At 43.1% G+C, this 110,417-nt stretch carries 139 protein-coding genes, 5 tRNA genes, 1 pseudogene, 1 riboswitch and 1 other annotated feature (1 of these 147 running past the window's edge); of the genes and pseudogenes, 40 read left to right on the top strand and 105 right to left on the bottom strand.

Going from position 1 to position 110,417, the window contains the following annotated elements; translation table 11 throughout:
- The first annotated feature begins 161 nt into the window (after positions 1 to 161).
- Positions 162 to 437 carry a hypothetical protein gene (locus PHN32_00005; protein MDD3775980.1) on the top strand — a complete coding sequence of 92 codons (276 nt, stop codon included), beginning with the start codon at positions 162 to 164 and terminating at the stop codon, positions 435 to 437.
- An 88-nt stretch (positions 438 to 525) separates the two neighbouring features.
- On the opposite strand, the gene PHN32_00010 is transcribed toward PHN32_00005, so the two are convergent.
- The 60 genes and pseudogenes from PHN32_00010 to PHN32_00305 all read right to left on the bottom strand — a co-directional run bounded on the left by PHN32_00010 (position 526) and on the right by PHN32_00305 (position 43,178).
- On the bottom strand, positions 526 to 873 hold the full coding sequence (locus PHN32_00010; GenBank protein MDD3775981.1) for a zinc ribbon domain-containing protein: 348 nt from the start codon (positions 871 to 873) through the stop codon (positions 526 to 528).
- 92 nt (positions 874 to 965) lie between these two features.
- On the bottom strand, positions 966 to 1,406 hold the full coding sequence (locus tag PHN32_00015) for a hypothetical protein (protein MDD3775982.1): 441 nt from the start codon (positions 1,404 to 1,406) through the stop codon (positions 966 to 968).
- A complete protein-coding gene (locus tag PHN32_00020) occupies positions 1,399 to 1,977 on the bottom strand; it encodes a flavodoxin family protein (GenBank protein ID MDD3775983.1) in 579 nt (192 codons plus the stop codon). Before PHN32_00020 ends, PHN32_00015 begins: the two co-directional genes overlap by 8 nt.
- A gap of 15 nt (positions 1,978 to 1,992) precedes the next feature.
- Positions 1,993 to 3,120 (bottom strand): alanine racemase, encoded by a 1,128-nt coding sequence (gene alr / locus PHN32_00025; protein ID MDD3775984.1) that lies wholly within the window; start codon positions 3,118 to 3,120, stop codon positions 1,993 to 1,995.
- A gap of 5 nt (positions 3,121 to 3,125) precedes the next feature.
- Complete coding sequence (locus PHN32_00030) at positions 3,126 to 3,587, bottom strand: CBS domain-containing protein (protein MDD3775985.1); 462 nt, start codon at positions 3,585 to 3,587, stop codon at positions 3,126 to 3,128.
- A gap of 3 nt (positions 3,588 to 3,590) precedes the next feature.
- A complete protein-coding gene (locus PHN32_00035; GenBank protein MDD3775986.1) occupies positions 3,591 to 5,171 on the bottom strand; it encodes an NAD(P)H-hydrate dehydratase in 1,581 nt (526 codons plus the stop codon).
- Between the two features lie 64 nt (positions 5,172 to 5,235).
- A complete protein-coding gene (gene acpS / locus PHN32_00040; protein MDD3775987.1) occupies positions 5,236 to 5,613 on the bottom strand; it encodes a holo-ACP synthase in 378 nt (125 codons plus the stop codon).
- Between the two features lie 2 nt (positions 5,614 to 5,615).
- Entirely contained in the window at positions 5,616 to 7,451 is a 1,836-nt protein-coding gene (glmS, locus tag PHN32_00045; protein ID MDD3775988.1) for a glutamine--fructose-6-phosphate transaminase (isomerizing), read from the bottom strand.
- Between the two features lie 71 nt (positions 7,452 to 7,522).
- The gene (locus PHN32_00050; protein ID MDD3775989.1) at positions 7,523 to 8,515 is read right to left on the bottom strand and encodes an alanine racemase; all 993 of its coding nucleotides are present in this window, start codon (positions 8,513 to 8,515) and stop codon (positions 7,523 to 7,525) included.
- 10 nt (positions 8,516 to 8,525) lie between these two features.
- On the bottom strand, positions 8,526 to 8,921 hold the full coding sequence (gene rpsI, locus PHN32_00055; protein ID MDD3775990.1) for a 30S ribosomal protein S9: 396 nt from the start codon (positions 8,919 to 8,921) through the stop codon (positions 8,526 to 8,528).
- A gap of 13 nt (positions 8,922 to 8,934) precedes the next feature.
- The gene (gene rplM, locus PHN32_00060; protein ID MDD3775991.1) at positions 8,935 to 9,363 is read right to left on the bottom strand and encodes a 50S ribosomal protein L13; all 429 of its coding nucleotides are present in this window, start codon (positions 9,361 to 9,363) and stop codon (positions 8,935 to 8,937) included.
- A 28-nt stretch (positions 9,364 to 9,391) separates the two neighbouring features.
- Positions 9,392 to 10,129 (bottom strand): tRNA pseudouridine(38-40) synthase TruA, encoded by a 738-nt coding sequence (gene truA, locus PHN32_00065; protein ID MDD3775992.1) that lies wholly within the window; start codon positions 10,127 to 10,129, stop codon positions 9,392 to 9,394.
- A gap of 31 nt (positions 10,130 to 10,160) precedes the next feature.
- On the bottom strand, positions 10,161 to 10,514 hold the full coding sequence (rplQ, locus tag PHN32_00070) for a 50S ribosomal protein L17 (protein MDD3775993.1): 354 nt from the start codon (positions 10,512 to 10,514) through the stop codon (positions 10,161 to 10,163).
- A gap of 22 nt (positions 10,515 to 10,536) precedes the next feature.
- Positions 10,537 to 11,463, bottom strand: coding sequence for a DNA-directed RNA polymerase subunit alpha (locus PHN32_00075; GenBank protein ID MDD3775994.1), 927 nt, complete (start codon positions 11,461 to 11,463; stop codon positions 10,537 to 10,539).
- Positions 11,464 to 11,501: 38 nt separating this feature from the next.
- Positions 11,502 to 12,128, bottom strand: coding sequence for a 30S ribosomal protein S4 (gene rpsD, locus PHN32_00080; GenBank protein MDD3775995.1), 627 nt, complete (start codon positions 12,126 to 12,128; stop codon positions 11,502 to 11,504).
- 24 nt (positions 12,129 to 12,152) lie between these two features.
- Positions 12,153 to 12,548: a 30S ribosomal protein S11 gene (gene rpsK, locus PHN32_00085; protein MDD3775996.1), complete on the bottom strand. Its 396-nt coding sequence runs from the start codon at positions 12,546 to 12,548 to the stop codon at positions 12,153 to 12,155.
- Between the two features lie 16 nt (positions 12,549 to 12,564).
- A complete protein-coding gene (rpsM, locus tag PHN32_00090) occupies positions 12,565 to 12,945 on the bottom strand; it encodes a 30S ribosomal protein S13 (protein MDD3775997.1) in 381 nt (126 codons plus the stop codon).
- 12 nt (positions 12,946 to 12,957) lie between these two features.
- Positions 12,958 to 13,071, bottom strand: coding sequence for a 50S ribosomal protein L36 (gene rpmJ / locus PHN32_00095; protein ID MDD3775998.1), 114 nt, complete (start codon positions 13,069 to 13,071; stop codon positions 12,958 to 12,960).
- 23 nt (positions 13,072 to 13,094) lie between these two features.
- A complete protein-coding gene (gene infA / locus PHN32_00100) occupies positions 13,095 to 13,316 on the bottom strand; it encodes a translation initiation factor IF-1 (GenBank protein ID MDD3775999.1) in 222 nt (73 codons plus the stop codon).
- Between the two features lie 78 nt (positions 13,317 to 13,394).
- The gene (gene map / locus PHN32_00105; protein MDD3776000.1) at positions 13,395 to 14,159 is read right to left on the bottom strand and encodes a type I methionyl aminopeptidase; all 765 of its coding nucleotides are present in this window, start codon (positions 14,157 to 14,159) and stop codon (positions 13,395 to 13,397) included.
- Entirely contained in the window at positions 14,156 to 14,785 is a 630-nt protein-coding gene (locus tag PHN32_00110; protein ID MDD3776001.1) for an adenylate kinase, read from the bottom strand. The genes map and PHN32_00110 overlap by 4 nt, the downstream gene beginning before the upstream one ends.
- The gene (secY, locus tag PHN32_00115) at positions 14,782 to 16,047 is read right to left on the bottom strand and encodes a preprotein translocase subunit SecY (protein MDD3776002.1); all 1,266 of its coding nucleotides are present in this window, start codon (positions 16,045 to 16,047) and stop codon (positions 14,782 to 14,784) included. The genes PHN32_00110 and secY overlap by 4 nt, the downstream gene beginning before the upstream one ends.
- The gene (rplO, locus tag PHN32_00120) at positions 16,040 to 16,492 is read right to left on the bottom strand and encodes a 50S ribosomal protein L15 (GenBank protein MDD3776003.1); all 453 of its coding nucleotides are present in this window, start codon (positions 16,490 to 16,492) and stop codon (positions 16,040 to 16,042) included. The genes secY and rplO overlap by 8 nt, the downstream gene beginning before the upstream one ends.
- A 17-nt stretch (positions 16,493 to 16,509) precedes the next feature.
- Positions 16,510 to 16,986 (bottom strand): 30S ribosomal protein S5, encoded by a 477-nt coding sequence (gene rpsE, locus PHN32_00125; GenBank protein ID MDD3776004.1) that lies wholly within the window; start codon positions 16,984 to 16,986, stop codon positions 16,510 to 16,512.
- A 22-nt stretch (positions 16,987 to 17,008) separates the two neighbouring features.
- On the bottom strand, positions 17,009 to 17,371 hold the full coding sequence (rplR, locus tag PHN32_00130) for a 50S ribosomal protein L18 (protein ID MDD3776005.1): 363 nt from the start codon (positions 17,369 to 17,371) through the stop codon (positions 17,009 to 17,011).
- A 15-nt stretch (positions 17,372 to 17,386) separates the two neighbouring features.
- A complete protein-coding gene (rplF, locus tag PHN32_00135) occupies positions 17,387 to 17,941 on the bottom strand; it encodes a 50S ribosomal protein L6 (protein MDD3776006.1) in 555 nt (184 codons plus the stop codon).
- 18 nt (positions 17,942 to 17,959) lie between these two features.
- Complete coding sequence (gene rpsH / locus PHN32_00140) at positions 17,960 to 18,361, bottom strand: 30S ribosomal protein S8 (GenBank protein MDD3776007.1); 402 nt, start codon at positions 18,359 to 18,361, stop codon at positions 17,960 to 17,962.
- Positions 18,362 to 18,376: 15 nt separating this feature from the next.
- Positions 18,377 to 18,562, bottom strand: a complete 186-nt coding sequence (locus PHN32_00145; protein MDD3776008.1) for a type Z 30S ribosomal protein S14 — start codon at positions 18,560 to 18,562, stop codon at positions 18,377 to 18,379.
- Positions 18,563 to 18,585: 23 nt separating this feature from the next.
- The gene (gene rplE / locus PHN32_00150) at positions 18,586 to 19,128 is read right to left on the bottom strand and encodes a 50S ribosomal protein L5 (GenBank protein ID MDD3776009.1); all 543 of its coding nucleotides are present in this window, start codon (positions 19,126 to 19,128) and stop codon (positions 18,586 to 18,588) included.
- A 22-nt stretch (positions 19,129 to 19,150) separates the two neighbouring features.
- A complete protein-coding gene (rplX, locus tag PHN32_00155) occupies positions 19,151 to 19,462 on the bottom strand; it encodes a 50S ribosomal protein L24 (GenBank protein MDD3776010.1) in 312 nt (103 codons plus the stop codon).
- A 12-nt stretch (positions 19,463 to 19,474) separates the two neighbouring features.
- Positions 19,475 to 19,843: a 50S ribosomal protein L14 gene (gene rplN / locus PHN32_00160; protein MDD3776011.1), complete on the bottom strand. Its 369-nt coding sequence runs from the start codon at positions 19,841 to 19,843 to the stop codon at positions 19,475 to 19,477.
- Between the two features lie 15 nt (positions 19,844 to 19,858).
- Positions 19,859 to 20,113 carry a 30S ribosomal protein S17 gene (gene rpsQ / locus PHN32_00165; protein ID MDD3776012.1) on the bottom strand — a complete coding sequence of 85 codons (255 nt, stop codon included), beginning with the start codon at positions 20,111 to 20,113 and terminating at the stop codon, positions 19,859 to 19,861.
- An 11-nt stretch (positions 20,114 to 20,124) separates the two neighbouring features.
- Positions 20,125 to 20,337, bottom strand: coding sequence for a 50S ribosomal protein L29 (rpmC, locus tag PHN32_00170; protein MDD3776013.1), 213 nt, complete (start codon positions 20,335 to 20,337; stop codon positions 20,125 to 20,127).
- 16 nt (positions 20,338 to 20,353) lie between these two features.
- Positions 20,354 to 20,758, bottom strand: a complete 405-nt coding sequence (rplP, locus tag PHN32_00175; GenBank protein ID MDD3776014.1) for a 50S ribosomal protein L16 — start codon at positions 20,756 to 20,758, stop codon at positions 20,354 to 20,356.
- Positions 20,759 to 20,869: 111 nt separating this feature from the next.
- Positions 20,870 to 21,484 (bottom strand): annotated as a pseudogene (gene rpsC, locus PHN32_00180) (30S ribosomal protein S3).
- Positions 21,462 to 21,836, bottom strand: a complete 375-nt coding sequence (gene rplV, locus PHN32_00185; protein ID MDD3776015.1) for a 50S ribosomal protein L22 — start codon at positions 21,834 to 21,836, stop codon at positions 21,462 to 21,464. The pseudogene rpsC and the gene rplV overlap by 23 nt, the downstream one beginning before the upstream one ends.
- A 35-nt stretch (positions 21,837 to 21,871) precedes the next feature.
- The gene (gene rpsS, locus PHN32_00190; GenBank protein MDD3776016.1) at positions 21,872 to 22,168 is read right to left on the bottom strand and encodes a 30S ribosomal protein S19; all 297 of its coding nucleotides are present in this window, start codon (positions 22,166 to 22,168) and stop codon (positions 21,872 to 21,874) included.
- 21 nt (positions 22,169 to 22,189) lie between these two features.
- Positions 22,190 to 23,017: a 50S ribosomal protein L2 gene (gene rplB, locus PHN32_00195; protein ID MDD3776017.1), complete on the bottom strand. Its 828-nt coding sequence runs from the start codon at positions 23,015 to 23,017 to the stop codon at positions 22,190 to 22,192.
- A 22-nt stretch (positions 23,018 to 23,039) separates the two neighbouring features.
- Positions 23,040 to 23,327: a 50S ribosomal protein L23 gene (rplW, locus tag PHN32_00200; GenBank protein ID MDD3776018.1), complete on the bottom strand. Its 288-nt coding sequence runs from the start codon at positions 23,325 to 23,327 to the stop codon at positions 23,040 to 23,042.
- Complete coding sequence (gene rplD, locus PHN32_00205; GenBank protein MDD3776019.1) at positions 23,314 to 23,952, bottom strand: 50S ribosomal protein L4; 639 nt, start codon at positions 23,950 to 23,952, stop codon at positions 23,314 to 23,316. Before rplD ends, rplW begins: the two co-directional genes overlap by 14 nt.
- Before the next feature lie 12 nt (positions 23,953 to 23,964).
- Positions 23,965 to 24,591 (bottom strand): 50S ribosomal protein L3, encoded by a 627-nt coding sequence (gene rplC, locus PHN32_00210; GenBank protein MDD3776020.1) that lies wholly within the window; start codon positions 24,589 to 24,591, stop codon positions 23,965 to 23,967.
- A 69-nt stretch (positions 24,592 to 24,660) separates the two neighbouring features.
- Positions 24,661 to 24,966, bottom strand: coding sequence for a 30S ribosomal protein S10 (gene rpsJ / locus PHN32_00215; GenBank protein ID MDD3776021.1), 306 nt, complete (start codon positions 24,964 to 24,966; stop codon positions 24,661 to 24,663).
- Between the two features lie 31 nt (positions 24,967 to 24,997).
- Entirely contained in the window at positions 24,998 to 26,203 is a 1,206-nt protein-coding gene (tuf, locus tag PHN32_00220; protein MDD3776022.1) for an elongation factor Tu, read from the bottom strand.
- Between the two features lie 56 nt (positions 26,204 to 26,259).
- Positions 26,260 to 28,350 carry an elongation factor G gene (fusA, locus tag PHN32_00225; GenBank protein ID MDD3776023.1) on the bottom strand — a complete coding sequence of 697 codons (2,091 nt, stop codon included), beginning with the start codon at positions 28,348 to 28,350 and terminating at the stop codon, positions 26,260 to 26,262.
- A gap of 18 nt (positions 28,351 to 28,368) precedes the next feature.
- A complete protein-coding gene (gene rpsG / locus PHN32_00230; GenBank protein ID MDD3776024.1) occupies positions 28,369 to 28,842 on the bottom strand; it encodes a 30S ribosomal protein S7 in 474 nt (157 codons plus the stop codon).
- 18 nt (positions 28,843 to 28,860) lie between these two features.
- Positions 28,861 to 29,232 (bottom strand): 30S ribosomal protein S12, encoded by a 372-nt coding sequence (gene rpsL, locus PHN32_00235; protein MDD3776025.1) that lies wholly within the window; start codon positions 29,230 to 29,232, stop codon positions 28,861 to 28,863.
- Between the two features lie 162 nt (positions 29,233 to 29,394).
- Positions 29,395 to 33,543: a DNA-directed RNA polymerase subunit beta' gene (locus tag PHN32_00240; GenBank protein MDD3776026.1), complete on the bottom strand. Its 4,149-nt coding sequence runs from the start codon at positions 33,541 to 33,543 to the stop codon at positions 29,395 to 29,397.
- A 22-nt stretch (positions 33,544 to 33,565) separates the two neighbouring features.
- Positions 33,566 to 37,021, bottom strand: a complete 3,456-nt coding sequence (gene rpoB / locus PHN32_00245) for a DNA-directed RNA polymerase subunit beta (GenBank protein ID MDD3776027.1) — start codon at positions 37,019 to 37,021, stop codon at positions 33,566 to 33,568.
- A gap of 201 nt (positions 37,022 to 37,222) precedes the next feature.
- Positions 37,223 to 37,633 carry a 50S ribosomal protein L7/L12 gene (rplL, locus tag PHN32_00250; GenBank protein MDD3776028.1) on the bottom strand — a complete coding sequence of 137 codons (411 nt, stop codon included), beginning with the start codon at positions 37,631 to 37,633 and terminating at the stop codon, positions 37,223 to 37,225.
- Between the two features lie 84 nt (positions 37,634 to 37,717).
- On the bottom strand, positions 37,718 to 38,242 hold the full coding sequence (gene rplJ, locus PHN32_00255) for a 50S ribosomal protein L10 (protein ID MDD3776029.1): 525 nt from the start codon (positions 38,240 to 38,242) through the stop codon (positions 37,718 to 37,720).
- 21 nt (positions 38,243 to 38,263) lie between these two features.
- Positions 38,264 to 38,380: a sequence feature (ribosomal protein L10 leader region), on the bottom strand.
- Positions 38,379 to 39,083 (bottom strand): 50S ribosomal protein L1, encoded by a 705-nt coding sequence (gene rplA / locus PHN32_00260; GenBank protein MDD3776030.1) that lies wholly within the window; start codon positions 39,081 to 39,083, stop codon positions 38,379 to 38,381. Its footprint overlaps the feature before it by 2 nt.
- Positions 39,084 to 39,110: 27 nt before the next feature.
- A complete protein-coding gene (gene rplK / locus PHN32_00265) occupies positions 39,111 to 39,533 on the bottom strand; it encodes a 50S ribosomal protein L11 (GenBank protein ID MDD3776031.1) in 423 nt (140 codons plus the stop codon).
- 60 nt (positions 39,534 to 39,593) lie between these two features.
- Positions 39,594 to 40,118 carry a transcription termination/antitermination protein NusG gene (gene nusG, locus PHN32_00270; GenBank protein ID MDD3776032.1) on the bottom strand — a complete coding sequence of 175 codons (525 nt, stop codon included), beginning with the start codon at positions 40,116 to 40,118 and terminating at the stop codon, positions 39,594 to 39,596.
- 19 nt (positions 40,119 to 40,137) lie between these two features.
- Complete coding sequence (gene secE, locus PHN32_00275; GenBank protein ID MDD3776033.1) at positions 40,138 to 40,452, bottom strand: preprotein translocase subunit SecE; 315 nt, start codon at positions 40,450 to 40,452, stop codon at positions 40,138 to 40,140.
- Between the two features lie 30 nt (positions 40,453 to 40,482).
- A tRNA-Trp gene (locus PHN32_00280) sits at positions 40,483 to 40,559 on the bottom strand.
- Positions 40,558 to 40,707, bottom strand: a complete 150-nt coding sequence (rpmG, locus tag PHN32_00285; GenBank protein MDD3776034.1) for a 50S ribosomal protein L33 — start codon at positions 40,705 to 40,707, stop codon at positions 40,558 to 40,560. The genes PHN32_00280 and rpmG overlap by 2 nt, the downstream gene beginning before the upstream one ends.
- A gap of 95 nt (positions 40,708 to 40,802) precedes the next feature.
- Positions 40,803 to 42,008 (bottom strand): elongation factor Tu, encoded by a 1,206-nt coding sequence (tuf, locus tag PHN32_00290; protein MDD3776035.1) that lies wholly within the window; start codon positions 42,006 to 42,008, stop codon positions 40,803 to 40,805.
- 37 nt (positions 42,009 to 42,045) lie between these two features.
- Positions 42,046 to 42,121: transfer RNA gene (locus PHN32_00295), tRNA-Met, on the bottom strand.
- 414 nt (positions 42,122 to 42,535) lie between these two features.
- Positions 42,536 to 42,760: a hypothetical protein gene (locus PHN32_00300; GenBank protein MDD3776036.1), complete on the bottom strand. Its 225-nt coding sequence runs from the start codon at positions 42,758 to 42,760 to the stop codon at positions 42,536 to 42,538.
- Positions 42,753 to 43,178 (bottom strand): hypothetical protein, encoded by a 426-nt coding sequence (locus PHN32_00305; protein MDD3776037.1) that lies wholly within the window; start codon positions 43,176 to 43,178, stop codon positions 42,753 to 42,755. Before PHN32_00305 ends, PHN32_00300 begins: the two co-directional genes overlap by 8 nt.
- 289 nt (positions 43,179 to 43,467) lie before the next feature.
- Between PHN32_00305 and PHN32_00310 the strand changes: the two genes are divergently transcribed.
- Positions 43,468 to 43,713, top strand: coding sequence for a zinc ribbon domain-containing protein (locus tag PHN32_00310; GenBank protein ID MDD3776038.1), 246 nt, complete (start codon positions 43,468 to 43,470; stop codon positions 43,711 to 43,713).
- A 70-nt stretch (positions 43,714 to 43,783) separates the two neighbouring features.
- Complete coding sequence (gene menA, locus PHN32_00315; protein ID MDD3776039.1) at positions 43,784 to 44,704, top strand: 1,4-dihydroxy-2-naphthoate octaprenyltransferase; 921 nt, start codon at positions 43,784 to 43,786, stop codon at positions 44,702 to 44,704.
- Here menA and ubiE read toward each other — a convergent pair.
- Complete coding sequence (ubiE, locus tag PHN32_00320) at positions 44,692 to 45,381, bottom strand: bifunctional demethylmenaquinone methyltransferase/2-methoxy-6-polyprenyl-1,4-benzoquinol methylase UbiE (protein ID MDD3776040.1); 690 nt, start codon at positions 45,379 to 45,381, stop codon at positions 44,692 to 44,694. The genes menA and ubiE overlap by 13 nt on opposite strands.
- Positions 45,382 to 45,550: 169 nt before the next feature.
- Between ubiE and PHN32_00325 the strand changes: the two genes are divergently transcribed.
- Positions 45,551 to 45,883: a hypothetical protein gene (locus PHN32_00325; protein MDD3776041.1), complete on the top strand. Its 333-nt coding sequence runs from the start codon at positions 45,551 to 45,553 to the stop codon at positions 45,881 to 45,883.
- A gap of 234 nt (positions 45,884 to 46,117) precedes the next feature.
- Here PHN32_00325 and PHN32_00330 read toward each other — a convergent pair whose 3' ends face one another.
- The 5 genes from PHN32_00330 to PHN32_00350 all read right to left on the bottom strand — a co-directional run bounded on the left by PHN32_00330 (position 46,118) and on the right by PHN32_00350 (position 47,755).
- Entirely contained in the window at positions 46,118 to 46,378 is a 261-nt protein-coding gene (locus PHN32_00330; protein MDD3776042.1) for a hypothetical protein, read from the bottom strand.
- A gap of 101 nt (positions 46,379 to 46,479) precedes the next feature.
- Positions 46,480 to 46,555 (bottom strand) — tRNA-Thr (locus PHN32_00335).
- Between the two features lie 5 nt (positions 46,556 to 46,560).
- A tRNA-Tyr gene (locus tag PHN32_00340) sits at positions 46,561 to 46,646 on the bottom strand.
- 5 nt (positions 46,647 to 46,651) lie between these two features.
- Positions 46,652 to 46,727, bottom strand: a tRNA-Thr gene (locus PHN32_00345).
- Between the two features lie 95 nt (positions 46,728 to 46,822).
- A complete protein-coding gene (locus PHN32_00350; GenBank protein MDD3776043.1) occupies positions 46,823 to 47,755 on the bottom strand; it encodes a BadF/BadG/BcrA/BcrD ATPase family protein in 933 nt (310 codons plus the stop codon).
- Positions 47,756 to 47,865: 110 nt separating this feature from the next.
- Here PHN32_00350 and PHN32_00355 point away from each other — a divergent pair, with 110 nt between their 5' ends.
- Genes PHN32_00355 through amrA form a run of 3 tightly spaced genes read left to right on the top strand, consistent with a single transcriptional unit; the run spans position 47,866 to position 49,508 of the window.
- The gene (locus tag PHN32_00355) at positions 47,866 to 48,087 is read left to right on the top strand and encodes a DUF2905 domain-containing protein (GenBank protein ID MDD3776044.1); all 222 of its coding nucleotides are present in this window, start codon (positions 47,866 to 47,868) and stop codon (positions 48,085 to 48,087) included.
- A 12-nt stretch (positions 48,088 to 48,099) separates the two neighbouring features.
- The gene (amrB, locus tag PHN32_00360; GenBank protein MDD3776045.1) at positions 48,100 to 48,921 is read left to right on the top strand and encodes an AmmeMemoRadiSam system protein B; all 822 of its coding nucleotides are present in this window, start codon (positions 48,100 to 48,102) and stop codon (positions 48,919 to 48,921) included.
- 20 nt (positions 48,922 to 48,941) lie between these two features.
- Positions 48,942 to 49,508 (top strand): AmmeMemoRadiSam system protein A, encoded by a 567-nt coding sequence (gene amrA / locus PHN32_00365; GenBank protein ID MDD3776046.1) that lies wholly within the window; start codon positions 48,942 to 48,944, stop codon positions 49,506 to 49,508.
- Here the strand turns inward: amrA and PHN32_00370 are convergent.
- Together PHN32_00370 and PHN32_00375 are read right to left on the bottom strand one after the other, a co-directional pair.
- A complete protein-coding gene (locus tag PHN32_00370) occupies positions 49,497 to 50,405 on the bottom strand; it encodes a DegV family protein (protein ID MDD3776047.1) in 909 nt (302 codons plus the stop codon). The two genes, amrA and PHN32_00370, sit on opposite strands and share 12 nt — an antisense overlap.
- A gap of 72 nt (positions 50,406 to 50,477) precedes the next feature.
- A complete protein-coding gene (locus PHN32_00375) occupies positions 50,478 to 52,136 on the bottom strand; it encodes a CapA family protein (GenBank protein MDD3776048.1) in 1,659 nt (552 codons plus the stop codon).
- Positions 52,137 to 52,258: 122 nt separating this feature from the next.
- Between PHN32_00375 and PHN32_00380 the strand changes: the two genes are divergently transcribed.
- Positions 52,259 to 52,717 carry a polymer-forming cytoskeletal protein gene (locus PHN32_00380; GenBank protein MDD3776049.1) on the top strand — a complete coding sequence of 153 codons (459 nt, stop codon included), beginning with the start codon at positions 52,259 to 52,261 and terminating at the stop codon, positions 52,715 to 52,717.
- Between the two features lie 18 nt (positions 52,718 to 52,735).
- On the opposite strand, the gene PHN32_00385 is transcribed toward PHN32_00380, so the two are convergent.
- The 4 genes from PHN32_00385 to PHN32_00400 form a co-directional block, all read right to left on the bottom strand.
- Complete coding sequence (locus PHN32_00385) at positions 52,736 to 53,491, bottom strand: UPF0280 family protein (GenBank protein MDD3776050.1); 756 nt, start codon at positions 53,489 to 53,491, stop codon at positions 52,736 to 52,738.
- A complete protein-coding gene (locus PHN32_00390; GenBank protein ID MDD3776051.1) occupies positions 53,491 to 53,679 on the bottom strand; it encodes a hypothetical protein in 189 nt (62 codons plus the stop codon). The genes PHN32_00385 and PHN32_00390 overlap by 1 nt, the downstream gene beginning before the upstream one ends.
- A gap of 25 nt (positions 53,680 to 53,704) precedes the next feature.
- A complete protein-coding gene (locus PHN32_00395; protein MDD3776052.1) occupies positions 53,705 to 54,196 on the bottom strand; it encodes a polymer-forming cytoskeletal protein in 492 nt (163 codons plus the stop codon).
- An 85-nt stretch (positions 54,197 to 54,281) separates the two neighbouring features.
- Positions 54,282 to 55,133: a ParA family protein gene (locus PHN32_00400; protein MDD3776053.1), complete on the bottom strand. Its 852-nt coding sequence runs from the start codon at positions 55,131 to 55,133 to the stop codon at positions 54,282 to 54,284.
- Positions 55,134 to 55,311: 178 nt separating this feature from the next.
- On the opposite strand from PHN32_00400, the gene PHN32_00405 reads away from it, so the two are divergent.
- Complete coding sequence (locus PHN32_00405; GenBank protein ID MDD3776054.1) at positions 55,312 to 56,475, top strand: homocysteine biosynthesis protein; 1,164 nt, start codon at positions 55,312 to 55,314, stop codon at positions 56,473 to 56,475.
- Positions 56,472 to 56,882, top strand: a complete 411-nt coding sequence (locus PHN32_00410; protein MDD3776055.1) for a 4Fe-4S binding protein — start codon at positions 56,472 to 56,474, stop codon at positions 56,880 to 56,882. The genes PHN32_00405 and PHN32_00410 overlap by 4 nt, the downstream gene beginning before the upstream one ends.
- Positions 56,883 to 56,888: 6 nt before the next feature.
- Here PHN32_00410 and PHN32_00415 read toward each other — a convergent pair whose 3' ends face one another.
- On the bottom strand, positions 56,889 to 57,053 hold the full coding sequence (locus PHN32_00415) for a rubredoxin (GenBank protein MDD3776056.1): 165 nt from the start codon (positions 57,051 to 57,053) through the stop codon (positions 56,889 to 56,891).
- Between the two features lie 141 nt (positions 57,054 to 57,194).
- On the opposite strand from PHN32_00415, the gene PHN32_00420 reads away from it, so the two are divergent.
- On the top strand, positions 57,195 to 58,523 hold the full coding sequence (locus PHN32_00420) for a nodulation protein NfeD (GenBank protein MDD3776057.1): 1,329 nt from the start codon (positions 57,195 to 57,197) through the stop codon (positions 58,521 to 58,523).
- 3 nt (positions 58,524 to 58,526) lie between these two features.
- On the top strand, positions 58,527 to 59,291 hold the full coding sequence (locus tag PHN32_00425; protein MDD3776058.1) for a slipin family protein: 765 nt from the start codon (positions 58,527 to 58,529) through the stop codon (positions 59,289 to 59,291).
- A 1-nt stretch (position 59,292) separates the two neighbouring features.
- On the opposite strand, the gene PHN32_00430 is transcribed toward PHN32_00425, so the two are convergent.
- Complete coding sequence (locus PHN32_00430; GenBank protein ID MDD3776059.1) at positions 59,293 to 59,556, bottom strand: FeoC-like transcriptional regulator; 264 nt, start codon at positions 59,554 to 59,556, stop codon at positions 59,293 to 59,295.
- Positions 59,557 to 59,562: 6 nt separating this feature from the next.
- Positions 59,563 to 61,602, bottom strand: a complete 2,040-nt coding sequence (feoB, locus tag PHN32_00435) for a ferrous iron transport protein B (GenBank protein MDD3776060.1) — start codon at positions 61,600 to 61,602, stop codon at positions 59,563 to 59,565.
- Between the two features lie 152 nt (positions 61,603 to 61,754).
- Between feoB and PHN32_00440 the strand changes: the two genes are divergently transcribed.
- Both PHN32_00440 and bamD read left to right on the top strand, forming a co-directional pair.
- Positions 61,755 to 62,306 (top strand): GNAT family protein, encoded by a 552-nt coding sequence (locus PHN32_00440; GenBank protein ID MDD3776061.1) that lies wholly within the window; start codon positions 61,755 to 61,757, stop codon positions 62,304 to 62,306.
- On the top strand, positions 62,299 to 63,690 hold the full coding sequence (gene bamD / locus PHN32_00445; GenBank protein MDD3776062.1) for an outer membrane protein assembly factor BamD: 1,392 nt from the start codon (positions 62,299 to 62,301) through the stop codon (positions 63,688 to 63,690). The genes PHN32_00440 and bamD overlap by 8 nt, the downstream gene beginning before the upstream one ends.
- Here the strand turns inward: bamD and PHN32_00450 are convergent.
- Positions 63,687 to 64,106 carry a hypothetical protein gene (locus tag PHN32_00450; GenBank protein MDD3776063.1) on the bottom strand — a complete coding sequence of 140 codons (420 nt, stop codon included), beginning with the start codon at positions 64,104 to 64,106 and terminating at the stop codon, positions 63,687 to 63,689. The two genes, bamD and PHN32_00450, sit on opposite strands and share 4 nt — an antisense overlap.
- Positions 64,107 to 64,172: 66 nt before the next feature.
- Complete coding sequence (locus PHN32_00455; protein ID MDD3776064.1) at positions 64,173 to 64,766, bottom strand: DNA-3-methyladenine glycosylase; 594 nt, start codon at positions 64,764 to 64,766, stop codon at positions 64,173 to 64,175.
- A gap of 157 nt (positions 64,767 to 64,923) precedes the next feature.
- Between PHN32_00455 and PHN32_00460 the strand changes: the two genes are divergently transcribed.
- On the top strand, positions 64,924 to 65,355 hold the full coding sequence (locus tag PHN32_00460; protein MDD3776065.1) for an EamA family transporter: 432 nt from the start codon (positions 64,924 to 64,926) through the stop codon (positions 65,353 to 65,355).
- A 2-nt stretch (positions 65,356 to 65,357) separates the two neighbouring features.
- On the opposite strand, the gene PHN32_00465 is transcribed toward PHN32_00460, so the two are convergent.
- Positions 65,358 to 65,732, bottom strand: coding sequence for a cyclophilin-like fold protein (locus tag PHN32_00465; GenBank protein MDD3776066.1), 375 nt, complete (start codon positions 65,730 to 65,732; stop codon positions 65,358 to 65,360).
- Between the two features lie 142 nt (positions 65,733 to 65,874).
- On the opposite strand from PHN32_00465, the gene PHN32_00470 reads away from it, so the two are divergent.
- Complete coding sequence (locus PHN32_00470) at positions 65,875 to 66,066, top strand: ferredoxin (protein MDD3776067.1); 192 nt, start codon at positions 65,875 to 65,877, stop codon at positions 66,064 to 66,066.
- A 63-nt stretch (positions 66,067 to 66,129) separates the two neighbouring features.
- On the opposite strand, the gene PHN32_00475 is transcribed toward PHN32_00470, so the two are convergent.
- Positions 66,130 to 67,344, bottom strand: a complete 1,215-nt coding sequence (locus PHN32_00475) for a hypothetical protein (GenBank protein ID MDD3776068.1) — start codon at positions 67,342 to 67,344, stop codon at positions 66,130 to 66,132.
- Between the two features lie 182 nt (positions 67,345 to 67,526).
- Between PHN32_00475 and PHN32_00480 the strand changes: the two genes are divergently transcribed.
- The 3 genes from PHN32_00480 to PHN32_00490 are packed head-to-tail and all read left to right on the top strand — an operon-like array spanning position 67,527 to position 71,243.
- Complete coding sequence (locus tag PHN32_00480; protein ID MDD3776069.1) at positions 67,527 to 69,122, top strand: Na/Pi cotransporter family protein; 1,596 nt, start codon at positions 67,527 to 67,529, stop codon at positions 69,120 to 69,122.
- Positions 69,123 to 69,168: 46 nt separating this feature from the next.
- Positions 69,169 to 69,444, top strand: coding sequence for an HPr family phosphocarrier protein (locus PHN32_00485; protein MDD3776070.1), 276 nt, complete (start codon positions 69,169 to 69,171; stop codon positions 69,442 to 69,444).
- A gap of 2 nt (positions 69,445 to 69,446) precedes the next feature.
- Positions 69,447 to 71,243 (top strand): PEP-utilizing enzyme, encoded by a 1,797-nt coding sequence (locus PHN32_00490; GenBank protein MDD3776071.1) that lies wholly within the window; start codon positions 69,447 to 69,449, stop codon positions 71,241 to 71,243.
- On the opposite strand, the gene rpe is transcribed toward PHN32_00490, so the two are convergent.
- Positions 71,230 to 71,913 carry a ribulose-phosphate 3-epimerase gene (gene rpe, locus PHN32_00495; GenBank protein ID MDD3776072.1) on the bottom strand — a complete coding sequence of 228 codons (684 nt, stop codon included), beginning with the start codon at positions 71,911 to 71,913 and terminating at the stop codon, positions 71,230 to 71,232. The two genes, PHN32_00490 and rpe, sit on opposite strands and share 14 nt — an antisense overlap.
- 9 nt (positions 71,914 to 71,922) lie before the next feature.
- Complete coding sequence (locus tag PHN32_00500) at positions 71,923 to 72,213, bottom strand: PTS sugar transporter subunit IIB (GenBank protein ID MDD3776073.1); 291 nt, start codon at positions 72,211 to 72,213, stop codon at positions 71,923 to 71,925.
- Between the two features lie 142 nt (positions 72,214 to 72,355).
- Positions 72,356 to 72,474: riboswitch (FMN riboswitch) on the top strand.
- Positions 72,475 to 72,517: 43 nt separating this feature from the next.
- Here PHN32_00500 and ribD point away from each other — a divergent pair.
- The 4 genes from ribD to ribE are packed head-to-tail and all read left to right on the top strand — an operon-like array spanning position 72,518 to position 75,982.
- On the top strand, positions 72,518 to 73,672 hold the full coding sequence (gene ribD, locus PHN32_00505) for a bifunctional diaminohydroxyphosphoribosylaminopyrimidine deaminase/5-amino-6-(5-phosphoribosylamino)uracil reductase RibD (GenBank protein MDD3776074.1): 1,155 nt from the start codon (positions 72,518 to 72,520) through the stop codon (positions 73,670 to 73,672).
- Positions 73,653 to 74,297, top strand: coding sequence for a riboflavin synthase (locus PHN32_00510; protein ID MDD3776075.1), 645 nt, complete (start codon positions 73,653 to 73,655; stop codon positions 74,295 to 74,297). Before ribD ends, PHN32_00510 begins: the two co-directional genes overlap by 20 nt.
- Complete coding sequence (gene ribA / locus PHN32_00515; GenBank protein MDD3776076.1) at positions 74,284 to 75,501, top strand: GTP cyclohydrolase II; 1,218 nt, start codon at positions 74,284 to 74,286, stop codon at positions 75,499 to 75,501. The genes PHN32_00510 and ribA overlap by 14 nt, the downstream gene beginning before the upstream one ends.
- Positions 75,502 to 75,517: 16 nt before the next feature.
- On the top strand, positions 75,518 to 75,982 hold the full coding sequence (gene ribE, locus PHN32_00520) for a 6,7-dimethyl-8-ribityllumazine synthase (GenBank protein ID MDD3776077.1): 465 nt from the start codon (positions 75,518 to 75,520) through the stop codon (positions 75,980 to 75,982).
- 73 nt (positions 75,983 to 76,055) lie between these two features.
- Here ribE and PHN32_00525 read toward each other — a convergent pair whose 3' ends face one another.
- Positions 76,056 to 76,691: a corrinoid protein gene (locus PHN32_00525; GenBank protein ID MDD3776078.1), complete on the bottom strand. Its 636-nt coding sequence runs from the start codon at positions 76,689 to 76,691 to the stop codon at positions 76,056 to 76,058.
- A gap of 187 nt (positions 76,692 to 76,878) precedes the next feature.
- Here PHN32_00525 and PHN32_00530 point away from each other — a divergent pair, with 187 nt between their 5' ends.
- Positions 76,879 to 77,463, top strand: coding sequence for a uracil-DNA glycosylase (locus tag PHN32_00530; GenBank protein ID MDD3776079.1), 585 nt, complete (start codon positions 76,879 to 76,881; stop codon positions 77,461 to 77,463).
- Here PHN32_00530 and PHN32_00535 read toward each other — a convergent pair.
- Positions 77,460 to 78,449, bottom strand: a complete 990-nt coding sequence (locus PHN32_00535) for a 3D domain-containing protein (GenBank protein MDD3776080.1) — start codon at positions 78,447 to 78,449, stop codon at positions 77,460 to 77,462. The two genes, PHN32_00530 and PHN32_00535, sit on opposite strands and share 4 nt — an antisense overlap.
- 100 nt (positions 78,450 to 78,549) lie before the next feature.
- Between PHN32_00535 and PHN32_00540 the strand changes: the two genes are divergently transcribed.
- Together PHN32_00540 and PHN32_00545 are read left to right on the top strand one after the other, a co-directional pair.
- Positions 78,550 to 79,173, top strand: coding sequence for a metallophosphoesterase (locus tag PHN32_00540; GenBank protein MDD3776081.1), 624 nt, complete (start codon positions 78,550 to 78,552; stop codon positions 79,171 to 79,173).
- 2 nt (positions 79,174 to 79,175) lie between these two features.
- On the top strand, positions 79,176 to 80,102 hold the full coding sequence (locus PHN32_00545) for a transcriptional regulator (GenBank protein MDD3776082.1): 927 nt from the start codon (positions 79,176 to 79,178) through the stop codon (positions 80,100 to 80,102).
- Here PHN32_00545 and PHN32_00550 read toward each other — a convergent pair.
- From PHN32_00550 to PHN32_00590, 9 genes are read right to left on the bottom strand one after another with little or no spacing between them, the layout of a single operon-like run.
- Positions 80,062 to 80,850 (bottom strand): DUF1287 domain-containing protein, encoded by a 789-nt coding sequence (locus tag PHN32_00550; GenBank protein ID MDD3776083.1) that lies wholly within the window; start codon positions 80,848 to 80,850, stop codon positions 80,062 to 80,064. The two genes, PHN32_00545 and PHN32_00550, sit on opposite strands and share 41 nt — an antisense overlap.
- A 2-nt stretch (positions 80,851 to 80,852) precedes the next feature.
- Entirely contained in the window at positions 80,853 to 82,361 is a 1,509-nt protein-coding gene (locus tag PHN32_00555) for a hypothetical protein (GenBank protein ID MDD3776084.1), read from the bottom strand.
- Positions 82,361 to 82,699, bottom strand: a complete 339-nt coding sequence (locus PHN32_00560; protein MDD3776085.1) for a hypothetical protein — start codon at positions 82,697 to 82,699, stop codon at positions 82,361 to 82,363. Before PHN32_00560 ends, PHN32_00555 begins: the two co-directional genes overlap by 1 nt.
- Before the next feature lie 2 nt (positions 82,700 to 82,701).
- Complete coding sequence (locus PHN32_00565) at positions 82,702 to 83,199, bottom strand: hypothetical protein (GenBank protein ID MDD3776086.1); 498 nt, start codon at positions 83,197 to 83,199, stop codon at positions 82,702 to 82,704.
- A gap of 1 nt (position 83,200) precedes the next feature.
- Positions 83,201 to 83,632, bottom strand: a complete 432-nt coding sequence (locus tag PHN32_00570) for a 4Fe-4S dicluster domain-containing protein (protein ID MDD3776087.1) — start codon at positions 83,630 to 83,632, stop codon at positions 83,201 to 83,203.
- Entirely contained in the window at positions 83,629 to 84,561 is a 933-nt protein-coding gene (locus PHN32_00575) for an NADH-quinone oxidoreductase subunit H (protein ID MDD3776088.1), read from the bottom strand. The genes PHN32_00570 and PHN32_00575 overlap by 4 nt, the downstream gene beginning before the upstream one ends.
- Position 84,562: 1 nt before the next feature.
- The gene (locus PHN32_00580) at positions 84,563 to 86,071 is read right to left on the bottom strand and encodes a hypothetical protein (protein MDD3776089.1); all 1,509 of its coding nucleotides are present in this window, start codon (positions 86,069 to 86,071) and stop codon (positions 84,563 to 84,565) included.
- Positions 86,068 to 86,469 (bottom strand): NADH-quinone oxidoreductase subunit NuoB, encoded by a 402-nt coding sequence (gene nuoB, locus PHN32_00585; protein MDD3776090.1) that lies wholly within the window; start codon positions 86,467 to 86,469, stop codon positions 86,068 to 86,070. The genes PHN32_00580 and nuoB overlap by 4 nt, the downstream gene beginning before the upstream one ends.
- Before the next feature lies 1 nt (position 86,470).
- Positions 86,471 to 86,827 carry a hypothetical protein gene (locus tag PHN32_00590; GenBank protein MDD3776091.1) on the bottom strand — a complete coding sequence of 119 codons (357 nt, stop codon included), beginning with the start codon at positions 86,825 to 86,827 and terminating at the stop codon, positions 86,471 to 86,473.
- Positions 86,828 to 86,977: 150 nt separating this feature from the next.
- Here PHN32_00590 and PHN32_00595 point away from each other — a divergent pair, with 150 nt between their 5' ends.
- On the top strand, positions 86,978 to 88,081 hold the full coding sequence (locus PHN32_00595) for an AI-2E family transporter (protein ID MDD3776092.1): 1,104 nt from the start codon (positions 86,978 to 86,980) through the stop codon (positions 88,079 to 88,081).
- Between the two features lie 12 nt (positions 88,082 to 88,093).
- On the opposite strand, the gene larC is transcribed toward PHN32_00595, so the two are convergent.
- A complete protein-coding gene (gene larC / locus PHN32_00600) occupies positions 88,094 to 89,266 on the bottom strand; it encodes a nickel pincer cofactor biosynthesis protein LarC (GenBank protein ID MDD3776093.1) in 1,173 nt (390 codons plus the stop codon).
- A gap of 88 nt (positions 89,267 to 89,354) precedes the next feature.
- Between larC and larE the strand changes: the two genes are divergently transcribed.
- Entirely contained in the window at positions 89,355 to 90,152 is a 798-nt protein-coding gene (gene larE, locus PHN32_00605; protein MDD3776094.1) for an ATP-dependent sacrificial sulfur transferase LarE, read from the top strand.
- A 28-nt stretch (positions 90,153 to 90,180) separates the two neighbouring features.
- Here larE and PHN32_00610 read toward each other — a convergent pair whose 3' ends face one another.
- The 3 genes from PHN32_00610 to PHN32_00620 form a co-directional block, all read right to left on the bottom strand.
- Positions 90,181 to 90,858: a DUF2085 domain-containing protein gene (locus PHN32_00610; protein MDD3776095.1), complete on the bottom strand. Its 678-nt coding sequence runs from the start codon at positions 90,856 to 90,858 to the stop codon at positions 90,181 to 90,183.
- Positions 90,849 to 91,193, bottom strand: a complete 345-nt coding sequence (locus tag PHN32_00615; GenBank protein MDD3776096.1) for a DUF4190 domain-containing protein — start codon at positions 91,191 to 91,193, stop codon at positions 90,849 to 90,851. Before PHN32_00615 ends, PHN32_00610 begins: the two co-directional genes overlap by 10 nt.
- A gap of 78 nt (positions 91,194 to 91,271) precedes the next feature.
- Positions 91,272 to 91,937, bottom strand: coding sequence for a histidinol phosphate phosphatase domain-containing protein (locus PHN32_00620; protein ID MDD3776097.1), 666 nt, complete (start codon positions 91,935 to 91,937; stop codon positions 91,272 to 91,274).
- A 98-nt stretch (positions 91,938 to 92,035) separates the two neighbouring features.
- Here PHN32_00620 and PHN32_00625 point away from each other — a divergent pair, with 98 nt between their 5' ends.
- Both PHN32_00625 and PHN32_00630 read left to right on the top strand, forming a co-directional pair.
- Positions 92,036 to 92,977: a hypothetical protein gene (locus PHN32_00625; protein MDD3776098.1), complete on the top strand. Its 942-nt coding sequence runs from the start codon at positions 92,036 to 92,038 to the stop codon at positions 92,975 to 92,977.
- Position 92,978: 1 nt separating this feature from the next.
- Positions 92,979 to 93,671 (top strand): DUF2085 domain-containing protein, encoded by a 693-nt coding sequence (locus tag PHN32_00630; protein ID MDD3776099.1) that lies wholly within the window; start codon positions 92,979 to 92,981, stop codon positions 93,669 to 93,671.
- Here PHN32_00630 and PHN32_00635 read toward each other — a convergent pair.
- Complete coding sequence (locus PHN32_00635; protein MDD3776100.1) at positions 93,660 to 94,256, bottom strand: hypothetical protein; 597 nt, start codon at positions 94,254 to 94,256, stop codon at positions 93,660 to 93,662. The two genes, PHN32_00630 and PHN32_00635, sit on opposite strands and share 12 nt — an antisense overlap.
- A gap of 128 nt (positions 94,257 to 94,384) precedes the next feature.
- Between PHN32_00635 and PHN32_00640 the strand changes: the two genes are divergently transcribed.
- The 6 genes from PHN32_00640 to PHN32_00665 all read left to right on the top strand — a co-directional run bounded on the left by PHN32_00640 (position 94,385) and on the right by PHN32_00665 (position 101,272).
- Positions 94,385 to 95,548 carry a cysteine desulfurase family protein gene (locus tag PHN32_00640; GenBank protein ID MDD3776101.1) on the top strand — a complete coding sequence of 388 codons (1,164 nt, stop codon included), beginning with the start codon at positions 94,385 to 94,387 and terminating at the stop codon, positions 95,546 to 95,548.
- Between the two features lie 210 nt (positions 95,549 to 95,758).
- The gene (locus PHN32_00645) at positions 95,759 to 97,495 is read left to right on the top strand and encodes an NAD+ synthase (GenBank protein ID MDD3776102.1); all 1,737 of its coding nucleotides are present in this window, start codon (positions 95,759 to 95,761) and stop codon (positions 97,493 to 97,495) included.
- Positions 97,496 to 97,511: 16 nt separating this feature from the next.
- Positions 97,512 to 98,186 (top strand): winged helix-turn-helix domain-containing protein, encoded by a 675-nt coding sequence (locus PHN32_00650; protein ID MDD3776103.1) that lies wholly within the window; start codon positions 97,512 to 97,514, stop codon positions 98,184 to 98,186.
- Between the two features lie 71 nt (positions 98,187 to 98,257).
- Positions 98,258 to 99,499 carry an ammonium transporter gene (locus PHN32_00655; protein ID MDD3776104.1) on the top strand — a complete coding sequence of 414 codons (1,242 nt, stop codon included), beginning with the start codon at positions 98,258 to 98,260 and terminating at the stop codon, positions 99,497 to 99,499.
- Positions 99,500 to 99,515: 16 nt separating this feature from the next.
- The gene (locus PHN32_00660) at positions 99,516 to 99,857 is read left to right on the top strand and encodes a P-II family nitrogen regulator (protein MDD3776105.1); all 342 of its coding nucleotides are present in this window, start codon (positions 99,516 to 99,518) and stop codon (positions 99,855 to 99,857) included.
- Positions 99,858 to 99,952: 95 nt separating this feature from the next.
- Positions 99,953 to 101,272 (top strand): glutamine synthetase family protein, encoded by a 1,320-nt coding sequence (locus PHN32_00665; GenBank protein MDD3776106.1) that lies wholly within the window; start codon positions 99,953 to 99,955, stop codon positions 101,270 to 101,272.
- Between the two features lie 42 nt (positions 101,273 to 101,314).
- Here PHN32_00665 and PHN32_00670 read toward each other — a convergent pair whose 3' ends face one another.
- The 4 genes from PHN32_00670 to PHN32_00685 are packed head-to-tail and all read right to left on the bottom strand — an operon-like array spanning position 101,315 to position 103,920.
- Entirely contained in the window at positions 101,315 to 101,905 is a 591-nt protein-coding gene (locus PHN32_00670) for a VIT1/CCC1 transporter family protein (protein MDD3776107.1), read from the bottom strand.
- Complete coding sequence (locus PHN32_00675; protein ID MDD3776108.1) at positions 101,892 to 102,689, bottom strand: HAD family hydrolase; 798 nt, start codon at positions 102,687 to 102,689, stop codon at positions 101,892 to 101,894. The genes PHN32_00670 and PHN32_00675 overlap by 14 nt, the downstream gene beginning before the upstream one ends.
- A gap of 26 nt (positions 102,690 to 102,715) precedes the next feature.
- Entirely contained in the window at positions 102,716 to 103,651 is a 936-nt protein-coding gene (locus tag PHN32_00680) for a prohibitin family protein (GenBank protein MDD3776109.1), read from the bottom strand.
- A gap of 32 nt (positions 103,652 to 103,683) precedes the next feature.
- Complete coding sequence (locus PHN32_00685) at positions 103,684 to 103,920, bottom strand: Lrp/AsnC ligand binding domain-containing protein (GenBank protein ID MDD3776110.1); 237 nt, start codon at positions 103,918 to 103,920, stop codon at positions 103,684 to 103,686.
- A gap of 162 nt (positions 103,921 to 104,082) precedes the next feature.
- Here PHN32_00685 and PHN32_00690 point away from each other — a divergent pair, with 162 nt between their 5' ends.
- Together PHN32_00690 and PHN32_00695 are read left to right on the top strand one after the other, a co-directional pair.
- On the top strand, positions 104,083 to 105,093 hold the full coding sequence (locus PHN32_00690; GenBank protein ID MDD3776111.1) for a class II fructose-bisphosphate aldolase family protein: 1,011 nt from the start codon (positions 104,083 to 104,085) through the stop codon (positions 105,091 to 105,093).
- A 109-nt stretch (positions 105,094 to 105,202) separates the two neighbouring features.
- Positions 105,203 to 106,486 carry an O-acetylhomoserine aminocarboxypropyltransferase/cysteine synthase gene (locus tag PHN32_00695; protein ID MDD3776112.1) on the top strand — a complete coding sequence of 428 codons (1,284 nt, stop codon included), beginning with the start codon at positions 105,203 to 105,205 and terminating at the stop codon, positions 106,484 to 106,486.
- Here the strand turns inward: PHN32_00695 and PHN32_00700 are convergent.
- Positions 106,483 to 106,902 (bottom strand): Rrf2 family transcriptional regulator, encoded by a 420-nt coding sequence (locus tag PHN32_00700; GenBank protein MDD3776113.1) that lies wholly within the window; start codon positions 106,900 to 106,902, stop codon positions 106,483 to 106,485. The genes PHN32_00695 and PHN32_00700 overlap by 4 nt on opposite strands.
- 124 nt (positions 106,903 to 107,026) lie before the next feature.
- Here PHN32_00700 and PHN32_00705 point away from each other — a divergent pair, with 124 nt between their 5' ends.
- Both PHN32_00705 and metW read left to right on the top strand, forming a co-directional pair.
- Positions 107,027 to 108,169, top strand: coding sequence for a homoserine O-acetyltransferase (locus PHN32_00705; protein MDD3776114.1), 1,143 nt, complete (start codon positions 107,027 to 107,029; stop codon positions 108,167 to 108,169).
- Positions 108,162 to 108,746 (top strand): methionine biosynthesis protein MetW, encoded by a 585-nt coding sequence (metW, locus tag PHN32_00710; GenBank protein ID MDD3776115.1) that lies wholly within the window; start codon positions 108,162 to 108,164, stop codon positions 108,744 to 108,746. Before PHN32_00705 ends, metW begins: the two co-directional genes overlap by 8 nt.
- Here the strand turns inward: metW and PHN32_00715 are convergent.
- The 3 genes in view from PHN32_00715 to PHN32_00725 are tightly spaced (each overlapping or abutting the next) and all read right to left on the bottom strand, a layout consistent with a single transcriptional unit that may run on beyond the window.
- A complete protein-coding gene (locus PHN32_00715; protein MDD3776116.1) occupies positions 108,708 to 109,157 on the bottom strand; it encodes a GIY-YIG nuclease family protein in 450 nt (149 codons plus the stop codon). The genes metW and PHN32_00715 overlap by 39 nt on opposite strands.
- Positions 109,144 to 110,037, bottom strand: coding sequence for a lipoyl synthase (gene lipA, locus PHN32_00720; GenBank protein ID MDD3776117.1), 894 nt, complete (start codon positions 110,035 to 110,037; stop codon positions 109,144 to 109,146). The genes PHN32_00715 and lipA overlap by 14 nt, the downstream gene beginning before the upstream one ends.
- Positions 110,009 to 110,417: the 3' portion of a ParB/RepB/Spo0J family partition protein gene (locus PHN32_00725; GenBank protein MDD3776118.1), read on the bottom strand. Its footprint extends 464 nt past the window's final position; the window shows 409 of its 873 coding nt (coding positions 465–873); the start codon falls outside the window, past its right edge; its stop codon occupies positions 110,009 to 110,011. The genes lipA and PHN32_00725 overlap by 29 nt, the downstream gene beginning before the upstream one ends.

The following is a 110,417-nucleotide window of genomic DNA, read 5'->3' on the forward strand; positions in this document are numbered from 1 at the left end:
TTAAAGAATTTGCTACCAACAAGCTGGGCGAAGAGTAGTAGCTAGATTATTAATAATCAAAATTATAATAAAACTGGCAACATTTTTAATGGTAACTATTGTTTTTTAAAAAAAATATAGTAATAATCTAATCACAATAAAAAATATAGGAAGGAGAGCAAATGCAAGATGTAAAAACTGGTGCAAGCGGCATGTCTAAAGGCGCCCTTATATGCGGCATACTTTCTATCATTCCCGGCGCTAGCATTGCCGCCTTAGTGCTGGCCATTATCGACCTGGTTAAAATCAACAAAGGAGAAGCAGGAGTAGAAGGCAGGAAATTTGATATAATTGCAATAATTCTTGCAGTAGTTCTTCCTCCAATATTCTGGACTATCATAACTACCCTGATTTGGGGCTGCGCTGCGGCTTCTGCCATGACTTACAGCGCCTTGTAAGCAGTAAGCAATACAGAATTATTAATTTATTTAGGCCTATTTTTATAGGCCTAAATTTTTAAAAAATATTAAATCTCCAGTCACCGGATTAGCAGTTAGGGTAATTAACATAAAAAGAATCAGGCTTGGCAGCCACATCAACAATAGACCATATCCAGGCAACAAAAGACCAGGTGCCCATGGTGACTACGGTTAAGGCCAAGTTCAGCCAGAATTTCCAGGAATCTGTCTCATAAGTATAAATCCAGGTCCAGAAACCCAGGAAGATAGCCAATAAAACAGCTATCGTTTTATCCTTGGGGACCACTTTTTTGTCCAATGATTGGCCTCTTACCGCAATGCCGCAGTTAGGACACACCACTGCTTCCTTAGCCAAAGGCTTACCGCAATGCATACAATAATAACCCTGGCTAACCACCTCTGCTTTTTCTTCCATTATCTTCTCCTGTTAAATTTCTGCCAATTATGAATTTTACTGGCTAGTCAAAATTATAACTTACCAGCTACAAGCCTGCTGCCGCTGCCCCATTATTTTCTTAGCTGGGGAGAGTCAAACCACAGTCCATGTATGTTTAAAACTGGACTCTCCATATCCAATGCAGCTGTAACCATTACCTTGTCCCGGCTAAACTCTGCCTCATAATATAAAGAGATAAGCCCTTCTTTAAAATTAGCACCTATCAGCTTTTTAGTGCCGGCCTTATAGGTCCCCACTTTTCCCTTAATGAGAGGCAAAAGAGACTCCTCAAAGTTTTGCAGGTCTAATGCGCTGAGCATTTGTTCTGAAAAATCTTCAGAAAACTTCTGGTAATTTTCTTCTGATAGTCCCAGCAGGCAGTTTTCAACTACCTGGTTAGCTTGATCCTCTTGTTCCGGGGTAAGCTCTACCCGGTTAGCAAAGCAGCCCCCTAACATCAGCATGGCAGCCATTGTCATCAGCAAAAAGGCCGCCAATATTTTCCTAGTCATTAGCTACCTTCTGTAACAGCCAGGCCATATTCTCCCCCAGGACCTTCAAGGTATCCATTCCTTCCTGGTCCTCTCTTACCTGCCCTGGTTTTGCCCCTATGGCAAAATTCCAATAAATGGAAGAGGGTATTATGGTTTGGTTTAACATAAACATATTGTTTACCTGGTTAATAGTATCCACTGCCCCCTGCCTCCTGACTGCAGCTACCGCTGCACACACCTTTCGCTTTAAAAGAAAACCGCCAGCCCGGGCGCAATACCCCATCCTGTCCACCAGCGCCTTGGCCGTAGGGGTAACCGAACCAAAATAGACCGGCGAGCCTATCAGTATCCCCTGGGACTGGTAAGCCAGCTTTAAGTACTGGTTCATATTATCTTTATCTATTACACAAAAACCATCCTTGGTTTTTTTACATACGCCGCAGCCGTCACAGGAGCTGATTTGCTCTGAACCAATCTGTATAATATTGGTATTAATCCCTTCCGCCTCCAACTGCTCCAATACGGTTTGCATTGCTATAAAGGTATTGCCCTTCTTATGGGGGCTGCAATTGAATCCTATTACCTTCAAACCTTTACCTCCATTCTAATTAATATAAATTCTGGGAATCCTGCTGCCAATCATGCATACAATTTCATAATTTATAGTACCCATAATATGTGCCAGCTGGTCTGCAGTTACACACTTACCGTTAGCAGTTCCAATAAGTATGGCTTCATCATCCAGTGACACCTTTAATCCGGTAATATCTACCATACACTGGTCCATGGTAACATTGCCTACTACCGGTGCATATTCTCCCCCCGTAATAACCCGGGCCCGGTTGGATAGGAGGCGGCTGTAGCCATCTGCATACCCTATTGGCAATACGGCAATTGTGCTTTTTTGTTTTACTTTATGGGTACGGCAGTAAGATATGGTATCTCCGGCAGCTACTTCTTTGATAAACGCTACCCTGGCCTTTAAACTGAGCACCGGACTCAAGTCCAGGGAACATTCTGTACTGAAAGGATTAAGCCCATACATAGCCAGGCCGACCCTGACCATATTAAATTCTTCTGCAGTATTTTCTATACAGGCTGCACTATTGGCTGCATGTATGAACTTAATTGAGTTCAGCATGGTTTTTGCCGGAGCCAGTACCTGCTTGAACCTTTCCAGCTGCAATGGGGTAAAATCGGAGCCGGAATCACTGGCACAGGCAAAATGGGTAAATAAGCCTTCCACTTCCAAATGAGGGAGACTGGCTATCTCCTTTATTTGTTCTGGTGCCTTCCTGTAATCAAAACCTAAGCGGTTCATGCCGGTGTCTATATTTAGATGGCACCTGGCTTTACAGCCCATAGCAGCTGCCCTGTCATTAAAAGCCCGGGCTTTTTCCAGGCTGCTTATGGCTGGTATAAGATGATAGCCTAGAGCTTGGTCTACGGCTGCCAAAGGAACCTCGCTTAAAACTAAGATAGGGGCATCAATACCCTTTTGCCTTAACTGCCTGCCTTCCTGTACCAAAGCTACTCCCAGGCCATAAGCCCCTTTAGCCAAAGCCCTCTGGGCTACAGGCACCGCCCCATGGCCATAGGCATCTGCCTTCACTATTGCCATCATATTAACCAGCCTATCCGAATACAGGCTTTTTAATGCCTCAAGATTATGCTCCAGTTTGCCCAGGTCTATTTCTGCCCAGGCATTCCTTAATTTTTTGTCTGATTCCAAAATTATTACTCTTTAATCATTGATTTTACAATATCGGCCCTGGTAATTATGCCTACCAGTTTTTTATCCTGGCCTAAAACCGGCACCCTGTTTATATTTTTTTGAGTCATGATATTAGCAACATTATTCACGGTGGAATCCTCATCCACAGATACTACCTCAGCAGTCATGATATCTTCTACCTTGGTTGCCAGGTGTTTTTTAAGACTTTTCTTGAATTTGGACAGGCTTTCCAGATAGATAATGCTGTCCAGCAATTTGAAATAGCTGGGAAAATGAAGATCAGTATCCTGTACAATAATATCTCCCTCAGTAACTATTCCCACCATCTGGCCTTCCTGGTCTAAAACCGGCACTCCGCTGATTTTGTTTGTTAGCAATAGTTGTGACAACTCCTCTATAGAAGCGTCCTGGCTAATGGTGATAACTTCTTTGTTCATAATGTCTTTAGCTAATTTTTCTGCCATCTTTTACTCCCTGTATAAAATTTTTTCCAACTTCAAGAAAACCTTTGGCATACCTTCCAGCAAATCCGTGGCTATCATGGAGGTCTTGCTGGTATGCCTCGATATCAAATCTGAAGCCAATCCATGGATATAGGTTCCGCCGACCGCAGCCTGAAAGTTATCCATACCCTGGCACATCAATGAAGAAATAATACCGGTAAGTATATCCCCGGTCCCGGCGGTAGCTAAAGCCCAGTCACCCGTATTATTGATAAAAGTAGTCTGGTCCTGCCTGGTAATTAGGGTACGGGGCCCTTTTAATACTGACACCAGGTTAAACTTGGATGCCGCCTCTACATTAACTTCATATCTTTGTTCCAGTTTTATACGGTCCATACCCATTATTAAAGCCAGCTCTCCGGCATGAGGGGTAATTACCACATGAGAAAAATCCGGATGTTGCTGTCCATTTACTTCCCGGGGCCCATAGATAGCCGCCAGTCCGTCCGCATCCAGCACTGTGGGTTTGGCCACTCTCATCAGAATTTCCCTTACCAGCCTGATGGTGCTGGAATTTTTAGATATGCCCGGCCCAATAGCCAAAGCATCATAACCGGCGCTTAGGTCTATTATCTCTTCCAAGCTGTCATAATGGATAGACAAATCATCAGTCTGGTCTACAGGATAAGTCATAACTTCAGTAAGCTTCTGCTCTAATATAGGGTTTAGCTCCCAGGGGCAAACCAGGGTGACCAGTCCCGCTCCCGCCCTCATAGCTGCCTGGCAGGTCATGGCTGCTGCCCCGGTAAATCCTACTGATCCTGCTATGACCAGCAGTTTTCCCACACTATGCTTATAAGACCAGGGTGACCTTAAGGGCAGCTTGGAAGCCACCCAGTCCATGCTGGTCTCAAATATCTGCTCGTATTGTTCAAAATATTTTTCAGGTATGCCGATATCTGCTACCTTTACCTTGCCTGCATAACTGGCCCCCGGATAATTTAGAAGCCCCAGTTTCTTGCACCCAAAAGTTATGGTAGCATCTGCCTTTACCGCTGTACCTAAAATTTGTCCTGTATCGGAGTCTATCCCCGATGGAATGTCCACTGCGTATACTTCACTGCTGCTGCGGTTTATCTCTTCAATTATCTTTTTGGCGGGGCCGTATATGTCTTTGCCGTGCAGCCCGGTGCCAAAAATAGCATCTATAATGAAATGGGCATCTTGGACATCCTGTTTAAAGCTATCCCAGGACGGGCCATTGTCTACATTCAAAAACATTACTTTAGCTCCTGCTGCTTTACCCAGCCGGTTAAAATAATGGGTTGAATCGCTGCTGAATTTTTCGGTAGGAGTTATATAAAATACCTTAACGCCTATCTTGGCCTGCAAAAGGTCATAGGCAGCTACAAAACCGTCTCCCCCATTGTTGCCGCCGCCGCAAATAACTATCCCCTGGACCTCTTTTTTGTTTTTGAAATCTGCTTTGACGGCTTTGGCTACACTGCTGCCCGCATTCTGCATCAGCCCCTTGGAATCAATCCCGTCACTGATACAGCGTGCATCTATTTCTGCTATCCTGCTGCCTTTTAGTACCCTATGCATGTAAACCGCCTTTAATATGGTAATTAAGGATATTATAACAAAAAAAACGGATATAATTGAAAACTTATGGTTTTAAAGCCACTGCAAAAGCCACCGCATAATTTTTGGTGGCAGAAATTGAAACTTCTATCCGGGATATGCCCAGTTTCTTTAGCAGCAAAGCCCCCCTGCCTTTAATGGTAACCCGGGGCTGCCCCGGACCGGAAATTTCAATATCTGAAAAAGAAAGGTCTGCCCCAAAGCCGGTACCTAATGATTTAGCCACTGCTTCCTTAGCAGCAAACCTGGCCGCATAGCTTCCCCAGCAGCCCTGGCCCCTGCTCTGGCAATAGCTCCTTTCTTCCGGGGTAAACACCCTGGAAACAAAGGAGGGGGTTTGCTTGATAGAGTCAGCCACCCTTTCTACCTCGATTATGTCCGTACCCACACCAAAAATATCCAAGATCACTCCACAGTAACGCTTTTAGCCAGGTTCCTGGGCTGGTCCACATCTCTGCCCAGGTTTTTGGCAATATAATAAGAATACAGCTGCAAGGGAATAATAGTAAGTATCCCTGACAGCGGCTGGTCTATGGGGGGTATGAAGAAACAGTAATCAATAGCTTTTTTTAGCTCATCGTTCCCCTGGGTAGTTATGGCCAACAGGGTTGCCTTTCTGGCCTTGGCTTCCTGTACATTACCCCATATCTTTTCATAAACATCGTCCAGGGGCATGATGCCTACCACTACCGTATTGCGGTCAGTTAAGGCAATAGGCCCATGCTTCATTTCTCCTGCCGGATATCCCTCTGCATGGATATAGCTTACCTCTTTTAGCTTTAAGGCCCCTTCCAAAGCCATGGGCAAGCCGTACAGCCGGCCTAAAAACAAGAAACAACTGTACCGGTAGGTTTTATCTGCTATTTTTTTAATCTGCTGGCTTTGGTCCAATACCTGCTGTACCTTTTCCGGCAGGGATAAAAGCTCCCTTATAATACGGCGGTATTCCTTATCACCAATAACTTTTTTAGCCTTCGCCAGGTACAGGGCCAATAAATATATTACTACCAGCTGGGCAGAAAAGGTCTTGGTTGCACAAACCCCTATCTCGGGCCCGGCATGAGTGTAGATGACTGCATCTGATTCCCTGGCAATAGTACTGCCCACCACATTGGTAATGGCTGCTACTCTAGCCCCTTTTCCTCTTGCTTCCCTTACTGCAGCCAAGGTATCAATGGTTTCCCCGGACTGGGTAATAGCTATAACCAGGCAATGGTCTCCCACCATGGGATTACGGTACCTATACTCGGACCCATAATCCACTTCCACCGGTATTTTAGCCCATTTCTCTATGACCTGCTTGCCTGCTAAAGCAGCATGGTAAGAAGTGCCGCAAGCTATTATCTGCACCTTTTCTATATCATTTACCTGCTGTACAGAGAATCCTAGCTCTGCAAAATTAAGTTCCTGTTCAGTCAGCCTCCCCCTCATGGTTTCCCTGATTCCATAGGGTTGTTCAAAAATCTCTTTTAGCATAAAATCTGCATATCCCGCTTTTTCTGCACTTTGAATATTCCAGTTAACCCTAAACGGCTTTTTGGTAACCGCCTTGCCGTCTGGTCCAAATATTTCTACGCTTTCCGGAGTAACCCTTACCGTTTCATAATCTTCGATAATTAAAAAATTCCTGGTATGTTCTAAAATAGCAGGCATATCCGAAGCCAGGAAATTCCCTTTAGGCGATACTCCTACCACCAGGGGGCTGGCTATCCTGGCTGCTGCCAGCTGGTCCGGCTCGTCCAGGCATATGGCCACCACCGCACCGGAACCTTTAATACGGGCCATGGTTTTCTGCATGGCAGCAATAAGGTTACCCTCATAATATTTTTCCAACAAATGAGGCAGTACTTCTGAATCAGTTTGAGATATAAACTGGTGCCCCTCTGCTTCCAGTTCAGCCTTTAGCTGCTGATAATTTTCTATAATACCATTATGGACTACCGCAATTTTTTGGCTGCAGTCAAGGTGTGGATGGGCATTTTCCCTGGTGGGTTCGCCATGAGTAGCCCACCGGGTATGGCCAATACCGCAATTTCCAGCAACCATGGAAGAATCAAGGCTGTTTTCCAGCTCCCTTATCTTGCCTGCTTCTTTTACCACTTCCAGCGTAGGTATGGTGCCGTTCCTACTTATAATGCTGATACCGGCTGAATCATAGCCCCTGTATTCCAGCCTTTTTAAGCCTTCCAGCAGCAGTTTCCGGCAATCCTGGTTACCAGTATAGGCCACTATACCGCACATAAAACCTCCTGGTGATGTTTACAGTATGCAAATTAAATAAATCCCCATAGGGATTGTCTAAAATTTATTCCTTACTGTCCTATAAAATTCTTATACACAAAAGGAGAAGTCATAGTTGATAATAGACTAAAATAATTTATATTAAAAGTTATTTTATGGCCCATGGCAAACAACAGCTCCCCTCTTGACTCCAATACTGTATGATCGCTGCTTTGGCCTACTATTTCCATACCGGGAGCAGGCTTTAAATTAGCCGCATCTGCATCCTGCAGCCCCAATGCCACTATGGCCTTCCGCGGATTTTCCTTTACCTCTATTATTTCCGCTTCCAATGTAAAACAGTCCCTGTGAGCACCTTCTAGGGTAGAATAATTCAAGGTTTCATGGCCCAGAAGTATGGCCTCCCCAATCCTTAACTGGTTTATGCCTTCCGGTAGGCCAGAACCAAACACCTGGTCCAGTAAACTGGAATTACCTCCGGATAAAACAGGGATAGCAATACCCAGCTCCCTGTAAATCCTATGCTTTAGTTCTACCATGGCTGACAAACTTTCATAACTGGGTTTTTTACTGGAAATGCAGCGGGCATTAGTGCCCAGCCCCATAACCTTGATGTTTTCCAGCTCAACCAGCTGACGGCAAAAAGGAAGTACCTGGTAAGGCAGCAGGCCCTCTCTCTGGTCATCAGTATCCAGCATAACCATCACTGAATGGGTAATTCCCTTTTTTCCGCATACCTGGTTTATCAGCCTAGCTGCCTCTATCTGGGTACAAGCGCTTACCTGGCTATAGGCGGCAGTATGTTCTGCCTCACTGAGCATAGGGGTCCTGAGCTGCATTAAGGGATAGTTAAAATTAGCCCTTAGCTGGCGCAGGTTATCCAGCCTGCTGTCGCCCAGCATATCTATTTTGCCACTGGCCATAGCCTCTACTATCCTGGTGTGGGCCAATACGCTCTTAGTAACAGCAACGACCGATATGCCTAGAGCGGCACACCGGTCGCAGATTATCTTAGAATTATGGGCAATTTTGCCCCTGTCAATGTTTAGTCGGGGATACGTCACCAAACCATTACTACCTCTTTGAGAACTGGGGTCTTTTTCTTGCTTTTTTCAGGCCATATTTCTTTCTTTCCTTCTCCCGGGGATCCCTGGTAAGCATGCCTTCTTTTTTAAGTATAGGCCTGTATTCTGCATTAATTTCTAACAGGGCCTTGGCTATGCCATGCTTTAAGGCATCAGCCTGGGCATTGACCCCTCCACCGATAATACTAGCCAATACATCATAAGCATTATCAGTACCAGTGAGCTTTAAAGGCTCCTTTATTTTAATTACCAGCGAAGGAAGGGGGAAATAATTATCCAGGTCTCTTTTATTGATAGTTATTTTCCCTTCGCCTGGAACCAGTCTTACTTTGGCTATAGCTTCTTTTCTTTTCCCGGTAGCATAATAACTTACACTGTCTGCCAACTTAAATTCCTCCTCAAATCTCTATTTTTTCAGGTTTCTGGGCCTGGTGCTCATGATTATCACCAGCATAAACCTTTAATTTTTTAAAAATCTGCCTGCCCAGCCGGTTATGGGGAAGCATGCCCTTTATAGCCAGAGAAATAACTTGCTCCGGTTTTTTGGCCAGCTTCTCTTCCAGTGTCTGTACCTTAAGGTTTCCCACATACCCAGAATGCCTGTAATATTTTTTTTGCTTAAGTTTATCTCCGGTAACCTTAATATCCTTGGCATTTATAACAATTACATAATCTCCGCAATCCACTGAAGGAGTAAAGATAGGTTTCCCTTTTCCCCTTAACAGCTTAGCTGCTTCTGTGGCCAGCCTGCCCAATGTTTTGCCCTGGGCATCGATTATGTACCACTTTCTTTCTATTTCTTCTTTTTTAGCATAAAAAGTTTTAATTCCCAATTCTGTCATTATCTTCCTCCCATCAGTATAAGACCTTGGTCAGGAACAATCCCTTGGCAGGCGCAGTTTTGCCAGCCAGTTCCCTATCCCTTGCCTCTAATGCCTTTTCAATAGATTCCAGGGTCCTTAATCCCTTTCCCAGCTCCAGTATGGTACCTACCATAATCCTAACCATATTGTATAGGAAGGAGCTTGCCTCTATATTAAAAATTATTAAATTATCACTGTTCCCTGTAATATGGAAACTGTATACCGTTCTTACCGTACTGCCATATTCGGCCTGGTTGCCAAAAGCCCTAAAATCTTTCCGCCCTATAAACAACCGGGCTGCTTTTTGCATCATTTCCAAATCCAGCTTCTGGGTAATCAATATGCTGTACTTCCTTAAAAAAACACTCTGTACATTACCATTGACCACATAATAGCTGTATATCCTTCTTACTGCATCCCTTCTGGCATCAAAATCACAGCCAACCCTGCTGATATCCCTGATACAGATATCCTGGGGCAAAACACAATTTAGGGACCATTGAAAACGATAAACATCAATTTCCTGATTCAGCTTAAAATTAACCACCTGGTGCAAGGCATGCACGCCTGCATCCGTTCTTCCCGCATAATTTATGCTGACCTTATAACCTGCTACCTGGCCCAGGGCTTCCTGCAGACACCCCTGTATGGTAGCTTTGCTGTCTGGCTGGATCTGGAAACCGCAGTATTCGGTTCCATCATACTCAACCACAGCTTTGTAATTTACCATGGTTACTCCAGCCTTCCAATTTTCAAATAAACTACTCTACCAGCTCCATAATAACCATCTGCGCATTATCGCCTAAACGGTTCTTGTATTTTAAAATCCTGGTAAAACCGCTGGATCTTTCATACATACCGGGAGCCACTTCATTAAAAAGTCTCTGTACAGCCTTATAATTGCCTAAAAGCCTCAGGCAGTTTCTTCTGGCTGCCAGATTATCCTTTTTAGCTATGGTTATCAATTTATCTACAAACCCTCTCAGCATTTTAGCCTTGGGTAGGGTTGTGGTTATTCTTCCATGCTCAAACAGGGAAATAGCCATATTGGCCATCATTGCCTTTTGGTGACTGCTATCCTGCCCAAATCTGGGCCCTTTTTTTGGTACTACCATATCCAATCTTCTCCTGATTTAACTATTTTTTCTTAAAGGATAAACCTAGGTCCTTTACCTTATCTTTAACTTCCTGTATGGACTTCTGTCCAAAATTCCTAATATCCAACAACTCATCTTCAGAATAATTAAGCAATTTCTCTACCGTATCAATACCTTCCCTTTTTAAACAGTTGTAAGCTCTAACCGATAGCTCCAGCTCTTCTATGGAAGGATAATGCGGTTTTTCTTCTTCTTCTTTTACCTCTTCAAAAATAGGGTCATCTTTATTGGCATTATCAGAAAGATCAATCAGCAAAGCCATGTAATCATTAATAATTTTAGAAGCCTGGCTTAACGCATCTTCAGGTTTCATGCTGCCATTGGTATTGATATCCATAATCAGCCGGTCGAAGTTGGTCATCTGGCCCACCCTGGTATTCTCCACCTTAAAAGAAACCTTCTTAATAGGTGAAAAAATGGTATCCAGCGGGATTACTCCTAAAGCATCGCCTTCCACAGAATTCTCTGCGGCTGTTTTATAACCTTTTCCTTTTTCCAATATCAGCTCAGCCTTTAAATCCCCATCCTTGCTTAGGGTAGCCAGGTAAGCATCGGGATTAATAATCTCCACTTCTGAACTCAGCTTAATATCAGAAGCCTTGATTACCCCTGCCCCTTTCTTGGACAGCTTTAATTTAACCGGCTCCTCGGAATCCATCCTAAACACTATTTGCTTCAAATTAGCCACAAATTCCAGTATATCTTCCTTCATACCCTTAAGGGTTGAAAACTCATGTTTAACATCCTCTATCTTGATCCTGGTTACTCCCACTCCCTCTATGGAAGAGAGAAGCACTCTCCTGATGGAATTGCCCAGGGTGTGCCCAAAGCCCCTTTCCAAGGGCTCTACCAGAAATTGTCCATTATAATCGTCTGTATGTTTAACCGTAACTTTTGGTTTTTGCATTTTAAGCAATTTAAATCTACCTCCCAAGCTTAAATATTCTACTTAGAATATAGCTCAATAATTATAAGCTCATTAATAGGTACCTTGATTTCTTCCCTGGTGGGTACCCTCAGGCATTTCCCCTTTAGCTGGTTTAGATCTACTTCCAACCAATCCGGGGGAGTCAAGCTGGCTGCGCTTTCTTTCGCCTCTAAAATAGGCACTATTTCTTTGCTCTTATCAGCAATGCTTATTTCCTGGTTTTCTTTTACCTGGTAGGAAGGTATGTCAACTACCTTTCCATCCACCATAACATGTCCATGCCCTATCAGCTGCTTGGCTTGAATACGGGAAGAAGCCAAACCTATTAGATAAAGTACATTATCCAATCTGGTCTCCAGCAGCTGCAGCAGTATTTCACCGGTAATACCCTTCTTCTTTACTGCTTTCTCGTAATATCGTCTAAACTGTCTTTCCCTTAGGCCGTAATACCTTTTAGCCTTCTGCTTTTCCCTTAACTGCAGGTAATACTCAGTCTCCATTGTTCTTCTTTTGGCTTTTTCGCCAGGCACATAAGGCTTTCTCTCCATTGCGCATTTATCAGTAAAACACCTCTGGCCTTTCAAAAACAATTTCTGTTTTTCTCTCCTGCATAACCTGCAGGATGCACCACTTATATTAGTCATATTCCTGTAACTCCTTTATTTATTCTACACTCTTCTTCTTTTTGGCAACCTGCACCCATTATGGGGTACAGGAGTTACGTCAATGATGTTTCCAATTTCAATTCCCGCTGCCTGTAAAGACCTTACTGCGGTCTCCCTGCCGGAACCTACTCCCTTTACCCTGACATCAACCCTGCTGATGCCGTGTTCCTGGGCGGCCTTAGCCACTTCATTGGCAGTTATCTGGGCAGCATATGGGGTGCTTTTCCTGGAGCCTTTAAAGCCCATTCCCCCTGCACTCCCCCAGGCAATAGTATTGCCGTTCTGGTCAGTAATATTAACAATAGTATTGTTAAAAGTAGACTGAATATGGGCTATTCCATAAGCAATATTTTTTCGCTCTTTCTTCCTTAATCTTCTCTTGGTGGGTTTCTTAGCCAAAACCTTTACCTCCTAATTAACCTGTTTTTTGCTTCTTCCTGATGCCTACGCCCCGTTTTCTTCCTTTTCTAGTTCTGGCGTTGGTATGGGTTCTCTGTCCTCTAACAGGGAGCCCTCTTTTATGTCTGATACCCTTGTAAGAGTTTATTTCTATAAGTCTTTTTATGTTTTGGGTTACTTCTCTCCTGAGATCGCCCTCTACCTTGATATTGGCATCTATATATTCTCTTATCTTTGAAACCTCGTCTTCACTTAAATCCTTGGTCTTTAAGCTTTTGTCTATTTTCAGATCATCTAAAATCTGGTTAGCCTTTGATTTGCCAATACCAAAGATATAGGTTAGTGAAACACTTATATGCTTATCCCTTGGAATATCTACGCCTGCTATTCTAGCCAACTTATAACCTCCTTAACCCTGTTTCTGTTTATGCCGAGGGTTTTTACAGATTACCATTACTTTACCCTCTCTTTTTATAATCCTGCAATCATTGCAGATTTTCTTAACAGATGGTTTCACTTTCATTTTGTCAACCTCTTCTATTTAAATTATTTCTTCCTGTAAGTTATCCTGCCCCTGCTCAAATCATAGGGTGATATTTCTACCTTAACCGTATCTCCTGGCAAAATTTTAATATAATGCATCCTCATTTTGCCTGAGATATGGGCCAATATCTTATGCCCATTTTCCAACTCCACCCTAAACATGGCATTGGGCAAAGCCTCCAGTATAGTACCTTCGGCCTCTATAATGCCTTCCTTTTTACTAATCTTGTTCCCCTTTTTAATTTATCTAAAGCGCAAATATGTAGATTACCAAAAAATCAACCCGATGTCTACACATTTTTTCTAAACCCTGGAAAGCACCAGCGGCTTTCCATCAGTTATAGCCACCATATCCTCAAAATGACATGAAGTGCTTCCATCCTGGGTCACTACTGTCCATCCATCATCTAAAACCTTTACCGCACTGCGTCCAATATTAAGCATAGGCTCAATAGCCAACACCATTCCCGGCTTAAGCTTAGGGCCTTGTCCGGGAGGCCCGTAATTCAGTATCTGGGGATCTTCATGCATCTTGGTGCCAATACCATGGCCAACAAAATCCTTCACCACTGAAAAGCCGCTCCTCTTGGCCCTCTGTTCTATGCTATGGGATAAATCTGATAGCCTGCGTCCGGCAAAACAATGCTCTATGCTTAAATCCAAAGCTTCCCGGGTAGCTTCCCACAGCTGGCGGGTAACCTCATCCACTTCCCCTATCAGGTAGCTCCGGGCTGCATCCCCAAAATAGCCGTTCAGCTCTACTCCCACATCTATGGAAACCAGGTCCCCTGCTTCTATTTTTCTAGGGCCAGGTATCCCGTGCACTACTTCATGATTTATGGAAGCGCATATACTGCTGGGAAAGGGAATGGAGCTAATCCTCCCCTTATAGCCCTTAAAGGCAGGGATGCCGCCGCTTTTTAAAATAATTTTCTCGGCCAGCTTATCCAAGTGACCGGTAGTCATTCCCGGCTCAACAACCTGTTCAATTTTTAAAAGAACATCTGCCACAATATGGGCAGCCTCCTGCATTTTCTTAATCTCCTGCGGCGATTTGCATATAATCATAAATTAGCCAATATCCTTTCCGTTACCACTTCCGGATCTGCCTCGCCGTCAATATCTATCAATATATTTTTCTGCCGGTAGTACTGTATAAGAGGCTCGGTCTGCTCCCTGTATACATCCAGCCTTTTTTCTATAACCTGCACCTGGTCATCTTCCCTTTTTACCAGTTCCTGGCCGCAATGGGGACAATTAGCCCTGCCTTCCGGCCCCATGGTTGAAACCTGCTTACAACCAGGACACACTCCGCGGCTGGTAAGCCTCCTTATAATCTCCTGGCGGTCTACCGATATATTTATAACCTTCTCCACGGACAAGCCCAACTTCCTGAATTTTTCATCAAGCATCCTGGCCTGGGCCAGGTTCCTGGGAAAACCATCCAGTATGAAACCATCTCTGGCCTGGGGCCTGCTGATTTCCTGCTCTATAATATCTATTATCAACTCATCGGGAACCAGCTTGCCGCTCTCCACATATTCCCTGGCCTGGCAGCCCAGAGGGGAACCAGTCTTTATCTCTTTCCTTAATATATCCCCTGTAGATATATGGGGGACTCCATACTTTTCAGCTATCTTCACTGCCTGGGTTCCCTTACCTGCACCAGGAGGGCCCAATAGTACGGCTATCATTTCAAAAATCCCTCATAATCTCTCATAGTCAGCTGTGACTCCAGCTGTCTCATGGTATCCAAAGCTACACCCACGGCAATAATAATGGAAGTGCCTCCAAACCGGAAGGGCAGCTGGGTATAATTTATCAATATTTCCGGAAGTAAGGCCACTATGGCCAGAAAGATAGCTCCCGGAAGAGTAATCCTGTTAAGTATATTGGTAAGATAATCAGCTGTATTCTTGCCTGGCCTGATACCAGGAATAAAGCCCCCGTATTTTCTTAAATTATCCGCAGTATCCAGGGGATTGAAAGTAATAGCGGTATAAAAATAAGCAAAGAATATAATCAGTAAGGTATAAACTACAGCATAAATGGGATTAAGGCCCCCTTCAGTAGTAGCGCTAAGCGCTGAAGCAATACGCTGAACATAGGGGTTAGGAATAAACTGGGCTATGGTGGCTGGAAACATAAGCACAGACACTGCAAAAATAATAGGCATTACCCCCGACTGGTTAACCTTTAAGGGGATATAAGTACTCTGTCCGCCAAATACTTTCCTTCCTACCACCCGTTTGGCATACTGTACCGGTATCCTTCTTTCTCCCTGCTGTATCATAATAACAGCCATTACCACACCTATTGATACCAGCAAAAAAAGTATGACATAAAGCAAATTGCTGGTACCTTGAAGCCTGAACAAACTAATAAACTGGCCTGGAAGCCTGGATACAATGGAAGCAAAAATGATCAGGGAAATCCCATTCCCAATACCATGGATATTAATCAGTTCACCCAGCCACATGATAACCGTAGTACCAGCGGTAAGGGTTAGTACAATTAAAATCACATGCATAGCATCAAACTTGGGTATGGCACCGTATCCCCTGAAGAAAAAGACCATAGCCACGGATTGGGCTAGAGCCATGCCTGCAGTAAGATACCTGGAAATCTGGTTGATCTTTCTTCTTCCCACTTCGCCCTGCTTGGCCAGCATCTCCAGCTTGGGAATTACCACCTGCAGCAACTGCATAATAATGGTAGCAGTAATATAGGGCATAATACCCAAAGAAAAAACGGCAAACCGGCCCAGGGCACCGCCTGAAAACAAATCCATCATGCCCATAACCCCGGTTTGAACCTGGCTGGTTATAACTGAAGCATCCACTCCAGGAACAGGGAGGGTACCGCCAAAACTGTAAATAGCCAAGATGCCTATAGTAAAAAGGATCTTATTTCTTATCTCCCTTATCCTAAAGGCAGTAATTATGGCTTTAAACATGTTTGATTACCTCCGCTTTGCCCCCTGCTTTTTCAATCTTTTGTTTCGCTGTCTGGCTAAAGCAGTCAGCCTTAACGGTAAAGCTCTTGCTTATCTGGCCATTTCCCAGTATCTTTACCAGCTTGCTGTTCTTAATTAAAAGGCCTGCCTGTTTGAGGGTCTCATAATCTAGAACGCTGTCCTTATCAAAACGCTCCAGATCCCCTACATTTAATATGTTATAAACTTTTTTCCTGGTATTCTTAAAACCCTTAAGGTGAGGAAGCCTTCTCTGCAAAGGCATCTGGCCGCCTTCAAAACCTATTCTGGTCTTTCCCCCTGACCGGGAGAGCTGGCCTTTAGTACCTCTTCCAGAAGTGGTACCATGCCCTGAACCGTTACCCCTGCCTACTCTTTTTTTTGGTTTTAAACTACCTGTTGGCGGTTTTATATCACAAAGTTTCACTTGTATTTACCTCCGATTTAATTAGCTCTCATTTGTTTTATCTGTTCCGGTGTCCTAAGAGACTTTAGCCCGCTTACGGTAGCATTAACAATGCTTAAAGCATTAGGACTGCCCAGAGACTTGGTAAGAACGTTTCTTACCCCTGCCAGCTCCATAACCGCCCTTACCGGACCGCCGGCAATAACACCAGTACCCTCAGAAGCAGGTTTCATAAATACATGTCCCGCCCCGTAACGGCCATCTACCTCATAGGGTATAGTGCCTTCAATCATGGGTACCTTAAACATGTTTTTCTTGGCATTGTTAACACCCTTTCTAATAGCTATGGAAACCTCATTGCCTTTTCCGTAACCTACTCCAACCTTGCCACTCATATCTCCCACAGCTACCAGGGCGCTGAAGCTGAATCTTCTTCCGCCCTTTACTACTTTTGCTACCCTGTTTATCTTTATAACTCTTTCGCTTAATTCATTTGTATTGGCATTATCAGGCACTAAACTTCCTCCTTAAATTCCTTTAAAATTTCAATCCGCCTTTTCTGGCGCCATCAGCCAGAGCTTTTACTCTTCCGTGATACTTGAATTTATTTTTATCAAAAGCAACTTCCGTAATTTTTTTCTCCTTGGCTAATTCTGCCAACTTCTGTCCAGTTCTAAAGCTAATATCTATTTTGCCTTTATCCTCAGGTTTTGCCTCTAAGACCTGGCTGGAAACACCAATTACCGTGTTGCCTGTAGCATCATCGATAATCTGTCCATATATATGTTTGTTGCTTCTGTAAACACAAAGCCTGGGTTTGGCGGACCTGGACTGTATCTTGTGTTTTGACCTTAATTTTCTTCTAAGCCCTTTATCTTTTTTTTCTATCTTTGTCTTCATCCTAACTCCTAAACCTTATTTTCCAGTTCCAGCAGTAATGGCCGCTTTACCCACTTTTTTCCTTACATATTCATTCTCATACCTGATTCCCTTACCCTTATAGGGCTCAGGTTTCCTGATATCCCTGATGTCTGCAGTAATTTTCCCCACCAGCTGTTTATCTATTCCTTTTACCACTATGGTAGTGTTGTCAGGAACCTCAAAAGTTATGCCGGGTATCTGCTCTATTACTACCGGGTTAGAATAACCTACCAATATTTCCAGGTTATTGCCCTTAAGGGAAGCCCTGTAGCCAACCCCTATTATTTTTAAGGTTTTGCTAAAGCCCTGGCTAACTCCTTCTACTACGTTATTTATAAGGCTTCGGTACAAACCGAACTTAGCCATATTTTCCTTGCTCTTGCTCTCCGGCTTCAATACTATCTGGCTGTCTTCCATCTTAACCCCTATACTGGGATTAATATCTATGGAAAGCTGCCCCAACTTGCCTTTAGCAGTAAATTTATCTTTCTTAATATCTACTTCTACGCCCTCCGGTACAGGAATGGGCTTTTTACCAATTCTAGACACTTTACACAACCTCTCTTTCTACCAAATAAAACACAGGACCTCTCCGCCTAAGCCCTCTTTTTTAGCTTGCTGGTCAGTCATTACCCCTTTAGAGGTAGAAAGCACTACCGTACCCAATCCACCCCGTACCTTGGGTATCTCTCTTCTTTTGGCATAATTCCTGAGCCCTGGCTTACTAATCCTTTTTAACCCAGTGATAGCACATCTTCTATCTTTATCATATTTAAGGTATATCCTTATTTCTTCCATGCCTGTCTCTGACTGCCTGGTTTCCTTGCTCTTTATATAGCCCTCCTGCTCCAGGATAGTGGCAATATCCAACTTAAGCTTGGAATAGGGCATATCAACCCTATCTAATTTAGCATTTCCTGCATTTCTAATTCTAGTTAACATATCTGCAACAGGATCTGTAACCGCCATTAAACCTCCTTTATATTACCAGCTGGACTTGGTTAGCCCAGGGATTTTTCCTTCATGCGCCAATTCTCTTAAACATATCCTACATAGACCAAACTTTCTAAAATAACCTCTGCTTCTGCCGCATCTATTGCATCGGCTATATTGTCTGGTACCATATTTTTGCTGTTTTCCCTGTTTTTCTATTAAAGCTTTCTTAGCCAATAAAAACTCCTCCTATAAAACTATTATTTCCTAAAGGGAAACCCAAATTTAGTCAGCAAGCTTAATGCTTCCTGGTCATTCTGGGCAGTTGTATTTATGGTAATGTTCATTCCCCTCACACTTAATACACTGTCGTAATCAATTTCTGGAAATACCAGCTGTTCCCTGATACCCATGGTATAATTTCCTGAACCATCAAAACTTTTGGGAGAAAGCCCCCTGAAATCTCTAACCCTTGGTAAAGCAACATTGAGCAGCCTGTCTAAAAACTCATACATCCTGGCCCCTCTTAAGGTTACCTTGCACCCAATGGGATTACCTTCCCTTACCTTAAAGCCGGCAATAGATTTTCTAGCTTTGGTTATGATTGGTTTCTGGCCGGTAATTTTAGTCAAATCTTCTACCGCCGCTTCCAATTCTTTTATGTTTTCAGTAGCTACGCCTACCCCCATGTTAACGCTGATCTTGGTTACCTTGGGAACCTGCATGATATTCTTATAGCTAAACTCCTTACGGAGCTCATCTACTATCCTGGTTTGGTATTGTTCTTTTAATCTTGGTTTCATTGATCCCACCTTAGCACTCATTTTATATCTGCTCTCCGCACTTTTTACAAACCCTGACCTTTTTCCCTGCTTTGCCCTCCGTGAAACCTATCCTAGCCGGTTTGCCGCACTGAGGACAAATTACTGACACATTGGAAATGTGCAAGGGGCCTTCTTTATTTATAATTCCTCCAGGTTCATTCTGGCCTTTGGATCTAGTATGCCTTTTTATCATATTTAAGCCTTCTACAAAAACCTTGCCCCGCCTGGTATCAACCCGGAGCACCTTGCCGGTCTTACCCCTGTCTTTACCCTGGATTACCTTTACCTTATCATCTTTTTTTATCTTAAGCATATCTATACACTCCTACACTACTTCCGGTGAAAGTGAAATAATTTTCATAAAATTTTTCTCTCTAAGCTCCCGGGCAACCGGCCCAAAAATCCTGGTTCCTCTAGGGTTGTTCTGATTGTCAATAATGACAGCAGCATTATCGTCAAACCTTATATTAGACCCGTCTTTTCGGCGGTAAGACTTTTTGGACCTTACCAAAACAGCCTTTACGATCTCGCTTTTTTTAACCACGCCTCCCGGGATAGCTTCCTTTACGGTAGCCACAAAAACATCGCCTATCTTGGCATACCTTCTCCTGGAACCACCGAGAACCTTTATACACAGTATCTTTCTAGCACCGGTATTATCTGCCACCTTTACCATGGTCTCTGCTTGAATCATTTTATTTACCCTTCTCTACTCAGCTTTCCTAATTATTTCCAGCAAACGCCATCTTTTGGTTTTGCTCAGCGGCCTGGTTTCCATAATCCTAACTATGTCGCCGGTATTGCAGGAATTATCAGGATCCTCTACCTTAAACTTTTTAAATTTCTTCATAATCTTTTTATACAAAGGGTGCTTGTAAAGTGATGCAACCTCCACAACCGCTGTTTTTTCCATCTGGTTGCTAACTACAGTACCTACCCTTGTTTTCCTCTTTCCTCTTTCCAACAATATCCCCCTTATTTACCGCTTTTCTTATTTATGCCTAATTCTTTTTCTCTAATCAGAGTATTTATGGCAGCCACTTCTTTTTTTAAATTCTTAATCCTCATAGGATTTTCCAGTTGTCCCGTGGCTTTCTGAAACTTTAAATTAAAAATAGTTTTTTTAACCTCTGACAGTCTTTTTTCCAGTTCTTCTATGGTCTGTTCCCTTAATTCATTAACTTTCATTTCTCACCCAACACTGCTACTCTTTTATAAATTTGGTGCCAATAGATAATTTATTGGAAGCCAGTCTTATAGCTTCTCTGGCTACTTCTTCACTTACCCCTGACAGTTCAAACATAATCTTGCCAGGTTTGATAACTGCTACCCATTGTTCAGGTGCTCCCTTACCTCCACCCATTCTGGTCTCGGCAGGCTTTTTAGTAATAGGTTTATGGGGAAATACATTAATCCAAACCTTGCCTCCCCTTTTAATGGACCTGGTAAGAGCAATCCTGGCTGCTTCTATCTGCCTGGAGGTAACCCATCCAGGCTCCAATGCCTGCAGCCCATACTCACCAAAAGAAAGCTTTAGGCCTCCCTTGGCCATGCCTTTCATCCTGCCCCTCTGTACTTTTCTATGTTTTACCCTTTTAGGCATCAACATTGGTGACATTTTCTACTCCTAACTTGAAACTTTTTCCTCTTCTTTAATGGTTTCCGTGGGCTTGTTTATCTTTTTCTTTTCTGTTTCAATTTCCTCTTTATCTAGAATCCTATCGCCCAAGTAAATCCAAACTTTAACTCCGATTTTACCGAAAGTAGTATTAGCCTCGGCAAAACCATAATCAATATCTGCCCTTAAGGTATGCAGGGGAACACGGCCTTCACGATACCATTCTGTTCTGGCCATTTCCGCACCGCCCAGGCGCCCTGAACACTGCACCCTGATACCTTTAGCTCCGGCTTTGATAGCCAATGAAACTGCTTTTTTCATGGCTCTCCTGAAGCTAACCCTTCCTAAAAGCTGTGAAGCTATGCTCTCAGCTACCAGCTTGGCTATAAGTTCAGGTTTCTTAATTTCCACTATATTAAGCTGTATGTTACGGTTGGTCTCTTTTTCCAAAAGAGCCCTGATATCATTAATGGTATTTCCCTTTCTTCCAATAACAATACCTGGCTTAGAGGTATATACATCCACCTTTACTTCCTCGGTAGTCCTCTCTATCTCTATTGAAGATATCCCCGCATTTTCCAGCTGTCCATTTATAAGTTTTCTAATATTTAAATCTTCTTTCAGCAGCTGGGCATAATCCTTGGTAGCAAACCATCTAGATTTCCAACCCTTATTTATTGCCAGCCTCAGGCCGTTAGGATTTACTTTTTGGCCCATTATTTTCTACCTCCTCTTGTTTTCCATCAGACACAATTACCGTAATATGAGAAGTTCTTTTTCTAATCCTGGTAGCTCTACCTCTGGCTCTAGGCCTGAACCTCTTCAGGGTAGGACCCTCATTTACATATATTTTAGAAACAAATAAATCATCTTCCTCCATGCCATGATTCTCAGTAGCATTGGCAGCAGCGCTGCTAATGGCTTTCTTAACAATATCGGCGGCCTTCTTAGGAGTAAAAGATAATAAATTTACGGCATCTTCCACCTTTTTATTCCTTACCAAGTCTACCACCAATCTCATCTTCTGCGGTGATATCCTTATAAATTTTTCCACGGCTTTAGCTTCCAACGCTTACTGCCTCCCTAATCAACATTAATAATTAACTATTTCTTCTTAACTGAAGCTACTTTCTCACTCTTGCCCTTAAACACATGGGGCCTGATAGACCTGGTAGGGGCAAACTCTCCCAGTTTATGTCCCACCATGGCTTCAGATACAAATACCGGTATATGCCTCTTGCCATCATGGACGGCTATGGTATGGCCCACCATATCTGGAAATATGGTAGAGCTCCGGGACCAAGTCTTGATAATTTTCTTTTCGCCCTTTTCGTTAAGCTGCTCAACTTTCACTAACAGTTTTGGATCTATAAAAGGTCCTTTCTTTAAAGACCTGGACATACAATTCCTCCTCAGATATTCTTATTTTCTTCTCTTAACAATATATTGATCACTATGCTTATTTTTTTTACGGGTCCTGTAACCCAATGTGGGTTTACCCCATGGAGTTACCGGATCTCTACCCGCGGTTTTATTCTTTCCTTCGCCGCCGCCATGCGGATGATCAATGGGATTCATAGCCGTACCTCTAACTGTAGGCCTTACCCCCAACCATCTTTTTCTGCCTGCTTTTCCCAGCCTTACAATCTCATGTTCAACATTGCCAATCTGCCCGATGGTAGCCCTGCATTTTATACTTACCATTCTTACTTCTCCAGAAGGCAGCTTTATACTGGCATAACCCTCTTCCTTGGCTACCAGCTGAGCTGAACCTCCTGCTGAGCGCACTATTTCCGCTCCCTTGCCTGCCTTAAGCTCAATATTGTGTATAACTGTACCGGTAGGTATATTTTCCAAAGGTAGGCAGTTACCAGGTTTAATATCAGCCTGGGGACCGGATACTACTGTATCTCCTACATTAAGCTTTCTGGGAGCCACGATATATCTTTTTTCACCATCAGCATAATTAAGCAGCGCAATCCTGGCGCTGCGGTTAGGATCATATTCAATAGCGGCTACCTTAGCCGGTATATTATCCTTGTTTCTCTTAAAATCTATTGCCCTGTATAACCTTTTATGCCCACCGCCGGTATGCCTGGTCGTTACCCTGCCATTATTGTTCCTGCCTGACTTCTTATTCAAAGAAGAAGTGAGGGACTTTTCCGGCCGCTTTTTGGTCAGATCCGAAAAATCCGACACGGTAGCCAGTCTTCTGCCCGGTGATGTAGGTTTATATTTTTTTAAAGCCAACTTTATTACCTCCAAAAACTAGTTAAACTGTTTGAAAGAAATCAATCTTATCTTTAGCCCGCAATGTAACTACGGCCTTCTTACCTTTGGCACTTTTGCCCACAGACCTGCCCAGTCTCTTTGGTTTGGGCTTGGTATTAATAGTACTGATATTTAGGACCTTAACCTTAAAAATCTCTTCCACAGCTTTTTTTATCTGGGTTTTGTTAGCCCTAAAATCTACATAGAATGAATACCTGTTTTGCTGTACTACCCCATAACTTTTTTCTGAAACCACAGGGCCTAATATTATATCCCTAGGATCTTGCATTGGTCAACCTCTCCACTAATTCAGTTAATGATTCCCTGGAAAAGACAATACAGTCCGCCACCAGCATCAAATAAGCATTTACAGACCTGGCTGTGGCTATTTCCACATTTTCTATATTGGCAAATGACTTGGCAGTATTACCATCCACCTGGCCTAATACCAGCAGCACCTTGCTATCTCCCAGCTCCAGCTTTTGCAAGATCTGGGCTGCCGTTTTAGTGCTGGGCTTATCAAACTCAAGTTTATCCAGTACTTTTATCCCGCCCTGGTTAAACTTTTCAGAAAGTGCAATCAGCTTGGATTTTTTCAATACTTTCTTATTTAGCTTAAAGGAATAATCTCTGGGCTTAGGCCCGAATACCACTCCCCCGCCTTTCCACAAAGGCGAACGGTTGGTCCCAGCCCTGGCATTTCCAGTACCTTTCTGCCTCCAGGGCTTTCGGCCTCCGCCTCTTACCTCACTTCTGGTCTTGGTGCTATGGGTACCGGACCTCTGTGAAGCCAAAAACCTTCTTACCTCCTGGTACAAAATCTCGTGGTTGGACTCCTGCTTAACCAGCTGGTCATCTATATTTATTTTTTCTATCTCTTTTCCTTCAGCATCTATTACATTCAAGCTAGCCATTATAATCTCCTGTTAATTTTGTTTTTCCAGGTAAACAATATTGCCTTTACTGCCGGGCACGCTTCCCTTCACCAGAATAAGATTCTGTTCTGCCAGTATTTCCACAACCTCTGAACCCTTTATGGTAACCGTGGCATTACCCATTCTGCCCGGCATTTTCTTGCCCTTATGAATACGGGCAGGAGTAGCGCACATACCTACAGACCCTGGAATCCGGTGTGAATGGGAACCATGCGACATTCTTCCCCGATGGAAATTATGCCTTTTGATTACCCCGGCAAAACCCTTACCCTTGGAAGTGCCCCTAATTTTGAGCTTATCTCCCACTTTAAACACAGCATCAGGATCAATGCTGTCTCCAGCTTTAATGTCTACCGCTTCCTGCAGCCTGATTTCCTGGGTATACCTTTTAGGTTCAGCTTTCAGTTTGGAAAATTCACCCTGCTTAGGTTTGTTTACCTTTTTCTTATCTACCTTGCCAAAAGCTACCTTTAAAGCATGGTATCCATCTTTCTCTTTATCTTTTACCTGAAGCACTACACAGGGTTCAGCTTCAATAGCTGTAACATAAACAGCATTGCCGTTATCCTTAAACACCTGTGTGGTACCTATTTTTTTTCCATATATCGCATCTACCATTTTTCCACCACTTTCAAACTTTACAAAAAAGTAGTTATTTTAATCAAATAACCGTATATTGCAACCCGGCTAAGACTTAATCTCTATGTCTACTCCTGCCGGTAAACTCAACCTCATTAAAAGATCCACTGTTTTGGGAGTAGGCTCCAGAATATCTATAAGTCTCTTATGGACCCTGATCTCGAAATGCTCCCTGGAATCCTTATTGACATGAGGAGACCTTATAACGCAATATAGATTTCTCCTGGTAGGCAAAGGAACCGGACCCAAAACCTTGGCTCCTGAATTCTCTGCCGTTTCCACGATCTTTTTTGCAGACTTATCTATAATCTCATGGTCATAAGCCTTTAATTTTATTCTTATTTTCTGCCCGATTTTAGCCGCAGCCACAATTCCTCCTACCTGTCTACTCTATTATCTTGGTAATACTTCCAGCCCCAATGGTCCTGCCGCCTTCACGGATGGCAAACCTTAAGCCCTCTTCCATGGCTATGGGGGCAATAAGCTTTACTTCCATCTGGGTGTTGTCTCCAGGCATTACCATCTCTACCCCTTCACCCAAGTCTATGGACCCGGTAATATCGGTGGTCCTGAAATAGAACTGGGGACGGTAGCCGTTAAAGAAGGGGGTATGCCTTCCGCCTTCTTCCTTGGACAGCACGTACACCTGGGCCTTAAAGTGGGAGTGGGGGGTAATGGAGCCTGGTTTGGCCACTACCTGTCCTCTTTCCACATCGTCTTTTTGCACCCCTCTTAGCAGCAGGCCTACATTGTCTCCTGCCTGGCCTTCGTCTAGAAGTTTTCTAAACATCTCTATTCCGGTTACCACTGTTTTGGTAATGTCGGGATGTATGCCTATTATCTCTACCGGATCCTGCAGTTTTACCTGTCCTCTTTCTATCCTTCCGGTTACTACGGTACCCCTGCCGGTAATGGTAAAGATATCCTCTATGGGCATCAGGAAGGGCTTGTCTATGGCCCTTTCAGGAGTCTTGATGTAGTCGTCAACGGCATCCATCAGCTCCCGGATGGGACCGCAGGCTTCGCATTCCCTGCTGCCGCAGCCGCATTCCCCTGCCTTTAGGGCTGAGCCCTTTACGATGGGTATCTCTTCTCCGGGAAACTCGTATTCGGTAAGCAGGTCCCTTACTTCCATCTCTACCAGCTCAATCAGCTCAGGATCGTCTACCATGTCGGTTTTGTTTAAGAACACCACGATGTAGGGAACCCCTACCTGACGGGCTAAAAGTATATGCTCCCTGGTCTGGGGCATGGGGCCGTCAGCGGCGCTTACCACCAGTATGGCCCCGTCCATCTGGGCGGCACCGGTAATCATGTTTTTGACATAGTCGGCGTGCCCGGGGCAGTCCACGTGGGCATAATGCCTTTTTTCGGTCTCATACTCTACATGGGCAATAGCTATGGTAATGCCACGCTCTTTTTCCTCAGGGGCGTTGTCTATGGAGTCAAAGGTCCTCTGGTCTACAGGAAGCCCTGCCCCCTTAAGGCATAAGGTAATAGCGGCGGTAAGGGTGGTTTTACCGTGGTCTACGTGCCCTATGGTCCCGATATTTATGTGTGGTTTGGTTCTTTCAAATTTTTGTTTAGCCATTTTTATAAATCCTTTCTATTATGGGATTAAACTTAAATTAATATATATTCAAAGCCTTATACTGCTATACTTGTTCCCCTGCTCTTGTTAATAATTTCATCCGAAATATTAGCCGGAACCGGCTCATATTTTAAGAACTGCATGGTAAAAGTGGCTCTTCCCTGGGTCTTGGACCTCAAATCGGTAGCATAGCCAAACATATTAGCCAAAGGAACCTCACATTCTATAACCCTGGTATTGCTCCTCAGATTAACCTGGACAATACGTCCCCTACGGGAATTAATGTCTCCGATAACCTCGCCCATAAATTCATCAGGGGTTACCACTTCCACATCCATGATAGGCTCCAACATCACCGGTCCGCATTTTTTCATAGCATCCCTGAAAGCTTTGGAAGCAGCTATCCTGTAAGCCAAATCAGAAGAATCCACATCATGGTAGGAACCGTCCAGCAGAACTGCCTTAACATCCACTACCGGATAGCCAGCCAGCTCGCCGCTCTGCATTGCATCCTCTATACCGCGTTTAATTGACGGTATAAATTCATTAGGTATGGCTCCGCCCTTGATTTTGTCTTCAAACTCAAAGCCCTTACCATATTCATTGGGACTAAACTTGACAATAACATGTCCATACTGGCCCCGGCCGCCGCTCTGCCTTATATATTTTCCTTCTATCTGGGCTTCCTTGGTAATAGTTTCCCGGTAGGAAACCTGCGGCCTACCCACATTAGCATCTACTCCATACTCTCTCAGAAGGCGGTCCACTATAATTTCTAAGTGAAGCTCGCCCATACCTTCAATAATGGTCTGCCCGGTTTCAGCATCAGTGCCCACCCTGAAAGTGGGGTCTTCATCCGAAAGCTTCCTTAATGCCTTGCCCAGCTTTTCCTGGTCTACCTTGGTCTTGGGCTCTATGGCTATAGACAGCACAGGCTCCGGGAAAGTTATGTTCTCATATTTTATAGGATGCTGTACATCACAGATGGTATCTCCGGTTTTAACCTGTTTTAAGCCCACTACTGCTACTATGTCACCGCAGTATACTTCATCTCTTTCTTCCCTGCGGTTGGCATGCATCTGGAGCAGTTTGCCTATTCTCTCTTTTTTGCCATTTTCGGCATTAAGCACCTGGGATCCTGTGGCAAGGGTTCCGGAATATATCCTGACATAAGCCAGCTTGCCTACAAAAGGATCAGTCATTATCTTAAATACCAGGCCCGAGAAAGGTGAGTTATCATCAATATCGCGATATATTTCTTCTCCTGTTTCCAAATCCAGGCCCTTGGGCTGAGGCACCTCCAGCGGGGAAGGCAGATAATCCAGTACTGCATCCAGCAGAGGCTGGACACCCTTGTTTTTAAATGCAGACCCGCATAATACCGGTATGGCCTGCATGTTCAAAGTAATATCCCTTATAGCCTCCTTGATTTCGGCTTCAGAGATTTCCATATTCTCCACATACTTAGTTAAAATTTCATCATTGAAATTGGAGATATTCTCTATCATTTCCTGCCGGTACTTGTTGGCCTCCTCTACCATATCTTCCGGTATATCCTCAAATTCAAACTTCATGCCCATTTCATCTTTATAGATGATGGCCTTCATGCTTACCAGGTCTATGAGACCGGTAAAATTATCTTCACTGCCTATGGGGATCTGCACCGGGACAGGGTTGGCATTTAGCCTGGTTTTAATCATCTCCATTACATAGAAGAAGTCAGCTCCAGTCCTGTCCATCTTATTTACAAAGGCAATCCTGGGTACATTGTATTTTACAGCCTGCCTCCATACTGTTTCTGACTGGGGCTCTACCCCGCCTACCGCACAAAAGACAGCAATCATGCCGTCCAGTACCCTTAGCGACCTCTCCACCTCTACTGTGAAATCAACATGGCCCGGAGTATCGATTATATTTATCCGGTGGTCCTTCCAGAAACAGGTAGTAGCGGCAGAAGTAATGGTAATGCCCCTTTCCTGCTCCTGGACCATCCAGTCCATAACCGCAGCTCCATCATGCACTTCACCTATCTTGTATGTTTTTCCAGTATAATAGAGGATACGCTCACTGGTAGTAGTTTTACCCGCATCTATATGAGCAGTAATCCCTATATTTCTTGTATTCTTTAACGATACTTGCCTAGCCATAAAATAATCACCCTATAATTACCATCTGTAATGGGCAAAAGCCTTATTGGCTTCTGCCATCTTATGCAAATCTTCTTTTTTCTTCACACTGTTGCCTGTATTGCTGGCACCATCCAATATCTCTGCAGCCAGCCTTTCAGCCATACTTTTTTCCCTTCTTTTTCTGGCAAAACCTACAATCCACCTGATAGACAGGGTAAGGGCCCTATCCGACTGTACCTCTATAGGCACCTGGTAGGTAGCTCCTCCTACCCTTCGGGGTTTTACTTCCAGTATGGGCCTTACATTTTCCAGGCATTTATCCAAAATCTCTAAAGGATTTTCCTTGGTTTTATCCTCCAATATCTTCAAGCTTCCATAAACTATTTTCTCAGCAGTACTCTTTTTTCCTCCCAATAGAATCTTGCTTATAAGCTTGGCTACTATCCTACTCTTGTACATAGGATCGACCTTATTTGCTTTTCTCTTAGTTGCTGTACCTTTTCTAGCCATTAATATACTCCTTAAACCTTACTTTGGTTTCTTTGCCCCATACCTTGAACGGGCTGATTTTCTTCCTTCTACGCCTGCTGTATCCAGAGCGCCTCTTACTACCTTGTAACGCACGCCCGGCAAGTCCTTTACCCTGCCGCCTCTTACCAGCACAATGGAGTGCTCCTGCAGGTTATGCCCTATTCCGGGTATATAAGCGGTAACTTCAACCCCATTGGTCAACCTAACCCTGGCTACTTTCCTGAGGGCAGAGTTGGGCTTCTTGGGGGTAGTAGTATAAACTCTTACACAAACACCCCTTCTTAAAGGGTTGTCCTGCAAAGCAGGAGTCTTCCTCTTTTTGCTTATATTTTTTCTACCTTTTCTTACTAACTGATTAATCGTAGGCATAAAACCTTACCTTTATCTTAAATTTAACAAATAACTATAATAATCCAGTTTTTATTTGAATTTACTCTCCACATATATTTGGAGGCACGAAAAAAAAATTTATCATTATCAATATAAAATGTCAATAATTAATTGATTAAATTGCCATTCTACCCTTATTATTTATATATTTATCTCTATATTTTCCGTATTGTCCTCCTCATTGTTCTGAACCACTTCTATCTGGCCCTCATCTTCTTCTTCATAACCAGGGTATATAAGCTCAATGTTTCTATACCTGTTCATCCCTGTTCCTGCCGGAATAGACTTTCCAAGTATCACATTTTCCTTTAACCCTGACAGATAGTCAACCTTGTTCTCCAGGGCAGCATCAGTCAGCACCCTGGTAGTTTCCTGGAACGAAGCTGCCGCCAGGAAGCTGTCTGTAGCCAGGGAAGCCTTGGTTATTCCCATCAAATTGGGAGAAGCGGTCGCAGTAGCTTTCATCTGGGCAGAAAGTTCCTTGTTTACCTTCTTATGCTGCAGCCCATCTACCAGCTGTCCGGGTAGAAAATCACTGTCTCCCGGCTCAGTTATAGTAACTTTTTTAAGCATCTGCCTGGAAATAACCTCGATATGCTTATCATTTATGTCTACTCCCTGAGACTTATAAACATTCTGTATTTCCCTTATCAGGTACTGCTCACAGGCCTTGCTGCCGCTAACCCTTAAAATGTCATGAGGGTTTTTCGGTCCTTCAGTAATCTGTTCACCAGCATGTATTTTTTCTCCTGAATTTATCCTTAATTTGGTTCGGGTAGAAACCTGATAGGTTTTTTCTGACTTGCCGTCATCTCCCTTAATAGTAACCATCCTGAATTTGCTGTCAATATCTTCTATTTCTACCTTGCCGCTGATATCAGCAATAAAGGCATGCTCTTTGGGCCTTCTGGCCTCAAACAGCTCTACTACCCGGGGCAAACCACTGGTAATATCAATGCCTTCAAAGGTTTTCTCATGCTTGTGCACATGAGTCTTCCTCTTGGCGGTCATCATCAGCTTGGCAAATACTTCACCCTCATCCACATTTATATTCTTATTAAGGATCAATATTTCACCCTTAGGTATGATAACATCTACAATATCTCCCCTCTCCATCTGTACCTGGAATATTAACTTATGGGGAATATGTTCAATATTTACTTCCATGGTAGCCTTACCCTGCTGGGTAAAATCCTTCTTGGTCAGCTTAAGCTCTTTTAGCATCTGGTCAGTTAACAGTATTTTTCCTGTAACCGGAGACTTGATCTGTCTCTGTATAACAGTAGAGGCTACCCCTCCTGTATGGAAAGTACGCATGGTAAGCTGGGTGCCCGGCTCCCCGATAGACTGGGCGGCAATAATACCTACTGCTTCCCCTATCTCTACTATTTTGCCTGTAGCCAGGTCCCTGCCGTAGCACTGCTGGCAGATCCCATTTTCACTTTCACAAGTCAAGGGTGAACGCACCCTTATGCTCTCGATATTAGCCCGGATAAGTTTTCCTAAATGCTTTTCAGTAATCTCTTCTCCCACCTTGATAATATTTTTCTTGCTGGTGGGGTTATCCTTATCTTCCAGGCAAATCCTTCCAATAAGGTTGGTATTGGGCTCACCTTCCAGGGTAAGTACAAACAAATTAATGCCTTCCTCGGTACCGCAGTCAGCTTCCCTGATCATGGTATCCTGGGCCACATCTACCAATCTACGGGTTAAGTATCCTGAGTCGGCAGTCCTTAAAGCAGTATCTGCCAGACCCTGCCTGGCCCCGTGGGTAGACAGGAAATATTCAATAACGGTCAGTCCTTCCCTGAAGTTGGATTTAATGGGCCGGTCTATAATATCGCCACGGGCATTAGCTACCAGGCCCCGCATACCGGCCAGCTGCCTCAGCTGCTTGATATTACCACGGGCTCCGGAGGTGGCCATCATGTACACCGGGTTGAACTTGCTAAAGTTCTTTTCCATGGCTTCAGCCACTTTTTCATTGGCCTGGGACCATATCTGTATAACCCTCTGGTGTCTTTCAAACTCGGTAATCAGTCCCTGACTGTAGTAGCTTTCTATCTTTTCAATTTTTTCCTCTACTTTTTTTAATATATCTGCCTTTTCCTGGGGCACAGTAATATCATCGATACCTATGGTTAACCCTGAACGGGTAGAATATTTAAAACCGTGCTCCTTTATATTGTCTAAAATCTGGCATACAACTTCATTGGGATAAATGCTGATAACCTCAGATATAATGGATATGAGCGCCTTTTTATCCACTTCCTTGTTTATGAAGGGATAATCATCAGGCAACAGGTTGTTAAAGATTACCCGGCCCAAAGTAGTTTTTACCTTTTTATCCCCCAGGTTTACCACTATAGGGGTATGGAGGGTTATAAAGCCGTAATCATAATCAAGATAAGCGCTGTCCCTATCAGCATAATACTTCTTGGCTTCCTTTAGGTCTTCCCTTTCTGAAGTAAGGTAGTATATGCCCAGTACCATATCCTGGGTAGGGGTAACTATAGGCTCTCCGCTGGCAGGGGAGAGCAGGTTCTTAGATGCCAGCATCAGCATGATAGCTTCTGCCCTGGCTTCATTAGACAATGGTACATGAACCGCCATCTGGTCTCCGTCAAAGTCGGCATTAAAGGGAGGGCAAACCAGGGGATGAACCTGTATGGCTTTGCCTTCTACCAAAATAGGCATGAAAGCCTGTATACCAAGCCGGTGAAGGGTAGGAGCCCTGTTAAGCAGCACGGGATGGTTCTTGATTACATCCTCTAAAATATCCCATACTTCATTGGTTCCCCTATCTACCATAGACCTGGCATTCTTGATGTTCTGGGCAAATCCCTCATCTACCAGCCTCTTCATCACGAAGGGCTTAAACAGCTCCAGGGCAATCTCCTTGGGAAGCCCGCATTGGTACAGCTTAAGATTGGGATTTACTACAATAACCGAACGGCCGGAGTAATCCACCCTTTTACCTAAAAGATTCTGTCTGAACCTTCCCTGCTTTCCCTTGAGCATATCGCTTATGGATTTTAGGGGCCTATTTCCGGCTCCCAATACTGCCCTGCCTCTTCTTCCATTATCAAACAGGGCATCCACTGCTTCCTGCAGCATCCTCTTTTCATTATTAACAATTATTTCAGGAGCTCCCAGCTCCAATAGTTTTTTCAGCCGGTTGTTTCTATTTATAACCCTTCGGTACAGGTCATTTAAATCAGAGGTGGCAAACCTGCCGCCGTCCAGCTGTACCATGGGCCTTAAGTCCGGAGGTATAACCGGAAGCACATCCAAAACCATATATTCCGGCTTATTGTCAGAGCCGATAAAAGCAGAAATTATCTTAAGCCTTTTTATGGCCCTGCTTCTTTTCTGGCCTTTTGAATTTTTTATAATGTCTTTTAGTTCCTCTGCTTCCTTTTCGCAGTCAATCCTGGACAAAAGATCCCTTACCGCTTCTGCGCCCATTCCGCCGGAAAAATAATCGCTGTAGATTTCCTGCATTTTCTTAAATAGAGCCTCATCAGAAACCAGCATCTTTTCTTCCAGGTTAAAGAAGAAAGTGTGAGCCCGGTCAATCAGCTCCACTTCTTCGGAATATATTTCCTCTTCTTCTACCAGCAATGACTCTGTTTCCTTATTTATCTTTTCTATCTTGGCCTCTATATCTTCCATGCCGCCCATATTTTCGTCTATTGCTTTTAGCTCTTCCGCATCCTCTACATTTTGATACTTTTCTGTAATTTCATCACGGTTTATGGCCAAATCTTCTTTCCTCAAAATATGAAGCTCTTCCGCCTGCTTTATGGCTTCCAGGTGAAGCTGGTCCAATTTATCCTTTTCTTTTTCAATTCTCTCTTTGTCTATAAAAGTCACTATATAGGAGTCAAAGTAAAGCACCTTTTCCAGATCCTTGGGACTTAAGTCCAGGATATAGCCCATCCGGCTGGGCACTCCCTTAAAGAACCATATGTGGGATACGGGACAGGCCAGTTCAATATGGCCCATTCTTTCCCTTCTTACATTGGACCTGGTAACCTCTACCCCGCACCTTTCACAGATAATACCTTTAAACCTTACCCTCTTGTATTTTCCGCAATAGCATTCCCAGTCCTTGGTAGGCCCGAAAATCCTCTCGCAGAAAAGTCCGTCCTTTTCAGGTTTTAAAGTACGGTAATTAATTGTTTCCGGCTTTTTAACTTCACCATTAGACCATGACCTTATCTTTTCTGATGAAGCAAGCCCTATCCTTATTGCATCAAAATTATTTACATCTATATTTATAGCCATGTATTAAATCCTCCCCAAAAAATTATCCTTTATTAGCTTTCTCCTGCTCATCCTCTGAACCTTGAGGCTCTTCTATTTCCTCCGGTTCTTCTTCCTCTTCATCTGGGATATTAATATTATCCAAATCATCCTCTGTATCCTGGACCTGCCCTATATCCTGCATGAAATCAATTCCCAGATCCTTTACTGTCTGCATGATTTCATCATCCTCGGCAGATACATCCACCTCTTTGCCTTCATCGGAAATTACCTCTACATCCAAAGTAAGGCTCTGCATCTCCTTTATCAGCACCTTAAATGATTCCGGTATACCAGGTTTTTCAATATTCTCACCTTTTACTATGGATTCATAGGTCTTAACCCTTCCTACCACATCATCAGATTTTATGGTAAGCATCTCCTGCAAAGCATAGGCAGCTCCATAAGCCTCCAGGGCCCATACTTCCATTTCTCCAAACCTTTGGCCTCCAAATTGTGCTTTACCTCCCAGGGGCTGCTGGGTTACCAAAGAGTAAGGCCCGGTAGACCTGGCATGTATCTTATCATCTACCAAGTGCAGCAGCTTAAGCACATAGGCATACCCTATTGCAATATTATCAGATAGCTTCTCTCCGCTCCGGCCATCGTACAGAGCGGTCTTCCCGTTCTGGGGAAGCCCCGCCTTCTTGAGCAGTCCCAAAATTTCTTCCTCTGAAGCTCCGTCAAATATTGGGCTGGAACAATAAACCCTGCTGTCTTCTGACTGGGCCGTATCCTTGCTTTCCCATCCCCGGCTGGCTGCCCAGCCCAGATGGGTTTCCAAAACCTGGCCCACATTCATTCGTGAAGGTACGCTTAATGGATTGAAAATAATGTCCACCGGAGTACCGTCCTCGGTATAAGGCATATCTTCTTCCGGCAGTACTATGGATATAACACCTTTATTGCCGTGTCTTCCCGCTAATTTGTCTCCAGTAGATATCTTTCTTTTCTTGGCAATAAATACCCTCACCAGTTCATTAACTCCCGGTGGAAGATCATGCCCCTTCTTCCGGGAAAAAATCTGCACATCCAAAACCTTGCCGTATTCCCCGTGAGGAACTTTCAGGGAACTGTCTCTTACCTCCCTGGCCTTTTCACCAAAAATAGCCCTGAGAAGTTTCTCTTCAGCAGTAAGCTCAGTCTCTCCCTTGGGAGTAATCTTGCCTACCAGAACATCTCCCGGTTTAACTTCAGCTCCAATCCTTATAATTCCCCGCTCATCCAGGTTAGCTAAAACTTCTTCCCCTACATTAGGTATATCCCTGGTAATTTCTTCCGGTCCCAGCTTAGTCTGCCTGGCTTCTACCTCCTGTTTGGATATATGGATTGAAGACAGCATATCTTCCTTAACCAGTTTCTCAGAAATTATTATAGCATCCTCATAATTGTAACCCTCCCAAGACATGAAAGCCAAAAGGAGGTTTCTTCCCAAAGCCAACTCCCCATTCTTGGTAGCAGGGCCATCAGCAATAACATCGCCTTTCTTTACCTTATCCCCGCTATTAACCAGAGGCCTTTGATTTATACAGGTACCCTGGTTTGATCTTTGGAACTTATACAGAGGGTAGGTAGCCATCTTTCCGTTCTTGTACCTTACCTTTATATTTTCCCCGGTAACCTCTTCTATCTTGCCGTCATCAGCAGCTATTATCAGCTGGCCGCTGTCCCTGGCTACCTCAAACTCCATGCCGGTTCCCACCAGGGGAGGTTCAGGATCTATTAAAGGCACAGCTTGCCTCTGCATATTGGAGCCCATCAAAGCCCGGTTGGCATCATCGTGCTCCAAAAAAGGAATAAGGGAAGCAGCAGCGCTAAATATCTGCTTGGGTGAAATATCCATGTAATCTACAAGTTCAGGAGCCACGGTTACCGCTTCACCAGCAGTCATGCACAATACCTTGTCTTCCTTAAATTTTCCATTCTTATCCAACAAAGCGGTGGCCTGGGCAATAGTATAATTTTCCTCTTCATCAGCTGAAAGGTAGTCCACCTGTTCAGTAGCCACTCCTTTTTTTACCTTACGGTAGGGAGAAACTATAAACCCGTACTCATTCAGCTTGGCAAAAGTAGCCAATGAACCTATTAGACCAATATTAGGCCCTTCAGGAGTTTCAATGGGGCACATCCTTCCATAATGGGAGGCGTGAACATCCCTTACCTCAAAACCGGCCCTTTCCCTGCTTAATCCCCCGGGACCTAATGCCGACAGCCTTCTTTTATGGGTGATCTCCGCTAACGGGTTGGTCTGGTCTAAAAATTGTGAAAGCTGGCCGCTGCCGAAAAATTCCTTAAGGCTGGCTACCAAAGGCCTGATATTTATAAGGGTTTTAGGGGTAATGGATTCGATATCCTGGGTAGTCATTCTTTCCTTTACTACCCTCTCCATCCTGGACAAACCAATTCTAACCTGGTTTTGCACCAGCTCACCCACGCTTCTTACCCTCCTGTTACCGAAATGGTCTATGTCATCTATCTCACCAATTCCGTTCATAAGCTGTATCAGGTATTTAGTAATTAAAAATAAATCTTTGCTGTGCAGGATATTACCATTGCCGGTATCAATATCCATATTCTTATCTATCTCCAGAAGCCTCTCTTCTGTTTCCTTATCTATATTCTCTTCCAGCTTCTGGTTAAGCTTGTATCGGCCTACCTTCCCAAAATCGTACCTTTTGGGATTAAAAAACATAGAATGTATAAGGCTTACCGCACTTTCCACAGTGGGTGGTTCTCCCGGCCTCAATTTCTTGTAAATTTCTATTAACGCCTCTTCTGTAGTTTCAGTAACATCCTTTTCCAAGGTATTTTTAATACAGTTTTCTTTATCGTAAGGGCTAAACATATCGATAAGATCCTGGTTGCTGCCAAAACCCACTGATTTTAAGAAAATAGTCAGTAAAAATTTTCTTCTACGGTCAATTCTTACGTAAGCCACTCCTTTTTTATCAGTTTCAATCTCAATCCAGGAACCCCTGGTAGGAATAACCTTACACATATATAGTTCTTTTTCAGTTTTCTTATCTATATCCGTATCATAAAATACACCTGGTGAGCGCACCAGCTGGGATACAATAACCCTTTCTGTACCATTTATGATAAAAGTACCCTTGTCAGTCATTATGGGAAAATCACCCATAAAAACTTCCTGCTCTTTCATCTCTCCAGTTTCCTTGTTTACAAAACGGGCACTGACCTTCAATGGTGCGGTATAGGACATGTCCTGTTGTTTGCACTCATCTGCAGAGACTTCCATAGGATCAAAACTGTATCCTGTAAACTCCAGGGACATATTTCCAGTAAAGTCCTCTATGGGGGATATATCCTTCAAAGCATCCATAAGCCCTTCTTTTTTAAACCATTCAAAAGATTCCTTCTGAATATCCAGAAGATCGGGCATCTCCATTATTTTAGGAATTTTACCGAATTCATACCTTTGGATTTGTTTATTATTTTGCATTAAATAAGTCTCCCCTTTATAATAAAATCAAAGTTAAATAAGCAGAAAGTAAGGAATTTTAGCGAAAAAAAACCTTACTTAAAATTATCCATAAATATTAGTAATTTTTTACTGCCTGAAAAAACTGACAAACTATCATTTTAGGAAAAAATGATAGTATTGTCAATCTATTTTTTACGCCGGAAAATTTTATAGAAGAATTTATTTAACTTCTACTTCCGCGCCAGCTTCTTCAAGCTGTTTCTTGATATCTTCTGCTTCTTCTTTGCTTATTTTTTCTTTTACAGTATTAGGCGCTTTATCTACCAGGTCCTTGGCTTCCTTCAATCCCAGGCTGGTAATAGCCCTAACCACTTTTATTACCTGAATCTTCTTGGCGCCAGCAGATTTTAGAATAACATCAAACTCAGTCTGTTCTTCATCCGCAGCAGCTCCGCCTGCAGCAGCTCCTGCTGCCGGTGCCGCTACTACAGCCTGTGCGCTTACACCAAATTTTTCTTCTAAAGCGCTTACCAGTTCTGATAACTCTAAAACGGTCATGGTTTCAATAGACTTTAAAATTTCATCGATATTTGAACCCTTTTTGGCAGTCTTGGTTTCTTTAGCAGCCATCTCTTTAGTATCCTTTCCCTTCGCTTTTGTCTCTTTCTTTTCAGTATCTTTTTTAGTATCAGCCATTTAATCCTCCCTTAATTATTAATTTTTTTCTTTCTCTTTTCTTATAGCTTCCAGCACCATAACCAGCTTTCTGTTTAAACCGTTAAGAGTCATAACCAATCCGCTGATAGGAGAGTTTAAAGCTACAGCCAGCTGAGTAAGCAGAACCTCCCTGGAGGGAAGCCCGGCAATCTTTTTAACCATCTCTGCAGTCAGGATCTGCTCTTCCAATATTCCTCCCTTAACCTGCAGGGTTTCATGCTCTTCCGTAAAATCCTTGATAACCTTGGCGGCTGCCACTATATCTTCGCCGGCCACTATAACGCTGGTAGGGCCTTTCAGCAACTGTTCCAGGTCCAGGTCTGTAAATACTTCCTTGGCCGCTATTAAGGCCAGGGTATTTTTCAGCACCCTTAAATATGCCTGGTTCTCTGCCAGTTTATCCCTGACTATTACTGCTTCCTCAACAGTCAACCCTGTATGATCAGCAAAAATCAAGCCGGCTCCCTGGCTAAAAACCTCTTTTATGGCTTTTACTTTTACTTCTTTTTCTTTTTTAACCACTGTAACCCCCGAAAATCTTTCTTGTATAAACTAAAATCGGCCCGCAAACAGGCCGATTAAACTATTTTTAATCAACCTCGGCAGGAAATTAAGTTAATTATAAACACCTGCTGTCTGCGGTTACCTTTATATTTACCTAAGCTACTTCTTCTATATCAGAAACCTTTGCTGTATCTATCTTTACACTGGGCCCCATGGTATTGGAGACAAACACGCTTTTAATGTATCTTCCCTTAGCGGCAGGGGGCTTAGATTTAATAATTGCATCCATTAAAGCTGCATAATTTTCTAAAATCTTATCCAGCCCAAAAGAAACCTTGCCTAAAATACTGTGCACTACCCCGTTTTTATCAGTCCTGTACTCCAATTTACCTTTCTTGGTATCTTCTACCGCTTTAGCCAGCTCAAAAGTAACAGTACCGGATTTGGGGTTAGGCATTAATTTCCTGGGCCCTAAAACCTTACCCAGCTGGCCTACAAATTTCATCATATCTGGAGCAGCTATACAAACATCAAAATCCAGCCAGCCCTGGTTTATCTTTTCTACAAATTCCTCGCCGCCCACATAATCAGCTCCGGCAGACTTAGCCTCCTCTGCCTTTTCGCCCTGGGCAAATACCAATACTTTGGGAGTCTTGCCGGTCCCGTTAGGAAGAACAATAGTGCCCCTCACTATCTGGTCTGCTTTTCTGGGATCAACCCCTAGATTAACTGAAAGATCCACCGTTTCATCGAAACCTGCATAATGATTAGCCAGCAGCCATTCCAGGGCCTGCCTGGGACTTTTGGCTCCCTTATCTAAACTTTCTATCTTTTCCTTATATTTTTTCCCTCTAACCAAGATCATCACCTTTGTTGAAAAATTTACCTAAACTACCTTAACACCCATATTCTTAGCAGTGCCTTCAATTATCTTTATTGCACTTTCCACTGTCCTGGCATTAAGATCCTTTAATTTCATCTTAGCAATCTCTTCCAATTGCTCTCTCTTTATCTCTCCCACCTTGTTCTTATTAGGTTCTCCAGAACCTTTCTCAATATTTATAGCCTTCTTGATAAGTACAGCCGCAGGGGGAGTCTTTGTTATAAAACTAAAAGACCGGTCATTGTAAACAGTCAGGATAACCGGAATGATCATTCCCTGTTCCTGGGAAGTCTTTTCATTAAAAGCTTTACAGAACTCCATAATATTCACCCCGTGCTGTCCCAATGCAGGACCAACGGGAGGCGCAGGATTAGCCTGTCCGGCTGGTATCTGTAATTTAACTTGTGCGATAATTTTTTTAGCCATTACTATTCCTCAAATTAACATAGGTTTGTAATTATACACATAAAAATTAATATTTCAATGTTATATTTTGGCCACCTGGTTGAAATTTAACTCTACCGGGGTTTGCCTTCCAAATATGGACACCAGAACTTTGATCTTGCCCTGGTCCAGATTGATTTCACTTATTGTCCCGTCAAAATTACTGAAAGGACCAGAAGTAACCTTTATAGGCTGGCCTATTTCAAAATCAGTCTTAGGTTTGGGTTTCTCGGAAACCTCTCTCTTCATTATCTTTTTTACTTCCGAATCGCTTAAAGGCACAGGCTTATTTTCAGTACCCACAAAACCAGTAACTCCGGGGGTATTCCTTACCACATACCATGAATCATCATCAAGATACATCTTAACCAAAAGATACCCGGGGAATACCCTTTTGGTAGATACCTGTTTCTTGCCTCCATGTATCTCCATAATATCTTCCTTGGGTATGTATATCTCAAATATTTTGTCATCCATATTCATGGACTCAATCCTATGCTCAAGATTTGCCTTTATCTTGTTCTCATATCCCGCATAGGAATTTATAACGTACCATCTAGGTCTCATTTGTAATCACCAAACTCTTTTAGATATTTATAAGAAAATCCACAGCCTGTAAGAATATAAAGTCAAACAAGCCTAAAATAGCAGCAAATATAATAATAGTAACTATTACTACCAAAGTATAACTAAGCAGGGCTTTTCGGGTAGGCCAGGTTACTTTTTTAAGCTCCCTTACCACTCCCCTGAAAAAGCTGGAAATCCTTTTTGGTATCTGCTTTATAAACTGTTTCCAGTCTATTTTCTTTTTAGGCAGAGCTGCTGGCTGTTTACGCTCCTTGGCCAGCTGTTCCATCATTTTCTTTGGTTTGAACTTTCTTGATACTTTTCTTTTAGCCATTATTCCCTATAATCTTGTTTACATAAACACTGGCAGGGCTGGAGGGACTCGAACCCCCAACACCCGGTTTTGGAGACCGGTGCTCTACCAATTGGAGCTACAGCCCTATCTGGTCTCTTTATGAACCGTATGTTTTTTACACCACTTACAATATTTTTTTATCTCTATTCTGTCCGGATCATTCTTTTTATTCTTAAAAGAACTATAATTTCTTCTTTTACACTCCGTACAGCCCAATATCATTATCTGTCTCAATTTAGCTCACCATTTTAGTTGATTTATAATTAACTTTAAGGCGCAGAAAAATAACTTACCACTATCTACCCCTGATGTCAATAAATTATTACTGTCTACTCTATTATCTTGGTAATACTTCCAGCCCCAATGGTCCTGCCGCCTTCACGGATGGCAAACCTTAAGCCCTCTTCCATGGCTATGGGGGCAATAAGCTTTACTTCCATCTGGGTGTTGTCTCCAGGCATTACCATCTCTACCCCTTCACCCAAGTCTATGGACCCGGTAATATCGGTGGTCCTGAAATAGAACTGGGGACGGTAGCCGTTAAAGAAGGGGGTATGCCTTCCGCCTTCTTCCTTGGACAGCACGTACACCTGGGCCTTAAAGTGGGAGTGGGGGGTAATGGAGCCTGGTTTGGCCACTACCTGTCCTCTTTCCACATCGTCTTTTTGCACCCCTCTTAGCAGCAGGCCTACATTGTCTCCTGCCTGGCCTTCGTCTAGAAGTTTTCTAAACATCTCTATTCCGGTTACCACTGTTTTGGTAATGTCGGGATGTATGCCTATTATCTCTACCGGATCCTGCAGTTTTACCTGTCCTCTTTCTATCCTTCCGGTTACTACGGTACCCCTGCCGGTAATGGTAAAGATATCCTCTATGGGCATCAGGAAGGGCTTGTCTATGGCCCTTTCAGGAGTCTTGATGTAGTCGTCAACGGCATCCATCAGCTCCCGGATGGGACCGCAGGCTTCGCATTCCCTGCTGCCGCAGCCGCATTCCCCTGCCTTTAGGGCTGAGCCCTTTACGATGGGTATCTCTTCTCCGGGAAACTCGTATTCGGTAAGCAGGTCCCTTACTTCCATCTCTACCAGCTCAATCAGCTCAGGATCGTCTACCATGTCGGTTTTGTTTAAGAACACCACGATGTAGGGAACCCCTACCTGACGGGCTAAAAGTATATGCTCCCTGGTCTGGGGCATGGGGCCGTCAGCGGCGCTTACCACCAGTATGGCCCCGTCCATCTGGGCGGCACCGGTAATCATGTTTTTGACATAGTCGGCGTGCCCGGGGCAGTCCACGTGGGCATAATGCCTTTTTTCGGTCTCATACTCTACATGGGCAATAGCTATGGTAATGCCACGCTCTTTTTCCTCAGGGGCGTTGTCTATGGAGTCAAAGGTCCTCTGGTCTACAGGAAGCCCTGCCCCCTTAAGGCATAAGGTAATAGCGGCGGTAAGGGTGGTTTTACCGTGGTCTACGTGCCCTATGGTCCCGATATTTATGTGTGGTTTGGTTCTTTCAAATTTTTGTTTAGCCATTTTTATAAATCCTTTCTATTATGGGATTAAACTTAAATGGTAGCGGTGATTGGATTTGAACCAATGACCCCACGGGTATGAACCGTGTGCTCTAACCCCTGAGCTACACCGCCACGTAAAAACCTTACCCCATTATATAATGCATTATAATAATTATTTTCTATATTTAAAGCAAAGATAAATTTTATACAAGTTAGAATATGCTGTCAACCGTATTGGCCTTCTATAAGCGAGGATTACCGGGAAAAAGAAGCCAGCCCGGTTCGGTTGGTAACGGTGGTTTCGCCCCCAGGATAAGCTTTAAATTAGAATAGCCGGGCCAGGACGGTAATAGCTTAATAAATTGAGGTTAATAACCTTTTTGCAGACTTTAAAAATAGGCTGGACTGCTGCAAACCATAGAAATAATTATTAATGTTGATTATTTTTATTCTTCTTCCTTATCTTTTCTTTTTTATCCTTAACCATACCAGACCCCCCCCTAGCCCTGGCCGGGCTAAAAAAAACTTTTACTGTCCATACTGGCCTTAAAGGCTGTGCTCTTCGCATACACTCTGCCAATTTTTTTGATCCCAAAACAGGCAATAATCACCTTCAGGCTCTTTTATATGGATAACCTTAACTGCAGGAACAATATTGCCTTCTAACAGACATTTTTCACAGTAGGGGTTTTCATTTAGGTACAACCCGGCATGGGAATTCCATTTCATGGATTTAAGGTAACTGTTCTTTTTTAAATATTTTTCAGCCATACATTTCATTCCGGATATCACCTCCCCGGCTATTTCCTAAAGCCAATGCCTCTATTTCCTTTTCCACATTTTCCATTTCCCTTTTCAAATAGCAGGATTCTTGCCTGAATTCTTCTTTAAAGTAGAAGTAATAGTCTGACACACACTTGTAATAATCCTTGGCCAGGCCATACCATTCCCTGGCTGTATTAAGTATCTCTACCGGGCTCAAACCCATATCCTGCTGCTGGTTAATAATTTCTTCTGTCTGCTGCAAGTCACATAGCACCTTTTGGGAAAGATCCAGAAATCTCAGGGAGGCTTCATACCTGGCTTCTTCCTGGTCAATAAAGTCATCTGCCAAATCATTATTTATGCTTTGCTCAATTTTTTCATATTCATTTTTACTTTTTTTTAATTCATGCCTAATTCTTTCCAATAATCCATTAAACCTAGAATGGGTAAAACACATGACTATCCCTTCCATAAGTTGATTGATCTAAAAGAGAACCGCGGGATGGATAAAACGCCGCTTGTTTTAAGAAACCTAATTGTCCTACTCTGTTTTCATAGGCCTCAACCTAGACGCTTAACTGCTGTTGCATATAAGCGGAACCATAGCAAATAAAAAAATAAAGTCAAGTATAGGGGTGCAGGCTACTTATTGGAAAAATTTTTTTGTTTTCAATAGAAGCCATATACAGTAGAATATTACCGGGGTGATGAATATGGAAAAAGAAGAAGTTTATTGTCCTGTATGTTCACAGCCTATTAAAAAGGGGGAAGAAGTCTGTCCGCATTGTGAAACTAAAATCAAAGACATTCCCCAGGATCGGCTGCCGCTGGAATCATATCCCAAAGAAATAGACCTGGAATATGGAAAGTCACGATTTTTAATATGGATTATAGTAGGCATAATCATCCTGGTAGTGGTAGCAGCCGTCATATTTTTTGGATTAAACCCTATAAGATAATTTAAATATTGGAGACAGCCATGGACCAAGCTTTTATTTTACTGATTAAATAGTTAAAATAAGAGCTCAAATGAAAAAGAAGATACTTCTATGGCTAAAAGCAATAAGGGCTCCTTTTTTTTCAGCCACCATAATGTCCGCTGTGGTTGGATCATCTTTGGCTTTTAAGGATTCCAGTTTTAATTGGTTATACCTCCTTCTATCCATCATTATTATTGCCGGCACTAACTGTGGAATTAATCTGGTAAATGACTACTATGACCATAAAAATAAAGCCGATGATATCAATATGCTCTACACCCCTTTTTCCGGGGGGAGCAGGGTGATTCAAGACAAGCAGCTAAAACCGTCACGGGTACTGGCAGCAGGCATAGCCTCTTTTGCCCTGGTAGCTATTCTGGGCATAATTTTATCTATAGTGGCCAATATTTATTTATTGTGGTTTGGCCTGGCTGGTATTGCCCTGGGTTTTTTTTACTCTGCCAATCCTTTCCGGCTGGTATACCGGGGGTGGGGGGAAGCAGTAATATTTTTACTGGTAGGTCCAGTATCGGTAATAGGCACTTACTTCTTGCAAACCAGCAGTATAACCCTGGAGTCCATACTGGTTTCTATACCGGTAGGATTTTTGACAGCCAATATACTACTAATTAATGAATTTCCCGACTATGCGTCAGATAAACAGGCAGGCAAGAACCAGTTGGTAGTGATAATAGGAAGAAAAAAGGCAAGATACATTTACCTGGCCCTTACAGCAGCCATTTATGTTTCGGTTATAATACCGGTAATTCTTTCACTATTGAGCCCTTTCCTGCTGGTGGTATTGCTGGGTATCCCCCTGGCCGTATGGGCCTCCTATACTGCCTTTAAATACCATTCTAACCCTGAAAAGATACTTCCTGCCCAAGCCAACACCATATTGTTGACCCTAATAAGCACAGCCTTAATTTCCCTGGGGTTGATTCTGCAAAAACTGGTTTACCCTTTGTAGGCCAGGTATAGGTTACAAATTCCCATGCTAAGAGGGAGGACCTCCACTTTTTGGTAACCTGCTGCTTTTATCACTTCCAGGAATTGAAAGGATGGGGGAAATTCCCTTATGGATTTAACCAGGTAGGCATAAGCAGCCCTGTTTTTGCTTAACAGTCCTCCCAGGTTGATTAGCACCAGATTTAGATACAGCCCGTAAGCCCAGCCTACCAAACCGTTCTGGGGATAACCGAATTCCAGGCATATTAGTTTTCCTCCTGCTTTAGTCACCCTGTAAAACTCGGCTAAAGCCTTTCCCCTTTCTGTAATATTTCTAATTCCATAGGCTATGGTTACCGCATCAAAAAAGTTATCTTCAAAATCTAGATTTGAAGCATCGGAAAAACCAAATTTTAGATGGGGTGCAAAATGAGCATATCTTTTTTTTGCTTTCTCTAGCATCTTTGGAGAAAAATCTATGCCAAATACATGAGCATTCCTGCCGCTAGCCTTATAAAAGCTGTAGCTGGAGCTGCCAGTGCCGCAGCAGGCATCAAGAATATTATGGGTGCCTGCTTTTAGGCAGCGGACCATCTTAAATCGCCAGTAATGATCCAGGCCTAAACTTAATAAGGAATTTGCCCGGTCATAATTTAAAGATATGCTATCAAAAAGATTGGCTATTGCTGTTTTTTCCATTTTTTTTTAAATCTAGCAAGCCTTTTGATTATATTATAAAAAAGTTTCCAATACTATGCAGGTACAGGCTTTTAGCGGCATTTAAAAAAATTTCCTGGTTTAGTTCTTTAAAACCACCTATACTTTTACTATAATTATAAGGCCAGTCAATTTTCTATAAGGAGATCATTTGCCTCGCTGTAAAAACTGTGGCCTTTTTGGCTTTTTTTTAAAACTGACCCCCCAGGGCTTATGCAGTAAATGTGAGCTTATAGTAGAGGGCATTGTCACCAGCTGCGCCAGCACCATGAAAAGATCACTTGATAAACTGGAAAATACCCATGATATAATACGCCGCATCCAATACTGCAATACGCTATTTGAACATGCCACCAGGCTTCAAAAATATGAGGATAAAGGCATACCGACCATCAAACCCAAACCCTCTGTTTTTATTCAGGAATGTGAAAAAATTAAAAGGGAAATATATAAGCAGAGCATTTCTCAAGATAAAGTATGCTAGCTTGGGTTTGGCCATTTAGGCATCAGGTTACTTACAATTAAACCCGTCCCTGCTTTTTTATTCCCTAAGTGCTTGTCCCGAACCTTCCACAGATATCAATCCATTACCAGCTGCCGGGACCAGTATAAAAGCCCCTCATTAGCCGGTTAAGAATATTATCATAGGGAAACTTTATTAAACCCTCATCGGTGCATCCATAGTGCTGCCTTAACTAATAGATGCTTAGGTCCTTTTCTATACCCAATTTTCATCAGTTAAGGAACACGGTGGCAAAGGAGACGGCGAATTATCCAACAGGGATACATTGCCAAGCCGGAATTCTCCAATACCGTCCAGCTCAAACCATACTATCATATGGTAGAACTCCGGCGGAGAATCTCCTGAGAATCCTTGATTCCAGAGCTGCCTAAGGTCCAGCTGGTTATTTCTATACCAAGTATCTAATTCAGTGAAGTGCTGGCCGGCAGAGGCAGAACCATAATATTTTCCCACCATGCCACAGATACTATAGATAATTTTTATAGCAAATTAAGTTTAATCAGAAGTAAATAACCATATACTAGCCTGGCTGCTGGCAAGAAGACCTAAAATCAAAATGGAGCCCGCGATCGGACTTGAACCGATGACCTTTTCCTTACCGAGGAAATGCTCTACCATCTGAGCTACACGGGCTTAAATGGTGGAGGAGAGAGGATTTGAACCTCTGAAGGCATACGCCGGCAGATTTACAGTCTGCTCCCTTTGGCCACTCGGGCACTCCTCCATTAATGGAGCCGGCGATCCGACTTGAACGGACAACCTGCTGATTACAAATCAGCTGCTCTGCCAATTGAGCTACACCGGCAATTTACTTGCCCAACCATTATCCAAATCTACCCTCATTATGTCAAGATGCAACTCTTATATCAATAGGCAGAACAAAACCATTTTATACTAAAATTACAAGTTTTCAATAGCCAATTTAACTGCCCCATGTACCGGCTCCCGGGTGAGGGGTAGAAATTTTATTCCAGGGTATTTGGCTTTAAGATCCAGGGCCAGCTTTTGCTTAAAATACTTCTCACACTTGAAATTTCCTCCCACCATAACCAAATCAAATTCCTGGCCTTCCAGCCCCAGTTTTTCCACTACTGCCGATACGCTTCTAACTGCCTCTTTGGCTTCCTCTGCTAATATCTGCTGACTAACCTGATCCCCGTTTTCAGCGGCGTCACATACCTGCTTGGACAGATCTCCTATCCTGTCCTTGGAAAAAGGCTTTTGATAGGTCCACATTATCAGGTGGTCAATGGATTCCAGTCCCAGATGCCCGAGTATAATATCAGTTAGCAGGGTGTATGGCCCCCTGCCGTCATAAGCTTTCATTATAGCCCTTAATGCCTTAAGCCCCATGCTGTAGCCGCTGCCTTCATCAGCCAGAATATAGTCCCAGCCTGTAGCTTTGGCTTGCTGGCCCTGTTGGTTTAAGCCATAACAGTTGGAACCAGTACCCGCTATTAATATTACTTTGTTGGAACAGTCACTGCCTGCTGCCAGGCCTACCCTGGTATCATTGAAAATAAGGACCCTGTCCGTATTGAGCAGGGGAGTAAGCTGGGCATTGAAAACTATCCTTTCATAGCTTGGCCGGTCCAATTCCGTATTATACCCGGCAAAACCAAAACAGCAGCTGGCAAATACGGTTGGCAGCAAGCCTGAATCAGACCAGGCTTTATTTATAGCCTGATTTAAGTTCATGATAGCTTTTTCTATCCCTACACTATGGTAATTGCTGGCTCCGGAAACCCCCTGGCCCAGGGTATTGCCTTCCTTATCAGCTATCCTGGCCGTGGTTTTAGTTCCTCCTCCATCAACTCCTAATATGTACCTCATAGGCAACCTCGAGTAAAGTTAAAATATTAATAATTCTATACTATTATAGAGCTGGTGTTAATGGTTTTTAAAAAATACAAATTTAATATAATATATATATGAACTGGAACATGCTGGGAAAAATATTAATAATGGCAGGTATCGGCCTGGCTGTTTTGGGAGCTTTGTTTCTGCTATTTCCCAGGGTTCCCTTCCTGGGCAACCTGCCGGGGGATATACAGGTTAAAAGAGAAAACTTTACCTTGCATATACCCATAACCACCAGCATTATCTTAAGTGTGGCGCTTACGGTGATAATTAATGTAATTATAAGGGTATTGATAAGAAAATAAGGGGTGATGAACATGATGGGACCAGATATAAGGCAGCCAATTGCTTCCGGAAGCTTTTATTCTTCAGATCCAGGCCGCCTCACCAAGGATATAAAGGGATTTCTAAGTAATTCTAAATACCATAACCTGTCCGGCATAAAGGCATTGATTTCGCCCCATGCCGGCTATATCTACTCTGGCCAGGTAGCCGCACATGCCTACCGGCAGATAGAGGGGGGTGGCTACCAGCTGGCATTGGTTATTGCTCCCTCCCATTCCGAATACTTTAACTACATATCCATATACCCGGGAAGCTCTTATGCTACCCCCCTGGGTTATTTGGAAATTGATCGAAAAAATTCTGAAAAATTAGCCGGCCAGAGCCGGTTAATTCAATTTTCCGCCCGGGGACATCAGCAGGAACACAGCCTGGAAGTGCAGCTGCCATTCCTGCAGGTAGTGCTGGGCGATATCCCCATTATTCCTATGGTCATGGGCAATCAGGACCCTTCCCTGGTTCAGGAACTGGGCCAAGCCCTGGGTGAGGTTTTTGCAGCTGATAACATCCTTATTGTAGGCAGCACCGATCTTTCCCACTATCATCCTTATCAGGAAGCAGAGGACTTGGATAGCCAGGTTAAAAACCTGGTGGAAAAATTTGATATTCAAGGCCTGGCTAATAAGCTTTTCAGCCAAGAAATAGAGATGTGCGGAGGCGGACCGGCATTAGCAGCTATGATTGCCGCCCGAAACCTGGGAGCGACACAGGCTAAGGTCACCAGTTACCAGAACTCAGGGGATGTAACCGGGGATACGCAGGCAGTAGTGGGTTATCTTTCCGCTGTATTTTATTGATAATTATACAGGAGTAATTTATGGAAATTTTAAACTTAAGTTCAAGCCAGAAAGAATTGTTGCTGGACATTGCCAGCCAATCAATAGAGGCTGCAGTCCAGGGACAAGAGCCTTCATTTTCTCCAGTTGAAGACCAAGCTTTAAACCGGTATTACGGGGCTTTTGTAACCATCCACAAACAGGGAAGCTTAAGAGGCTGCATAGGGAACCTTACCGGCAGCTCACCCTTGTGGAAAACGGTGAGCAGAATGGCGGTAGAGGCAGCTTTCCATGATCCCCGTTTTCCCGCCCTTACCGCAGCAGAGTTAGGCGATATTGATATCGAAATATCGGTACTGTCGCCTTTGGAGGAAATTACCGACATATCCCTTATCCAGGTAGGAAAACACGGGATACTTATAAAAAAAGGGCCTTATCAAGGGCTGCTGCTTCCCCAGGTAGCCACCGAATATGGATGGAGCCGCAAGCAGTTTCTGGAACAAACCTGCCAAAAGGCTGGGCTTGCCCCAGACTGTTATCAGGCCCCAGGATGCCAAATATTCATATTTAGCGCTAATGTGTTCAGCTATGGCCATCTAGGAAGTTAAGATTTTATGAACATCCTGGTTAAGCCTGCAGGCAATTATGCCCACCAGGCCAGGACCGGTATGGGCTCCTATAACTGGAGTGCACTGGCTAATGGTAGCCAGGGTACAGTTTAATCTTGATATCAATATATTTTTAATAATTTCTGCTTCCTGCCCTGACAGGGAATGAATCAGTGATATTGACACCCACTGCTCATGCTCAAAATTCCTTATTACCTTGCTGGTTATTGCTTTAAGAGAGCCTTTCCTGGTAATTGCCAAACCGGTCATAGCTACCTTGCCCTGTTTTATTCCCAATAGCGGTTTTAAGTGAAGCCAGGAAGAAATATGGCTGGCTGCAGCCGGAACCCTGCCGCTTATACTTAAGAATTTTAAAGTATCCAGGGTACCATAAAGATTAATATTGGCTTTAATATAGTTTAGGAAAGCCAGGGTTTTATCTAAAGTATACCCCTGCAAGGAAGCCTTGGCGGCAATCATGGCCATCAACCCGCAGCCCATAGTGGCAGCCATGGAATCATAAATCGTGATCCTGGAAGCTGCCTGCAGCAGTTTCCTGGCGGTATGGGCAGAATTTATTAAAGCAGAAAGCCTGGAGCTAATATGTATGGACAATACATGGGGGTAATGGTTAAGAAGCTGCTGATAAACCTGGTAGAAATCCCGGGGAGAAGGAGCAGAGGACCTGAATATGGATCCCTTGTCCCTCTGCATCCTGTAAATTTGTTCTGAATTTATATCTATCCCGTCCCGGTATTCCTGCCAGCCTTGGCCTACATAGAAAGGGATAACAGCTATCCTATATTTTTCCCTGAATTCTATAGGAATATCTGAAGCGCTGTCGGTTACTACCGCAAAAGATGAATGTTGGGGACTATTGCTGTTTTTTTCACCCATATCAAGTCCTTGGCCAGGTTAGTTATTGACAGTTTGAGTGTCCTCAAACTTACCATATCCCCATAGTGCCGCTTATTTTATGCTGCCTTCAAATATTGAAGCAAGCAGTTCCTGTCTTTCCTCGGCAGTAGTAAGCCGGGGCTGGCTGTAATCTTCCAGCATGGTAGTAATAAGTTCTGTGCCTATATGCCTGTTTTCATAAAATACATGCCTGGCTATAATGCCCTGCCTCATGCCCAGGCTCCTCATCTGGTCAAAGAAAATATTGCCCAGCCCGTAATTTATAAAGCCCTCCGGCTTAAACTCTACTCCCATGGGATGATGGGACTGGCTTCCGCTTACGATGCTGGCCCCGGCATCTACCATACGGCCAAAATCTATTACTTGCTGTTCGGTAGGGTAATAATTATATGTTTCTACATATTGAAAAGTGAATATCACATTATAGCCCTGGCTTTTAAGATCAGCCGTTATGGCCTCCAAATCCTCCAGGTTAGGCGGAGTGGAGCCAGGCGAATCTTCAGTAGCCCAATCATAAGCAGGACCCCAATAATTACATCCTAAAAAGGCGATCTTGTTGCCCCCTATTTCAAATAAAGCAGGCTGGTAGGAATCTTCCAGGTCTCTTCCTCCGCCGAAATAAGGCAAACCTGCTTCATCGTAAATGTCCAGGGTGTATTCCATCCACTGGGGACCGTAATCATTCATATGGTTTCCAGTAAGCTCTACCACATCGGTTCCCACATGCTGAAGCAGTTCAAAATATTCGGGCTTGCTGCAAAAAACCAAGGCGCTGTCCCTGGCTCCTGTACAGCCTTCTACAAAAGGTATCTCATTGCTGATATGAGTTATATCAGCTGCCAGCAGGGTATCTGTTATCTGTTCTGCAGGATAAAGAATCCCATTTTGCTCCATACGGTTGGCGGTACCCCTTACCAGGGCGGTAACCCCGGTCATGTTTATGGTAAGCATTTTGTCTGTATCCCGGTTACTGAGCTGGTAGCCATCCAGTATTTCAGCCAAGGGAAGCAAGAATTGCTCTTCCCCTTCCAATTTCAGGCCCAGCTGCAGGGGATAATTATCCATGGGAGCATCTTTAGCCAGTACTGATATGCCGTCCAGGTAAAGCACTTTGTATTCCTTCTTTATTTCATCGAAAGGAACTATGGAAAAATTACCCCCTTCGGCCAAGGCCGCTGCCAGCTCATCTTCATTTACTACCCTAACCTGCCCAGCCTGGATGGGGCCCAAAACCGCTTCCAGAAGGCTTAAGTTGGAGTCAGTTATTACCAGCTCCATTTCCAGAGAGGTTCCCTTATCCCAGAAATCCTTAAGCTGATCGAAACTAATCTCATCAGTTAAATTAAAAAAACCGGTTACGGGAGCAAAGACCAAGGATATGGATTCCAAACCATCCTGCAGTTCCAAACCTATGCTAATGTCTGCAGCCTGGGCGTCATCTGAAATCTCCGAATGGGGGAAGGTTTCTTTGGCCGCCTGGGTTATGACTGCACCTAAACTAGCGGGGATAGAACTGTCTATAGCCACAGATACCGGCTCTGGAGGTTCGGCCTGTTCTGGTTCGGCCTGTTCTTCAGGTTTTTCTTCCACCGTAGCCTCTCCCTGGCTTACAGGCTGGGCTGTTTCCGGTTCAGTTGCCTGGCACCCGGAAAAGGCAATAACCAAAATCAGGGGTAAAATTACGCATATGGCAAGCTTAAGTCTTTTCATAACCCTTCTCCGAATAATGAAATAAATTAAATATATTCTATAATTTTAAATCTAAAAACTAAACCATTTCTTTTGAAAAGATGTTATAATAATTTTCCTATATGGAAACTTAAAAGGAGAGTATGCCTATTTTTGCTAAAAATGAAAACACCAAGGCCAGTAAAACAGTTACTTTAATTGCAGAAGGAGTAAGCATAGAAGGCAAAATTTATTCTCCGGGTTCTACCCGGATAGACGGTTCCCTGAAAGGGATGATCATTTCCGAAAAGGAACTTATAGTGGGCAAGGAAGGCAAAGTTGAGGCTGATGCTAAAACCAACAACGCTACTATTGCCGGCTCTTTTAAGGGAGATATCATAGCTTCCGGGGAAGTGGAGATAACCTCTACCGGCAAACTTATAGGAAACTTAACCCAGAAAGATGCCTTACTAACCGTATCCAAGGGTGGAGTTTTTAAAGGGGAAAGCAAGATATCGGATAATGCTGATATCTTCAAAATGGGAAAAGAGCAGATCATACCAGAGCATAAACCGGCTGATGGGAAACCAGCCTCCATACATCCCCAAGTCAATCGATTCTAATATCTGATATAAAATAGTTTATGGGACCAGCTGTACCTGTCCCCATATGCCTATGGTCTTATCTTTTAAAGCCAGCAGCCCCAAAATACCCTTTTGGCTTTTAAATTTTTCAATAGCCCGTTCGACGTGCTCCGGACTTGATATGCAGTTGGCCATAGCAGTAGCCGCAGCATCCGCCGCTATGGCAGTGGTAGCTAAAACACAGGCAATATCTGCCTTTCCCATGCTAAAGGAATGGCCGAACTTTCCAGAGGAGCAGCAAAGCCCGCAGGGAGTAACCTGATGTGGAATATGTAAGTTTATATTATTGGTCAGATTGGAGTTAGCGGTAAAAACCTGGGCGGTGATGTCTTGACTGGACTTGATATAGGTGTCGCCTCCATTTTCAATTATCAGCTCAGAACACCGGGTCCCTGTCTTTTGGCCCAGATAATCGCACACAGCCCCGGCTACCGCCGCCATGGGGCCTACCTTAAACTGCCGGGATTTAGCCAGCATCTGTCCAATTACCGGGGCATACTCTCCAGGTAAAGCCACTGGAGACAAGGCCTTGAGAAACACTGGGTTTTTATCAATTACAGTTTCAATTGCTGTATAGAATTTTACCAGATAGCCGGCAATATAGGCTGCTACATCCTTATCGCTGGCTACATAGAGGTCACTATGCCGGTAATTTATGTTCCATCTGTATGGCAGGCGGGTGCTTATTTTGCTGCGATAAATATCCCTGTCTGCAGTGAGCTTATTTATTTTTGGGTTAGAGTTAGCTGACACTATTTCCTGCCAATACCGCCATAATAAAGGTAAATCAAAAAAATAACTACAAAATAGACAGCCACAGTAACTGCCAGCATGGCCCAATTAACAGTATTAAAAAGGTACATGGCCATTATCATGATAGGGATTAAAAATACTGTAGATACAATACTTAGTATCAGAGGATTCTTATATCTAGGTTTCAAAGGGGCCAGAACCTCCTAAGCTCTGTTAAATTTCAAGATCCTGGGAATAGTCATCCTGCTGATCGTCTAAATTTACCTCATCTTCATCTTCTTCTGCTGGTTCCGGTTCTTCCTGTTCAGCCTCAGGTTCAATCTGTTTAGCATTAATCCTGGTAACATTTCCGCTAAAGATTCCGCCTTTGTTTATAATCAGTGAATCTGTTTTTATATTTCCATTTACAAGACCATTTTCTTTGATTTCTACTGAGTCGGCAGCTTCCATGTTTCCCTCGTACTTACCTATAACTTGAGCAGTAATGGTTTTAACATCAGCATTAACATGGCCATCTTTTTTAATAACCAGTTCTCCATCAATTTCCAGCTCCCCTGAAACCTCACAGTCAATTTCTATAGATTTTGAAACTACAAATTTTCCCTCAATCTTGGCATTGTCTCCGCTGATGGTGAGCAGAGTCCTGGCCTCTCCTGGAGCCTGGTAATCATTTTCTTCGATATTTTCCTTGTTGATGAACGCCATCTACAACCCCCCTGTGGATATTGGTTTATTAATAATTATAATGATAAATATATATTAAATAGTTTTAATAATTTTTACAATTATTTTACTTGAAATAGAATTCGTCTTCCCGGCCAGCTATTTCTGCACATAACTTCAACATCTCCTGGGCTGCTTCTGAGCCTGGATAGGCAGTAAATACCGGTTTCCGGGCCACAGCTATGGATTTCTGGTAGTCTGATAGATACCTGATTTTATTCTGGTATATCCTGATGCTGTCTCCGTATCTGTGCTGTAGCTCCTCTGCCAAAAACCGGGCATCTTTTTTCCTCTTTTCAAATGAATTTATAATGACCCCCACAATCTTTATATTAACATAAAAATTTTTTTCCAGGCTGCGTATTATTTTCTGAAGATACTTGATATCTAAAAAAGAAAAAAGTTCCGGCCTTATAACCACCATTATGTTTTTGGCATACACGATAGAGCTGGTGGAAAGCAGCGAATAATTAGGCTGGGAATCTATCAATATATAGTCATAGCTGGATTCAGGGATATAGTCTTCCAGCACTTTCTTTATAATTTGGTTTCTGTATTTGGAACGGTATATTATTCTTTCTTTAAAAGTCCTGTTTATTATGTGATCGGTTAGATATTCTTCTATCAAGGAAATATTATTGGAAGAAGGCAGAAGGTCCATATTGCGGGACACTTTAATGATATAGCTGGATAGGTTTATTTCTTTGCCTTCCACAAAGTTTTTAATCAGTGTTTCCAGATTTTGTCCAAATTTGCTGGCTGAGCCCAAATTAAAGGACTGCACCAGGTTTATCTGGGGGTCAAAATCCATCATCAGTACTTTTTTTCCTTTTTGATGGGAAAGATACCACCCATAGTTATAGCATAGGGTGGTTTTTCCAGTGCCCCCCTTGGCATTAAAAAAAACTATTTTTTTCATAGTAGACCAATTAATATAGAAAATTGTTATTTATTTTATACTAAAAACATATATTTTTATACAGGTTTTATTAAGGATTATTGTATGGTAAGTTGTCTTTAATTTTCCCCGGTGGCCTTATTTGCAAAACTAAAATATTTGAGTATTATTAAAGATTAATTCTTAATAGAGGTTTCCAATGGCTAAAACAATTACTGAAATTAATGAAAAAATAAAGCAGGGCCAAGTAGTAGTTCTGGATGCTGAAGAGATTATTGGCTATGTCCAGAAGCATGGAATAAAAAAGACTGCCCAACAGGTAGATGTGGTAACTACTGCCACCTTTGGACCTATGTGCTCTTCCGGGGCTTTCCTTAATTTTGGACATGCAGACCCTCCCATAAAAATGGGCAGGGTTTGGCTCAATGATGTGCCGGCTTATTCCGGAGTAGCAGCAGTGGATGCCTACCTGGGCGCTACTGAAATATCCGAATCTGATGCTGGTTATGGCGGGGCGCATGTCATACAGGACCTGCTGGAGGGAAAACCGGTTAAGCTTAAGGCCACTGCTTATGGAACCGACTGCTATCCCCGCAAAAGCATAGAAACCTATATTACCTTAGAGACCTTAAACCAGGCTTACCTTTATAATCCCAGAAATGTATACCAGAATTATGATGTGGCTACCAATTCCTCGGATCGTACCATTTATACCTATATGGGCAAATTACTGCCCCGTTTTGGAAATGCCACTTACAGCAGCGCCGGCCAGCTTAACCCGCTGCTAAATGACCCTTATTACCGAACCATAGGGCTGGGAACCAGAATATTTATAGGCGGTGCTGCCGGATATGTGGCCTGGCACGGAACCCAGCATAATCCCCAGCAGGAAAGGCTGGCCAATGGGACCACCTTGGGGCCGGGAGGCACCCTGGCGGTGATAGGAGACCTTAAACAAATGAATCCCCGCTATCTTAGGGCAGCCCGGTTTTACGGCTACGGGGTTACCATGTTTATGGGTATCGGGATACCCATACCGGTACTGGATGAAGAAATGGTTAAGTTCCTGAGCATAAGGGATGAAGATATTTATACTGAAATATATGATTACTCGGTGCAGAGAAGAAACCGGCCCAGTTATGGAAGAGTTAACTACCAACAGCTCCGCAGCGGGCAGATAGACATAAAAGGCAAAAAGGTCCAGACCGGATCCATATCCAGCTATGCACAGGCTAAAGAAATAGCCCAGCATCTTAAGAAACTTATAAAAGCCAATAAATTTTTGCTGACTGAGGCGGTAGCGCCGCTGCCTGCAGAAGAAAAATTAAAAAGCCTTGATATCTTAAGCCAGGAGGAACTGTGAGCCAAAAGAGGAAACTGGTACTTACTTTTAGTGAAGATATAGTAACTCAACCTATAACTTACCGGCTGGTCAAGGATTATGACCTGGCCTTCAATATATTAAGGGCAGAAATCACCCCTAACATGGAAGGCAAGATACTGATAGAAATCACCGGTAAAAAAGACAATATAGAAAAGGGAATAGATTTTTTAAAATATTCCGGGGTAAGCATACAGGAAGCAGCCAAGGATATAAGGGTGGACAAGGAATTATGTGTCTCCTGTGGCTTGTGTACATCTATCTGTATTACCCAGGCCTTGAACCTGGATAATATCAGCAAAAAACTTATATTTGATAAAGAAAAATGCATCCTTTGTGGGCTCTGTGCTAACAGCTGCCCACTGGATGCCATTAAGCTTAATATTTAGCAAACCTTATTCTTCCAGCTCTTCAAACTGGTCTTTTTCTGCACCGCACTGGGGGCAAACCCAGTCTTCTGGCAAATCCTCAAATGCAGTACCCGGCTCTATATCATTGTCTGGATCCCCTTCTTCGGGATCATATATATAACCGCATACCAGGCATTCCCATTTACCCATTAATATCCTCCTGCTTGTTATTAATTGCCCTTATTATGTATAAATAATTATCAGTTGTAAATAAGAATATTTCTTCAAGTTTTCTCAGGCTCTGCCTTACATGCTAAAATAGATATAGAAACATTATCAAATACAAGGAATATGGGTAACAGAGGTAAAATTAACAAAATCAAGCTGAGCCTTCTTATGGTAACTACCGCTATAATGCTGCTGATGATGCCTGCTTCCTTAGACGCCCAGCAAAAAGTGCAGGACTTCTACATTACCAGCATAGAAGGAATAATTGATCCTGCCATTTCCAGTCACCTTAAAAGATGCATCAGCCAGGCTGAACAGGATAACAGGGCATTAATTATCCAGATGGACACCCCTGGGGGCCTGGAGGCTTCCATGCAGGAAATAATCAGGGATATGTTGGCCAGCAAGGTGCCCCTAATAATATATATATCACCTCAGGGAGCCAGGGCAGCTTCTGCCGGAGTATTTATAACATATGCTGCTGATATAGCAGTAATGCATCCTTCTACCCATATAGGGGCTGCCCATCCGGTCACCCTGGGAGGAGGCCAGGTGGATCCGGAATCCATGAATAAGATCACCAATGATTCCGTAGCATTGATACAGAGCTTGGCAGAAGCCAAGGGCAGAAACAGCCAATGGGCAGAAAAGGCAGTGACCGAAAGTGTTTCGGTCACTGCAGGCCAGGCACTGGAGCTGGGAGTAATAGATTTTACTGCAGAAAGCTTGGAAGATGTTTTAGCCCAGATTGACCAGTTTGAGATAAATAAATTTGGTGCCCAGTATATCCTGGATACCGGCCATGCCCGCCTGGATATTATAGAAACCAGCTTTGCCAACCGTTTTTTACATATAATAGCCAATCCCAATATTGCCTACATCCTCTTTCTGCTGGGTATTTTAGGCATAATATATGAATTCTCGTCCCCGGGACTGGGCATATCCGGGGCACTGGGGGTGCTGTTTTTGATTTTAGGGCTCTACGCTTTAAGCATTCTGCCTGTAAACTATGCCGGCATGGGAATTATAGTGCTGGGGGTAATATTGTTTATAGTGGACCTGGCTGTAGCTACCGGGGGAATATTATCTGTTTGTGGGCTAATATGCCTGGTTTTGGGTTCTATTATACTTATTGACAGCCCTGCACCCTATCTAAACATAGCCAAACCCCTTATAATAGGATTCAGTGTAATATTTTCGGGTATGGCTTTTATTGCCCTCCGGGCCCTTTATCTTTCCCGCCGGGTAAAGCCGGTAACCGGAAGCACATCCCTGGTTGGCAGGGAGGCAGTTACCGTCAGCATATTAGACCCCCAGGGCCAGGTAAAGATAGATGGGGAGATCTGGAGAGCAGTAGCTGAACAGGGAAAGGTAGGCAGCAACAGAAAGGTGGTCATAACCGGAAACAGGGGACTGACCCTTTATGTAAAACAAACCGACAGAGGAGGTTAGGTTATGTATTTAGGAACATTGGTATTTATAGTACTTATAGCACTAGTTGTATTTATCCTACTGGTATCTGCCATTAAAATTTTAAAAGAATATGAGCGGGGAGTAATATTTAGATTCGGGCGGCTGAAAGGGGTAAAAGGGCCGGGAATATTTTTAATCATCCCCCTGGTAGATAAAATGGTAAAAGTGGATTTAAGGATTGTAACCCTGGATGTCCCGCCCCAGGATATCATCACCAAGGATAATGTACCGGTAAAAGTAAATGCAGTGGTTTATTTTAAAGTCCTGGAACCTGAAAAAAGTGTCATAGCCATCGAAAATTATATCGTGGGTACCTCGCAGATTGCCCAGACTACTTTAAGAAGCATAATAGGCCAGGTAGATCTGGATGACCTGCTGTCTAAAAGGGATAAAATAAATCAGGAGCTCCAGAAAATAATTGATGACCAGACTGATCCCTGGGGAATCAAGGTATCCACAGTAGAAATAAAAGATGTAGAACTTCCCCAGTCCATTCAGAGGGCGTTTGCCCGCCAGGCAGAAGCTGAAAGGGAAAGAAGGGCTAAAATCATCAATGCCGAAGGTGAATTTCAGGCCTCAGAAAGGCTTTCAGAAGCAGCCAAGGTATTGAGCCAGTATCCGGTTTCAGTACAGTTGAGATTTCTGCAGACATTAAAAGAAATTTCTGCCGAACAAAACTCAACCATCATATTTCCAGTGCCTATTGACCTTATAACCTCTTTTATAGATAAAATAACCAAAACCTAAGCTAAGAGGGCATATAATAATATTTTATGCCCTCCTGTTTTGATTTTCCCTTAAAAGGGCAGCTGACACAGGCGCCCCGGGCTTTTCCCGCACAGCCGGAGGCCGGCATTGTTTGCTGGAAATCTACTTTAAGTTTTTCCTTTTTAACCAAAAAATCCAGCATGCCTTCCAAGGCAGAAGCCTTAATTTGCAGTTCCCGGGCCAGCTGGGCCAGGGTCCTGGTATCGTTCCCTTGTTTAAAATAGTCCATTATCTTATCCAGCATAACCAATCACCATCCTATCCACAGCCCTATGCGATAGATTATAAAAGATATAACCCAGGCTACCAGCAGGCTGTATGCAATTGAAAAAAAGGTCCATTTATAGGAGCCTGTCTCCCTCTTAATGGCTGCTACCGTTCCCAGGCAGGGAGTATAAAGCAGTGTAAATACCATAAAAGTATAGGCACTCAGGGGAGTCATAATGCCCTGAATAGCCTGGGTTAAGCTGCCTGATGCCTCCGAGGTGCCCAGCACCACTCCAAAGGTACCCACTACTATTTCCTTAGCCACAAAGCCAAACAACAAGGCAATACTTTCCACCCATCCAAAACCCAGGGGTTTGAGTACTGGTGATATAAATAATCCAACCCGGCCGGCAATTGATTCCTGGCTGGCATATTCAACTCCTACCGGCAGGGCCCCCATAAGCCAGATAAGTATCGAACCTATCAGTATTACCGTACCCATTTTCTTTAAAAATTCAGATCCCTTTTCCCACATATGGATCACTGCCCCCTTAAAAGTAGGAACCCGGTAGGGGGGCAGTTCCATTACAAAAGGCTTGGAAAGCCCTTTAAAAAATATTTTGTGAAATAGCTTGCTGCTTCCCACTGCCACTGCCAGTCCTAAAATATAAAGGGAGAAGACCACTACCGAAGCCCAGGGCCCAAAAAAAGCCCCTGCCAGCAGTATATATATAGGTATTCTGGCACTGCAGGAAACAAAAGGGATAATCAGTATGGTCAGTATCCGGTCTTTCTTTTCCTCCAGGGTCCTGGTAGCCATAATGGCGGGTACATTACAACCAAAACCCATTACCATGGGTATAAAGGATTTGCCGTGGAGTCCAATCCGGTGCATAAGGTTATCCATTATAAAAGCAGCCCTGGCCATATAGCCGCTATCCTCTAAAAATGATATCAGAAAAAACAGGATAAATATATTGGGGATAAACACCAAAACTCCGCCTACGCCTCCAATTATTCCATCAATGAGCAGGGAAATTACCCAGCCGCTAATTCCCGCCTGTGCCATGAAATTAGCCAGGCTGCTGCCCATCAATTCCAGGCCCTGCTCCATCCATCCCTGTATATAGCCTCCTATCTGGAAGGTAAGAAAGAAAGTTATAAACATGAGCAGTAAAAATATAGGGATGCCAGCAGCCCTGCTGGTAGTAATCAAGTCTATCTGGTCTGATATGGTATGCCGGTCCAGGTCAGTATCAAAATAGCCAATCTCCCTAAGGAGTCCGCTGATATGTCCGTATCTCCTGTCTGCTATTATAATATCTGCATTTTCACCAAATACTTTACCTAGATGATTTTTTACTTCTTCCAGATATCCTGTCAGGCCTGACCGGCCTTCATCTATTTTATTTACCTGCTCCAGTAACGCCTGATCCTGTTCCAAAAGCTTAATAGCTGCCCATCTTAGCGAAAACCTGTCCTGCAGGGAGCTTACCTGTCCCAATTTCTGGGTAAGTTTTTTTATTTCATGCTCCAGCTCCCCTCCATAATTGACTGGTTTGGGCTTAGGATGGGAAGGATTTAGATAAGCTTCCAGGATTTTTTCCTTTAGATGCTCCAGCCCTTCCCCTGTAGTGCCCACTGTGGTAATTATGGGTACACCCAGCAATGAGCCGAGGCGTTCAATATCCAGCTTTTGCTTGCGCTTTTGTACAATATCAAACATATTGAATACAAAAATAAGCCGGGTGGAAAAACCCAGCTCTATCAACTCTAAAGCCAGGTACAGATTTCGTTCCAGGTTGGAACAGTCGATAATATCAACTACAATATCCGGCTGGGATTCTACAATGTAGTCCCGGGCTACCACTTCATCCAAAGACAGGGCGGAAAGGCTGTAGACCCCGGGCAGGTCCACCACATTAAACCTGAAGTTTTTGTACTGGAAAATCCCTTCTTTTTTCTCCACAGTAACCCCCGGCCAGTTGCCTACATGCTGCCTGGCACCGGTCAACTGGTTAAACAGGGTGGTTTTGCCTGAGTTGGGATTTCCGGCCAAAGCTATATTTATGGATTTTTCCATAATTTTTCCTTAATTTAGGAGTACCTAACTTTTTTCAAAGCATATATTATTTCTATTGCTCTGTCAATGTATACCAGCCTAAAATTTTTTATTTTTTCCCATTTTGTTGTAGAATTTATTTTATTATTAATTCCGGCAGTTTTGAATTAGCATTGCGAAAATATCCAAAAAAAATTATAGGCAAAAAAGCAGTAATCAGAAAACTGGAGCCTAAAGATTTAGCCCAATCATTAGCCTGGCTGAAAGATCACCAGGTAAACAAGTTTTTAAGTCAGGATTTTTCCGGTTTTGACCTGAAGCAGGAGAACCAATGGTACCAGTTTATTCAAAGCTCCCATAATGATATGGCCTTTGCCATAGATACCCAAACCGGCAAGTATATCGGCAATTGCGCCCTGCATAAAATAAATTGGATTAAAAAAATAGCCGAGTTTGGTATAGTGATTGGTGACAAGCAATATTGGAACCAGGGCTATGGCACTGATGCGGTAAAACTGGTATTACAATATGCCACCCATGACTTGGGCTTAAGAAAAATTGAATTGAATGTATATAATTACAATGGAAGAGCTATAAAAACTTATCTTAAATGCGGCTTTAAACATAAAGAGGTACTTAAAAAAGACCACTACTATAATGGCCGGTATTGGGATACCTATGTTATGGAATATGTAAAACATAAAAAAGAAGAAAAAGATGTATGAGTATAGCGGAAGACATAAAACCGGGGCCGGCTCCCTGATAATTATAGCCCTTTTTTTGCTGTCCGCCGCCGGTTTAGGCTATCTGGCTTATGCAGACAGGGGCCTATTTTGGGATTATCTGCCCATAGCCAGCATAGCTGCGGTGGTATTAAGCTTAATATTTGCAATTTTTAACCTGGTCAGGAAAAACGCTATAGGCTTCCTCTTTATATTATTTTTGCTGGCTTCCATAGGAGGCATCGTTTTTTCCAGCCTTTTTGGGCCTTTTGCCCTGAACCAGAGAGCCCAGAATTCCTACCAGGAGGGCAGTTACCCTGAAGCCATACATTCCTGGGAAGCCCTGGTAGGGCATTACCCCAGCAGCCGTTATTACCAAACAGCTATGGGTATCCTCCCTATGGCCTATTACCAGCAGGGCGACTGCATAAACACCATAAATTACCTGGATAAAGCCCTGGATTTAAAACTGCTGGAGTCCAATCTGGAAACCAGCAATATGTACACCCAATGCCACTTGGATTTAGCAGAAAACTATTTTAAGCAGAACAGTTACCAACAAGCTGCTCACCACTACCTGGCAACCATAAACCTTTATCAAAAATTAAAACAGGATTATCCCGATACCGATGAGGCTTTTGTAGCTGATTACAAGATACCGGAGCTCACCTTTAAGGCAGCCACCTGCTATAAGCAGGCTGGTGACCGGCAGAAATCAAATGAAATACTGACCTCCCTGATAGACCAGTATCCCTTAAGCGAATATTCGGAAAGTGCCAAAGAAATGCTGTTTGCAAACTACATAAACAACGCCCTGCAGCTAAAACAGCAAAAGGAATACGAAGCAGCCATAGAAGAACTGCTGCGGGTAACCGAGTTGTTTAATTCCCCCCGGGATGTTTTCAGGGTTTCCCATTACAGCCAGGTGATATTATCGGATATACCTCAAATTCAATTGGGGAAAGCTGCCCTGCAGCATTATGACCAGCAGGAGTATGATAAATCAGCTTACCTCTATCAGGCCATACTGGAATACTACCCTGAGTCTTCCCTGGACTATATGACCAATTTAGTGTTAAGCAAAATTAATGTGATACAGAATTCCAGCTATCATAACCTGTCTTTTACCGGAGAAGCCACCCGCATATATGCACCTGAGCAAAGTAAGCTGGAAGTCAATAATACTGGTTCCCATGATGCTGTGTTGTACCTTTCCGGTCCTCAAAAGATAAGGACAGAAATTGCTTCCAATACCACTTTGGAATTGGAGCTTATGCCGGGAGTTTACCAATCGGCAGTGGAATACCTTTCCCGGTCTTCCATACCCCTGTTCGGAAACTTAAGCTTTGAACAGGACAGCAGGTATTTTTTGGATATTGGTTTTTAGTTGATTTCTTTTAGGCCGTCATCAATAAGCCTTCTAAGGTTTCCGTCCAGAAAACCTCTTACATAGCTTCTGTCAGTAGCACGGTCTACCTCTAAATTGCCTTCCATTTTTTGCATTAATTGGTCTAGAATTCCACTGGCCGCTTCTATCTTGTCCTTGGTGGCCTGTTCATTATCGGCCTTCATGTCTTTGGCTATCTGGTCAGCTTGTTGGTTGAACTGATCATAATTATCCTTTAATGCTCCGGTAAATTGGGCCCTCTGCCAGAACCATCTGCCCCTGTTTTTCTGATTGTAAAGGTTAAACAATCCAAACAGGTACTCTATCTCCACTCCGTTATGCTGGCATATCTGCTGTATAATGTACATCCTTTTAGCCATATAGGAAGCTCTTTTAAGCTTTTCATAATCTATCATTAATTACCGCCTTCCTTTATTTGTACTCATTATATTAGAAAAAAGACTACATTCAAACAAACAGGGCTATTTTAATGGTAACTTTGCCCTTACCTCTTTTTCCGGCAGGTAAAACCTAAACAAGAAATTGCTGCCGGCCCTAACCCCTATCCTGGCTGATTTACATACCGGTAGATCCATAGCTGAGGCAGGCTTAACCACATATATGGTACTGGACTGCTTGGTTAGGTCCCAGCCGTTATCTTCCAGTCTTATGCCTAAAGCCAAAGTCAGCTTTCCTGGTCCATTTAAAATAAGCCTGCCATTACCACGGCCCCTTCTTTTTTCCATAAGGGGCTGCCCTTCTAAAGGGACCGCCCCCCGTATCAGTACTGCTCCCGGTTCTCCCTTACCCCGGGTAACTATATTAAACAGGTTATGCATTCCGTAACAAAGGTAAACATAGGCTATTGCTGCCCTTCCAAACATAAGCTGGTTTCTGGGAGTAAGCCCCCTGTAAGCATGGCTGGCTGGATCGTCACTGCCGTAATAAGCTTCAGTTTCAGTAATAATGGCAGAGCATTTGCCTTCTTTTTTGGTAACCAGTATACAGCCTAAAAGCTGTTGGGCTACCAGGGCAGAATCCCTGGAAAAGAATTCAGTTTGTAGTCTATTTTCCATTAATTCAGATTAAGAATCTGGCCTAAACTTAAAACATGCTGCGAAAATATTAATAATAGCAAACCTGGTTTCTTACAGTCAAACTTTGGCTCTTTATTGGTTTTGCCCATCGGTTTAAAATATGAGGTATGTATAAACAAACAGAAAGGAGACGGCGTTGGAAAACCGGGCATACCCTTACCTGCTGGCCCTTATTACCATGTTCTTCTGGGGAATAGCCCCTGTATTTGGAAAATTAGGCTTAGCTAAAGTAAGTCCCTATATAGCCTTGGTATTTAGAAGCCTGGTAGTAACCGTAATACTGCTAATAGTAATTCTGGTACGGGGGGAGCTAAGACAGCTGGCAGCTATTGACTTAAAAAGTGCAACCTTTATAGGGCTGGAGGGTATCATGGCCTCCCTGCTGGGTCATTTTGCCTATTATTATGCCCTTAAGCTGGGAGAAACCTCCAGGGTAGTACCAATTACCTCCGCCTTTCCGATTGTTACATTGGCAGTAGCTGCAATATTTTTAACAGAAAAAATTACCATGGTTAAAGGGGCAGGAGCAGCTCTAATAATAGCGGGGCTCTTGCTGCTCAGGTGGTAGGGCTAAGTAATAAGGCTTATGGCTTGGCCCTGCTTTATTTTTCTCAGCTGCCCTATATCTTTCTGTCTAGCTATATGTCCCACTACCGTAACCGGTCCTGCCGCCCGGGGACGGTGGTCTGTGCTGGCAGGGGTAGGGCCAAAAAATATGCATAACGCCTGTCCGGGGGGCCAGAAAGCAATATCCCCTACTTCCAGCAGCTCTTTTCCCTGCTCCAGCCTTGCATCAAGTGGTATTGGAAAGTAGATTTCACCGCCCCATCTCTGTACCTTTGCCTGGAGGGGAAGTATGGAAAGCAGCTGCAAAGCGGTCCCTGACCGGTTAAGCCTAAACCTTATTTTTACTCCCCCGCAGCATACAAATATAATATTTTCCATAGTGTAATTTATTGTATTGATTTTGACCTAAATCAACAAATAAAAAATAAATAAAAATTGGTTGAATTACCTTTTGAAATTATGTATATTACATTAATGTATCTAAGGTTGAAATTAATTAAAATCGGAAGAAAGGTTGTAAATGGAAGTAAGAATAGATGAAGAACTTTGTACCGGTTGTGGTCTTTGTGAAGAAACCTGCCCTGATATTTTCAAAATTAATGAAGATAAGGACATAGCTGAAGTAATCAAGACTGATTATGATGAAAGCGACGAAGAGTGCATCCAGGAAGCAGAAGAAAGTTGTCCTACCGAAGCTATTATCGTTGACTGATAAAGCTTGGGATAAACTCTACTAATGTTTTTAATAGCCCTGCTGCTGGCAGGGCTATTTTTATTAATACTCAGACCTGCAGGCCAGCCAGTCCCTTACTATTAGCGACAAACCGCCCAAGCCAAAAATTACAGCAGCCAGCCTGGCCAGCCACCCTAATACTGGTATGGCAAAAACTATAGCTATTATGGCCAGGCCTACCAAATAAGCCAAAACTTTCCATCCATAGTTATCAAAGGAAACAGAAGAACGGGAAAATATGGATCGGCCCAGCAAATAGGCTAAAAAGATAGTACTGGCATAGATGAAAACCAGATAGATAATTACCAGTAATGCATTTAAGGCCATCAGCATCAATCCTATTCCAGACCCGATCAAAGTCATTACCAGAACTACAGATACTATAAGAATAACCAGCACTGCCAAAGGCAGCCCAAACAATACAATGGCTCCTATACCAGCACTAATGCCCAGACTGGAGAACATTCTCTGGTTAAATTTCTCAAATACCCGGGGCCAGGCCAGTATAAGCAAAATACCTAATACAAACAGACTGATAAAGGACGCTACCTTACCCCCAATATAAGTGGCGGTAAACAAGGCCAAGGGAGTCCTGCCTAACCCTCTTAACCAGCCAGAGGCGGCTTTTTCCATCATCTGGAAATTTATTTCTCCCCCAATATCAGCATCAGGTGCAATATCTGCAGGCCGGGCTGAAGCATAAGTAAGATCGCCCCCAATTTCTGCCCCGGGCAATATAGTTAAATGATCCACGTCCCCTATTATCACCTCACGGCCAATTTTTCCTCCAATGATGATATCGCCGCCACTGGCAAATACCCGGTCAGCCACCTGTCCATCAATACGCACCATTACTCCGGTTACTGCCAGATCTCCTCCTATATAGGAGTCCTCACCAATAGAAATCCTGCCCCCGGCTACCATCAAATCGTCTTCGATGCTGGAGTCAATGAGCACCCTGCCTCCTGCTATGCGGGCATCATCTCCAATACTTCCCCCTATCCTTAAATCGCCCCCGGCAGCCATCAAGTCCTGGCCTACATTGCCTTGAACCAATATCCTGGTTCCGGCAGCCGCCAGGTCATTTTGCACATCTTCCTGTAAAATTACTGAGCTGCCAAAAACATAAAGGTCATCTGCCACTGGATTACTAATGGTTATGGACTCATCACCTTGAAACGAAAAGGCAAACACAAATACCAGGCATGCAGACAAGCATAAGATTGACCCCAGGATAATAATTGATTTTTGTCTCATTTTAATTCACTTCCCTCAAATCAATTGAACTTTTTTATAAGTTTAATACTACTGGGTAATACAGTAAAGAGGCACGGGGGGCATAAACAAGAAAAAATTATTTTTCTATAGAATTTTTTTTCAATCTCTTTTATTATTACTAAAACTTTATTATTTATCCTTTTTGGCAATATATGTATTTTATGCTAGTAATCGAAGTTTTAGCAGGTTTATCCCTGTTTATATTTGGCATAAACCGACTTAGTACCAGCCTACAGAAGATTACTTCCAATAAACTTAAGTCCATTATTAACCTGGTAGCCAAGAGATCGTGGTCAGCCCTGCTGGTGGGGCTTTTTACTACGGTAATCATACAGAGCAGCAGCGCCACTTCGGTAATGACAGTGGGATTTGTAAATGCAGGCCTGCTGACCCTCAAACAAGCTATAGGTATAATCATGGGAGCCAATATTGGTACCACCATTACCGCCCAGATTATCTCTTTTAATATTGAGCTAATTTCCTTGCCCATGATTATCATTGGTTTTTCTTTCTACTTTTTTGGGCGTAGGAAAAGATATAAAAATATTGGTACAGCCATACTGGGACTGGGCCTTTTATTCCTGGGCATGACTATCATGAAAGAAGCTTTGGGCCCCTTGAGAACCAACCAGGCCTTCAAAGACTTCTTATTAATATTTAGCAGGAACCCTTTCCTGGGAATTATAGCTGGTATTGCCTTAACCACGCTGCTGCAGAGCAGCTCTGCTACCATCGGCCTTCTTATTGCTTTAGCCAGCCAGGGCCTGATGCCCATTGAAGCCGCCATACCCATACTGCTTGGAGACAATATTGGTACCTGCTCCACAGCCCTGATTAGTTCCATGAAAACTACCATTACCGCCAGGCGTACCGCTTTTTCCCATTTGATGTTCAACCTGGTGGGAACAGTCATATTTGTAATTCTGCTTTATGGTTTCCGCCTGCAGAACTTCATAGTTAACATAAGCGGAGATGATATATCCCGTCAAATTGCCAATATCCATACCGGATTTAATTTGATTACTACCGCAGTGTTGTTTCCAGCCCTGGGTCTTTTTGAAAAAACAGTTACCAAGATATTTCCAGGAAAAGACGTGGTTATCAACAAGAATGCCCTCTTTTTGGATCCCCGTCTGATAGCTACCCCGGCCATAGCCTTGGAACAGACTAAAAAAGAGGTGGCCCGGGTCACCAGAATTACGCTGGAGATGCTAAAACTTTCCAGGGAAAGGCTCCATAACTCCAGGGCCGTCATAGAAGAGAAAGTACTGGACAGGGAAGCAGCAGTAGACAGCATAACTGAAGACATAATCCGCTATCTTACCAAAATATCCCAGAAATCCCTTAATGCCACCCTTTCTAGGGAATTGACCGGTTTTTTGCATATGGCCTATGATTTGGAAAGGGCAGCCGACCACTGTGAAAGCATACTCTATTTATCCCTGGTAAAGGAAGAAAACAAGATGAGCTTTTCCAGTGTAGCCCAAAAAGAGCTGAATTCAGCTTTTGACAAGACAGAGCAGATGTTTGCTTCCCTGCTGAACGGGCTGGAAGAAAACCAGCAGGCTTTGCTGGATTGTGATGATATAGAGGAAGAAATAGATTCCATAGTGGAAAAAGTAAGGGCCAATCACTTAAAACGGCTTCAGGAAGGTAGCTGTATGCCTCTATCCGGGGTGGTATTTGCAGACATAATACTTCACCTGGAAAGAATCGGGGACCTCTTGCATGGAGTTTCCAGAAACCTTAAAGAATAGTAACTGCTTACCTCTTTTATGGTTTTATTGTAAAATCTTAACTGCCATGAAAACTTTTTCTATTACAGTCATGAATCAGGAAGGGCTGCATGCCCGGCCGGCCTCCAGGCTGGTACAGCTTTGCCATAGCTACAGCTCCCAAATTAATATCAGCTTTAACCACACACAGGCTAATGCCAAAAATATTACTGAAGTACTAAGCCTGGGCGTAGAAGACGGCGATACCATAGAAATAAGTATTGAGGGACAAGATGAGCTGGAAGTTTTCCAGCAGCTTTCTGCTTTTTTTAAAAATAAAATTACCAAATTGAAAAACTACTGACCATGGAAGTTATAAAAGGGATAATCGCTTGCCGGGGATGCGTCATAGGCAAAACCCTGGTAACCGAAACCGTACATAAAAGAGAAAAAACCTTGCTTCAGACCCTGTCTAAAGAATTCTACGACTTGGATATAGAAAATGTAGAAAAAATAGAAGTTTTAAAAAAAGACCTGGACCAAAAAAAACTTAAGCATGGGGATATTCAGGCAGAAATAGACCGTTTCCGCCTAGCCATTAAATCGTCCCGGCAGACCTTGGTGGAAGCTAAGGGCAAGCTAAAAAAGAATATAAGTGAAAAATTTTCTGAAATAATAGATTTTCAGATATTGGCCCTGAAAGATACCAACATATTTGATAAGGTTATCCAGATTATTGGTGACTACCGAATATCTGCATATTTGGCCCTGTCCATAGTATTTAACGAAAGAATTGAGCTGCTTAAAAGAAACAAAAAAGAAAAATTTAAAAACCGCATTTACGACCTGATAGATCTCTACAACCGGCTGGTGGGCTACCTTAAACCCACTGCCCAGGAAAATACCAGTCTTGCAGGTAAAAAAGGCCAGGCTCCCCTAATATTGATTACCAATAATCTTTTTCCTACAGATTTGGCAGAAATAAACTTTGACCGGATTAAAGGGATTGTGAGCCAAAAGGGGAGCCTGGAGTCACATACCTCTATTTTGGTAAAATCCATTAAAATCCCATACCTGATACAAGCAGAAAGCCAGGTCAACCATATTAAAAATAACCAGACCGCCATACTGGACGGCTATCTGGGTATACTAATATTAGATCCTGATCCTGCTACCCTGCAAAAATACCAGGATTATTGCTTTCCTGCCAGCCACCTGGAAATAGCCAGCCAGAAAATTAAGTCCCGGCTGCCGGTGATGGCCAATATAAATTCTGCCAGGGAAGCCCTGGAAGCCAAAAAAATGGGAGCAGAAGGTATAGGGCTGTTCAGGACCGAGCTGTCTATCCTTAATGGAGACATGGGCCTGACCCTGGAAAAACAATACCAGAACTACAAGACCATTCTATCTGCTTACGGCAAACAGCCTGTTACCTTAAGGATGCTGGACTTGAGCGGGGATAAGCAGGCATTAATAAATCTATTATATAAACAATCTTTTAATAGGGAAGAGATAAAGCCTAAAATAAATGAAATACTGAAGATACAGCTGGAGGCCATGCTTATGGCCAGTGTTTGCGGCAATCTGTCAATATCCCTGCCTATGGTATCTAAACCGGAAGATATTATTAATTTTAAGCAGATACTGGCCGAAGCCCAGCAAAAGCTAATCCAGAAAGGTATCAAATTTAAATCTGATATACCCTTAATAGCCATAATAGAGGCTCCGGCATCCATATTTTCCCTGGACTATATCCTGGCTAATACCCACAGCATCAGCATAGGCACCAATGACTTGTTTTCCCTAAGCTTTGCTGCCAGCAGGTTTAACCAAACCGGCACCAATGAACAAAACTTCTTATATCAGCCCACCCTGAAGATGCTCCGGTTCATTATAGAAGAGGCCAAGAAATATAAAAAACAGGTTACCGTATGCGGGGAAGCTGCCTCGCATCCCTACTATATTCCCTTGCTGATAGGAATGGGGATAAGCGGTTTAAGCGTGGGCTTGAGGAATTATTTTAAAGTGAAGGATATGCTCAAATTGCTGGATATAAAAAAATGCGCCCAACTGGCCAGGGAAACTGCCGCCCTGGAAACCAAGCCGCAGATAGAAAAACTGATAAAATCCTACCTGCCTGAAAGCGGATTTAACCAGACTTGATATTTTCCCTTAACTGTTTTAGGTAAACCGCCATATCCGGTGCATTACATAAAGAAGTGCCCATAACCAATACCGTGGCCCCGGCATAAACCGCCCTGGAAGCTGTGTCCAGGCCAATGCCTCCATCTACCTGTATTTCTATCCGCTTCTTTTTATCCTGCTGGAGCTGGTAATTTTCTACCAAGCCTGACACTTTGGCAATTTTATCCTCCATAGCGGGAATAAACTGCTGTCCCCCAAACCCGGGATTGACTGTCATCACTAAAATCAGGTCCAACTGGTCCATTACATGTTCCAGGCAATAAATGGGAGTAGAGGGATTTAAGGCCACCCCTGCTTTTATGCCGGCCTTATTTATACGGGCCAGGGTATGCTGCAAATGGGGACATACTTCCGCATGAACCGTAATAAGATCGGCCCCGCTCTCTATAAAGGAATCAAGCAGGCAGTCAGGATTATCCACCATCAGGTGTACATCAAAAAACAAGCTGCATTTTTCCTTTAGGCTTCTTATCACATAAGGGCCAATAGAAAGATTGGGTACAAAGTGGCCGTCCATAACATCCAAATGGAGCATGTCGACTCCGGCCTGCTGAGCCTGGTTTAAAGATTTAGACAGGTTAAAAAAATCACAGTTAAGTATGGAAAAGGAAATTTTTAGATTATCCATGGAGTCCTTTCAGTCCCTTAACAGGTCAATTAGTTTTTGTTTAGTCTCATCCAGCTCGTTTCCGGTTATAAAAGGTATCCCGCTAACCTGGGGCTTGGAAATCTTGGGGGGCAGCTGGGTAGTAGATATAACTATATCTACATCCTGATAAAGGTTTTCAATATCAGCAGCCTTGCATTCAATTATTTCTGCGTCTTGCCTTATTTCATCCAGTATATTCCTAACTTCCTGGGCAATAAAAGAACTGGCTACTACCCCTGTTCCACATGAAACTAAAATCCTTCTTACCTTATATGGCAATTATTAACTCCAGTTTAAATGTTACTGGCTACATTTTAATGTATTGTTTAAAAATTCAAAAGCAAAATCGGATTAAATTTGTAAAAACATTAAATTCTGATATAATTTTCCCGTAATCAGGTTAGATTGACAATATATTTTAATAAATTTTCAAGGATAGGTGTAATTCCTTACCGGCAGTATAGTCTGCAACCCTTTAAAAAGGCTGACTTAGTGAAATTCTAAGACCGACAGTTAAAGTCTGGATGAGAGAAAGTTTATGACTTAATTTAAGCCACAGATTTTCTCTGTGGCCTTTTTTATTATGGAAACAAATAATTTTACATTACAAGACAAAAAATATATGGAGCTGGCCTTGCGCCTGGCGGAAAAAGGCCGGGGTAAAACCAGGCCTAATCCTATGGTGGGAGCAGTAATAGTAAAGAATAATGAACTTATATCTACCGGTTACCACCGGAAGGCAGGGTTACCCCATGCAGAAGTAGAAGCAGTGTCCGCCGCCAGGCAGCCCCTGGCCGGGTCCACCATGTATGTAACTTTGGAGCCCTGTAATATTTACGGCAAAACGCCTCCCTGCACCGACCTTTTAATTAGGGAAGGATTTTTCGAGGTGGTAATTGCCTCCCCTGATCCTAATCCCAGGGTAAACAATAAAGGCATAGAAAAACTAAGGGCAGCCGGAATAAAGGTAAAGGTGGGATTGTTGGAACGTCAAGCAGCCAGGCAGAATGAAGAATTTTTTAAAAATATGAAAACCGGCCTTCCCTGGGTTACCCTTAAGGCAGCAGCCAGCCTGGACGGCAGGATAGCTGCTGCATCCGGGGATTCAAAATGGATAACCTCGGAAAAATCCCGGCTTCAAGTCCAAAAGTTAAGGAGGGAGGCAGGCTGTGTGCTTACCGGAATAGGAACCGTGGCTGCCGATGACCCTTATCTTTTCCCCAGAAGTTCTTTGGATAAACCAATACCGGCAGGCGGACTTGACCATTTCAAGCGGGTGATACTAGACCCTGAATTAAAATTGAAGCTGGATTCTAATCTGGTTAAAACCGCATCAGCGGTAAATACCATAGTAATTACTGCTGTCGGGGCCACTCCTAAAACAAGGCAGCTGGGCCAAAGGGGAATAGAAATAGCAGTGATGAAAACCCGCCAGGGAAAGTTTGACATACCAGGGGTATTAGCCCTGCTTTATAAGCAATATGGTATAACCTCCCTGCTGGTAGAAGCAGGAACAGGAATTGCCACCTCTTTTTTAAGGCAAGGCCAGATTGACAAGTACCTTATTTTCCTGGCCCCTTTGTTTCTAGGGGGAGGACATAAGTTTAGTTTATTTGGTGATCTGGGAATAGAAACAGTGGCCCAGGGACCGCAGCTAAAATTTAGCAGTATTAGAAAAATCGATAGAGATATATTAATAACCGCCTACCCTATAAAAGATGTTTACCGGAATAATTAAACAAACAGGAACCATAAGCAAGATAACCGGGCAGCCTTCAGGATCCAGGATCAATGTCTTTTGTCCTGAGCTGGTTTCCAGTCTGGCCATTGGCGACTCAGTAGCAGTAAACGGCTGCTGCCTTACTGTTGAGAGCAAAGACAGGCAAGGCTTTGAGGCCTATATCTCCTACCAGACCCTTAAAAACACTACCCTGGGAAAATTAAGGACAAATGATATGGTAAACCTGGAAGAAGCCCTGCAGGCATCAGACCGCCTAGGGGGGCATATGGTCACCGGACATATAGATGCGGTATCCAGGATATTATCATTGGAGCCGGTAGAGCAGGCTTACCGGATAAAAATTGAACTTAACCGCAGTCTTGACCCCTTTATTGCCCCCAGGGGGTCGGTAGCGGTAGACGGAATAAGCCTTACCGTTTCAGAGAAAAAAGAGAGCTGGTTTGCAGCAGCAATTGTACCCCATACTTTCCATAATACCAATCTCAATACCAGGCAGGCTTCAGCAGAAGTAAATATTGAAGTAGACCTTATAGCCAGGTATGTGGCTAACTTTTTAGGCAGCCGTAATATTAATTCAGACCAATTACTGGAGGAGAAGTTAAAGAAATATGGATTCATGTAATCAAAAACAAGATTTTTCAAAAATTGAACAGGCCATCCCTGATATAAAGAAGGGCAAAGTACTGATTATAGTGGATGACTGCTCGGAAAAAAACGAAGGAGTATTTTTCGTAGCAGCAGAAAAAGCCAGCCCTAAATCTATTAACTTTATGATGACCCATGGCAAAAGCCTTATCTGCCTGGCCACTCCAGCAGAAAGGCTGAAACAGCTAAACATACCCATGATGGTAAGTGACTCCCCCGGCACTGCAATGGCTGCTTTTGCCGTATCCATTGATCTTAAGCACAAGCAGGGTAGCGGGGTATCAGCTGCAGACAGGGCTGCCACCATTAAGGCTTTTACTGAAGCCGGTGCCCGTTCACAGGACTTTGTTATGCCCGGCCATATATTTCCCCTCAGGGCCCAGCCGGGAGGAGTCCTGGCCAGGGCAGGCCATACTGAATCTGCGGTGGACCTTAGCCGGTTAAGCGGACTTTATCCTGCCGGAGTTATCTGCGAAGTTATAAACCAGGAGGGGGAAGTAGCCCTGCTTTTAGACCTGGTGGCTATTGCCCGGGAATTCGGCCTTAAAATAGTTACTATTGAAGAACTGATTAGATACAGGAAAAGAAAAGAAAAACTGGTTGAAAAGGTTTCAGAAATAATACTGCCCACCAAATGGGGGGACTTTAAGGCCCTTACCTACAAATCAACCCTGGACAATGAAACCCATATTGCCCTGGTAAAAGGGGAGGTAAGGGGAAAACCTAATGTACTGGTAAGGGTACATTCCCAGTGCCTGACCGGGGATACATTCGGATCCAAGCGTTGCGACTGCGGCCAGCAGCTGGACAGCGCTTTTAACCAGATTAACCAGAAAGGGGAAGGGGTGCTGCTATATATGGCCCAGGAAGGCAGGGGCATAGGACTATGCAATAAGATGAAAGCATACGAGCTTCAGGATAAGGGTTTGGATACCGTGGAGGCTAATTTGCAGCTGGGATTTGATGCAGACTTAAGAGACTACGGTTTAGGGGCCCAGATTTTGGCTGATTTAGGTTTATCCACCCTGCATCTTATGACCAATAATCCCAGAAAAGTGGTGGGATTGGAAGGTTACGGCTTGAAAATTACCAAAAGAATCCCCATACAGATAACTCCCAACCTCAATAACCAGCGCTACCTTGCTACCAAAAAAACAAAGTTAAACCATTTATTAGACTAGAGAAAGGCTGTTAGATATGAAAAAAATAGAAGGAAACCTGGATGCAGGAAAATTAAAAGTGGCTATTATTGCCAGCCGTTTTAATGAATTTATAACTTCAAAGCTTCTGGATGGGGCTGTTGACTGCCTGATCCGCCATAACTGTCCTGATGGCAATATTGATCTAATATGGGTACCGGGGGCCTTTGAGATGCCTTCAGCTGCTAAACTGGTAGCCGCTTCCGGCAAATACCAGGCTGTCATATGCCTGGGTGCCGTAATAAAGGGAGGCACTTCCCATAACCAGTATATTGCTAATGAGACAGTTAAAGGAATTGCCAAAATAAGCCTTGATTATGATTTGCCCATAGCTTTTGGGGTAATAACCCCTGATACCCTGGAACAAGCTATTGAAAGGGCTGGCACCAGAATGGGTAATAAAGGTTGGGAAGCTGCTCTCAGCGCCATTGAAATGGCCAATTTGATGCCTAAATTGAAATGATGCTTAAAAGATAGAAGCGCTTAATGGCAATCAAGCGCTTCTATCTTAATGTTATGTTTAAATACCGGCGGTTTTAACCAGCTACCAGTTTTTCAGCCAGATCTACTGCACTGGAGGCATCAGGCGCATAACCGGCAGCACCGATGGAATCTGCATATTCCTGGGTAAGAGGCGCTCCCCCTACCATTACTTTTACCCCTTTAGTATCGTCATCAGCAGAAAGGGCCTGGATAATATCTTTCATTACCGGCATAGTAGTAGTTAAGAGAGCAGAAAGCCCTACTACCTTTACTCCATTTTTCTTAACTTCTTCTACAAACTTTTCCGGTGCAACATCCACACCAGCATCTATTACCGTAAAGCCTCCTCCTTCCAGCATCATTCCTACCAGGTTTTTTCCAATATCATGGAGGTCTCCCTGTACAGTACCAATCAGTACCGATCCTCTGGAGGGGGCGCCCGATTCGGTTAATAGAGGCTTAATTATATCCATGGCAGCATGCATGGCTCTGGCAGCAATCAATACTTCAGGTATATACATCTCATTAGCCTTAAATCTCTTGCCTACTACATTCATTCCCGGAACCAAACCTTCGTTTAGAATATCAGTAGCTTCCACACCATTTTCTACTAGTTTTTGGGTAAGCTCTTTGCTCTTGACATTGTCGCCTGCGATGATTGCGTCGGCCAAGTCTTGATACTGTGCCATATCTATGCTCCTTTACTCGGATTATTTTTACTCGTGCAGGGCACGAGGTTGATATATATAATAACAAAATATTGAAAAAAAAAAAATTAATGTGTTTAGCTGTCTTGACTTGATTATAATTAATAAGTAGTATATAAGCACTTAGAAAAAATACCAAGACTATATGCCAATAAGCTCAAAAGAAAGTTTGAACAACTTACATAAGTCAGTTACCAATTGTAAGAAATGCAGCGAGCTTGTTAAAAGTAGAAAACAACCCGTTCCCGGCATCGGCGCCCCCAATGCCAAGATAATAATTATAGGTAATTATCCTACTGCCCAAGGCGCAGAAAAATCAGGAAGGCCCTACAGCGGTGACAGCTCGGGAGAATTTATTAGAAGGATCCTAAATGAAGTGGAACTATCCCTGGAAGAGGATACCTATCTTACCTACCTGGTTAAATGCGTACCCCGGGATGGAGACATCCTGAACCTTAAACCGGAATATATAAATAATTGTATCCATTATTTTAATGAGGAAATATCCATCACCACCCCCCATATCATCGTGTCTTTGGGGCTTAAGGTATCTAATATAATTCTGAAGCATTTCTTTTCGGTAGAGACGGAATATGAAGACATAAACCAGATACATATGAGGGTATTTGAAAATCCCTCTTTTAAGCTGGTCCCTTTTTACAGCCCCCATGATGTGATGGTAAAAAAGAGGGTAAGTGAAGAGAAGTATACTGAGGATTTCCGTTCCCTGGCCAAGGTACTAAAAATAGTTTAATTTTCTACCAGGTATACCTTTATTTTTCTTCTTCCGAACCGGTAACATTCTTCCAAAGATTCAAAACCTAAATCTATCCTGTCACCTTTAACCCAGCCTCCTGTATCTGCTGCCAGGGCTTCTCCATATCCTGGTATATACAGCCTGGTGCCTAAAGGTATCACTTTGGGATCTACAGCCACTATGCCATGTTTTACCCTTAGCCCGATAGCGGTTATTCCATTTCCATTGGGCCCTCCGCCTCCAGAATAATAAGCGGTAGCTACCATATCCCATTCTCCTACCAGGTTTAAACCGGGTGGCTGGACCTGGGCTATCCTTCTTTTAATCTCGGAAAGCAAGGTAGCCACTTCAGACCTTTCCCCCTTTACTTGTTCCAGAAGAGCCTGGTTATGGGCAATGCTTTGCTCCAGCTGCTGCTGTTCTTCTAAAACCCTTTGCCTGGTTTGTTCTACCTCTATCTTTTTTTCCTCGGACTTCCTTGATACCCGGTCAAACTCTTCCCTTTCATAACGGTATTCCTGAATCAGTTCTGCATCCCTTTCCATAATATTTTTAAATAAATATAGGTTATTTATAACTTCGTTTAAGCTCTTGGCCGATAAAATAAATTTGGTTACATCATCATTGCCGTACTTATAGGTATACACCATTCTTTCCATCAGCAGTTCCTGCCTGAGCTTTAGGCTTTCCTTGAGCTCTTTTCTTTTCTGATAAAGGTCCTCCAGCTGTATCTCAAAATTTTCCAAATCCTGGTTTAAGGCCTGAAGCTGCTCCTGGTTTACCTGAACCTGTGTTTCAGAAGCTACTATCTGTTCCAGCAGGGCTTCCTCCTCTGAGCTTAGCTGGGACATCCTTTCCCCCAGCTCATTTAAAGTAATGGCTTCCAAATCAGATGGCAGGCATAAGGGGATGGCCCCCGCAATAACTGCAGTTAGGGCCAGCAACGCAGCCGTTTTAATTTTTAGTATATAATGCTTATGCATATGTACTATTTTAATATAGTTGTACCTATTTTTACAAAATTAAGATATAAAAAGCAAACATTGCAAATGCAGGGCAAAAAAATTATCATTAAAGACTGCCATGAAAATTTTACTGGTAAGCGACAAAGTAATTGATTTCCTGTATAGTCCGGTCATTGCTGACAAGATGTCAGACATAGATTTGATAATTTCCTGCGGTGATTTGCCTACCTCTTATTTGGAATATATGGTTACCGTATTAAATAAGCCTCTCTATTATGTATTTGGAAATCACCATAAAGAAAAAATATGGTCTGAAAACGGCCTTAAGAGCAATATGCCCCAGGGATGTATTAACCTGGATAACAAAATAATTGATTTTAAGGGGCTGCTCCTGGGAGGGTTGGAAGGTTCTTACCGGTACAGCGGAGGAAAGCATCAGTATTCCGAAAGGGAAATGTGCCTTAAGACCTGCCGTTTAAAACCCAGGATGTATATAAATAAATTATTAAAACACCGGTACCTGGATATTCTGGTGACCCATGCCCCTCCTCTAGGAATACATGACGGAAAGGATCTTTGCCACCGGGGCTTTAAATGCTTTAATGATTTTATTCAGAAATACAAGCCGAAGTATTTAATCCATGGGCATGTACACCTTTACGGAGTAGACAACTACTGGATGACCGAGGTAAACAACACCACAGTGATAAATGCTTACGGGTACAGGGTAATTGAGGTTTAAGCATGCAATTGTATTCGGATAGTGGTTCCACTGAAGCTTTCGATAAGGCCAGGTTTCTATCCCTGCTGGGAGACCTAAAATCTCTGTTTACCAGGGAAGAAAACCGCCTGCTTTCTTTTGACAGTTTCAGCCGGAAACTCAATTTAAAAAACCAGAGGTACCTGGGTATTAAAGCAGTCCCTACCCGGGCTATTGTAGGCAGTGTAGACCGTTACCTGGATTTTGACCGCCGTTTTTTACCCCGGAAGGCCCATTTGGAAACCAGGTGGAGCAACATCTATAAGGCTTATTCACGGTTTGAGAATTTACCTTTGGTAAAGCTATATAAGGTGGGCGAACTTTATTTTGTAGTAGATGGAAACCACCGGGTAAGCGTAGCCAAAAATATAGGAACCGAATTTATAGATGCAGAAGTAATAGAATTTTTAACCAAGTTTCCAGTTACCCGGCAGATGGATCCCAAAGACCTGTTTATTCTCACTGAAAGAGAGAACTTTCTACAGTTAACCGGCCTTGTTGAGAGCAGGCCCCAGATAAAAATAAGGTTAACCATACCTGGAAAATATGAGGTTCTTTTAGACCAGATTGGCCAGTTCAGGGAAGCTTTTAATCTTAAACAGAACAGCAAACTGGATTTTAAGCAGGCTGCTGCCCTGTGGTATGACCAAGTCTATGAGCCGGCATTGGAAAAAATTGAAGAATCCCATATTGTAGACCGGTTTGGCCAAAGGACTAAATCAGATCTTTTGGTATGGATATATGAGCACCAGCAGCATCTTAGAAAAAAGTATGGCCAGGATATACAATGGTCTCAGGCCATGGATCACCTTTCAGGCAAATATGGTAATAACTTATGGGGAAAAGCCCGGGCTTTCTGGATTAAGCTTTTCAGTAAGCGTCCCGCTGGGGATAACGGTAATGGCCAGTAATAATTTCTTTGCCCAGTATGTCCTGCTCACAGGTATATCCAGGCTCAACATAATTATAGATAACCTTGGGCACCCCGCTGCGGGTGGTGCTGTCTGATATAATCCCGGCATTATCAGTATAACCATCCTTGTCCATGTCAAAAAATACCACATCCCCGGGAAGCCACTGGCTCAAGTTTTGGTCCTGGGCTGGGTCAAACAGGGTAGTTAAAACCTGGGCATTCCGCCTGAAAAATACTTCCAGATTCTGGATACGCCTGTAATCTATGTCAGGGTCGCTGTAGCTTTGGTTCCATATGGCCTTTAATGGATACTGGTCAAAATTTTCACTTATATCCTTATAAACAAGCTCCCTTAAGTCAAACCCGGCTTCCCAAAAAGCCCTGGCAATAATATCAGTAGGCAGCGCTAAGTCCGGGGGAGGATCCCCGCCCTGGTAATAATTGGCCTCATCGGGAAACAGCATTATATTTTTGGCCTTATTTTCCAACTGTTTTTGGGCACCGAGCAGTATATCCTTTTGGTCGTTTATACCATCCCCGTCAGCGTCACTTTCAATACCGGTATTTTCCATATCAAAAACACGGTACCGGGGCAATATATCTGTTACAGCAGTAGGCGGTTCATATTCAGCCTTAAAGGGGAGCTCCCTAATGCTGAGCACTATTCCCAGCACAATTATTAATATCAGTATGATTAGGAGAAAGTGCTTTATATTAAACCTTTTATGTTCCTGATTGGTTTCCATCTTTACACAGGCGGTTTTAGAAACCCGGGATTATTAATACTGATTGAAGTTGCCGGGATTAGCCCTGCCAGTTCCAGCAGGCCCCAAATACCCATAGCCAATATCATCAGGGTAAACAGGGTTATATACACATAATAAGCATGGTGATAATAAACATTATTCCGGATACTGCCTTGCTTTTTCCTAAACATGAATACCAGCAGCCTAACCGTATTGGCCGCTATAAGCAGGAAAGCAGCAGCAGTTGCTGCCAATGCTATGATACTGTATAAGGGCAACTGCCCTATATGGCCGCCGGCGATAGAATTAACTAGAGGGCCTACCATATGATGGCGCAGCAGGTATCCAAAAGTTCCTGCCATACCCAGCCAGCCCAGCATAATTATTACCAGGTTTACCCCCAGGTAGGTATTCCTGCTAATAAAGCCGGTTAGGCTGTCCAAGGTATCAGGAAGCCGGAAAAATATGGCCCATACCGGTATCAGGCATAAAACCAAATTTAAAATATTGGCCAGTATCAGCCATTCCAGCCTCCCTTGATCTATCAACCCTGCAGATAAAAGGGAAAAACCCAGCAGGGACAAGCCCATAAAGGATAAAAATAAAAATCCCAGTATTCTTTTAATGCTCTTGGTAGACAGGGCACCTATAGCCGGGCCCAGGGTACACAATGCCCCCAGAGCCAGTATAACTGTGGGCAAAACAGTATTTTGGGATAGGTAATAATAAATAACCTCCCTAAATTTTAGCAGGATTATAAAGCCTGCCGGCAGATAATAGAACCAAATGAAAGCAGAGGCCATGCTGCTGGTCCTCTTCACCAGTTTTAGGTACTGCCCGTGCAGGGGATAAAATGACATAAATATCAGCAGTGAACCCATTATTAATATAAAGCTTATGGCATAAAAGGGGCTAAATGCTGAACCTGATTCCAGGATCTGCTGTAAATTCTTAAAATCGGTTACTGAATAAAGATAAGAAAATCCAACCAGCATCAGCAGCAGCGAAAACAAGGAACTTAAAAAGAACCTGATTATATAGGGGCTTTCCGATTTTCCTCCTGCTCCTGAGACCAGCTGGAAATTGCCTAATACAAACAGGGACCAGGCCACCAATATGGCCAAGAAGTTTCTAGATAAGATTAAAAACAGCAGGGAGGCCAGGCTGAATAAAAAGATGATAATCATCTTGGTAAAGTTATCCTGTTTATAGTGGTCTAGGGATAAAAATATAAGCAGGTTTAAAGAAATAAATAAAACCAACATTATCTCAGACAGGTGTATAGCTCCAAAAGCAACCACCATGCTGGTAAACACACCCCGCTGGATAAAACTATATATTACCAGAAAACCAGATGCCAATATGCCTGCTAATGATATACCTATGGATAGCTTTTTAGCCCAGGGCCTGGCAGAAAGGCCAAAAAAAATGTTGATAATTATAGCTATGCCTATAACCGCTACCGCGTAAGTGGAATTAAAATTAGTCTTTAAATATTCCCATACTGCCATCAGCTCTTATCCTCTCCCCACCATGCACTAAAGCCCCATTCCCAAAAATTTAATTGCTGCCATACTTCTGCTTTATCCCTCTCCCACAGGGTATAAGCATAAAACAGAATCATAAACAGCAGCATATATACCGGAATTAGCCCCAGCATCAAGAAGGTCTTGTCCCATAATGAACCCTGGTATAAAAAATAGGAGAAAACCAAAAAATTTATCACTGCAGAAAAAATAATTATCTGCAGGCTCCATAGTATCCTTACCAGGCCTTTAAAATAGGTAAGGGCAAACAATCCCCATAAAAACAAGAAAAAACTTGCATACACCAGTATTATTAGATTCAAACTTATGGCCTCCGTTTATCCAGCATTAATATAAACCACACCAGGGTGACAAAAATAGCCCCCATAAACATCACTATCAAGATGTAATAATTGGTAAAATACTCCCTGGCAATATCAATAAAATTCATGATGGTAATATTTTCCACCGGCTCCCAGCCTGCCACCACTGGTGCTGAACTGTTATAGAACCAGTAGCCCAGGCCTATTACTGCTATTGCTGCCCCTCCCAATTCCCAGGGCCTTAATCCTGCAGGCAAGTCCTTTGGTATTTGATGATAAAAATAATAAGTCATAATATATACAGGCAGCAGAAGCACTGCCAGCATCAACACAAATACCCCCGAAAAAAGCAGCAGGGAAAAAGCAGATACCAGTAGTATTAAAAAGAAACTTATAATTAGCCTGGTCCTGCCGTCTTCTAACGAAACTGCCAGCACTGAAATAACGGCTATAGCCATAATAAGTGCCAGCTGCAGGTTGTTAATTATTAATTGAGTCATTTTATTTAGACCAAAAATCCCTGATTACAAAATCTGCCTGCTTCACCAAATCCAGTTTCTCTACTACCAGCTGCTCCCTTTCGTATTCAGCAAGCTGATAACGGTAAGACATCTCCAGGGAATTCCTGCCGCAGACTTCTACGCAGTTTCCGCAAAAAATGCACCGTCCTGAATCCAGGTAGAATTCTTCCAGCACCAAATTTCCCCGTTCATCCCTTTCCCTTTTTATGCTTATGCATTTTTGGGGACAGGCTTGTTCACATTGGCCGCAGGCTTCGCACACTATCTCCAGGCTATCCGGATCCAGCCTAAGGTGAAGCATCCCCTTGCTGCCTTCCGGTATAATTATTTTTTCCCTGGGGTAATTTACCGTTACCGGCCTGGAAAATACATTTCCAAAATTTTTAAAGAAATTTTTAATAATCTTTATCATATCCAACCATATATATTCCTGATTATTAGAAAAGCCAAGGTCAACCCAAAATTGAACAGGGATACCGGAACCAAAAATTTCCAATTAATATCTACTATATATTTATAGCTGTCAATCTCAGGCATGGCTTTATCCACCAACATAATAATTCCCAGCATAATATAAAATTTAACTATTAAGAACAGGTTGCCGTCAATTAGGTGCAAATCAAGCCAACCGCCCAGAAAAAAGATATTCATCAAAACTATAATACAGAATACTATCATATATTTGGAAAACCTGTGTATGGCCAGGGGAAGGCCGGATCCTTCCACTTCAATACTCCTACTGGAAAGGGCTGAGCCCTTTCTGGTAAGCCCCAGCACTTTTAGCAGCAGTACCGCCGCTATTAATACCACCAAGAACCCCAGGGGCTGCTGAACAATATTCCAGTAGTCATATTGCTGGTTTACCAGTTCCTTTAAATCCATAGTCTGGTTAACCATAATTACTGAAAGAAAGCTGACTGCTGCTGGAATAAGCAGGGAAGCTGCCATTGCCGCTTGACGGAAAATATTTTCTGAAATCCGGCTGTGCCTGGAATTAGCAGCCAGTACCTGTACTGCCAGCATTGCCCATAAAAAGAACAGGGCTATCAAAAACCCCGAATCTATATCCAGAATGAAAATATGGGAGGTCAATGGTACAAAGGACCACAAAAGAAGTGATAACAGAAAAAGTATGATATCCCAGATCCCAATCCTGCTTTCCTTGGAAAGGTATTTCAGCAGTTTAAAATAAGGGTAGCCAATGCTGCCTGCCTTGGTAAGGGTAAAGCCCCTCCTCGATTCCGCCCTAGCCGGTATTTTGGATATAAGATAAGAGCAGATATAAAGGTTTATACCCAGGGTTAGCAACATATACAATACTCTTTTTAGGGTCAGCCACATACTAACTCCACCTGTTTCTCATAATTTCTCCCCCGCTTATATCCAGGCTGGCCATAATCAGGGGTATGTCTTCTACCAGTTCGCCTACCAGAATTTTTTCCGCCGCTATTAAACTGTTAATAGAAGGACCCATTACGGCCAAGGCATCCAGATTCTGATGGCCAGTTTCCATATAAATATGGAACATTCCGTGAGGACATTCTACACTGGAAAGATAGGACCGGAAAGGAAGACCGGCTATGTTGAACCTGCTGACCACCTTTATTTCCTCTTCGGGGATGTGGTTTATGCCATGATTTATAATTCTTAGTGACTGATAAATTTCCTTAAACCTGACAGTAACTCTTTCCAGTGCATCTCCCTGCCTTCCCAGGGGAGTGGTAAATGATACTCCCTCATACAGCAGGTACCCCGAATCTTTGCGCAAATCCTTCCTTACCCCTGCTGCCCTGAGATTGGGGCCGGTTAATCCATACTGCATAGCCTGTTCCCGGCTTATTATCCCTTTTGATTGCAGACGGTTAAATACCAGTATATTTTCCAGCATGCTTAGTTCTAAAGCCCGGATCTTATGCAGCAGTTCCGGCAGGGCCTTCTTTACCATTAACAGTTTTTCAGGGGTGATATCTTTTCTAACCCCTCCAATACGGATAAAATTGGGAAGCAGCCTGGCACCGGTTATGGTTTCCATTAGCTTTAGTACCTTTTCCCGTTGAATTGCGACCTGACTGCCCATAATATCATAACCAACAGCTTCCAGCACCCGGCCCAGGTATCCCAAATGGCTGCATATCCTGGAAAGCTCACATATAATCATCCTTATGGCTTTTACCCGGTTGCCTACTTTTATTTCCAGTATTTTTTCCAAACCCTGGCACAGGCAGAGCTCAGGAAATATTCCAGCATCATAATCCAAGACGCCTATGCGGGCGATTACCGATAAAAGATTCCGGTCTTCCAGCAACCCTTTCTGGGATATATGGGCAATTGATGAATCTATATAGGCTTTGCTGACCCGGTCTTCGTCCAGTTTTAAATGAATATCAAAACTGTCCATGCCGGCTGCCGGCTGGCTGTACAGGCTAAAGTTTACCTGACTGGCATCCAGGGGTTTGTGCCGCCGGAAAAATGCTGCTTCCGGAAAATGACCGGTTAAAATTTCTATAAAATCAAAATAACAATTACGGTAACCGCTATCACCCAAAGGGCTTTTTATCAACAGGTTAAAATTGTTTTCATAGGAATACAGCACTATCAGGGCATAGGGCTTGTTGCTTTTCCAGAATAATTTGATGTCTTTGAAGCTATCAATAGAAAATTCCGGCTTGTCTTTTAATACGGTAAGGAAATGATTTAGTTCTGCAAAATCAATTTCACATAACAGGTCTTTGCCCATTTTTTGTATGCTCGGGGTCCGGGGAGCCAGGCTGGAGGCCAGCGCTTGCTCCAATCGGTCCAAATACACAAAATGGGGTGAACCAAATTCTTTTTCATATATGCTGTCTATCATTGCTCCTGCCTGTCTAATAACCTTAACAGGGCATAAATAAATGCTTCCGGGCGGGGAGGACATCCCGGTACATAAATATCAATTGGAATTTCATCGGCCCATGAGTGCGGTTGATGCTGGTTACTTTCCAATATATTGCCGTCAATAGCACAGGTGCCCACCAAAGCTACCCATTTAGGGGAAGCCATCCTTTTATAATAATCTAAAATCCTGGCCTGCATTTGGGGATTGATAAAGCCTTGTATCACCAACAGGTCTGCATCTTCCGGATAAGCCACAAAAGTAGCCCCGAATCTCTCCACATCATATAAAGGACCCTTGGCAGCATAAATTTCATGCTTGCAGCAGCCGAAACCGGCTACCAGTATATTCAGGTTTTTCTTTACGGCTGTTTTCATTTTATTTATCACCGCTAAATATTCTGGATTTTACTACATACACTGCCATCATCACCAAAAGGATTATAAATCCCCCCAGCATGTAGACCGGGCCGCCTAGCTGGAGCGCAGCCATGGCCAAGGCAATATTAGTTACCAGCAGTGCTAACAGCAGCAGGCTTAGAAAAATTAGCCCCAAAGCCATGAGGTTCTTATGGAGCAGATGGCTGAATTTAAACCAGGATGAAGTGTCCAGCAGCTTATCTTTAGAACGTTTGGATAATAGCACCAGTACCAATAGAAGCAGCAGGCCTACTCCTAAAAAAATGAAAAATCTTAATAAATTATCTATATAAGAACCTAATGTATCTCTTAGCAATGATTACCTTATAAATTAATTTTGTTGATTTTAAACTTTATCATAATAACCATGGTTCTTCAATCAGAAGCGCCTGGAAGTAGAGTAAAACTTAAATATTGTTATAAGTCATAAATACTTATATAATTTGTAGAAAAGTAATAAAATTGTATGAATGCAAATCAACCCCAAAACAATAATGACACCATAAAGAAAATCGGGATTTTTTGCTGGTCCATTGTAGGGCTCCTGCTTATCATTAGCCTGGTTGCTTATTTAATTTATCTCATAAAATTGGCCATAATTCCCTTGCTCATAGCTATAGCTGTGGCTTATCTGCTGACCCCTCTGGTATTGCTTCTGCAAAGGAAAATGAGAAAAATTTTTGCAGTTATTATCACCTATGTTTTGTTTTTGGGAATAATATTTAACATATTTTTCTTCCTAATACCCCTGGTAGTAGACCAGTTTAAAGTGTTTATGGACAATTTTCCTGCCTACCTGGCCAATTTGACCCAAATAATAAATGATTTTTTAACCGACAGTCCCTTTATACAAAATATTGAAAATTTTTTGGGTACTGAATTCATACCCCGGGATACCACTGCCATTACCCAATATTTCCTAAACCGTTTAGATTTAAGCCAGATAGACCTTTTGCAGCAAGCTACTGCTTTTACCAGAAATATAATCAATTGGGTGGTTAATTTTATCATAGGACCTATTTTAGGTTTCTATGTACTTAAAGATACTAATCGGCTTAGGAGCCTGTTTGTTAAAATTCTTCCGGTCAAATTCAGGCCCCAGGCAGTAGCCATACTGGATAAGATCAACATGGTAGCCGGCCGTTATATAAGGGGACAGATACTTATTTCCTTTATTGTAGGGTTCTTGTGCACCATAGCCCTGTTAATACTAAGAGTGGACTTTGCCATATTGCTGGGAGTAATAGCCGGCATCCTTAATTTGGTACCTTTTTTGGGTCCGGTATTGGGGGCCATACCGGCTGCCCTTACCGCCTTGCTAATATCCCCCTGGAAAGCCCTGCTGGTGGTGATATTATTTATAGTTATCCAGCAGATAGATAACTATTTCATTACCCCCAATATTATGAAATACCAGGTAAGAGTCCATCCAGCCATCATAATTGTATCCCTGATCGCCGGGGGTGCCCTTTTTGGGTTCTGGGGATTGTTGTTGGCAGTGCCTTTTGTAGCTATTGTACAGGAGATTCTCAAATACTATCTGATGGAAAAAAGAAATATAGCCCCTTAATAGGTGCTCTATCTAATTTACACCACTAATAAATGAATTCTTAACATCGGCATATACCTCTTTTAAGGCCCGGCCTGTCCTTTGGGCTAACTGTAAACAAGATTCATACTCGGGTTCTGCGGTGACTATTTTGCCTTCATTATAACCAATTTTTATATGGGCAGTACCATAGCTCAATTTTACTTCCTCTATTTTTCTCTGCAGGACATGCCGCCCTACCGGTATAGAACGTATGCCAAGGGTGGTGGTTTCAGAAAATATGGTGGATACCAGCTGTGGTTCCAAGCCGGCAGGAACCAATAGGCATAATTTATAGGCCGGCCTTGCTTTCTTCATAAAGATATTTTCTATCCATACATCCAAAGCGCCTTTCTCCCCTAGCTTATGGCATACATAAGCTATAATTTCAGGGCTCATATCGTCAATATTGGCAGATAGCAGTTTAACCTGGCCGCTGTCCTGACTGGTTTCTTGCTTAAGTTTTATCAGCCTCAGTACATTAGGTATATGGCCCTGCTGCCTGCTTCCGGCACCCATTCCTACCGCTTCTATGACAGCAGGGGGAAGGGAGCCGTATTGCTGTACATAATGCTTCAGGATTGTGGCTCCAGTGGGGGTGGTTACCTCAAAATCAAAGGGGCCCCCATATACCGGCGCCCCTTTTAGGATTTCTGTCACCGCAGGAGCGGGAACCGGGATAAGCCCATGGTCGCATTTAACCAGGCCTGAACCTAAGGGGATATGGGAACTTGATACCTGCCCTATTTTCAGCTTATTCATAGCCGCTGCCGCAGCTACTATATCTATTATGGAATCTACTGCCCCTACTTCATGGAAATGTACTTCTTCCGGACTGCAGCCGTGTATCTTTGCCTCTGCTTCCGCCAGTATCTTAAACATGCCCAGGCTGTCTTTTTTAACCTGGGGATTAAGCCGGGCCGATTTTAGCATATCTTTTATCTGTTGATAATTTCTGCTCTCTTGACTGGATACCTTTACTTCAAACTTTTTGGCGGCCAGTGATTGGGGCCTGGTATCTTTGAGGGAAATCTCATATCCGGACAGGGGTAATTTAGACAGCTCTTCTCTTACTGCTTCCAGCTCCAGGCCTAAATCGAGTAAGGCTGCTACCATCATATCCCCGCTGATTCCTGCAAAACAATCAATATGTAAAAGGCTGCCCATAAAATTCTCCCTGTTTCAACTTAATAATAGGTCGGCGCTAAAATATAATTTAAATTAGCCAGCGTTGCTGTTAACATGATAATACATTATGCAGCAGAAAATTGAAAAATTAAAAAAACATATTAAAAGCCTTAAATCAGCGGTAATTGCTTTTTCGGGAGGAGTGGACAGCAGCCTTTTAGCCCAGGCTGCCTATGAAGTGCTGGGAAAAAAGGCGGTAGCCGCAACTGCCGTATCGGACCTGGTAAGCCGGCAGGAGATTAAAAGATCAAGGGAAGTAGCAGATGCCATAGGCATCAAACATCATCTTCTGCCTTTAAATTTATTGGCTGACCCCCGTATAAGCAGTAATTCGGTTCGCCGTTGCTACTGGTGCAAAAGAGAAATTTTTAAAGCCATGATAAAGCTGCAGCAGCAGCTGGGGCTGGAAGCGGTACTGGAAGGAAGTATAGCAGAAGACCTAAATTGCTACCGGCCCGGTATACAGGCCTTAAGGGAATTGAAAATATTAAGCCCCCTGGCGGACCTGGGTTTTAATAAAGCTGAAGTTAGGCAATGCGCCCGGCTTTGGGGCCTGCCCAATTATGGCTTGGCCTCATCAGCCTGCCTGGCCACCCGCCTTCCCTATGGGCATAAGCTGGAAAAGGGGATCCTTAAGCGTATCGGTGCTGCAGAATCCTATCTTAAAACCCTGGGCTTTGACCCGGTAAGGGTAAGGTACCATGCTCCAATGGCCAGAATTGAGCTTAACCCCGAGCAGCTGCCTTTGGTATTTACCCGGGGCCTGGAGGAGCCTATATACAGCCGCCTAAAGAGCCTGGGCTTTGATTATATTACTTTAGACCTTAAGGGTTTCCGGTCAGGCAGCATGGATAAAGATGTTTAGATATCGCCTTTTATAGTTCCGGCCCGGTTTAGTATGGGAGCAAAAATATCCTTAAAACAGACAGTACTGACAGCAGTGACAGGCTGGCTGCAGTAAAGATTACATATATTTTTACCTGCGCCCATCCCCGGCTAATTTTGCCTGAAGCCTTGGAATTCAGGCTGAACCATAACAGCATTAACAACAGTGCTACCAGTAATATTAGGCCCGCTACGGACAGAACAGACCACAGCCAGCACCAAGAGGTCTGGAAAAAATAAAATAGGGTCATAAATACCGGAGCTGTTCCCATCCAGGCTAGAAACTGGCATTTTTTCTGCAGGTAAGATCCTTGGCTGCCGGGTTTAAATAATAGAAGATTACGAACCGGCAGCAATATTAAAGGAATGCACCAGCCTACCATAAAACCGGTAAGAAAACTCACCATATTGCCTGTTTCATATATTCCCAGGGTGGAAAGCCCTACGTCCAAGCCCATTAATAGCAGAAAGGGAAGCATGCCCCATAGGATTTTGCCTGAAGGCAAAATATTCCTGGACTTTCTGTCTACCAGGCTGATAGTTAAGGATGAAATTAAAATAGCAATATATATGCCGGTGCAACGTGCACATACCGGCATGGCCAAACCGCTACAGGCAAAAGACCTGGCCGGATTCTGATGGCAAAGGCTGGATCCCAGAAAGTGTAATATTCTTTCTAATACCAATTTTGGTAGCTTCTGGCCATGGTAAAAAAGTAACCGGCTCCCAAAGTAATTATCCAGATTATTCCCCCGATTACACTTACTCCGCCCAAGACAATTCCTACTATGGCCATTACTTTACCGCTGCTGCTGGCAGTTTTTGCCTTGATATTTTTAAGCCCCAGTATTCCCAGTACTACTGCTACTGCCCCCATAATTACATTTAAAAAAGGAACCGCGCAGCATAGTATGGAAACTATGCCTACAATCATGGCAGCAATAGCCATAGATCCCGGCTTCTCCGGCTCGGCTCCTACCACCTCGGACTTAACTTCTTCCACTTCTTTATTTTGGTCCATGTTTATCCTAACTTTTTGCTTTTTATCAATTATTTCATTATCTTAAATTTATTGTCAACCTATAAATAATAAATAGCCCTAACTGTTTATGCCTAATTTTTTAAGCATCATAGAGGTATTAACCCTGGTAATTTCCTCTATCTCTTCAACACTTAAGCCTGCACCCAAGCCTACCTGGTTTAAAAAATCCGGTTTAAACAGGTCTAAATGACTGTGAGAGTCAGTATTAATTAAAAATCTGGCTTGGGCTTTCCTTCCTTCCATTACGGTGCGGCCATTGCCCAGACTATGCCCTTTACGGGCCGAGATCTCTAAAAACACCATATTCTTAGCTGCAGCTTCAGCCTCCGCTGCCGTAATCAGCCCGGGATGAGCCAGCAGGTCTACATGGGGAGAATTAACTGCTTCCCAGTTAGTTTTTTCCTCCACATTTTCCACTATGGTCTGGCCATGGACCACCACTATTTTTGCACCCTTCTGTTTGGCATAAGCAGCCATGTCATTAATGCTCTTAGCCGGCACATTGGTAATTTCTATTCCCGGTATAGCCATAATATCCCAGTATTTCCCGGCTAGCTGGCAATCCCTGGCAAGGCTTTCTATTATAAAATCTATATTGGAATAACTGGCATGGTCGGTTAAGGCAATACATTTGTATCCGGCAGCATCTGCACAGCGAATCAACTCTATGGGACTGTTTATTCCATCTGATAAAAAACTATGAGTATGAAAATCAAATATCATGGCTACCCTTTCTACACATAAAATTAGCTATATTTTACCAATATAGTGTTAATAAAACTATAATTTTGGGCCAAGTTATAGTAAACTTTAATAAGACTATGGATAGCAAGCAGATAATAGAACTGTCTCAAAACATCAGGAAAACAGTGCTCCCCTATCTTGGCCGGCCTGAATCCAAAAAAATATCAGGCAAGGCTATAGGAGGAGACTCTACCTTCCTAATAGATGATATATCAGAGCAGTTTTTAGCCCATTATTTTGAGCATCAAGCTAAAGATATTGCCTATTATTCAGAAGACAGGGGGCTGGTAGAAGTAGGTAAACCCCAGCATCTACTGATAATAGATCCGGTGGACGGCACCAGGGCTGCAGCCTGCGGGCTTGAATCCAGTTGTGTTTCCATTGCATTAAGCCCCTATAAGCAGGAGGCTACCCTGGGCGACATACAGATGGCAGTGGTTCAAGAAATTAAGTCCGGAACCCTTTACTTTGCCCAAAAAGGCAGGGGGGCCTGGATTATGGAACCTGACAAAAAATACCGGCCACAGCCTTCGCCAAATTCAGAGATTGATTCCCTATTCTGGTCTATTGGCCTTAGGGGAAGGCCCATAGTGCCCCTGATTACAGTATTGGAAGAACTAATTGATGTGTCTAATTTTAATGGTACCCTTTTTGGTTTGGGCAGTGCTTCTTTCTCCATGGCCAAAGTAGCTTCGGGACAGCTGGATTGCTACCTGGATATAGGGCATAGGTTGGTAAATGACTTTCCTGTGCTGGAAAAAAATTATATGCAGGTAGGCCAGGGAAGCATCATAAACAATTATCCCTATGATATTGCGGCCGGGTACCTGGTGCTGCAGGAATGCGGAGGGGTGGTTACCGATGCTTATGGATGTAACCTGGACCAGCATCCCTTGATGGGAATTGGAAAAGAATATCAGCTTTCTACGGTAGCCTCCGGCAATGCTTCCCTGCATAAATTGCTGATAATGATGGTTGACCGGGGTTTCAGCCGGCTGGAAGACGACCTTAAGACCTGATATGATTATGGAAGCACTTATGGGCAGTATAGGTTTTTCTGTCTGTCACCAGCTTACAGAACGCTGTTTGAATTTTGGTTCAACTGTAATGATAATCTGTGCCCGCTGTCAGGGAATATACCTTGGTTTTTTAATCTCAGCCGTAATAATGTTTGCCTTATACCGGAAACGGCAAAGTGGTCTGCCCCCGGTCTGGGCTTTTATCATTTTAGCGATATTTGTTGCATCCACCTTTATAGACGGGTTTCTGTCTTACCTGTCTATTACCCCCACTAATAATGTAATCAGGTTTATCACCGGGTTCCTATGCGGATCTTCGATAATGGCTGTAATTTACCCTGTATTTGTATTCCAGTATTATGAAAATACCATACCGGATAAAATCCTGGATACCCCCAGGCACTGGTTGATCTACTTAGGCGGCCTGGCGGCAGCTGTAGTTATTACTATGGCCAGGTTTGAGTTTATGGCTGCCTTCTTTTATTATTTAACTGCATTTTCTGTATTGTTCACCTTCTATATGGTTAACCTGGTGGTAGCACTGCTGGTTCCCCGTCTATCCCAGAAAGCAGGGAAGCTGTTTTCCAGGTATTTAATTATTCCTTCCCTGGCAGCTTTAGTCCTTTCGGGCCTGGAGCTATATGTATTTTTTTTACTGCATAAGGTAACAGAGCAGTTAACCTTAAAGTTTTAAATTTAGAAACCCGTAAAGGGAAAATATAAAAAGGGCCCCAGTAGCAGATATGATTGACCCCAGTATTACCTGCATTATGGTATGCCTCTTTATTTGTACCCTGGCCCATCCCACAAAAGGTATCAGCAGCAAAAGCAGAAGCATCCATGGACCGTATATGATATAGAAGGTTATGGCTACTACTGTAATCCAGCTGGTATGGAAGCTTATTTTCCAGAAATAGGTAATAGTAGCCAGCAGCAATCCATTAATTATGGTTACTGCAAATATGGCTTTTAAAAACAGGGGCGCGTTTAGGACATAAAGGATAAAAAAGCCCATGATATAGCTTATTAAGGCTACTATGAGGGGCTTTATCCTGTTTTCCCGGTTGGGAAGGTGCAAATCAAATATCTTCTTTTTCCGGTATAAAACCAAAACATATAAAAAGGGGATAATAGTGGCAAAAAAAATACACAGGGCTGCCCAGCCCAAAGCCGCTCCCAAGCTATCTACTACAGTAAGGCAAATTATTATATAAACTGGTACAGAAATATAGGACCCGTCAAATATATAAGATACAACAGTGGCAAATTTTTTCATCATCCAGCCCATACTAATTTCTAAGATAAATCATTTTAACCTGTATGCTGGCCAAATGGCAATTGTTTATTGACACTAATACAAAAGGATGATAGTTTTTAATTCGATTTAAACCATAATTTGGATTGTTTATGAGCAGTTCTTCTAAATATATATATTTTGACCATAGTGCTACTACACCAGTATTGCCGGAAGTAGTTGAAAAGATTAATCAATGCCTGCTGGCCAGCTACGGCAATCCTTCTGAAGGCCATCGGCTGGGAAAGGAAGCTCGCCAGCTGGTAGAACGGGCCCAGCAGCAGATAGCCTCTTCCCTGGGTGCAAATCCTTCAGAGATAATATTTACCAGTGGCGGTACCGAGAGCAATAATTTAGCTATTTTTGGAGTGGCCGAAGCTTACCGCCAGCAGGGTAACCATATCATTGCCAGCAGCATAGAGCATCCAGCAGTGACCATGCCCTTAAAGAGGCTGGAAAGAAAGGGTTACCGTATAACCTTTCTTCCGGTGGACCAATACGGGATGGTGGATCCCGAACAGGTGAAAGATGCCCTTACCAAGGACACTATACTGGTGACCATCATGCATGCTAATAATGTCTTTGGCACCATTCAGCCTATCAGCCAAATAGGGGAGCTGCTAAGGCAGCAGGGAATTATATTCCATACCGATGCGGTTCAGAGCTTCTGCAATATAAATACCGATGTGTCCCAGCTTAAAGTTGACCTGCTGTCTCTATCCGGACACAAAATATATGGACCTAAGGGAATAGGGGCCCTATACATTAGGAAAGGTACCAAAATAATGCCCCAGATCTTCGGGGGAGGCCAACAGCGTGGGGTTCGTTCAGGTACAGAAAATGTGCCGGCAATGGCAGGCCTGGCTGAAGCGGCCAGGATAGGACAAAGGAACCTGGTGGATAAGTTAATAAGGTTAACAGTTATGCGGGAATATTTAATCAGCGGTTTGCTGGATTCAGTGCAAAACATAAAGATTTGCGGCCACCCTACTAAAAGGCTGCCCGGCAACTGTAATTTTACCTTAAGAAATATTAGCGGCCAGGCCCTGGTTCAACAGCTGGACCAGGCAGGAATTGCTGTATCCGGAAGTTCTGCCTGTGCCTCTTCCTCCCTAACGCCCTCGGCCACTTTGATGTCTCTGGGCTTGACCTGCGAGGAAGCAGTGGGTTCGGTACGGGTAACTTTAGGCTTTGAAAACACCTTGGAAGAAATAGATTATTTTCTGAAAGTGCTGCCTCCCATAATCCAAAAATTAAGGGCTTCCCCTTCTATTTAATAGTTTTATTTTAATTTAATTTAATATTCTATTAGAATAATCATTAATATAAACTAAAAACAGGCAGGTTGCGGTGGGAGCCTCTAATATATCTGAAGCAAGGCTAAAAGAAGCTCTCCCTGAAATTTATGATCCTGGGATAGCGGTCAGTATTTTTGACTTGGTCCTTATCTATACTAAAAATTAACAAGGAGCAATGCCATTACCAATATAAGAGTTTATGCGGCACAGATTAATCCCATAGTAGGTGATATAAACTACAATTATAGGTTAATTGCCCGGCATATAGAAAAAGCCCGGCAGAAACAGGCCGACCTGGTAGTTTTCCCCGAGCTCAGCCTTACCGGCTATCCTCCGGAAGACTTGTTGCTAAAACCTGCTTTTATCCAAGAAAGCCAAGCCCTGGTGGAAAAACTGGCAGAACTTACTTCAGGTATAATAGCAGTGGTGGGGTTTGCCTGCAAAAGTGATGATCTTTATAACTCGGCGGCAATACTTTGCAACCGCAGGCTGGTTCATATTTACCATAAACAGCTTCTGCCTAATTACTCTGTGTTTGATGAAGAAAGATATTTTCAAAAAGGCTCACGCAGTACAGTGTTTATGGTGGGCAGCATCCCGGTAGGCATAAATATCTGTGAAGATATTTATTATTCCCAGGGACCAGCCAGCATACAAGCCGTACTGGGTTCTGCAGCCCTGATAATAAATATCTCCGCTTCCCCTTATTACTGCGGCAAGATAGGGGAAAGAGAGAAGCTTCTATATGCCAGGGCAGTTGAAAACAGGGTTAATCTTCTGTACTTAAACCAGGTAGGGGGCCAGGATGAGCTGGTATTTGACGGAAGCAGCATGGCTTTGGGCCCGGATGGAGAGATACTGGGCAGGGCCAGGCCTTTCAGTCCAGATACCCTGCTGCTGGATATTGATACCAAGGCAGTGGAGTTTGCCAGGCTTAAAGACCCCAAGTTTAAAAACCAGAGGAAAAGCTTGACTGCCCAATCAGGTTCACTGCAGGTAGTAGAAACCGGTTATCAGATAAAGGACAAGTATATTGGCTTGGAGCCTGGCAGGGATAATTATATGGAATACATTAGCTGTCCCCAGGAAGAAATACTGGAGGCCTTGGTTTTAGGAACCCGGGATTACGTACTAAAGAATGGATTCAAAACTGTGGTACTGGGCTTAAGCGGAGGTATCGATTCCGCCTTTGCTACCTTTATTGCCTGGCGGGCACTGGGCCCGGATAATGTAAAAGTACTGCTAATGCCTTCCATGTTTTCTTCTGAAAGCAGTGTGAAAGATGCAGAAGCCTTATCTAAAAACCTTGGTATTGATTACCACATAGTGCCTATTTCCAGTATTTATGATACCTATTTAAAGCAGCTGGAGCCCCTGCTTAAAACCAGGGACATCAATATTACCAAAGAGAACCTGCAGGCCAGGATAAGGGGTAATTTGCTGATGGCCATGTCCAATGAATATGGGTGGCTGGTGCTGGCCGCCAGCAATAAAAGCGAAGCCAGTGTTGGTTACAGTACCCTGTACGGGGATATGGTGGGAGGTTTTTCCCCTATAAAGGATGTCTATAAGACTGCCGTATATGATATTTGCCGTTTTATTAACCAAAAATATGATAACCTTATCCCCCAAAATATTATAGACAAGGCCCCGTCTGCTGAGTTAAAGCCCCATCAGAAAGACCGGGACAGCCTGCCTGAGTATTCAGTTTTGGATGCAGTGCTAAAAGCCTATATTGAACAAGAGAAAGATTACCATTCCATTGTTAATATGGGTTTTGAGCCCCAGCTGGTAAAAAAGATAATAAATATGGTAGATTTTAGTGAATACAAGAGAAGACAAGGGGCTCCTGGTATTAAGATAACCCCCAGGGCCTTTGGCAAGGACCGGCGGTACCCTATTACTAATGGTTTTAAACTTAGCTAGGCTATAGGAAAGGAAAATGGAGATATTACTTCTTTTAAGCCAGAACAAACATATGGAAGCCCTCAAGGAACTGCTGTCAAGCAGGCCTTATGCCGTGGAAAGCCTGGACAGGCTTCCTCCCCGGCTGGACCTGGACAGATACAGCCTGGCGGTTATAGACATAACCGGCTGTAATAAGGAAACCGACTTCCCCTTAAGTTTTTACCAGCATCTTTGCCAGGGCGGCCTGCCTTTGCTGGTAATAGCAGAGACCTGCCAGTCTGAATTGCTGCTAAAACCGGAATTTAAATTTGAAGACGTGGTATTTATATCCTCCCTGGCAGATGAACTGATGCTAAGATTGGACCGGATGATGGTAGCCGGCATTAAGAAAATTTTAGGAAACAGCCTTTCTGTGGGTGAGCTGGTGCTCAATATGGATAAATATGAACTTACTGTAAAAAATATGGCTGTTGAGCTTACCTATAAGGAATATGAACTGCTAAAACTGCTGCTTGAAAACCAAAACCATGCTTTTTCGCGTGATCAGCTGTTATCCATTATATGGGATTATGATTTTTACGGGGGCAGCCGGACAGTAGATGTGCACATCCGTAGGCTCCGGTCCAAGCTTCCTCCCCCCTATAATCTTATGCTGAAAACAGTGAGGAATGTCGGTTATATGTTTTCTCCTGATTTAACACAAATTTAACCTTCCCTTAACTTGCCTGAAATAATTGTCAGCTACAATAGCCTCCATGTTAATTATTTAGAGGAGGTTGTATGGATACGATCTGGATCTTGCTGGCTGCATTTTTAGTATTTTTTATGCAGGCCGGCTTTGCCATGGTTGAAACTGGTTTTACCAGGGCCAAGAATACGGTGAACATATTAATGAAGAATCTTATGGACTTTAGCCTGGGCAGTTTGGTTTTTTTCCTGGTGGGATACGGACTTATGTTTGGCGCCGATATAGGAGGGTTTGTAGGTTCTGACAGCTTTTGGGTGAAAATTATCAGTCCCCAGGATACATCCAATTTTGCTTTTTGGCTTTTCCAGGCAGTATTTGCCGCTACTGCTGCTACTATAGTATCAGGGGCTATGGCAGAAAGAACCAGATTTAAGAGCTACCTGGTGTATACGGTACTAATTACTGCCTTAATATATCCCATAACCGGTCACTGGATTTGGGGAGGAGGCTGGCTGTCTGAACTGGGAATGATAGATTTTGCCGGATCTACCGTGGTCCATTCGGTAGGAGGATGGGCAGCACTGGCCGGCGCCTTGATTGTAGGCCCGCGTTGGGGCAAATACAATCCGGACGGATCTTCCAACGCTATTCCGGGGCATAATCTTTCATTGGCCGCACTGGGAGTATTCATTCTATGGTTTGGCTGGTTTGGGTTTAATGCCGGCAGTACCCTTTCCGGTTCGAGCCAGGCAATTTCTACCATAGCAGTTACCACTACCCTGGCCGCCTCTGCCGGATCAGCCAGCGCTATGTTCTGGGTCTGGCTAAGGTATAAAAAACCTGATGCCTCCATGACTTTAAATGGTGCCCTGGCCGGCCTGGTAGCCATAACTGCCGGTTGTGCCGTGGTTTCCCCTTTAAGCGCAATCATTATTGGACTTATAGCAGGAGTACTATGCTGTGTGTCCGTTGATTTTATAGATAAGAAATTAAGGATAGATGACCCAGTAGGAGCTATTTCAGTCCACGGGGTAAGCGGTGCTTTTGGTACCTTGGCCGTAGGCTTGTTTGCCCAGCCGGAATTTAGTTCCCTGGCTGGCTTGGGCCAGGCGGCAGGGCTGTTTTTCGGGGGAGGCTTCAGGCTCCTGCTGGTACAGGCAGCAGGTATGGCAAGTGTGTTTGCCTGGACCTTTACCATCATGCTGGCTGCCTTTTTTATCATCAGTAAAACCATGGGTTTGAGGGTATCCAGGGAGACCGAAATAAAGGGGCTGGATATAGAAGAGCATGCCATGGAAGCTTATGCTGGTTTCCAGATTTTTAATAATGATTGACCAGGAAGGAGAGAAAATGAAATTAATAATTGCCATGATACAGCCCCATCGGCTGCCTGATGTTAAAAAAGCCTTGTTTGATAACCAGATTTACAAGATGACTATTACCAATGTATTAGGCTGCGGGCAGCAAAAGGGTTACACTGAGACTTACCGTGGAGTTATACATGAGGTAAATTTACTTAAAAAAATAAGGCTGGAAATAGCAGTTAATGATGAATTTGTAGAACCCACCATAAAAGCTATTATTGATGGGGCCAGGACCGGCCATATTGGTGACGGAAAGATATTCATTGTAGATTTGGCCCAGTGTATCCGGATTAGGACCGGAGAAGAAGGCAGCCAAGCCATTGGATAAAAGTTTACACAGATTTAACATTGCTGAGGGTATTTTTAAGGTATAATATTTTTAAAATTATTTGACAGGAGGAACTAGTGGAAAATACAGAACAAATGAAAGAGTATGTTTTAAAAAAGGCAAGGGACAATGATATTAAGTTTATAAGGTTATGGTTTACTGATGTTCAGGGATTTTTAAAAAGCTTCGCCATAACCGTAGAAGAGCTGGAAAAAGCCTTGGAGGAAGGAATGGGATTTGACGGGTCTTCCATTGAAGGTTTCTCCAGGATTGAAGAAAGTGATGTGATAGCCCTGCCCGACCCAAGCACCTTCCAGATACTACCCTGGAGTCCTGCCGAACACGGGGTGGCCAGGATGTTTTGCGACATTATGGAGCCCCAGGGGGGCCACTTTAAGGGCGATCCCAGGTGGGTGCTAAAAAGAATTCTGCAAAAAGCCAAGGATATGGGTTACACCTTCTATGTGGGACCAGAGCTGGAATTCTTCTATTTTAGGTCTGATACAGGACAGCCAGAGGTTCTGGATAAGGGGGGCTATTTTGACTTAACCACCCTGGACGTAGCCAGCGGGCTTAGAAGAGATACGGTATTATACCTGGAATCCATGGGTATAGGGGTAGAATATTCCCATCATGAGGTAGCCCCCTCCCAGCATGAAATTGACCTCAGATATACTGATGCCTTGACCATGGCCGACAATGCCATGACCTACCGGCTGCTGGTAAAGGAAGTAGCTACCAAGCATGGAGTATATGCTACTTTTATGCCTAAACCCATATTTGGGATAAATGGAAGCGGAATGCATACCCATCAGTCTCTGTTTAAAGGAAACAGCAATGTGTTCCATGACCCTGATGATAAGTATCACTTATCCCGGGAAGCCAGGGCTTATATTGCTGGTATCCTAAAACATTCCAAAGCCATAGTAGCCATAACCAACCAATGGGTAAATTCATATAAAAGGCTGGTACCGGGCTATGAAGCTCCCGTGTACATATCCTGGGCCAGAAGAAACAGGTCCACTTTGGTAAGGGTTCCCATGTACAAGCCGGGCAAGGAGGAATCCACCAGGGTAGAGTTCAGGTGCCCCGATCCTGCCTGCAATCCGTACTTGGCTTTTTCAGTTATGCTGGCAGCAGGCCTGGATGGCATAGCTAATAACTATCCTCTGCCCGATCCAATAGAAGAAAATATATTTGAGATGGATGAAGCGGCTAGAGATGCGGCCGGCATTGATACCCTGCCCAATAATCTATTTGAGGCAGTAAAATTTATGGAAGAGAGTGAACTGGTAAAAGAAACTTTGGGAGAACATATCTTTCAGAAGTTTATTGAAAACAAAAAGATTGAGTGGGACCGTTATAGAACCCATGTATCCAACTATGAACTGGATACCTACCTGCCCATACTCTAGTTTAAGCAAAAGGGCAAGCAGTGGCTGGGCGCCTGCTTGCCCTTATTGTAAAAAGGACAAGAGATAACTCAGGCCTGCCGTAAAGACCCCTGCAATTACCATCTTTATGCCGCTTATAATCAAATTAGTCTTGGATATCCTGCCTAAGAACAAACCTATGCCCAACAGCACCAAAAAAGCTAAGCCAAAGGCTATATAGAAACTGATTTTAATGGGTATCAGGCTTCCGAAAAAAAAGGGAAGCAGGGGGATCAGGGCAGTAATAACCGGAGATAACCCGTTAACCGCTGCCAGCACTTTAGCCGCATAGCTCTGGGCATAATAGATTACGGTGCGGTCCAGGTTGTGAAGAGTATATTTTTCCAGATCATCAATTTCTTTTTTTCTTTCTGCAGTTTCACTATTATAAGCACTCCACACCCCCGAGACCCCCAAAGAAATACAAACTGCCAGGCCGGTTATAAGTACATGGGAATAACTGACAGTCCTAATTATGAAATTACCTATCAGCAGCCCGATAATGGTAATCACGCCATCAAAACCATTTACGGCAAAATACCTCCTAACCAGCTTGGAGATATTGGTGATACGGTTATAGGTCTTAATTCTTTTTATAAAATTATCTTGATCCATCTAATACATATTTATACAGGGCTTCCGCTACTCCGTTTTGGTCATTATTGCTTACCACAGTATCAGCTGCCACTTTAACCGCTTCCGGAGCGTTGCCCATAGCTATGGCCAAACCAGCCAGGTTCAACATCCCCAAATCATTTTCGCTATCCCCTATAGCTGCAATCTGGCTGGATTTTAGGCCAAACTGTTCCAATATTTTGTTTAAGGCAAATGCCTTGCCTGCATTTTTATTGACTACATTTAAAAATACAGGACCTCCCCTTCTTAATTTTAGCTTGTGGCCAAACTCTTTTTCCATTACCTGGTTAAATTCATCCTTTGCTTCTATGGGAACAGTAAATACTAAAGCTTTGGAGGTGATATTATCTTTAATAAGGTCATCTACTTTTACGGTTTTGTCTCCTGTCTCAGCTATGAAATCTATTCCTGGATGATCTTTTTCATAATAAAGCAGTCCATCTTCTGCACTAAGGGCCAACCCTTGTTTATACTTCCGGCATAATAATACTACCTCATTACCTAAATCTAAAGGTATGTTTAACTTAAACAGTATATTCTTATTGCTGTCTATAATAGCTGCTCCCCCGGATACAATCTGGGGATCTACTAAATTTAACTGGTCAATTATGTTGGATACAGAGTATATGGTTTTACCGGTGGTGATTATAACTTTTATACCTTTTTTTAGGCATTCGGTTATAGCCTCCCTGTTTTCCGGACTGACTTTGGAGTCAGAATTATACAGGGTTCCATCTAGGTCTATGGCCACTAACTTAATCAATTTATTTCCTCCCTATAATATGGTGCCTAATTATCAGTAGTCTCTTCTGGTTCGGTTTCTTCCGCTTCCGGTATTAAAGGGACCTCTGGTTGCGGGGTAGACTCTTCCATCTTCTGCTGCAGGTCACCCAGGTCTATTAGGGGCACTATTCCTTCCGGTAAAATCCCCCAACTTATATTGGGTGAGAGTTTCTGGATAAACTCCAGCTGTATAATTTCCGGGTATTCTCTCAGAGATTCGCCCCTGATGGTGATTTGTTGGGCTTCTGCTTCTGCCCTTATAATAGTCTGCTCTTTTTTTATTCTTTCCTGCTCCAGGATATTGCGCTCTACTTCTATTCTTTCTTCTGCAATTTGTTTTTCTTCCAATACGGTAAAGTATTCTTCTGTAAAATCTATCTTTCTTAGCAGGAACTCGTCTAAAATAATGCCGTTTTCAGCAAAAATTGGCCTAAGTGTTTCTGAAAGTTCTGCCTGTACATCAAATACCTGTTCAGAATAAAGCTGTAGGGCTGTATATTTCTTGGGGATGTTCCTGGCCAGGGACCTGGCCTCTGCCTTTACTACCTTCTCTACCAACTCATCCATGGTGCCAATATTGTTTAATACCCATTCGGCCTGTTTGGCATCAATGGAAAACCTGATGGTATATTTAAGTTTTATTTGCTGTCCGTCTGAAGAGGTGGTATCTACGGCAAAATCGGTATAAGTAGCAGCGCTGGGTTCGGGGGTATCACTGGTTTCATAGGTAACCTGCCTGGTGGAATAATTAACCGTGTTCTGGATAAAGGGCACTTTCACATGAAGCCCCGGATAAAAAGTTACTCCTGTGGTTTTTCCAAACTGGGTCAATACCTGAACATTACCCGCTTGCACTATTACAAAACTGTTTAGTATAAGGACCAGTGCTACTATAAAGATAACTATTCCTATTATAATTTTGGGAATCAATTTCACTTTCATATTTGCTCCCTTCTTTGCAGCAAGATTGATATTTACAATAAATCCAGTACCACACAAGTCATGGTATCTTTTATCATATTGAGGTTCTGGATTTTAGATATAACCGTTCTTCCCAGGGAAGCCAGGTCCTCTGCCCCTACATAGGCAATAATATCATAAGGCCCGGTAACCGTATGGGCAGATTGTACCCCCTTCATTTTGCTTATCTTGGTCAAAGCATCATTTTGTTTGCCCTGGTCTGATTTAATCAGGACATATGCATAAGTCATCTATTGCTCCCTGTTAAAATTTAAATACAGGTAGGAATATAACATTTATCCCGGCATTTTTCTACTCAGTCCAACATTTGATTCTACATGGTGTTGATTTTAGAAATTACACCCTTTATAATTTAGGGCACATTATAACAATTTTTAGTTAAAGGATTATTTATGGCTCTTATTAACCTAAAGGATTTATTAACCCATGCCCAACAAAACAAGTATGCAGTTGGGGCTTTCAATGTAACTAATTTGGATCTTATTGATACTCTAATAGATTCTGCAGTAGAGGAAAATTCCCCTATCATTATGCAGATAGCAGAAGTTCATTTCAAGTATTTAAATTTTGAGGAAATAGGTCCTGCCATAATTAATGCGGCCAATAAGGTAAGAATACCTATTTGTGTACACCTGGATCACGGGCAAAGCCTGCAGACAGTAGTAAGGGCTATCAGGGCAGGGTTTACTTCGGTAATGTTTGACGGCAGCAAGTACCCCCTGGATGAAAACATTGCCAGGACCAAAGAAGTGGTAAATATCGCCCATAGTGTTGGAGTAAGCGTGGAAGGCGAAATAGGTGCAATAGGAGGCGAAGCGGTAGGAGAGCAAGCAGCCACCGCCCATGCTGCCCAGAGGGAGCTTTTTACCAAGGTAGAAGAGGCCATAAGGTTCAGGGAAGAGACCAATCTTGATGCTATGGCTATAGCCATAGGCAATGTTCATGGCCTTTATAAAGGTGAACCCGAGCTTGACTTTGACCGTTTAACCAAGATTAGGAATTCAGTTGATGTACCCCTGGTACTGCATGGAGGCTCAGGTATTTCTGATGATGATTTCAGGAAAGCTGTAAGCCTGGGTATATGCAAGATTAATTTCTACACCGAGATGTCCAATAATGCGGTTGATGCCGCTAGAACCTACCTGCAGCAGAACCCGGGAGCCATCAGCTATCCTGACCTGGTGAAAAAAGCCATGCTGGCTGCAAAAGAAACAGTAAAGGACAGGCTGAGGGTGTTTGGAAGTGCCAAACAGTGTGCAGCGGATAAGTCATTCTGCATTTCATGTGATGAGGAAAGCTGTGAAATAGTTGATCCCAGGTTCCAGCCAGATAGCAAGGCAGTCTTGTATTCAGACCTGGTAGATAGGATATCCAAGGAAGTTATTTCACAATTAAATAAATAATGGTTCCTGTGCTTTAATACCTGGTTTGTATCCAGCATTGACATAATGGATTTATGGTTTAACATATATACTATTAATTCAATAGAATTTATAGTTTATAGGTGGGAATATGAATAAAGAATACGGTTTTGAAACCAAAGCCATTCATCAGGGATTTAAAAAAGATCATACCGGTGCCCGGGCTGTACCTATTTACCAGACTTCATCCTATCTTTTTGAAGATACCAAACATGCTGCTGACCTGTTTGCATTGGACCAAAAGGGATTCATCTATTCCAGGATTATGAACCCTACGGTAGAAGTTTTTGAAGAAAGGATGGCAGCGCTTGAAAATGGCGTGGGGGCTTTGGCCACTTCTTCAGGACAGGCTGCAGAAACTTTATCCATTTTAAATATTGCAGGATCAGGTGATCAGATTGTCTCTTCTTCTTCCCTATACGGAGGAACCATCAATCTTTTTGAGAATACCCTGTCCAAATTAGGAATCGAGGTAAGGTTTGTGGAGCCTTCGGATATGGACGGTTTCCAAAAGGCAATAACCCCCCATACCAAGGCTCTATATGCTGAATCTATTGGAAACCCCAGTTTAGATGTATTAGACTTGGAAGCATTGTCAGCTGTTGCCCACAGTAATGGAATACCTCTCATAATTGATAACACCCTGGCTTCGCCTTATTTACTCCGACCCCTAGATTGGGGGGCGGATATAGTAATACATTCGGCTACTAAATTTATATGCGGCCAGGGGACTACCATTGCCGGGGTAATTATTGATTCCGGAAGATTTGATTGGAATGAATCAGAAAAATTCAAGGGACTAAATCAACCAGATCCCAGCTACCATGGCCTGGTTTATACTAAGAAATTTGGAAAGGCTGCCTATATAAACAAGGCCCGGGTGCAATTGCTGAGGGATTTAGGTGCTTGCCTGTCTCCTTTTAATGCTTTCCTGCTGCTGCTGGGATTGGAAACCCTGGCGGTTAGAATGGAGAGGCACAGCAAAAATGCCATGGCAGTGGCCGAACACCTTGACCAGCATCCACAGGTAAACTGGGTAAGATATCCAGGCCTGGATAGCCACCCCACTTACCATCTGGCCCGGAAATATTTAAATAAAGGCTATGGGGCTATGGTTAGTTTTGGCATAAAAGGCGGGTTGCCTGCAGGGCAAAAATTTATAGAGTCGCTTCAACTTTTCTCACACCTGGCCAACATTGGTGATGCCAAGTCTTTAGCCATTCACCCAGCTACCACTACCCATCAGCAGTTAAGCCGGGAGCAAAGGATAGCCAGCGGTATTACAGATGATTTTATACGGTTATCCATAGGCTTGGAAACTTTGGAAGATATAATTGGTGACCTCAATCAGGCCCTGGACCATGCAAAAAGCTAAGGGGTAAGATTGTCTTGCCTTTCTAAACAATCTTGCAGGGTTACTGCATCCAGTTTTTGATAAATATCCTGGGTTATCTCTGCCCAGATATCCTTGCTTACACAATGCCGGTACCGGGAGCAAATATGGGGATCATTTATACATTCTACCATGGCAATCGGGCCTTCCACCGCTTCCACAATTTCCCTCAAAGTTATTTTCTCCGGGCTTCTGGAAAGGGTATACCCGCCATGGGCTCCCCTGGTGGATTTTACCAGTCCCGCTATTTTTAGGGGTATGATGAGCTGAGACAAGTATTTTAGGGATATATCCTGAGCCTGGCTTACATCCTTTAAAAATATGGGGCCTTGACTGTATTTGGAAGCCAGCTCCAGCATCAGCCGGGTGCTGTATCTTCCCCTGGTAGATATTTTCATTTTCTGCTCACCATAATATTAGTATTCTTATAGGAAAAGTATTGTATAATATAATAGTAAAATTGACAATTACTGTTAGATATAATATTATTCCCTATAATTTCTATAGTATTAATAGTATATAATGGTAGAAGATAAAAAACAAATTACAAAAACTGAAGTTTTTTCAGCTTACGGCCAGGACGATCCTCTTGTGCTGGAGTGCGGAAAGGAATTAGCTCCAGTTAATGTTGCTTATGAAACTTATGGACAGCTAAACCAGGATAGAACCAATGCTATCCTTATCTTTCATGCCCTTTCCGGAGACTCCCATGCCGCCTTTTATCACTCATCCCAGGACAAAAAACCCGGTTGGTGGGATTTTATGATTGGGCCAGGCAAACCTTTTGATACTGGGAAATTTTTCATAATCTGTGCTAATGTACTGGGAGGATGCAAGGGTTCTACCGGACCGAGTTCCCTAAACCCTGGGACCGGTAAGCCTTATGGAATATCTTTTCCTCCCATAACCATAACTGATATGCTTAAACCCCAGCAAAGACTGGTACAACATTTAGGTATAAAAAAGCTGATGGCGGTTGCCGGGGGCTCCATGGGAGGCATGCTTTCCCTGCAATGGGCCCTAAATTATCCTCAAATGGCCCGGGGGGCAATTTTTATTGCTACTGCCCCCACCCATACCGCCCAGGCTATTGCTTTTAACAGTGTGGGAAGATATGCCATTATATCTGACCCTAATTGGAATAATGGAGATTATTACGGGCAGGAGCAGCAGCCTCTGGTAGGCTTGAAAATTGCCAGGATGATTGGCCACATTACATATATCAGCCAACAGTCCATGCATCAAAAATTCGGGAGGAAATCTTATCCTGTCCGGGAAGCCAATATTGATTTCTTTAAGGAATTTGAGGTAGAAAGCTATCTGCAATATAAAGGGGAATCCTTTGTTAGGAGGTTTGATCCCAATTCCTATTTGTATATTACCAAGGCTATTGATGCTTTTAACCTTTACGGAAACTATGGTAGCCTGGCTGAAGCCCTAAAGCCGGTTAAGGCCAAGTCATTGGTGATTTCCTTTTCATCGGACTGGCTTTATCCCCAGGCCGAATCGGCCAAAATTGTAAAAGCCTTAAAAATTAATGGTATAGATACCACCTATTGTAATATCGAATCACCCTATGGCCATGATTCTTTTTTGCTGGACTTGCCCAAGTTTAAGGATACAATAACCGGTTTTATCCATTCCCTGGGAGGTCAAAATGACTGAGCCAAATTATTTGAAATGGATAGAAGACCATTCTAAAATCCTAGTACTGGGATGTGGTTCTGGTGAAATATTAAAACAACTTATGCTTGAAAAAAAAGCAGATTGTTTTGGCCTGGACATATCTGAGCAAAAGGTAATTGCTGCCATATCCAAGGGCCTTTCAGTCATACAGGGCGATATAAATCATGATTTGGCAGATTATCCCCCTAAGTCTTTTGATTTGGTATTAGCCCATGATATTTTGCAGTTAACCGATAATCCTAAAAAAATTATAAAGGATATTCTAAAGATAGGTCATAAGGCCATAGTTAGCTTCCCTAATTTTGCCTACCTGAAAATAAGGCTTTCTATTCTGTTAACAGGGAAAATGCCCAAGACCCAGATACTTCCCTATAAATGGTATGAAACCCCCAACATCCATTTGTTTACGGTAAAAGATTTTAAAGAATTTTGCAAAGAAGAGGGCATACAGGTATTGGCACAGGATTACACTATATTCCAGGGGAAAAGATCGGTTAATTGCGCCCCCAACCTGACTTCAGAATTTGCTTATTTCCTTATATCCTGCCTGGATTAATTGTTTGCATACTTCCGGTTTTATTTTACTTTTAAAATGATAAAGATGGCTGGGGCAGCTGCAATCAGAGGAGCCGAATCCGGATACTGAATCTAATTTTAGACTCATGGCTTTAGCTGTGCTGCATTCCAGGTCAGGGCGCCAGGGGGCATAGAAAATATTCTTTACAGCAGTATAGGGGCTATCCAGCAGATAATCTATATGCCAGTATAGTTTTTTTGTCCGGCTTAAATGCCTGGATATCCTAAAGTTTATATTGGTTTTTGCCGAACCAATATAAATATAATAACCGGGATAGAAGCTCTTTGGGCCCAGTTTTCCTATTATTAAATCAAGCTGCCTGCTGCAGGCAATTATCAAGCTGTAGTTTCCGCCTGCGATCTTTATTACCCCCTGGTTATTGCTGGCCATTATGGTTTGTTTTTCTGGCTGTTTCCAGTAACTGGGCAGCTTTATAAGAGGAACGGACAAAAATTCCGCTCACCACAGCTTTTATGCCTGTTTTTTTTGCCATTTTTCCTATCAGCTTGAATTCTTCTGCAGTATAGTATCTGCTTACTTCTGCCTGTAAGGGACCAGGCTGTAGGTATTGACCTATAGTAACCATGTCGCAGCCGGCATTTTTTATGTCGCCTAACAGCTCTTTAATCTCGGCAATGGTTTCTCCCAACCCTAACATAAATCCGGTTTTGGTATATATGCCTTTCTTTAGTTCTTTGGCCATAGCTAACACAGATAGGGACTGGTGGTAATCTGCTTGCGGCCTAACAGCATCATAGTTTCTGCAAACAGTTTCAATATTATGGTTAAACACCGCTATGTCTTGTTCCAGTATTAAGGTTAATGCTTCTTGGTCTGCATTAAAGTCAGGTACCAGGCACTCAATATATGCTTCCCTGTTCTCCTTTTTAATTTCTCTTATCACTGCTGCTATATGGTCAGCCCCTCCATGAGGCAAGTCATCTCTGGTTACAGAGGTGAGTACCACATAATCCAACTTTAACTTACATACGGCCCTAGCTATATTCCGGGGTTCGTCAGAGTCCAAGGGCAAGGGTGAGCCAGGCCTTATAGAACAGAAAGTACAGTTTCTGGTACAGCGGTCCCCCATTAACAGAAAGGTGGCTGTTTTATGGCTGAAACATTCAAAAATATTGGGGCATTGTGCGCTTTGGCACACTGTATGCAGGCCGGAACTATCAATTAAACCTTTAATTTCGGAAATGTTGGCATTATCTGCTTTAAATCTTTTTTTTAACCATTCAGGTTTTATGACCGACAATCTTGCCAAATATCCTTTCCAAGTCTTTTACTGATTTGAAGGCTATCTCGACTTTGCCCTGTTTCTTACCCACTTTAATATGGACCGGAGCCTGTAAATATTCAGCTATTTTTTCTGATAGTTCAGGTAATTTTTTGAATTGTACTTTATTTTCATTAGTGGCGGTTTTGGCTTTCTGGTTTTCCTTGCTTGCCAGATTTTCGATATCTCTTACCGTTAAGCTTCTTTTGATTATCAAGTGGGCCAAATCTATTTGTTTCTGACTGGAATCCAATGCCAGCAATGCCCGGGCATGCCCGGCACTAATTTCCTCTTTATCTACCATCTTCTGTACTTCCAGGGGTAGAGACAACAATCTCAGGCTATTGGTGATGGCTGCCCTGCTTTTT

It is taken from the genome of Actinomycetota bacterium (assembly GCA_028698215.1).
GTDB lineage: Bacteria > Actinomycetota > Humimicrobiia > Humimicrobiales > Humimicrobiaceae > Halolacustris.

Excerpts from the sequence above, each read along its gene's own strand:
- PHN32_00005 (MDD3775980.1), top strand. The coding sequence starts at position 162 with ATGCAAGATGTAAAAACTGGTGCAAGCGGCATGTCTAAAGGCGCCCTT.
- PHN32_00010 (MDD3775981.1), bottom strand. The coding sequence starts at position 873 with ATGGAAGAAAAAGCAGAGGTGGTTAGCCAGGGTTATTATTGTATGCAT.
- PHN32_00015 (MDD3775982.1), bottom strand. The coding sequence starts at position 1,406 with ATGACTAGGAAAATATTGGCGGCCTTTTTGCTGATGACAATGGCTGCC.
- PHN32_00030 (MDD3775985.1), bottom strand. The coding sequence starts at position 3,587 with ATGGCAGAAAAATTAGCTAAAGACATTATGAACAAAGAAGTTATCACC.
- PHN32_00035 (MDD3775986.1), bottom strand. The coding sequence starts at position 5,171 with ATGCATAGGGTACTAAAAGGCAGCAGGATAGCAGAAATAGATGCACGC.
- glmS (MDD3775988.1), bottom strand. The coding sequence starts at position 7,451 with ATGTGCGGTATAGTGGCCTATACTGGTAACCAGGATTGCCGGAAACTG.
- truA (MDD3775992.1), bottom strand. The coding sequence starts at position 10,129 with ATGGTAAATTACAAAGCTGTGGTTGAGTATGATGGAACCGAATACTGC.
- rplQ (MDD3775993.1), bottom strand. The coding sequence starts at position 10,514 with ATGGTAGTACCAAAAAAAGGGCCCAGATTTGGGCAGGATAGCAGTCAC.
- PHN32_00075 (MDD3775994.1), bottom strand. The coding sequence starts at position 11,463 with ATGCAAAAACCAAAAGTTACGGTTAAACATACAGACGATTATAATGGA.
- rpsD (MDD3775995.1), bottom strand. The coding sequence starts at position 12,128 with ATGACTAATATAAGTGGTGCATCCTGCAGGTTATGCAGGAGAGAAAAA.
- rpmJ (MDD3775998.1), bottom strand. The coding sequence starts at position 13,071 with ATGAAAGTGAAACCATCTGTTAAGAAAATCTGCAATGATTGCAGGATT.
- map (MDD3776000.1), bottom strand. The coding sequence starts at position 14,159 with ATGATTATATGCAAATCGCCGCAGGAGATTAAGAAAATGCAGGAGGCT.
- PHN32_00110 (MDD3776001.1), bottom strand. The coding sequence starts at position 14,785 with ATGATAGCCGTACTATTGGGCCCTCCTGGTGCAGGTAAGGGAACCCAG.
- secY (MDD3776002.1), bottom strand. The coding sequence starts at position 16,047 with ATGTTTAAAGCCATAATTACTGCCTTTAGGATAAGGGAGATAAGAAAT.
- rplR (MDD3776005.1), bottom strand. The coding sequence starts at position 17,371 with ATGAAGACAAAGATAGAAAAAAAAGATAAAGGGCTTAGAAGAAAATTA.
- rpsH (MDD3776007.1), bottom strand. The coding sequence starts at position 18,361 with ATGGCGGTTACAGATCCTGTTGCAGATATGTTAACTAGAATTAGAAAT.
- rplE (MDD3776009.1), bottom strand. The coding sequence starts at position 19,128 with ATGAAACCAAGATTAAAAGAACAATACCAAACCAGGATAGTAGATGAG.
- rplX (MDD3776010.1), bottom strand. The coding sequence starts at position 19,462 with ATGCTTAAGATAAAAAAAGATGATAAGGTAAAGGTAATCCAGGGTAAA.
- rplN (MDD3776011.1), bottom strand. The coding sequence starts at position 19,843 with ATGATTCAAGCAGAGACCATGGTAAAGGTGGCAGATAATACCGGTGCT.
- rpmC (MDD3776013.1), bottom strand. The coding sequence starts at position 20,337 with ATGAAAGTTAATGAATTAAGGGAACAGACCATAGAAGAACTGGAAAAA.
- rplP (MDD3776014.1), bottom strand. The coding sequence starts at position 20,758 with ATGTTGATGCCTAAAAGGGTAAAACATAGAAAAGTACAGAGGGGCAGG.
- rpsS (MDD3776016.1), bottom strand. The coding sequence starts at position 22,168 with ATGTCCAGGTCTTTAAAGAAAGGACCTTTTATAGATCCAAAACTGTTA.
- rplW (MDD3776018.1), bottom strand. The coding sequence starts at position 23,327 with ATGCAAGATCCTAGGGATATAATATTAGGCCCTGTGGTTTCAGAAAAA.
- rplD (MDD3776019.1), bottom strand. The coding sequence starts at position 23,952 with ATGGCTAGCTTGAATGTAATAGATGCTGAAGGAAAAGAGATAGAAAAA.
- rplC (MDD3776020.1), bottom strand. The coding sequence starts at position 24,591 with ATGGTAGATGCGATATATGGAAAAAAAATAGGTACCACACAGGTGTTT.
- tuf (MDD3776022.1), bottom strand. The coding sequence starts at position 26,203 with ATGGCTAAACAAAAATTTGAAAGAACCAAACCACACATAAATATCGGG.
- fusA (MDD3776023.1), bottom strand. The coding sequence starts at position 28,350 with ATGGCTAGGCAAGTATCGTTAAAGAATACAAGAAATATAGGGATTACT.
- rpsG (MDD3776024.1), bottom strand. The coding sequence starts at position 28,842 with ATGGCTAGAAAAGGTACAGCAACTAAGAGAAAAGCAAATAAGGTCGAT.
- rpsL (MDD3776025.1), bottom strand. The coding sequence starts at position 29,232 with ATGCCTACGATTAATCAGTTAGTAAGAAAAGGTAGAAAAAATATAAGC.
- PHN32_00240 (MDD3776026.1), bottom strand. The coding sequence starts at position 33,543 with ATGGCTATAAATATAGATGTAAATAATTTTGATGCAATAAGGATAGGG.
- rpoB (MDD3776027.1), bottom strand. The coding sequence starts at position 37,021 with ATGCAAAATAATAAACAAATCCAAAGGTATGAATTCGGTAAAATTCCT.
- rplL (MDD3776028.1), bottom strand. The coding sequence starts at position 37,633 with ATGGCTGCTAAAGAAACCAAGACTGCCAAAAAGGGTTCAAATATCGAT.
- rplK (MDD3776031.1), bottom strand. The coding sequence starts at position 39,533 with ATGGCTAAAAAAATTATCGCACAAGTTAAATTACAGATACCAGCCGGA.
- nusG (MDD3776032.1), bottom strand. The coding sequence starts at position 40,118 with ATGAGACCTAGATGGTACGTTATAAATTCCTATGCGGGATATGAGAAC.
- secE (MDD3776033.1), bottom strand. The coding sequence starts at position 40,452 with ATGGCTAAAAGAAAAGTATCAAGAAAGTTCAAACCAAAGAAAATGATG.
- tuf (MDD3776035.1), bottom strand. The coding sequence starts at position 42,008 with ATGGCTAAACAAAAATTTGAAAGAACCAAACCACACATAAATATCGGG.
- PHN32_00300 (MDD3776036.1), bottom strand. The coding sequence starts at position 42,760 with ATGGCTGAAAAATATTTAAAAAAGAACAGTTACCTTAAATCCATGAAA.
- PHN32_00310 (MDD3776038.1), top strand. The coding sequence starts at position 43,468 with ATGGAAAAAGAAGAAGTTTATTGTCCTGTATGTTCACAGCCTATTAAA.
- menA (MDD3776039.1), top strand. The coding sequence starts at position 43,784 with ATGAAAAAGAAGATACTTCTATGGCTAAAAGCAATAAGGGCTCCTTTT.
- ubiE (MDD3776040.1), bottom strand. The coding sequence starts at position 45,381 with ATGGAAAAAACAGCAATAGCCAATCTTTTTGATAGCATATCTTTAAAT.
- PHN32_00330 (MDD3776042.1), bottom strand. The coding sequence starts at position 46,378 with ATGGTGGGAAAATATTATGGTTCTGCCTCTGCCGGCCAGCACTTCACT.
- PHN32_00350 (MDD3776043.1), bottom strand. The coding sequence starts at position 47,755 with ATGAGGTACATATTAGGAGTTGATGGAGGAGGAACTAAAACCACGGCC.
- PHN32_00355 (MDD3776044.1), top strand. The coding sequence starts at position 47,866 with ATGCTGGGAAAAATATTAATAATGGCAGGTATCGGCCTGGCTGTTTTG.
- amrB (MDD3776045.1), top strand. The coding sequence starts at position 48,100 with ATGATGGGACCAGATATAAGGCAGCCAATTGCTTCCGGAAGCTTTTAT.
- amrA (MDD3776046.1), top strand. The coding sequence starts at position 48,942 with ATGGAAATTTTAAACTTAAGTTCAAGCCAGAAAGAATTGTTGCTGGAC.
- PHN32_00370 (MDD3776047.1), bottom strand. The coding sequence starts at position 50,405 with ATGGGTGAAAAAAACAGCAATAGTCCCCAACATTCATCTTTTGCGGTA.
- PHN32_00375 (MDD3776048.1), bottom strand. The coding sequence starts at position 52,136 with ATGAAAAGACTTAAGCTTGCCATATGCGTAATTTTACCCCTGATTTTG.
- PHN32_00380 (MDD3776049.1), top strand. The coding sequence starts at position 52,259 with ATGCCTATTTTTGCTAAAAATGAAAACACCAAGGCCAGTAAAACAGTT.
- PHN32_00395 (MDD3776052.1), bottom strand. The coding sequence starts at position 54,196 with ATGGCGTTCATCAACAAGGAAAATATCGAAGAAAATGATTACCAGGCT.
- PHN32_00400 (MDD3776053.1), bottom strand. The coding sequence starts at position 55,133 with ATGAAAAAAATAGTTTTTTTTAATGCCAAGGGGGGCACTGGAAAAACC.
- PHN32_00405 (MDD3776054.1), top strand. The coding sequence starts at position 55,312 with ATGGCTAAAACAATTACTGAAATTAATGAAAAAATAAAGCAGGGCCAA.
- PHN32_00415 (MDD3776056.1), bottom strand. The coding sequence starts at position 57,053 with ATGGGTAAATGGGAATGCCTGGTATGCGGTTATATATATGATCCCGAA.
- PHN32_00420 (MDD3776057.1), top strand. The coding sequence starts at position 57,195 with ATGGGTAACAGAGGTAAAATTAACAAAATCAAGCTGAGCCTTCTTATG.
- PHN32_00425 (MDD3776058.1), top strand. The coding sequence starts at position 58,527 with ATGTATTTAGGAACATTGGTATTTATAGTACTTATAGCACTAGTTGTA.
- PHN32_00430 (MDD3776059.1), bottom strand. The coding sequence starts at position 59,556 with ATGCTGGATAAGATAATGGACTATTTTAAACAAGGGAACGATACCAGG.
- feoB (MDD3776060.1), bottom strand. The coding sequence starts at position 61,602 with ATGGAAAAATCCATAAATATAGCTTTGGCCGGAAATCCCAACTCAGGC.
- bamD (MDD3776062.1), top strand. The coding sequence starts at position 62,299 with ATGTATGAGTATAGCGGAAGACATAAAACCGGGGCCGGCTCCCTGATA.
- PHN32_00450 (MDD3776063.1), bottom strand. The coding sequence starts at position 64,106 with ATGATAGATTATGAAAAGCTTAAAAGAGCTTCCTATATGGCTAAAAGG.
- PHN32_00455 (MDD3776064.1), bottom strand. The coding sequence starts at position 64,766 with ATGGAAAATAGACTACAAACTGAATTCTTTTCCAGGGATTCTGCCCTG.
- PHN32_00465 (MDD3776066.1), bottom strand. The coding sequence starts at position 65,732 with ATGGAAAATATTATATTTGTATGCTGCGGGGGAGTAAAAATAAGGTTT.
- PHN32_00470 (MDD3776067.1), top strand. The coding sequence starts at position 65,875 with ATGGAAGTAAGAATAGATGAAGAACTTTGTACCGGTTGTGGTCTTTGT.
- PHN32_00475 (MDD3776068.1), bottom strand. The coding sequence starts at position 67,344 with ATGAGACAAAAATCAATTATTATCCTGGGGTCAATCTTATGCTTGTCT.
- PHN32_00480 (MDD3776069.1), top strand. The coding sequence starts at position 67,527 with ATGCTAGTAATCGAAGTTTTAGCAGGTTTATCCCTGTTTATATTTGGC.
- PHN32_00485 (MDD3776070.1), top strand. The coding sequence starts at position 69,169 with ATGAAAACTTTTTCTATTACAGTCATGAATCAGGAAGGGCTGCATGCC.
- PHN32_00490 (MDD3776071.1), top strand. The coding sequence starts at position 69,447 with ATGGAAGTTATAAAAGGGATAATCGCTTGCCGGGGATGCGTCATAGGC.
- rpe (MDD3776072.1), bottom strand. The coding sequence starts at position 71,913 with ATGGATAATCTAAAAATTTCCTTTTCCATACTTAACTGTGATTTTTTT.
- ribD (MDD3776074.1), top strand. The coding sequence starts at position 72,518 with ATGGAAACAAATAATTTTACATTACAAGACAAAAAATATATGGAGCTG.
- PHN32_00510 (MDD3776075.1), top strand. The coding sequence starts at position 73,653 with ATGTTTACCGGAATAATTAAACAAACAGGAACCATAAGCAAGATAACC.
- ribA (MDD3776076.1), top strand. The coding sequence starts at position 74,284 with ATGGATTCATGTAATCAAAAACAAGATTTTTCAAAAATTGAACAGGCC.
- ribE (MDD3776077.1), top strand. The coding sequence starts at position 75,518 with ATGAAAAAAATAGAAGGAAACCTGGATGCAGGAAAATTAAAAGTGGCT.
- PHN32_00525 (MDD3776078.1), bottom strand. The coding sequence starts at position 76,691 with ATGGCACAGTATCAAGACTTGGCCGACGCAATCATCGCAGGCGACAAT.
- PHN32_00535 (MDD3776080.1), bottom strand. The coding sequence starts at position 78,449 with ATGCATAAGCATTATATACTAAAAATTAAAACGGCTGCGTTGCTGGCC.
- PHN32_00540 (MDD3776081.1), top strand. The coding sequence starts at position 78,550 with ATGAAAATTTTACTGGTAAGCGACAAAGTAATTGATTTCCTGTATAGT.
- PHN32_00545 (MDD3776082.1), top strand. The coding sequence starts at position 79,176 with ATGCAATTGTATTCGGATAGTGGTTCCACTGAAGCTTTCGATAAGGCC.
- PHN32_00550 (MDD3776083.1), bottom strand. The coding sequence starts at position 80,850 with ATGGAAACCAATCAGGAACATAAAAGGTTTAATATAAAGCACTTTCTC.
- PHN32_00555 (MDD3776084.1), bottom strand. The coding sequence starts at position 82,361 with ATGGCAGTATGGGAATATTTAAAGACTAATTTTAATTCCACTTACGCG.
- PHN32_00565 (MDD3776086.1), bottom strand. The coding sequence starts at position 83,199 with ATGACTCAATTAATAATTAACAACCTGCAGCTGGCACTTATTATGGCT.
- PHN32_00570 (MDD3776087.1), bottom strand. The coding sequence starts at position 83,632 with ATGATAAAGATTATTAAAAATTTCTTTAAAAATTTTGGAAATGTATTT.
- PHN32_00575 (MDD3776088.1), bottom strand. The coding sequence starts at position 84,561 with ATGTGGCTGACCCTAAAAAGAGTATTGTATATGTTGCTAACCCTGGGT.
- PHN32_00580 (MDD3776089.1), bottom strand. The coding sequence starts at position 86,071 with ATGATAGACAGCATATATGAAAAAGAATTTGGTTCACCCCATTTTGTG.
- nuoB (MDD3776090.1), bottom strand. The coding sequence starts at position 86,469 with ATGAAAACAGCCGTAAAGAAAAACCTGAATATACTGGTAGCCGGTTTC.
- PHN32_00595 (MDD3776092.1), top strand. The coding sequence starts at position 86,978 with ATGAATGCAAATCAACCCCAAAACAATAATGACACCATAAAGAAAATC.
- larC (MDD3776093.1), bottom strand. The coding sequence starts at position 89,266 with ATGGGCAGCCTTTTACATATTGATTGTTTTGCAGGAATCAGCGGGGAT.
- larE (MDD3776094.1), top strand. The coding sequence starts at position 89,355 with ATGCAGCAGAAAATTGAAAAATTAAAAAAACATATTAAAAGCCTTAAA.
- PHN32_00615 (MDD3776096.1), bottom strand. The coding sequence starts at position 91,193 with ATGGACCAAAATAAAGAAGTGGAAGAAGTTAAGTCCGAGGTGGTAGGA.
- PHN32_00620 (MDD3776097.1), bottom strand. The coding sequence starts at position 91,937 with ATGATATTTGATTTTCATACTCATAGTTTTTTATCAGATGGAATAAAC.
- PHN32_00625 (MDD3776098.1), top strand. The coding sequence starts at position 92,036 with ATGGATAGCAAGCAGATAATAGAACTGTCTCAAAACATCAGGAAAACA.
- PHN32_00630 (MDD3776099.1), top strand. The coding sequence starts at position 92,979 with ATGATTATGGAAGCACTTATGGGCAGTATAGGTTTTTCTGTCTGTCAC.
- PHN32_00635 (MDD3776100.1), bottom strand. The coding sequence starts at position 94,256 with ATGATGAAAAAATTTGCCACTGTTGTATCTTATATATTTGACGGGTCC.
- PHN32_00640 (MDD3776101.1), top strand. The coding sequence starts at position 94,385 with ATGAGCAGTTCTTCTAAATATATATATTTTGACCATAGTGCTACTACA.
- PHN32_00650 (MDD3776103.1), top strand. The coding sequence starts at position 97,512 with ATGGAGATATTACTTCTTTTAAGCCAGAACAAACATATGGAAGCCCTC.
- PHN32_00655 (MDD3776104.1), top strand. The coding sequence starts at position 98,258 with ATGGATACGATCTGGATCTTGCTGGCTGCATTTTTAGTATTTTTTATG.
- PHN32_00660 (MDD3776105.1), top strand. The coding sequence starts at position 99,516 with ATGAAATTAATAATTGCCATGATACAGCCCCATCGGCTGCCTGATGTT.
- PHN32_00665 (MDD3776106.1), top strand. The coding sequence starts at position 99,953 with ATGAAAGAGTATGTTTTAAAAAAGGCAAGGGACAATGATATTAAGTTT.
- PHN32_00670 (MDD3776107.1), bottom strand. The coding sequence starts at position 101,905 with ATGGATCAAGATAATTTTATAAAAAGAATTAAGACCTATAACCGTATC.
- PHN32_00680 (MDD3776109.1), bottom strand. The coding sequence starts at position 103,651 with ATGAAAGTGAAATTGATTCCCAAAATTATAATAGGAATAGTTATCTTT.
- PHN32_00685 (MDD3776110.1), bottom strand. The coding sequence starts at position 103,920 with ATGACTTATGCATATGTCCTGATTAAATCAGACCAGGGCAAACAAAAT.
- PHN32_00690 (MDD3776111.1), top strand. The coding sequence starts at position 104,083 with ATGGCTCTTATTAACCTAAAGGATTTATTAACCCATGCCCAACAAAAC.
- PHN32_00695 (MDD3776112.1), top strand. The coding sequence starts at position 105,203 with ATGAATAAAGAATACGGTTTTGAAACCAAAGCCATTCATCAGGGATTT.
- PHN32_00700 (MDD3776113.1), bottom strand. The coding sequence starts at position 106,902 with ATGAAAATATCTACCAGGGGAAGATACAGCACCCGGCTGATGCTGGAG.
- PHN32_00705 (MDD3776114.1), top strand. The coding sequence starts at position 107,027 with ATGGTAGAAGATAAAAAACAAATTACAAAAACTGAAGTTTTTTCAGCT.
- metW (MDD3776115.1), top strand. The coding sequence starts at position 108,162 with ATGACTGAGCCAAATTATTTGAAATGGATAGAAGACCATTCTAAAATC.
- PHN32_00715 (MDD3776116.1), bottom strand. The coding sequence starts at position 109,157 with ATGGCCAGCAATAACCAGGGGGTAATAAAGATCGCAGGCGGAAACTAC.